This window comes from Variovorax sp. YR750 (assembly GCF_900109805.1).
Classification (GTDB): Bacteria; Pseudomonadota; Gammaproteobacteria; order Burkholderiales; family Burkholderiaceae_C; genus Variovorax; species Variovorax gossypii.
Map to the genome: position 1 here is coordinate 398,888 of NZ_FOBJ01000001.1, position 112,670 is coordinate 511,557.

105 protein-coding genes and 1 tRNA gene (2 of these 106 running past the window's edge) are annotated in these 112,670 nt (G+C 67.2%); 58 read left to right on the forward strand and 48 right to left on the reverse strand.

Annotated features, from left to right (window positions below):
- A protein-coding gene (locus BMY35_RS01735; RefSeq protein WP_093195264.1) for an ABC transporter substrate-binding protein crosses the window boundary here: on the forward strand, positions 1–548 show its 3' portion. The gene continues 1,021 nt to the left of window position 1, outside the view; 548 of the gene's 1,569 nt are visible here — the last part of the coding sequence; the start codon falls outside the window, past its left edge; it ends in the stop codon at positions 546–548.
- An 11-nt stretch (positions 549–559) separates the two neighbouring features.
- On the opposite strand, the gene BMY35_RS01740 is transcribed toward BMY35_RS01735, so the two are convergent.
- From BMY35_RS01740 to BMY35_RS38665, 3 genes are read right to left on the reverse strand one after another with little or no spacing between them, the layout of a single operon-like run.
- Positions 560–1,150, reverse strand: coding sequence for a DUF4304 domain-containing protein (locus tag BMY35_RS01740; RefSeq protein ID WP_093195265.1), 591 nt, complete (start codon positions 1,148–1,150; stop codon positions 560–562).
- Complete coding sequence (locus BMY35_RS01745) at positions 1,147–1,767, reverse strand: alpha-ketoglutarate-dependent dioxygenase AlkB (RefSeq protein WP_093195266.1); 621 nt, start codon at positions 1,765–1,767, stop codon at positions 1,147–1,149. Before BMY35_RS01745 ends, BMY35_RS01740 begins: the two co-directional genes overlap by 4 nt.
- Before the next feature lie 27 nt (positions 1,768–1,794).
- Positions 1,795–2,730: a glycoside hydrolase family 16 protein gene (locus tag BMY35_RS38665; RefSeq protein ID WP_371287126.1), complete on the reverse strand. Its 936-nt coding sequence runs from the start codon at positions 2,728–2,730 to the stop codon at positions 1,795–1,797.
- Here BMY35_RS38665 and BMY35_RS38670 point away from each other — a divergent pair.
- Positions 2,615–3,115 (forward strand): hypothetical protein, encoded by a 501-nt coding sequence (locus tag BMY35_RS38670; protein WP_256227998.1) that lies wholly within the window; start codon positions 2,615–2,617, stop codon positions 3,113–3,115. The two genes, BMY35_RS38665 and BMY35_RS38670, sit on opposite strands and share 116 nt — an antisense overlap.
- Positions 3,116–3,223: 108 nt before the next feature.
- Here BMY35_RS38670 and BMY35_RS01755 read toward each other — a convergent pair whose 3' ends face one another.
- The gene (locus tag BMY35_RS01755; protein WP_093195268.1) at positions 3,224–5,548 is read right to left on the reverse strand and encodes an ATP-dependent DNA helicase; all 2,325 of its coding nucleotides are present in this window, start codon (positions 5,546–5,548) and stop codon (positions 3,224–3,226) included.
- Positions 5,549–5,703: 155 nt separating this feature from the next.
- Between BMY35_RS01755 and BMY35_RS01760 the strand changes: the two genes are divergently transcribed.
- The 14 genes from BMY35_RS01760 to BMY35_RS01825 all read left to right on the forward strand — a co-directional run bounded on the left by BMY35_RS01760 (position 5,704) and on the right by BMY35_RS01825 (position 21,032).
- Positions 5,704–9,210, forward strand: coding sequence for a response regulator (locus BMY35_RS01760; protein ID WP_093195269.1), 3,507 nt, complete (start codon positions 5,704–5,706; stop codon positions 9,208–9,210).
- Entirely contained in the window at positions 9,207–10,085 is an 879-nt protein-coding gene (locus tag BMY35_RS01765; RefSeq protein ID WP_371287121.1) for a CheR family methyltransferase, read from the forward strand. The genes BMY35_RS01760 and BMY35_RS01765 overlap by 4 nt, the downstream gene beginning before the upstream one ends.
- The gene (locus tag BMY35_RS01770) at positions 10,082–10,699 is read left to right on the forward strand and encodes a chemotaxis protein CheB (protein WP_256228001.1); all 618 of its coding nucleotides are present in this window, start codon (positions 10,082–10,084) and stop codon (positions 10,697–10,699) included. Before BMY35_RS01765 ends, BMY35_RS01770 begins: the two co-directional genes overlap by 4 nt.
- Complete coding sequence (locus BMY35_RS01775) at positions 10,689–11,912, forward strand: hybrid sensor histidine kinase/response regulator (protein ID WP_093195270.1); 1,224 nt, start codon at positions 10,689–10,691, stop codon at positions 11,910–11,912. The genes BMY35_RS01770 and BMY35_RS01775 overlap by 11 nt, the downstream gene beginning before the upstream one ends.
- Before the next feature lie 51 nt (positions 11,913–11,963).
- Positions 11,964–12,320, forward strand: coding sequence for a response regulator (locus BMY35_RS01780; protein ID WP_093195271.1), 357 nt, complete (start codon positions 11,964–11,966; stop codon positions 12,318–12,320).
- Positions 12,321–12,405: 85 nt separating this feature from the next.
- On the forward strand, positions 12,406–13,137 hold the full coding sequence (locus BMY35_RS01785) for a FadR/GntR family transcriptional regulator (RefSeq protein WP_093195272.1): 732 nt from the start codon (positions 12,406–12,408) through the stop codon (positions 13,135–13,137).
- A gap of 61 nt (positions 13,138–13,198) precedes the next feature.
- Complete coding sequence (locus tag BMY35_RS01790; protein WP_093195273.1) at positions 13,199–14,050, forward strand: substrate-binding periplasmic protein; 852 nt, start codon at positions 13,199–13,201, stop codon at positions 14,048–14,050.
- 50 nt (positions 14,051–14,100) lie between these two features.
- Positions 14,101–14,937, forward strand: coding sequence for a substrate-binding periplasmic protein (locus BMY35_RS01795; protein ID WP_093195274.1), 837 nt, complete (start codon positions 14,101–14,103; stop codon positions 14,935–14,937).
- 112 nt (positions 14,938–15,049) lie between these two features.
- Entirely contained in the window at positions 15,050–16,087 is a 1,038-nt protein-coding gene (locus BMY35_RS01800) for an L-idonate 5-dehydrogenase (protein WP_093195275.1), read from the forward strand.
- A 43-nt stretch (positions 16,088–16,130) separates the two neighbouring features.
- Entirely contained in the window at positions 16,131–16,796 is a 666-nt protein-coding gene (locus BMY35_RS01805; RefSeq protein ID WP_093195276.1) for an amino acid ABC transporter permease, read from the forward strand.
- A 15-nt stretch (positions 16,797–16,811) separates the two neighbouring features.
- Positions 16,812–17,471, forward strand: a complete 660-nt coding sequence (locus BMY35_RS01810) for an amino acid ABC transporter permease (protein ID WP_093195277.1) — start codon at positions 16,812–16,814, stop codon at positions 17,469–17,471.
- The gene (locus BMY35_RS01815) at positions 17,468–18,262 is read left to right on the forward strand and encodes an amino acid ABC transporter ATP-binding protein (RefSeq protein ID WP_093195278.1); all 795 of its coding nucleotides are present in this window, start codon (positions 17,468–17,470) and stop codon (positions 18,260–18,262) included. Before BMY35_RS01810 ends, BMY35_RS01815 begins: the two co-directional genes overlap by 4 nt.
- 44 nt (positions 18,263–18,306) lie before the next feature.
- On the forward strand, positions 18,307–19,518 hold the full coding sequence (gene manD, locus BMY35_RS01820; RefSeq protein WP_093195279.1) for a D-mannonate dehydratase ManD: 1,212 nt from the start codon (positions 18,307–18,309) through the stop codon (positions 19,516–19,518).
- Positions 19,519–19,535: 17 nt separating this feature from the next.
- On the forward strand, positions 19,536–21,032 hold the full coding sequence (locus BMY35_RS01825) for a mannitol dehydrogenase family protein (protein ID WP_093195280.1): 1,497 nt from the start codon (positions 19,536–19,538) through the stop codon (positions 21,030–21,032).
- A gap of 6 nt (positions 21,033–21,038) precedes the next feature.
- On the opposite strand, the gene BMY35_RS01830 is transcribed toward BMY35_RS01825, so the two are convergent.
- The 6 genes from BMY35_RS01830 to BMY35_RS01855 form a co-directional block, all read right to left on the reverse strand.
- The gene (locus BMY35_RS01830; protein ID WP_093195281.1) at positions 21,039–21,668 is read right to left on the reverse strand and encodes a CAP domain-containing protein; all 630 of its coding nucleotides are present in this window, start codon (positions 21,666–21,668) and stop codon (positions 21,039–21,041) included.
- A 58-nt stretch (positions 21,669–21,726) separates the two neighbouring features.
- A complete protein-coding gene (locus tag BMY35_RS01835) occupies positions 21,727–22,140 on the reverse strand; it encodes a Tm-1-like ATP-binding domain-containing protein (protein WP_256228009.1) in 414 nt (137 codons plus the stop codon).
- A gap of 23 nt (positions 22,141–22,163) precedes the next feature.
- A complete protein-coding gene (locus BMY35_RS01840) occupies positions 22,164–23,630 on the reverse strand; it encodes a DUF1501 domain-containing protein (protein ID WP_093195282.1) in 1,467 nt (488 codons plus the stop codon).
- Positions 23,631–23,655: 25 nt separating this feature from the next.
- Positions 23,656–25,488: a DUF1800 domain-containing protein gene (locus BMY35_RS01845; RefSeq protein WP_093195283.1), complete on the reverse strand. Its 1,833-nt coding sequence runs from the start codon at positions 25,486–25,488 to the stop codon at positions 23,656–23,658.
- A 205-nt stretch (positions 25,489–25,693) separates the two neighbouring features.
- The gene (locus tag BMY35_RS01850) at positions 25,694–26,044 is read right to left on the reverse strand and encodes a hypothetical protein (RefSeq protein WP_093195284.1); all 351 of its coding nucleotides are present in this window, start codon (positions 26,042–26,044) and stop codon (positions 25,694–25,696) included.
- 130 nt (positions 26,045–26,174) lie between these two features.
- The gene (locus BMY35_RS01855; protein WP_093195285.1) at positions 26,175–27,122 is read right to left on the reverse strand and encodes an adenylate/guanylate cyclase domain-containing protein; all 948 of its coding nucleotides are present in this window, start codon (positions 27,120–27,122) and stop codon (positions 26,175–26,177) included.
- A gap of 371 nt (positions 27,123–27,493) precedes the next feature.
- On the opposite strand from BMY35_RS01855, the gene BMY35_RS01860 reads away from it, so the two are divergent.
- Positions 27,494–27,829, forward strand: a complete 336-nt coding sequence (locus BMY35_RS01860; protein ID WP_093195286.1) for a hypothetical protein — start codon at positions 27,494–27,496, stop codon at positions 27,827–27,829.
- 62 nt (positions 27,830–27,891) lie between these two features.
- On the opposite strand, the gene BMY35_RS01865 is transcribed toward BMY35_RS01860, so the two are convergent.
- From BMY35_RS01865 to BMY35_RS01900, 8 genes are all read right to left on the reverse strand, one after another.
- Positions 27,892–28,860 (reverse strand): LD-carboxypeptidase, encoded by a 969-nt coding sequence (locus tag BMY35_RS01865; protein WP_093195287.1) that lies wholly within the window; start codon positions 28,858–28,860, stop codon positions 27,892–27,894.
- Complete coding sequence (tadA, locus tag BMY35_RS01870) at positions 28,857–29,984, reverse strand: tRNA adenosine(34) deaminase TadA (protein ID WP_093195288.1); 1,128 nt, start codon at positions 29,982–29,984, stop codon at positions 28,857–28,859. The genes BMY35_RS01865 and tadA overlap by 4 nt, the downstream gene beginning before the upstream one ends.
- Positions 29,974–30,210, reverse strand: a complete 237-nt coding sequence (locus BMY35_RS01875) for a hypothetical protein (protein WP_093195289.1) — start codon at positions 30,208–30,210, stop codon at positions 29,974–29,976. The genes tadA and BMY35_RS01875 overlap by 11 nt, the downstream gene beginning before the upstream one ends.
- 1 nt (position 30,211) lies before the next feature.
- Entirely contained in the window at positions 30,212–30,856 is a 645-nt protein-coding gene (locus BMY35_RS01880) for an FMN-binding negative transcriptional regulator (protein WP_093195290.1), read from the reverse strand.
- Positions 30,857–30,909: 53 nt separating this feature from the next.
- Positions 30,910–31,608 (reverse strand): ankyrin repeat domain-containing protein, encoded by a 699-nt coding sequence (locus BMY35_RS01885; protein WP_093195291.1) that lies wholly within the window; start codon positions 31,606–31,608, stop codon positions 30,910–30,912.
- Positions 31,608–32,108, reverse strand: a complete 501-nt coding sequence (locus BMY35_RS01890) for a GlcG/HbpS family heme-binding protein (protein WP_093195292.1) — start codon at positions 32,106–32,108, stop codon at positions 31,608–31,610. The genes BMY35_RS01885 and BMY35_RS01890 overlap by 1 nt, the downstream gene beginning before the upstream one ends.
- A gap of 118 nt (positions 32,109–32,226) precedes the next feature.
- Positions 32,227–32,868, reverse strand: coding sequence for a response regulator transcription factor (locus BMY35_RS01895; protein ID WP_093195293.1), 642 nt, complete (start codon positions 32,866–32,868; stop codon positions 32,227–32,229).
- Positions 32,865–34,352, reverse strand: coding sequence for a sensor histidine kinase (locus BMY35_RS01900; protein WP_093195294.1), 1,488 nt, complete (start codon positions 34,350–34,352; stop codon positions 32,865–32,867). Before BMY35_RS01900 ends, BMY35_RS01895 begins: the two co-directional genes overlap by 4 nt.
- A gap of 60 nt (positions 34,353–34,412) precedes the next feature.
- Between BMY35_RS01900 and BMY35_RS01905 the strand changes: the two genes are divergently transcribed.
- Positions 34,413–35,498 (forward strand): DUF72 domain-containing protein, encoded by a 1,086-nt coding sequence (locus tag BMY35_RS01905; RefSeq protein WP_093195295.1) that lies wholly within the window; start codon positions 34,413–34,415, stop codon positions 35,496–35,498.
- On the opposite strand, the gene BMY35_RS01910 is transcribed toward BMY35_RS01905, so the two are convergent.
- Together BMY35_RS01910 and BMY35_RS01915 are read right to left on the reverse strand one after the other, a co-directional pair.
- A complete protein-coding gene (locus BMY35_RS01910; protein ID WP_093195296.1) occupies positions 35,495–35,995 on the reverse strand; it encodes a RidA family protein in 501 nt (166 codons plus the stop codon). The genes BMY35_RS01905 and BMY35_RS01910 overlap by 4 nt on opposite strands.
- Before the next feature lie 86 nt (positions 35,996–36,081).
- On the reverse strand, positions 36,082–36,642 hold the full coding sequence (locus tag BMY35_RS01915; RefSeq protein WP_256228021.1) for a 2'-5' RNA ligase family protein: 561 nt from the start codon (positions 36,640–36,642) through the stop codon (positions 36,082–36,084).
- 236 nt (positions 36,643–36,878) lie between these two features.
- Here BMY35_RS01915 and BMY35_RS01920 point away from each other — a divergent pair, with 236 nt between their 5' ends.
- Positions 36,879–37,490 (forward strand): porin family protein, encoded by a 612-nt coding sequence (locus BMY35_RS01920; protein ID WP_177213556.1) that lies wholly within the window; start codon positions 36,879–36,881, stop codon positions 37,488–37,490.
- A 69-nt stretch (positions 37,491–37,559) separates the two neighbouring features.
- Here the strand turns inward: BMY35_RS01920 and guaA are convergent, their stop codons facing one another.
- From guaA to guaB, 4 genes are all read right to left on the reverse strand, one after another.
- Positions 37,560–39,179: a glutamine-hydrolyzing GMP synthase gene (gene guaA / locus BMY35_RS01925; RefSeq protein ID WP_093195298.1), complete on the reverse strand. Its 1,620-nt coding sequence runs from the start codon at positions 39,177–39,179 to the stop codon at positions 37,560–37,562.
- Positions 39,180–39,190: 11 nt separating this feature from the next.
- Positions 39,191–39,625: a type II toxin-antitoxin system VapC family toxin gene (locus tag BMY35_RS01930; RefSeq protein WP_170217035.1), complete on the reverse strand. Its 435-nt coding sequence runs from the start codon at positions 39,623–39,625 to the stop codon at positions 39,191–39,193.
- Positions 39,622–39,870, reverse strand: coding sequence for a type II toxin-antitoxin system Phd/YefM family antitoxin (locus BMY35_RS01935; RefSeq protein ID WP_093195299.1), 249 nt, complete (start codon positions 39,868–39,870; stop codon positions 39,622–39,624). Before BMY35_RS01935 ends, BMY35_RS01930 begins: the two co-directional genes overlap by 4 nt.
- A gap of 71 nt (positions 39,871–39,941) precedes the next feature.
- Complete coding sequence (gene guaB, locus BMY35_RS01940) at positions 39,942–41,411, reverse strand: IMP dehydrogenase (protein ID WP_093195300.1); 1,470 nt, start codon at positions 41,409–41,411, stop codon at positions 39,942–39,944.
- Positions 41,412–41,540: 129 nt separating this feature from the next.
- On the opposite strand from guaB, the gene BMY35_RS01945 reads away from it, so the two are divergent.
- The gene (locus BMY35_RS01945) at positions 41,541–42,080 is read left to right on the forward strand and encodes a DUF4124 domain-containing protein (protein ID WP_093195301.1); all 540 of its coding nucleotides are present in this window, start codon (positions 41,541–41,543) and stop codon (positions 42,078–42,080) included.
- A gap of 16 nt (positions 42,081–42,096) precedes the next feature.
- On the opposite strand, the gene BMY35_RS01950 is transcribed toward BMY35_RS01945, so the two are convergent.
- Together BMY35_RS01950 and BMY35_RS01955 are read right to left on the reverse strand one after the other, a co-directional pair.
- The gene (locus BMY35_RS01950) at positions 42,097–42,435 is read right to left on the reverse strand and encodes an RnfH family protein (protein ID WP_093195302.1); all 339 of its coding nucleotides are present in this window, start codon (positions 42,433–42,435) and stop codon (positions 42,097–42,099) included.
- Between the two features lie 5 nt (positions 42,436–42,440).
- Positions 42,441–42,887, reverse strand: a complete 447-nt coding sequence (locus tag BMY35_RS01955) for a type II toxin-antitoxin system RatA family toxin (RefSeq protein ID WP_093195303.1) — start codon at positions 42,885–42,887, stop codon at positions 42,441–42,443.
- A 63-nt stretch (positions 42,888–42,950) separates the two neighbouring features.
- On the opposite strand from BMY35_RS01955, the gene smpB reads away from it, so the two are divergent.
- From smpB to BMY35_RS01985, 6 genes are all read left to right on the forward strand, one after another.
- Complete coding sequence (gene smpB / locus BMY35_RS01960; RefSeq protein WP_093195304.1) at positions 42,951–43,427, forward strand: SsrA-binding protein SmpB; 477 nt, start codon at positions 42,951–42,953, stop codon at positions 43,425–43,427.
- Between the two features lie 99 nt (positions 43,428–43,526).
- On the forward strand, positions 43,527–43,895 hold the full coding sequence (locus tag BMY35_RS01965; RefSeq protein ID WP_093195305.1) for a COG4315 family predicted lipoprotein: 369 nt from the start codon (positions 43,527–43,529) through the stop codon (positions 43,893–43,895).
- Between the two features lie 35 nt (positions 43,896–43,930).
- A complete protein-coding gene (locus BMY35_RS01970) occupies positions 43,931–44,446 on the forward strand; it encodes an RNA polymerase sigma factor (RefSeq protein ID WP_093195306.1) in 516 nt (171 codons plus the stop codon).
- Positions 44,447–44,462: 16 nt separating this feature from the next.
- Positions 44,463–45,305: an anti-sigma factor family protein gene (locus BMY35_RS01975; protein WP_093195307.1), complete on the forward strand. Its 843-nt coding sequence runs from the start codon at positions 44,463–44,465 to the stop codon at positions 45,303–45,305.
- A gap of 92 nt (positions 45,306–45,397) precedes the next feature.
- Positions 45,398–45,793, forward strand: coding sequence for a COG4315 family predicted lipoprotein (locus BMY35_RS01980; RefSeq protein WP_093195308.1), 396 nt, complete (start codon positions 45,398–45,400; stop codon positions 45,791–45,793).
- Positions 45,794–45,929: 136 nt separating this feature from the next.
- Positions 45,930–47,351, forward strand: coding sequence for a hypothetical protein (locus BMY35_RS01985; protein ID WP_093195309.1), 1,422 nt, complete (start codon positions 45,930–45,932; stop codon positions 47,349–47,351).
- A 24-nt stretch (positions 47,352–47,375) separates the two neighbouring features.
- On the opposite strand, the gene BMY35_RS01990 is transcribed toward BMY35_RS01985, so the two are convergent.
- The 12 genes from BMY35_RS01990 to BMY35_RS02045 all read right to left on the reverse strand — a co-directional run bounded on the left by BMY35_RS01990 (position 47,376) and on the right by BMY35_RS02045 (position 63,639).
- The gene (locus tag BMY35_RS01990; protein WP_093195310.1) at positions 47,376–48,293 is read right to left on the reverse strand and encodes a DMT family transporter; all 918 of its coding nucleotides are present in this window, start codon (positions 48,291–48,293) and stop codon (positions 47,376–47,378) included.
- A gap of 64 nt (positions 48,294–48,357) precedes the next feature.
- A complete protein-coding gene (gene typA / locus BMY35_RS01995) occupies positions 48,358–50,196 on the reverse strand; it encodes a translational GTPase TypA (protein ID WP_093195311.1) in 1,839 nt (612 codons plus the stop codon).
- Positions 50,193–51,149 (reverse strand): tRNA pseudouridine(55) synthase TruB, encoded by a 957-nt coding sequence (gene truB, locus BMY35_RS02000; RefSeq protein WP_093195312.1) that lies wholly within the window; start codon positions 51,147–51,149, stop codon positions 50,193–50,195. Before truB ends, typA begins: the two co-directional genes overlap by 4 nt.
- Before the next feature lie 2 nt (positions 51,150–51,151).
- A complete protein-coding gene (gene rbfA / locus BMY35_RS02005; protein ID WP_093195313.1) occupies positions 51,152–51,523 on the reverse strand; it encodes a 30S ribosome-binding factor RbfA in 372 nt (123 codons plus the stop codon).
- Between the two features lie 24 nt (positions 51,524–51,547).
- Entirely contained in the window at positions 51,548–54,520 is a 2,973-nt protein-coding gene (gene infB, locus BMY35_RS02010; RefSeq protein ID WP_093195314.1) for a translation initiation factor IF-2, read from the reverse strand.
- Between the two features lie 24 nt (positions 54,521–54,544).
- Positions 54,545–56,038, reverse strand: coding sequence for a transcription termination factor NusA (gene nusA, locus BMY35_RS02015; protein WP_093195315.1), 1,494 nt, complete (start codon positions 56,036–56,038; stop codon positions 54,545–54,547).
- A 16-nt stretch (positions 56,039–56,054) separates the two neighbouring features.
- Positions 56,055–56,699 (reverse strand): ribosome maturation factor RimP, encoded by a 645-nt coding sequence (gene rimP, locus BMY35_RS02020; RefSeq protein ID WP_093195316.1) that lies wholly within the window; start codon positions 56,697–56,699, stop codon positions 56,055–56,057.
- A 189-nt stretch (positions 56,700–56,888) separates the two neighbouring features.
- Entirely contained in the window at positions 56,889–58,088 is a 1,200-nt protein-coding gene (locus tag BMY35_RS02025; protein ID WP_093195317.1) for a YbfB/YjiJ family MFS transporter, read from the reverse strand.
- A 23-nt stretch (positions 58,089–58,111) separates the two neighbouring features.
- Positions 58,112–59,743, reverse strand: a complete 1,632-nt coding sequence (locus BMY35_RS02030; RefSeq protein WP_093195318.1) for an ABC transporter ATP-binding protein — start codon at positions 59,741–59,743, stop codon at positions 58,112–58,114.
- A complete protein-coding gene (locus tag BMY35_RS02035; RefSeq protein WP_093195319.1) occupies positions 59,743–60,783 on the reverse strand; it encodes an ABC transporter permease in 1,041 nt (346 codons plus the stop codon). Before BMY35_RS02035 ends, BMY35_RS02030 begins: the two co-directional genes overlap by 1 nt.
- Positions 60,776–61,810, reverse strand: coding sequence for a microcin C ABC transporter permease YejB (locus BMY35_RS02040; protein WP_093195320.1), 1,035 nt, complete (start codon positions 61,808–61,810; stop codon positions 60,776–60,778). Before BMY35_RS02040 ends, BMY35_RS02035 begins: the two co-directional genes overlap by 8 nt.
- A 29-nt stretch (positions 61,811–61,839) precedes the next feature.
- A complete protein-coding gene (locus BMY35_RS02045; RefSeq protein ID WP_093195321.1) occupies positions 61,840–63,639 on the reverse strand; it encodes an extracellular solute-binding protein in 1,800 nt (599 codons plus the stop codon).
- Between the two features lie 37 nt (positions 63,640–63,676).
- Here BMY35_RS02045 and fabI point away from each other — a divergent pair, with 37 nt between their 5' ends.
- Both fabI and BMY35_RS02055 read left to right on the forward strand, forming a co-directional pair.
- On the forward strand, positions 63,677–64,459 hold the full coding sequence (gene fabI / locus BMY35_RS02050) for an enoyl-ACP reductase FabI (RefSeq protein ID WP_093195322.1): 783 nt from the start codon (positions 63,677–63,679) through the stop codon (positions 64,457–64,459).
- Between the two features lie 67 nt (positions 64,460–64,526).
- Positions 64,527–65,369 carry a DNA ligase gene (locus BMY35_RS02055; RefSeq protein WP_093195323.1) on the forward strand — a complete coding sequence of 281 codons (843 nt, stop codon included), beginning with the start codon at positions 64,527–64,529 and terminating at the stop codon, positions 65,367–65,369.
- Between the two features lie 71 nt (positions 65,370–65,440).
- Here BMY35_RS02055 and BMY35_RS02060 read toward each other — a convergent pair whose 3' ends face one another.
- The gene (locus BMY35_RS02060; RefSeq protein WP_093195324.1) at positions 65,441–67,750 is read right to left on the reverse strand and encodes an arginine/lysine/ornithine decarboxylase; all 2,310 of its coding nucleotides are present in this window, start codon (positions 67,748–67,750) and stop codon (positions 65,441–65,443) included.
- 216 nt (positions 67,751–67,966) lie between these two features.
- Between BMY35_RS02060 and BMY35_RS02065 the strand changes: the two genes are divergently transcribed.
- From BMY35_RS02065 to BMY35_RS02085, 5 genes are all read left to right on the forward strand, one after another.
- A complete protein-coding gene (locus BMY35_RS02065) occupies positions 67,967–68,392 on the forward strand; it encodes an NfeD family protein (RefSeq protein ID WP_093195325.1) in 426 nt (141 codons plus the stop codon).
- 40 nt (positions 68,393–68,432) lie between these two features.
- Entirely contained in the window at positions 68,433–69,377 is a 945-nt protein-coding gene (locus BMY35_RS02070; protein WP_093195326.1) for an SPFH domain-containing protein, read from the forward strand.
- A gap of 25 nt (positions 69,378–69,402) precedes the next feature.
- Positions 69,403–69,493: transfer RNA gene (locus BMY35_RS02075), tRNA-Ser, on the forward strand.
- A 291-nt stretch (positions 69,494–69,784) separates the two neighbouring features.
- The gene (locus BMY35_RS02080; RefSeq protein WP_240652021.1) at positions 69,785–70,069 is read left to right on the forward strand and encodes a hypothetical protein; all 285 of its coding nucleotides are present in this window, start codon (positions 69,785–69,787) and stop codon (positions 70,067–70,069) included.
- Between the two features lie 90 nt (positions 70,070–70,159).
- Positions 70,160–70,549, forward strand: coding sequence for a response regulator (locus tag BMY35_RS02085; RefSeq protein ID WP_093195328.1), 390 nt, complete (start codon positions 70,160–70,162; stop codon positions 70,547–70,549).
- A gap of 67 nt (positions 70,550–70,616) precedes the next feature.
- On the opposite strand, the gene BMY35_RS02090 is transcribed toward BMY35_RS02085, so the two are convergent.
- The 4 genes from BMY35_RS02090 to BMY35_RS02105 form a co-directional block, all read right to left on the reverse strand.
- Positions 70,617–71,834 carry a branched-chain amino acid ABC transporter substrate-binding protein gene (locus BMY35_RS02090; RefSeq protein WP_093195329.1) on the reverse strand — a complete coding sequence of 406 codons (1,218 nt, stop codon included), beginning with the start codon at positions 71,832–71,834 and terminating at the stop codon, positions 70,617–70,619.
- Positions 71,835–71,972: 138 nt separating this feature from the next.
- Positions 71,973–72,368 carry a hypothetical protein gene (locus BMY35_RS02095; RefSeq protein WP_093195330.1) on the reverse strand — a complete coding sequence of 132 codons (396 nt, stop codon included), beginning with the start codon at positions 72,366–72,368 and terminating at the stop codon, positions 71,973–71,975.
- A gap of 1 nt (position 72,369) precedes the next feature.
- On the reverse strand, positions 72,370–72,810 hold the full coding sequence (locus BMY35_RS02100) for a DNA polymerase III subunit chi (RefSeq protein ID WP_093195331.1): 441 nt from the start codon (positions 72,808–72,810) through the stop codon (positions 72,370–72,372).
- The gene (locus BMY35_RS02105; protein ID WP_093195332.1) at positions 72,807–74,327 is read right to left on the reverse strand and encodes a leucyl aminopeptidase; all 1,521 of its coding nucleotides are present in this window, start codon (positions 74,325–74,327) and stop codon (positions 72,807–72,809) included. Before BMY35_RS02105 ends, BMY35_RS02100 begins: the two co-directional genes overlap by 4 nt.
- A 21-nt stretch (positions 74,328–74,348) precedes the next feature.
- On the opposite strand from BMY35_RS02105, the gene lptF reads away from it, so the two are divergent.
- The 8 genes from lptF (at position 74,349) to BMY35_RS02145 (ending at position 80,397) form a co-directional block, all read left to right on the forward strand.
- The gene (gene lptF / locus BMY35_RS02110) at positions 74,349–75,473 is read left to right on the forward strand and encodes an LPS export ABC transporter permease LptF (RefSeq protein WP_093195333.1); all 1,125 of its coding nucleotides are present in this window, start codon (positions 74,349–74,351) and stop codon (positions 75,471–75,473) included.
- Complete coding sequence (gene lptG, locus BMY35_RS02115) at positions 75,470–76,582, forward strand: LPS export ABC transporter permease LptG (RefSeq protein WP_093195334.1); 1,113 nt, start codon at positions 75,470–75,472, stop codon at positions 76,580–76,582. The genes lptF and lptG overlap by 4 nt, the downstream gene beginning before the upstream one ends.
- The gene (locus tag BMY35_RS02120) at positions 76,579–76,941 is read left to right on the forward strand and encodes a sirohydrochlorin chelatase (RefSeq protein WP_093195335.1); all 363 of its coding nucleotides are present in this window, start codon (positions 76,579–76,581) and stop codon (positions 76,939–76,941) included. The genes lptG and BMY35_RS02120 overlap by 4 nt, the downstream gene beginning before the upstream one ends.
- Positions 76,942–77,004: 63 nt before the next feature.
- Complete coding sequence (locus tag BMY35_RS02125) at positions 77,005–77,946, forward strand: CysB family HTH-type transcriptional regulator (RefSeq protein WP_093195336.1); 942 nt, start codon at positions 77,005–77,007, stop codon at positions 77,944–77,946.
- Positions 77,947–78,106: 160 nt separating this feature from the next.
- Positions 78,107–79,273, forward strand: a complete 1,167-nt coding sequence (locus BMY35_RS02130) for a pyridoxal phosphate-dependent aminotransferase (protein WP_093195337.1) — start codon at positions 78,107–78,109, stop codon at positions 79,271–79,273.
- 52 nt (positions 79,274–79,325) lie between these two features.
- Positions 79,326–79,691, forward strand: a complete 366-nt coding sequence (locus BMY35_RS02135) for a rard protein (protein ID WP_256228040.1) — start codon at positions 79,326–79,328, stop codon at positions 79,689–79,691.
- On the forward strand, positions 79,688–80,140 hold the full coding sequence (locus tag BMY35_RS02140; protein ID WP_093195339.1) for a DUF3592 domain-containing protein: 453 nt from the start codon (positions 79,688–79,690) through the stop codon (positions 80,138–80,140). Before BMY35_RS02135 ends, BMY35_RS02140 begins: the two co-directional genes overlap by 4 nt.
- Before the next feature lie 98 nt (positions 80,141–80,238).
- Positions 80,239–80,397, forward strand: coding sequence for a DUF3309 family protein (locus BMY35_RS02145; protein ID WP_093195340.1), 159 nt, complete (start codon positions 80,239–80,241; stop codon positions 80,395–80,397).
- 80 nt (positions 80,398–80,477) lie between these two features.
- On the opposite strand, the gene hrpA is transcribed toward BMY35_RS02145, so the two are convergent.
- Positions 80,478–84,266, reverse strand: a complete 3,789-nt coding sequence (gene hrpA, locus BMY35_RS02150; RefSeq protein ID WP_256228042.1) for an ATP-dependent RNA helicase HrpA — start codon at positions 84,264–84,266, stop codon at positions 80,478–80,480.
- On the opposite strand from hrpA, the gene BMY35_RS38235 reads away from it, so the two are divergent.
- The 11 genes from BMY35_RS38235 to BMY35_RS02200 all read left to right on the forward strand — a co-directional run bounded on the left by BMY35_RS38235 (position 84,256) and on the right by BMY35_RS02200 (position 97,018).
- A complete protein-coding gene (locus tag BMY35_RS38235) occupies positions 84,256–84,453 on the forward strand; it encodes a hypothetical protein (RefSeq protein WP_176947487.1) in 198 nt (65 codons plus the stop codon). The two genes, hrpA and BMY35_RS38235, sit on opposite strands and share 11 nt — an antisense overlap.
- Before the next feature lie 299 nt (positions 84,454–84,752).
- The gene (locus BMY35_RS02155; RefSeq protein ID WP_093195602.1) at positions 84,753–86,744 is read left to right on the forward strand and encodes an AAA family ATPase; all 1,992 of its coding nucleotides are present in this window, start codon (positions 84,753–84,755) and stop codon (positions 86,742–86,744) included.
- Between the two features lie 59 nt (positions 86,745–86,803).
- Positions 86,804–88,150 carry an amino-acid N-acetyltransferase gene (gene argA / locus BMY35_RS02160; RefSeq protein ID WP_093195342.1) on the forward strand — a complete coding sequence of 449 codons (1,347 nt, stop codon included), beginning with the start codon at positions 86,804–86,806 and terminating at the stop codon, positions 88,148–88,150.
- 45 nt (positions 88,151–88,195) lie between these two features.
- Positions 88,196–88,834, forward strand: coding sequence for a LysE family translocator (locus BMY35_RS02165; RefSeq protein ID WP_093195343.1), 639 nt, complete (start codon positions 88,196–88,198; stop codon positions 88,832–88,834).
- Between the two features lie 89 nt (positions 88,835–88,923).
- A complete protein-coding gene (gene dapC / locus BMY35_RS02170) occupies positions 88,924–90,144 on the forward strand; it encodes a succinyldiaminopimelate transaminase (RefSeq protein WP_093195344.1) in 1,221 nt (406 codons plus the stop codon).
- Positions 90,145–90,187: 43 nt separating this feature from the next.
- A complete protein-coding gene (gene dapD, locus BMY35_RS02175; protein ID WP_093195345.1) occupies positions 90,188–91,021 on the forward strand; it encodes a 2,3,4,5-tetrahydropyridine-2,6-dicarboxylate N-succinyltransferase in 834 nt (277 codons plus the stop codon).
- Positions 91,022–91,102: 81 nt separating this feature from the next.
- Positions 91,103–92,251, forward strand: coding sequence for a PilT/PilU family type 4a pilus ATPase (locus BMY35_RS02180; protein WP_093195346.1), 1,149 nt, complete (start codon positions 91,103–91,105; stop codon positions 92,249–92,251).
- Positions 92,252–92,267: 16 nt separating this feature from the next.
- Positions 92,268–93,449 (forward strand): succinyl-diaminopimelate desuccinylase, encoded by a 1,182-nt coding sequence (dapE, locus tag BMY35_RS02185; protein ID WP_093195347.1) that lies wholly within the window; start codon positions 92,268–92,270, stop codon positions 93,447–93,449.
- Complete coding sequence (gene prmB / locus BMY35_RS02190) at positions 93,449–94,330, forward strand: 50S ribosomal protein L3 N(5)-glutamine methyltransferase (RefSeq protein WP_093195348.1); 882 nt, start codon at positions 93,449–93,451, stop codon at positions 94,328–94,330. Before dapE ends, prmB begins: the two co-directional genes overlap by 1 nt.
- 167 nt (positions 94,331–94,497) lie before the next feature.
- Complete coding sequence (locus tag BMY35_RS02195; protein WP_093195349.1) at positions 94,498–96,477, forward strand: ABC-F family ATP-binding cassette domain-containing protein; 1,980 nt, start codon at positions 94,498–94,500, stop codon at positions 96,475–96,477.
- A gap of 37 nt (positions 96,478–96,514) precedes the next feature.
- Complete coding sequence (locus tag BMY35_RS02200) at positions 96,515–97,018, forward strand: hypothetical protein (protein WP_093195350.1); 504 nt, start codon at positions 96,515–96,517, stop codon at positions 97,016–97,018.
- Here the strand turns inward: BMY35_RS02200 and BMY35_RS02205 are convergent.
- Complete coding sequence (locus BMY35_RS02205; protein ID WP_093195351.1) at positions 96,969–97,202, reverse strand: hypothetical protein; 234 nt, start codon at positions 97,200–97,202, stop codon at positions 96,969–96,971. The two genes, BMY35_RS02200 and BMY35_RS02205, sit on opposite strands and share 50 nt — an antisense overlap.
- 7 nt (positions 97,203–97,209) lie before the next feature.
- Complete coding sequence (locus BMY35_RS02210; RefSeq protein ID WP_093195352.1) at positions 97,210–97,440, reverse strand: helix-turn-helix domain-containing protein; 231 nt, start codon at positions 97,438–97,440, stop codon at positions 97,210–97,212.
- Positions 97,441–97,509: 69 nt separating this feature from the next.
- Here BMY35_RS02210 and BMY35_RS02215 point away from each other — a divergent pair, with 69 nt between their 5' ends.
- The 4 genes from BMY35_RS02215 to BMY35_RS02230 all read left to right on the forward strand — a co-directional run bounded on the left by BMY35_RS02215 (position 97,510) and on the right by BMY35_RS02230 (position 104,614).
- On the forward strand, positions 97,510–98,226 hold the full coding sequence (locus BMY35_RS02215) for a helix-turn-helix domain-containing protein (protein ID WP_093195353.1): 717 nt from the start codon (positions 97,510–97,512) through the stop codon (positions 98,224–98,226).
- Between the two features lie 461 nt (positions 98,227–98,687).
- Positions 98,688–100,298, forward strand: a complete 1,611-nt coding sequence (locus BMY35_RS02220; RefSeq protein ID WP_143080638.1) for an efflux transporter outer membrane subunit — start codon at positions 98,688–98,690, stop codon at positions 100,296–100,298.
- A gap of 52 nt (positions 100,299–100,350) precedes the next feature.
- Positions 100,351–101,508 (forward strand): efflux RND transporter periplasmic adaptor subunit, encoded by a 1,158-nt coding sequence (locus tag BMY35_RS02225; RefSeq protein ID WP_177213565.1) that lies wholly within the window; start codon positions 100,351–100,353, stop codon positions 101,506–101,508.
- A 10-nt stretch (positions 101,509–101,518) separates the two neighbouring features.
- Complete coding sequence (locus BMY35_RS02230; RefSeq protein ID WP_093195355.1) at positions 101,519–104,614, forward strand: efflux RND transporter permease subunit; 3,096 nt, start codon at positions 101,519–101,521, stop codon at positions 104,612–104,614.
- A 19-nt stretch (positions 104,615–104,633) separates the two neighbouring features.
- On the opposite strand, the gene BMY35_RS02235 is transcribed toward BMY35_RS02230, so the two are convergent.
- Both BMY35_RS02235 and BMY35_RS02240 read right to left on the reverse strand, forming a co-directional pair.
- Entirely contained in the window at positions 104,634–107,513 is a 2,880-nt protein-coding gene (locus tag BMY35_RS02235) for a GH92 family glycosyl hydrolase (RefSeq protein WP_093195356.1), read from the reverse strand.
- 104 nt (positions 107,514–107,617) lie between these two features.
- A complete protein-coding gene (locus BMY35_RS02240; protein ID WP_256228049.1) occupies positions 107,618–110,233 on the reverse strand; it encodes a GH92 family glycosyl hydrolase in 2,616 nt (871 codons plus the stop codon).
- Between the two features lie 253 nt (positions 110,234–110,486).
- On the opposite strand from BMY35_RS02240, the gene BMY35_RS02245 reads away from it, so the two are divergent.
- Together BMY35_RS02245 and BMY35_RS02250 are read left to right on the forward strand one after the other, a co-directional pair.
- Positions 110,487–111,464, forward strand: a complete 978-nt coding sequence (locus BMY35_RS02245) for a LacI family DNA-binding transcriptional regulator (protein WP_093195357.1) — start codon at positions 110,487–110,489, stop codon at positions 111,462–111,464.
- 503 nt (positions 111,465–111,967) lie between these two features.
- A protein-coding gene (locus BMY35_RS02250; protein WP_218152968.1) for a carbohydrate porin crosses the window boundary here: on the forward strand, positions 111,968–112,670 show its 5' portion. Its footprint extends 665 nt past the window's final position; the window shows 703 of its 1,368 coding nt (coding positions 1–703); the start codon lies at positions 111,968–111,970; its stop codon lies off the right edge, out of view.

Here is a 112,670-nt window from a genome sequence, read left to right on the forward strand (position 1 = left end):
AGAAGGGGTGGCGCTACGACCCCGCGCAGGCCGCGAAGCTGCTGCGCGAGGCCGGCTACAAGGGCGAGAAGATCACCATCCAGACCAACAAGCGCGCCCACGTGCCCAGCTACACGGTGGCGGTGCTGGCACAGGCCATGATGCAGTCGGTGGGCATCAATGCGCAGATCGAGGTGCTCGAATGGGCCACGCAGCTCGACCGCTACAACAGCGGCAACTACCAGATGAGCTCGTTCAGCTATTCCTCGCGCCTCGATCCGGCGCTGAGCTACGAGCAGTTCTCGGGCCCGAAGGACAAGCAGGCGCGCAAGGTGTGGGACGACCCGCAGGCGCAGAAGCTGATCGACGAGAGCTTCGCCGAGTCCGACCCGAAGAAGCGCCAGGTTCTCTTCGACCAGATCCACGCGCTGATGATCCAGCAGGTGCCGATGGTGATGCTGTTCAACGACCTCGACGCATGGGCCGTGCGCAAGCGCGTGAGCGGCTTCGCGGTGTGGGAAGGCAAGCCGCGCCTCTGGGGCGTTTCGGTCGCCGCTGCGCGCAGCTAGCGCGCTGCCGCTCAGGCCGGCAGGACCTTGGCGAGGTCCGCCTTCAGGCTCGTGGCGCGTTCCGGCGCGCGCGCCAGGCCGGCATCGACCAGCGCCTGCGCCCGCTCGCGGTCGCCCAGGTGCACCGCGATGCGCGCGAGATGCAGCGCCGTTCGCGCGTGGATCTGGCCCGGATCGGTTTCGCGCAGCATCTGCTCGAAGCTCTGCGGATAGCTGCCATGCCGGGCGAAGAAGGCACGGCCCGGGCCGGCCCATTCGCTCACGATGAATTCCACGCTTTCCTCGGCCTGCTCCTTCGACGTGCCGTAGGCCCAGCCGAAGGCCGGTCCGGGCGGCGGCTCCATGCGGTCGCGGAAGACGCAGCCGGCCTCCTCCATCTCCTCGGGCGCCACCGTGCCGCCGCCTTCGCTCGGCAGAAAGGCCAGGTGTGCGCCGAGGTTGAGGTAGCAGGCCTTGCCGCCGCTCGCGCCCTGCACGTTGAACACATGGATCAACGGCCCGTCGATGCGGCGCAGCGTCTGGCCGGAGCCCTGGAAGCCTTCGGCCTTCAGCACGGGATACAGCTTCTGCGAGAGCAGCTTGAGGAAAGTGGTGCGGTTCATGTGCGGGACAACCTCCGGGTACGCAAGGTGATCGAGTATCGCAAGGCCTTCGTCGGCGCGATGGCGTGCTGCCACTCCCAGCGCGCCGGACCGCGCAGCAGGTACACGGAGCGCGGCTCGATCAGGAATTCGAGCGTGGCGGGCCCCGATGCCGGCGCGCCGCGCACGTAGGGCCGGAACTGCATCACCGCATCGTCTTGCAGCGAGACGCCGATGATGTCCTCGAAGTCCGGCACGTCGCGGTGCCAGCCCAACGGCGTGCCGGGCCGGTACTCGGCGATCAGCATATGGGTGAGTTCCTCGGGCGCCATGCCGGCCCACGCCGCCGCCTTCGCCCGCAGCGGATGCAGCGCTTCGGGCAGCGGCGCGCCGGGCTTCAGGCGGTTGGTGTCGAAGTCGTAGCTGCCGCCGAAGCTGGTGCCCCGGCGGCGCGCCGTGTATTCCTTGTAGCGCATCTCCTTGAGCGGCAAGGCCTGCACGATGCGCAGCAGCCCGGCTTCTTCCTCGCGCGACAGGAACCCGCTTTCATAGCGCAGTCCCTCGATGGCGGCCACCGGCGCCTCGCCGAACAGATCGGGTTGGCCGGCATGTTCGAGGCGTCTGGTGGCGCGCGTCATCTGGTCTGTCTTCTTGCCGTCAAGCCGCTACGGTCGCCACACGCGAACCCAGTCGACTTCCATGGTCGCGTTGGTGCTCGCGCCCAGCGGGCCGTAGCCGCCGGGCGGAATGAGGCCCGCCCAGCCGCCGTTCTTGATCTCGCAGGTGAGCTTGATGTATTCGTCGTTCAGGGAAATGCCTTCCTTGATGGTCGCGTACGGCGTCTCCGCGCCGTCGAGGTAGAACTGGTATCCCTCCGGCGTCCAGAGCACACCCACCGTGTGCCAGCTGGAGAACGACTGCTTTTCCGGCAGCCGCTGCGGACCGCTGCCGCGGGAGATCGTCTTTCCGTTCTCGTAGCCGTTCCAATGCACCGCGCTCGAGAACTCGTTGCTGATGTCCGCTGCGTTGTCCTTCGAAACCGCCCGGTGCTCGATGATGTCCACCTCCACGCCGGCAGCCGGATTCGGCGGCTCGGCCACCCTGTTGGCCTGGGACATCAACCAGACCGCTCCCCACTGCCCCGGCCTGGATGCGAAACGGACGCTGGCTTCGATGTATCCGAAGCGGAATTCGTAGAGACCTCTGGTGATCAGCCACCCCGTGTGGTGCCTGCCGGTCGACGGGTCCGTGTAGGTCGAGATCTTCAGGACGCTGTCCTCGACCTTCACGGCATCGACCGTCTGGAATGCGTCGTCGCGAACATTGGTGCCCAGGCTCCACCTGGCGCGGTCTACGGCACTGCCCTCGAACTCGTCGTGCCATGCGAGCTTGTAGCCATCCGCCGACTTGGGCGCATGCGACACCACCAACTGAGTGCTTGATCGCGCCGTTCCTCCGGCCGTCCGGACGGAGATCTCGCCGGTCTTGGCCGACTCGGGCACGGTCGCTGAAATCTGGCTCGCGGAGTCGACGCGGAGCTTCGTCGCAGGCACCCCGCCGAAACTGACGAAGGCATTCGAGTCGAATTCGGCACCCGTGATGACAATTACGTTTCCTCGTATTGCAAGGGCCGGAGAAAAGGAATGGATGACCGGATTTTTTGCCAGAGGCGCTGCGGACGGTGATGTAGCCGCGGTTTGCGCTGATGCGGTCGAAGATGAGTTTTCTGCAGCCGGATTTGTTGCTGGAGGCGAAAAACTCCCGCCATTTACGCTGCCACCAGAATTCCCTCCTCCGCATCCAGCAATAACTGAAGTCCCCAATAGCGCTGTCGCAGTTCGCACCCCCGTTTGCAGAAACTGCCTGCGTGATTTCTCCGCAGCCACCGATTGCTCAATCGAGCGATTTGATTTCATGGAAAGCTTTCCTCCTTGCGTGAATTTGCCTTCCAATTTTAATTTCTCCTCAAGCCTCCCAATAAGATAACAATTCAATTTGTCATTTAGGCCTGCGCACCCTCTTGAATTAATTCCGGCAAGCGGCACGCAACCCTTCAATAGTTTGCAATTGCGCCCGATCCGAATCGGATTCGACCTAAAGGTACGCATCGTCTTCGTGCCTCGCCAGCCGCACATGCCACCAGCGCGGCAGCAGCTCGCGGATCTCCGCGCGTGCGAAGCGGTCGTCGAGCAGGTGCAGCACGCCCCGGTCTTCCTCGGTGCGGATCACGCGGCCGGCGGCCTGCACCACCTTCTGCAGGCCCGGGTAGAGATAGGTGTATTCGTAGCCCTTGCCGAAGCGCGCCTGCATGCGCTCGCGCGTGATCTCGTTGAGCTGGTTGTATTGCGGCAGGCCGAGGCTGGCCACGAAGGCGCCGATCAGCCGGCTGCCCGGCAGGTCGATGCCCTCGCCGAAGGCACCGCCGAGCACCGCGAAGCCGACGCCCCGGCCGCCCTCCTCGAAGCGCGCCACGAAATCCTGGCGGTCGGCCTCGCGCATGCCGCGGGTCTGCGTCCACACGGGCACGCCGGGGTGTCGCCGCGAAAAGGCGGCGCAGGCTTTCTCCAGGTAGTCGAAGCTGCTGAAGAAGGCCAGGTAATTGCCCGGCAGGCGCTCGAACTGCGCGCCGATGATGTCGGCCACGTCGCGCAGCGAGCCCGCCCGGTCTCGGAAGCGCGTCGACACGTGCGTTGCCACTTCGACGCGCAGTTGGGCGCTGTCGAAGGGCGAGGCGACGTCGAGCAGCGCGGTGTCTTCGGGCAGGCCCAGCGCGTCGCGGTAGAACTCGAAGGGCGACAGCGTGCCCGAGAAGCAGGTGACCGACACCGCGTCGCCGAAGCGCGTCTGGAGGAACGGCGCGGGCACCAGGTTGCGGATGGCGAGGCCGCGGTCCTGCTGGGTGGCGCCCAGCGTGCGCTCGAACACCGAATGGTCGCCGAAGGCCTCGGCCAGCCGGGCGAAGTGCAGCGCGTCGAAGAAGAAGCGCTGCAGCGGCCCCTGCGAGGCCTCGGGCGTGGCCGCGAAGTATTCGGCCATGGCGGTGTTGGCGGCCTGCAGGGTGCGCAGGAACCGCTCGGGAATCTCGTCGGCGGTTTCGTAGTCGGCCACCTGCGACTGCTGCACGGTGTCCCATTCGCGGAACAGGCGTGCCAGCGGGCCGCGCAGCGCGGCCGGCGCCGCGCGGTGCGCTTCCTCGAGCGCGGCGCCTTCGAGCTGCGCGGTGTACATGCCGCGCGCGCGCTCCAGCAGGTTGTGGGCCTCGTCCACCAGCACGGCCGCCCGCCAGTCGGCATCGCGCATGGTGGCGTAGAGGAAGGCGCTGCCGTCGAAGTAGTAGTTGTAGTCGCCGACGATGGCGTCGGCCCAGTGCGCCATTTCCTGCGCGAGGAAATAGGGGCACACCTCGTGCGCGAGTGCGATGTCGCGCAGCGCCTCGCGATCGAGCCATGCCACTTGCGCGGCCTGCTCGCGCGCGGCCGGAAGGCGGTCGTAGAAGCCTCGCGCAAGCGGGCAGGCATCGCCGTGGCAGGCGCGGTCGGGGTATTCGCAGACCTTCTCGCGGGCCGCGAGCTCGAGCACGCGCAGCCTGCCCTGCCCCTGGCCCCTGTCGAGCACGCGCAGCGCATCGAGTGCGACCGGTCGGCCGGAAGTCTTGGCCGTGAGGAAGAAGAGCCTGTCGATTCTTCGTGCCGCGCGGGCCTTGAGCATCGGGAAGATGGTGGCCAGCGTCTTGCCGATGCCCGTGGGCGCCTGTGCCATCAGGCAGCGTCCGCCCGCGGCCGCGCGGTAGACGGCCTCGGCCAGTTCACGCTGGCCGGCTCGGAAGGCGCGGTGCGGAAATTCGAGCCGCTCCAGCGTGGCGTCCAGCGCCTCGCGATGGGCGACTTCGCTCCTCGCCCAGTAGCTGTAGCGGCCGCAAAGCTGCTCGAAGTGCTCCTTCAGCGCTTCGCGGGTGTGGTGCTCCTCGAGCACGGTCTCGTCGCCGGTGGCGAGGTCGAGGTACACCAGCGCGACCGTCATCGCGTCGTGGCCGTGCTGCTCGCAGAGCATCCAGCCGTAGGTGCGGGCCTGGGCCCAGTGCAGCGCGCGATGGTTGCCGCGGATGGCGTCGAAGTCGCCGCGGAAGGTCTTGATTTCCTCGACGCGGGCGCTGCGCGCCTCGTAGCCGTCGGCCCGCCCGCGCACGCGCAGCGCGCCGCAGCTGGCTTCGAGCCCGACCTCGCAGGCGTAGTGCTCCGGATCGCGCCGGTGCTGCACCAGCGCATGCCCCGCCATGCCTTCGAGCGCGCTGGGCGCGGGCACGAAGCGCAGGTCGAGGTCGCCCGCCTTCGCGCCGAAGGCGCACAGCGCCTTGACGGAAACTACGTGCTCGGCAACAACGGGGGCCGCGTCTCGCGGACAGGAGGGTTCGGAGCCCATCTGGCATTAACTGTATGAAATTACAGTATAGCGACGCGAGCCGCGTCCCCGCGTCTGCCCGGGTGCCCTGACGGGGTCTTCTCCGACAGGGACACGCGTATTTATCGGCAAGACTTCATGAGTTTTGCTTACAGTTTTGCTTACGAACAGCGCCAATGAAAACTCCAACCGCGATCGACCCTGACGATTTCGAGCGTCTGCTGAGCCGCAACATCAAGCTCCCTCTGATCGGCGGTCTGTTCGGGGCGGTGGTGTTCGTCGGGCTGATCCTGTTCCTGCTGTCGACCATCGGCTGGGTAGAGCACACGGACCGCGTCACCCGTGCCGCCAGCGAACTGCAGCGCCAGAGCATCGACATGGAAACCGGCATGCGCGGCTTCCTGATCACCAGCGACGAGAGCTTCCTGGAGCCGTACCAAAGCGCCCTGCCCCGCGTCAAGGCCGATACGGCCGCGCTGCGCGAGCTGGTGTCGGACAACCGCCAGCAGGTCGAGCGCCTCGACCGCATCGCCTCCATCCAGAGCAGCTGGAACGACTACGCGGCCGAGCTGATCGCGACGCACCGCAAGGGAGAGGACGCCCAGATGGTGGTGCGCCTGGGCCGGGGCAAGCGCCTGACCGACAGCATGCGCGCCGAGTTCACCGCCTTCATGGAAACCGAGCAGGCCCTGCGCTTCCAGCGCAACAACGAGGCCAACCGCACCGCCTGGTGGGTGGTCGGGCTGTTCCTGCTGTTCACGCTGAGCTTCACCGGGCTGGTCGCCTACTTCGGACGGCGCCAGCTGATGCTGCTGTCGGAAAGCTACGACGTGGTGCTCAAGGAGCAGTCCGACCACGCCGACCGCCTCGCCCACGAGGCCTGGCTGCGCGGCGCTCAGACCGAGCTGGTGGGCGAGCTCGTCGGCGAGCTCAGCGCACCGGACATGGGCCGCAAGATCCTCGCCTTCTTCTCGCGGCACCTGGGCACGTCGGTCGGCGCCATCTATGTGCGCGAGCGCCACGGCCCGCTGCGCCGGGCGGCCAGCTACGGCTTCTCGAGCGCCGCCGAAGCCACGCCGCAGGTCTTCTCGCCCACCGAGAGCCTGGTCGGCCAGGCAGCGGCCGAACGGCGGCGCATGCTGCTCGACCCGGTCGACGCCGACTACCTGAAGGTCAACTCGGGCCTGGGCGAAATGGCACCGAAGGCGGTGCTGCTGCTGCCCGTGGCGAGCAGCGGCATGGTCAACGGCGTGGTCGAGCTCGGCCTGCCCGGCGCGCTGGACGAGCGCGGCAACCAGCTGGTCGACCTGGTGGCCGACGACATCGGCACCTCGCTGGCCGCGGCGCGCTACCGCGAGCAGTTGCAGGACGTGCTGGCCGAGACCCAGCAGCTCAACGAGGAGCTGCAGGTGCAGCAGGAAGAGCTGCGCACCGCCAACGAGGAACTGGAAGAACAGTCGCGCGCGCTGCGCGCCTCGCAGGCCATGCTGGAGAACCAGCAGGCCGAGCTGGAGCAGACCAACAGCCAGCTCTCCGAGCGCACCGAGGCGCTCGACCAGCGCAACACCGCGCTGCGCCGCGTGCAGCGCGACCTGGAAGACCGCGCCGACGAGCTGCAGCGCGCCAGCCGCTACAAGTCCGAATTTCTCGCCAACATGTCGCACGAGCTGCGCACGCCGCTCAACAGCGCGCTCATCCTCGCCAAGCTGCTGGGCGACAACCCGCAGGGCAACCTCACGAGCGAGCAGGTGAAGTTCGCGGAGTCGATCTATTCCTCGGGCAACGACCTGCTGGTGCTCATCAACGACATCCTCGACATCGCGAAGGTCGAGGCCGGCAAGCTCGAAGTGGTGCCCGAAGACGTGACGCTGGCCAAGCTCGCCAACGGCCTGGAAAGCACCTTCGGCCCGCTCGCCATGCAGAAGAACCTGCGCTTCAGGCTGGAAGTGCGGCCCGACGCGCCGGTCACGCTGCTCACCGACCGGCAGCGGGTGGAGCAGATCCTGAAGAACCTGCTGTCGAATGCGATCAAGTTCACCGACAGCGGCGAAGTGGCGCTGGTCATCTCGCCGGCCGCCGGCGGCGGCGCCGCGTTCGCGGTGTCCGACTCGGGCATCGGCATCGATCCGCAGCAGCACGAGCTGATCTTCGAGGCCTTCCGCCAGGCCGACGGCACAACCAGCCGGCGCTACGGTGGCACCGGGCTGGGCCTGTCGATCTCGCGCGACCTCACGCAGCTGCTGGGCGGCACGCTCACCGTCGAAAGCACGGCGGGCCAGGGCAGCACCTTCACGCTGCAGCTGCCGGCCGTGGCACCGCAGGCCTCGGCGACGCAGCAACAGCCGCAGCAGCCGGCGATCTACACGCCGAGAGCCGCACACTCGCCCGCGCATGCAAACGCACATGCACACGCGCAGGCTCCACTGGCCCCCAAGCCCCCGTCCCCGGTACCCGCGCCGCAGTTCGCCGACGACCGTGCCCTGCCCCGCGACCAGGTGCGCCGCGTGCTCGTGATCGAGGACGAGCCCCAGTTCGCGCACATCCTCTACGACCTGGCGCACGAGCTCGGCTACCGCTGCCTCGTGGCGCACGGCGCGGCCGACGGCTTCGACTTGGCCACGCAGTTCCTGCCCGACGCCATCCTGCTGGACATGCGCCTGCCCGACAGTACCGGCCTGGACGTGCTGCAGCGGCTGAAGGATTCGCCGCACACCCGGCACATTCCGATCCACGTGGTCTCCGCCGCCGAGAGCGCGCAAGGCGCGGCGCTGCAGATGGGCGCTGTCGGCTATGCGCTGAAGCCCGCCACGCGCGCCGAGCTGATGAAGGTGTTCGGCCGGCTGGAGGAAAAGCTCACGCAGAAGGTCAAGGTCGTGCTGCTGGTGGAAGACGACGAGCTGCAGCGCGAGAGCGTCATCAGGCTGATCGGCGACGACGACATCGAGATCGTCGCCGTCGGCTCCGGCGAAGAGGCGCTGGAGCTGCTTCGCACCCGCGTGTTCGACTGCATGATCACCGACCTGAAGCTGCCCGACATGCAGGGCAGCGAGCTGCTGAAGGCCATGGCGGCGGAAGAGATCGTGTCGTTCCCGCCGGTCATCGTCTACACCGGGCGCAACCTCACGCGCGACGAAGAGACCGAGCTGCAGCGCTACTCGCGCTCGATCATCATCAAGGGCGCGCGCTCCCCGGAGCGCCTGCTCGACGAGGTGACGCTGTTCCTGCACAAGGTGGAGGCCGAGCTCTCGAGCGAGCGCCAGGGCATGCTGAAGACGGCGCGCGGGCGCGACCGCATCTTCGAGGGCCGCACCATCCTGCTGGTGGACGACGACGTGCGCAACATCTTCGCGCTCACCAGCGCGCTGGAGCAGCGCGGCGCCATCGTGGAGATCGGCCGCAACGGCCGCGAGGCGCTGGAGAAGCTCGACCAGGTGAGCGAGATCGACCTCGTGCTGATGGACATCATGATGCCGGAGATGGACGGCCTCGAAGCCACGCGCCGCCTGCGCGGCGATCCGCGCTTCGAGAAGATGCCGGTGATCGCCATCACCGCCAAGGCCACCAAGGACGACCGCGAGCAGTGCCTGGCCGCCGGCGCGAACGACTACCTTGCCAAGCCGGTGGACCTGGAGCGGCTGTTCTCGTTGCTGCGCGTGTGGATGCCGAAGATGGAGCGCCTGTGAGCCGCCCTGCCCCTCCGCCCCCCTCGCCCAGGCCCACGCCTGCGCCGCTGCAGCCGCTGAGCGACACCGAGATCGAGCTGCGCCTGCTGATGGAGGCCATCTACCTCAAGTACAGCTACGACTTCCGCAACTACACGGTGGCCTCGCAGAAGCGCCGCGTGATGCACGCGCTCGACCAGCTCGGGCTGCCGAGCATCTCGGCGCTGCAGGAGCGCGTGCTGCGCGACCCCGCGCTCTTCGGCCGGCTGCTGCAGTTCCTGACGATCCCGGTGAGCGAGATGTTCCGCGACCCGGCCTACTTCCTGGCGCTGCGGCAGCACGTGGTGCCGATCCTGCACACCTACCCTTCGGTCAAGGTGTGGGTGGCGGGCTGCAGCACCGGGGAGGAAGTGTTCTCGCTGGCCATCCTGCTGCGCGAGGAAGGCCTGCTCGCGCGCACGCAGATCTACGCCACCGACATCAACCCGGCCTCGCTCGAGAAGGCGCGCCAGGGCATCTTCCCGCTGGAGGCCATCCGGGGCTACACCACCAACTACCAGCGCGCGGGCGGGCGCAGCGCGTTCTCCGACTACTACACCGCCGCCTACGAGGCGGCGCGCTTCGACCCCACGCTGTGCGCCGACGCGATCTTCGCCGACCACAGCCTCGCGACCGACAGCGTGTTCGCCGAGACACAGCTCGTGTCGTGTCGCAACGTGCTGATCTACTTCAACCGCGAGCTGCAGGACCGGGCGCTGGGCCTGTTCCACGAGTCGCTGTCGCATCGCGGCTTCCTCGGGCTGGGGTCGAAGGAAAGCATCGACTTCTCCGGCTACTCCGACCGCTTCGACACGCACGCGCGTGCCGAGCGCATCTACCGCAAGAAGGCCGCATGACAGGCCAGATGAAGCGCCATCTGCGCTCACCCGTTCGCAAGCGCGTGGATGCCGTGGTGCTGGGCGCCTCGGCCGGCGGCATAGACGCGCTCTCCACGCTGCTGCACGACCTGCCGGCCGGCTGGCACATCCCGATGGCGGTGGTGCTGCACCTGCCCGAGGAGCACGAGAGCCATCTTGCCGAGATCTTCGCGCAGCGCCTGCCGATTCCGGTGCGCGAGGCCAACGACAAGATGCCGCTGACCGACGGCAGCCTGTACTTCGCGCCGCCCGGCTACCACCTGTCGATAGAACGCGAGCGCTCGTTCTCGCTGAGTTGCGAGCCGCCGGTGCTGTTCTCGCGGCCGTCCATCGACGTGCTGATGGCCTCCGCCGCCGATGCCTATGGCCCCGCCCTCGCCGGCTTCCTGCTGACCGGCGCGAACGACGACGGAGCCGAGGGACTGCACCGGATCCATCTGGCCGGCGGGCTCACCGCCGTGCAGGAACCCAAGGAAGCCCAGATTCCCACCATGCCCCTCGCCGCCATCGCGCGCCACATTCCCGACTACGTGCTGCCCTTGCACGAACTGCGCAACCTGCTGCTCCAACTGGAGGCCGTCCGTGAACATTGACATCGAAAGCAAGCTGCTGCTCGTGGACGACCTGCCGGAGAACCTGCTGGCACTGGAAGCGCTGATCCGCGCGCCCGGGCGCACTGCCTACCGTGCCGGATCGGCCGACGCCGCGCTGGCGCTGCTGCTGGAGCACGAATTCGCGCTCGCCATCGTCGACGTGCAGATGCCCGGCATGAACGGCTTCGAGCTGGCCGAGCTGATGCGCGGCACCGAGCGCACGCGGCACATCCCGATCATCTTCGTGAGCGCCGCCGGGCGCGAGCTGAACTACGCCTTCCAGGGCTACGAGAGCGGCGCAGTCGACTTCCTGCACAAGCCGCTCGACCCGCACGCGGTGGTCAGCAAGGTGAACGTGTTCGTCGATCTCTACCAGCACCGCAAGGCGCTTCGGCACGAGATGGACTCGCTCGCCGCCGCGCACAAGAAGCAGGAAGAGCTGGTGCAGCAGCTGCAGCAGACGCAGCACGAGTTGGAGCACGCGGTGCGCATGCGCGACGACTTCATGTCGATGGTGTCGCACGAGCTGCGCACGCCGCTCAACACGCTCTACCTCGAGGCGCAGCTGCGCCAGCTGCACCTGTCGAAAGGCAAGCTCGACAGCTTCGCGCCCGAGCGGCTGCCCGCGATGATCGAGCGCGACCAGCGGCAGATCCGCAACATGGTACGGCTGATCGACGACATGCTCGACGTCACGCGCATGCGGCGCGATGCGCTGTCGATCAAGCCGCAGCCGGTGGATCTCGCGGCGCTCGCGCAGGCGGTGGTGGAGAACCTGCACCAGCAGGCCGAGTCCGCCGGCACGGTCATCACGCTGTCGGCGCCGGCCGAGCTGCGCGGCGCGTGGGACGAATTCCGCATCGAACAGGTGCTGACCAACCTGCTGACCAACGCGCTGCGCTACGGCGGCGGCAAGCCGGTCGAGATGGTCGTGCAGCAGCTGGGAAACAGCGCCCAGGTGGCCGTGCGCGACCAGGGCATCGGCATTGCGCCCGAGGACCAGGGCCGGATCTTCGAGCAGTTCGAGCGCACCGACGTCAGCCGCAAGCACGCTGCGGGTCTGGGCCTGGGGCTCTACATCACGCGCAAGATCGTCGACCTGCACGGCGGGCGGATCGCCGTGGAGAGCGCGCCGGGCGAAGGCTCGCGCTTCGTTGTCGAGTTGCCGCTGCGCGCACCCGACGCCGCCGCTGGCGAGGGCCATGGAACATAGCCGTGCCCGGCCTGATCCGACCTTACCGATTGACCTGAAAGAAGACTTCCCGTGAACGTGCTGATCGTCGACGACAACAAGGCTTCGGCCGACCTGCTGCAGGAGCTGCTGGGCCTGCACGACCACACGGCGCGCTGCACCTACTCGGCGCAGCAGGCGCTGGACGCGGCCGCCGCCGAGAGCTTCGACGCCGCGCTGATCGATCTCGGCCTGCCCGACATGCCGGGCACCGAGGTGGCCCGCCGGCTGCGCGAGAGCAAGGCCGAGGGCACGCCGAAGCTGCTGGTTGCCGTGACCGGCTTCTCGGCGCAGGACATGGCCGGCCAGTCAGTCGAGGGGCTGTTCGACCACCACCTGCAGAAGCCGATCGACATCGAGAGGCTCGAGCGCATCCTCGCGCAGCACTGAGCCGACCCATCCGGCTGCCCGTGCGCAGCCTAGTGGTAAACCACTATCGGGAAATTGGTGAACCACTTTTAGACTGGCTCACCACATGGCAACCATCCACGAACTCCCACGCCTGCCTGCGAGCGAGCCGGATTCCGACCGCTCGTACCAGAAGCTCGCGGCCGGCATCGCCGCCCTCATCACCGAGGGTGAATTCAAGGTGGGCGACCGCCTTCCGTCCGAGCGCGCGCTGGCCGACCGCTTCAACGTGAGCCGCACGCTGGTGCGCGAGGCGATCATCGTCCTGGAGATCCAGGGCAACGTCGAAGTGCGCGGCGGCTCGGGCATCTATGTCTGCGCGCCGGCGCCCGGCGCTGCCGCGCCGCCTTCGGCCTACACACTCTCGCCCGGACCGGGCCCCTTCGAGCTGCTGCGCGCGCGCTGCCTGATCGAGGGCGAGATCGCGGCGGTGGCCGCCGAGAGCCGCAAGGACAGCGACCTCGACCGCATCTACGGCGCGCTGGCCGAGATGCGCGAGAAGATGCACGACAAGGAAGCCAACGAGGCGGCCGACCGCCTGTTTCACCTGCGCATTGCCGAGTCGACCGGCAACAGCGTGCTTCTGCAGATGGTGACCGCGGTGTGGGACCACACCAAGGCGCCGATCTGGTCCCAGCTGGAAGCCCACTTCCACACACCGGCCTTGCGCCGCGCCTCGCAGGACGACCACCAGCGCGTTTTCAACGCACTGCTGGAACGCGATGCGGACGGCGCCCGCAAGGCGATGCGCGCGCACATCGAGCGCGTGATCAGCGAGTTCGCGCAAGCCTGGCGCTGAGAGCAGGCACCCGGTGACCGGCCTGGGGCCGGAGCCACCCCGAAAACCACGGAGACAAACCATGAGATCGACTGTCAATCGGCGATGCCGCATCGCCGCGCATTGCTTCGCCCTGACTTTGCTGGCCGCTGCCGCAACCGGCGCCTCCGCCCAGTCCGCGCCCGCCCCCGGCGCCAGCCCGCGCATCGACGCGATCCGCAAGGCGGGCGAGCTGCGCGTGGGCGTGCTGCAGAACGCGCCCTGGCTCATCGAGAACACCACCGGCCAGGGCGAGCCCTGGAGCGGCCCGGCCTGGCTGCTGGCCAACGAATACGCGAAGCAGTTGGGCGTGAAGCTGCGCACCGTGCCGGTCTCGCACGAGACCAAGGTGCCGGTGCTCGCGGCCAACCAGGTCGACATGACCATCAGCCCGCTGGGCGAGACGCCGGAGCGGCTGAAGGTGGTGGACTTCGTCATCTACTCCTCCACCAGCGTGTGCATGTTCGGCCGCGCCGACAACGCGAAGCTGGGCAAGGCGAGCTCGGTGGACGAGTTGAACCGGCCCGACGTGACCATCGCCTACTTCACCGGCGGCGCCGAAGAGGCCTGGGTGAAGCAGCGCTTTCCGCAGGCGAAGCTGCGCGCGGTCGCAAGCTCGGGCGCGACGGCCCCGGTCGAGGAAATCATGGCCCGCCGCGCCGATGCCGCGCCGATCAACCGCGTGCCCTGGGTCACGCTGCAGCACAAGGTCAAGGGCCTGGCCGTGCTGCCGAAGGAAAACAACTGCCAGTCGAGCACCGAGAAGGCCTCGCCCGTGGGCCTGGCGGTGGACAAGAACCAGCCCGCCTACCTGAACTGGCTTCGCGACGTCGCCAAGGCGCAGAAGGCGCGGCTCGATGCCGACGAGGCGCGCATCGTCGGCGGGCTCCAGTGAACGGCCGCGCCGCCCTGCACGAACACCAGCAACTCCGAAGGAAGACCGTCATGAAAATCGCTACTTTCCTGGCCCGCGGCGTTGTCGCCGCGACGCTCCTGGCCCTGGGCCCGGCGGCACTGGCCCAGACTCCGCCCGCGCCCGGCGCCAGCCCGCGCGTCGATGCCATCCGCAAGGCCGGCGTGCTGCGCGTGGGCGTGGTCAACAACCCGCCCTGGCTGGTGCAGAACACCAGCGGCGACGGCGAGGACTGGGCCGGCCCCTCGTGGCTGCTGGGCAAGGAGTTCGCCAAGCTGCTCGGCGTGAAGATGGTGCCCGTGGCGGTGAGCCACGAGACCAAGGTGCCGGCGCTGGTGGCCAACCAGATGGACATCATGATCGGCCCGCTGAACCAGACGGCCGAGCGCGCGAAGATCATCGACTTCGTGACCTTCTCCAGCACCGGCGTGTGCATGTTCGGCCGCGCCGACAACCCCAAGTTCACGAGCGCCAAGACGCTGGAGGACTTCAACAAGCCCGAGATCACCGTCGCGTACTTCTCCGGCGCCGGCGAGGAGCCGCTGGTGCGCCAGCAGTTCCCCAGGGCCAGGCTGCGCGGCGTGGCCAATTCGGGCTCGGTCGCGCCCATCGAGGAAGTGCTGGCCGGCCGCTCCGACGTGGCGCCGCTCAACCGCATGCTGTGGCCCAACATCAGCAAGAAGGTGAAGGGCCTTGCCGCGTTCCCGAAGGAGAACGACTGCCAGGACAGCAAGATCTTCGAGATCCAGGCCGGCATGGGCGTGGCCAAGGACCAGCAGGTGTACCTCGACTGGCTGCGCGCGGTGGCGCAGCGCATGCAGCCGGCGGTGACCGCCGAGGAACGCCGCATGACGCAGAACCTGAAGTAAGCCGGGCGCCCCCGCGAGGCGCACCGCATTTCCCCGACAGAGCCTTCCGGGCCGCCGCCATCGGCGCGCCCGCGGGCCGCCCTTTGCCCTTCATTTCATCGAGGTTCCCAACATGTTGAATTGCCAGATCCACGGAGCCCGCGACCTTCGCGTGGAAGACGCTCCCGTCGAGGTGCTGTCTCCCACGCAGGTGCGCGTCGGCATCAAGGCCGTGGGCATCTGCGGCTCCGACCTGCACTACTACCAGCACGGGCGCGTCGGCGACTTCCTGATCCGCGCTCCACTCACGCCGGGCCACGAGGCCTCGGGCCAGGTGCTGGAGGTGGGCTCGCAGGTGACGTCGGTGCGCGCGGGCGACCGCGTGGCGATCAACCCATCGCGCACCTGCGGCCAGTGCCGCTTCTGCCGCATGGGTGCCTCCAACCACTGCGAGAACGTGCATTTCTTCGGCAGCGCCAGCAAGTGGCCCCACATGCAGGGCGCGATGCGCGAGCAGGTGGTCGTCGAGGCGAGCCAGTGCGTGCCGGTGCCCGAGGGCCTGCCCTTCGAACTGGCCGCCTTCGGCGAGCCGCTGGCGGTGGCGTTGCACGCAGTGCAGGAGGCCGGCTCGCTACTGGGCAAGACGGTGATGGTGGTCGGCGCGGGGCCCATCGGCGCGCTGATCCTCATGGCCGCGAAGCTGGCGGGCGCGAGCCGGCTCATCGCGGTCGATATCGTCGACCAGACGCTCGCGGCCTGCACCCGCGTGGGCGCCACGCAGACCATCAACGTGGCGAAGGACCCGGCAGCACTCGAGGCCCTGGCCGAGGGCAAGGGCCAGGTCGACGCGAGCTTCGAGGTCTCGGGCAACTATGCCGGGCTGGCCAACTGCATCCGCCTCACGCGCCCGCGCGGCACCATCGTGCAGGTGGGCACGCTGAGCGGAAACAGCGAAGCCTGCCCCTTCAACCAGATCATGGTGAAGAGCCTTTCCTTCGTGGGCAGCTTCCGCTTCGTCGACGAATACGCGTGGGCGGTCGACTACCTCAGCCGCGGCGTGCTCGACGTATCGCCGCTGCTGACCGAGGCGGTGCCCGTGGCCCGCGTGCACGACGCCTTCGCGCTGGCGGCCGACCGGCAGCGCGCGATGAAGGTGATGGTCACGTTCTGACGATGGCCGCGCCCTTCCCTTCCAACTGACGGAGCCTCCTCGCATGGACTTCGATTTCTCCCCCATCGTGGACAACTGGCGCTTCTTCGCCAGCGGCCTGGGCATGACGGTGCTGCTGAGCATCGTCAGCGCGGTCACGAGCCTGCTCGCGGGCCTGGCGATCGCGCTGCTGCGGCTGTACGGCCCGCGCTGGCTGCGGCCGCTGCTGGTGTTCTACATCGACTCGATGCGCGCCATTCCGGTGCTGGTGGTACTGATCTGGATCTACTTCGCGTTCCCGATCATCGCGGACGTGACCTTCCCGCCCTTCTGGGCGGCGCTGGTCGCGCTCACGCTGCACATCGCGGCCTACGCGGCGGAAGTGATCCGCGCCGGCATCGAGTCGATCCGACCGGGCCAGACGCGCGCCGCGCTGGCGCTGGGCATGTCGCGCGCGCAGATCCTGCGCAAGGTGCTGCTGCCGCAGGCCATCGTGCGGATGCTGCCGGCCTTCGGCTCGATCCTCACGATCGCCATCAAGGACACGGCCATCGCCACCGTGATCGCGGTGCCCGAGCTGATGCACCGCGCCGAGACCGTGGCCGGCCAGAGCTACCGGCCGGTGGAGGTGTTCACCGCGGTGATGGTCGCCTACTTCTGCATCCTGTTCCCCGTGACGCGGGGCGTGGACCGGCTCTACCGCCGCTTCGCGCACCTCGGCCGCTCCTAGACGAAGGACCCCGACATGAATTTCGACTGGTCCGTGATCTGGACGCACCGCGCCGCGCTGCTCGAAGGCGCCGCGCTCACGGTGGGCCTGACGATCGTCACCATGCTGCTGGCGGTGCCGGGCGGCATCGTGCTCGCCCTGATGCGCCTGTCGTCCAACAGGCTGCTGCAGTCCGTCTCGCTCGCGTTCGTGGAGTTCTTCCGCAACCTGCCGCTGATCCTGGTCATCTACTGGGCCTTCTACGTGATGCCCATGGCCTTCGACGTGCAGTTCTCTCCTATCACCACCGCGCTGGTGGCGCTGGTGCTGAACATCGCGGCCTACAACGCCGAGACCTTCCGCGCCGGCATCAACTCGATCCGCAAGGGGCAGATGGAAGCGGCGCTCGCCATGGGCATGTCGCGGCGGCAGGCGATGTTCAAGGTGGTGATCCCGCAGGCGGCGCGCCGCATCCTGCCGGTGATCGCGAGCACCTGGATCTCGCTGTTCAAGGACACCTCGCTGGTCTCGGTCATCGCCGTCGGCGAGCTGGCCTACACCTCGATGCAGATCCGCGCGCAGACCTTCCGCGTGCTGGAAATGCTCACCGCCATGGCCGCCATCTACTGGCTCATGGGCTATCCCCAGGCAAAGCTGGTGGACTGGATTCACCGCAAGTACGGAGTCAAGGAATGAACGCAATCGCCCCAACCGCATCCCTCTCGCCCGCGCGCAAGAACGCCGACCAGCCGCCGGTGCTGGTGTACGAGAACGTCCGCAAGATGTACGGCGACTTCGTGGCGCTGCGCGGCGTGTCGCTGCAGGTACACAAGGGCGAGGTGATGTGCCTGATCGGGCCTTCGGGCTCGGGCAAGTCCACCCTGCTGCGCTGCACGAACGCGCTGGAAAGCATCGACGGCGGCCGCGTGCTGGTCGACGGCGTGCCGTTGCCCGCCCAGGAATCGCAGGTGCGCAAGGTCCGCCAACGCATGGGCATGGTGTTCCAGAGCTTCGAGCTGTTCCCGCACAAGTCGGCGCTGGACAACGTGGCCATGGGCCCGGTCACCGTGCTGGGCATGCCCGAGGACAAGGCCCGTGCCCGCGCGATGGTGCTGCTGGAGAAGGTGGGCCTGGCCAACAAGGCCGGCAACTTCCCGGCCAACCTCTCGGGCGGCCAGCAGCAGCGCGTGGCCATCGCACGCGCGCTGGCGATGGAGCCCGAGGTGATGCTGTTCGACGAGCCCACTTCGGCACTCGACCCCGAGACCGTCGGCGAAGTGCTCAGCGTGATGCAGAAGCTCGCGCAGGAGGGCATGACCATGATCGTCGTGACCCACGAGATGGGCTTCGCGAAGCGCGTGGCCGACTGGGTGGTGGTGTTCGAGGCCGGCGCCATCATCGAACAGGGCCCGCCGCAGCAGATCTTCGAAAACCCGACCGTGGAGCGCACGCGCGACTTCCTCGGCCATCTCGGCTGGAACGGCTGAGCACCCTTCTTCCCCCAACAAGACACACGCACAACAGGCACGCAATGAAAATCACCAACGCACGCGTCATCGTCTGCAGCCCCGGGCGCAACTTCGTCACCCTGAAGATCGAGACCGACGAGGGCCTCACCGGCATCGGCGACGCCACGCTGAACGGACGCGAACTGTCCGTGGCCGCCTACCTCACGGAGCACGTCATTCCCTGCCTGATCGGCCGCGACGCGCACCAGATCGAGGACATCTGGCAGTACCTCTACAAGGGCGCCTACTGGCGCCGCGGCCCGGTGACCATGACCGCCATCGCCGCGGTCGACACGGCGCTGTGGGACATCAAGGCCAAGGCCGCCAACCTGCCGCTGTACCAGCTGCTCGGCGGCAAGAGCCGCACCGGCGTGATGGTGTACGGCCACGCCAACGGCCGCGACATCGAGCAGACCGTGGAAGAAGTGCTGCGCTACAAGGAAGAAGGCTATCTGGCGATCCGCGCGCAGAGCGGCGTGCCGGGCCTGGAGAAGGTCTACGGCGTGGGCCGCGGCACCATGTTCTACGAGCCGGCCGACGCCGACCTGCCCAGCGAGCACGACTGGTCGACCGCCAAGTACCTGGAGCACACGCCGAAGCTGTTCGACGCGGTGCGCAGCGCGGTCGGCCCCGACATCCACCTGCTGCACGACGTTCACCACCGCCTGACGCCCATCGAGGCCGGACGGCTGGGCAAGGCGCTGGAGCCCTTCAACCTGTTCTGGATGGAAGACGCCACGCCGGCCGAGAACCAGGAATCCTTCAGGCTGATCCGCCAGCACACGACCACGCCGCTGGCCGTGGGCGAGATCTTCAACAGCATCTGGGACTGCAAGGACCTGATCGAGAACCAGCTGATCGACTACATCCGCACCACGGTGGTCCACGCCGGCGGCATCACGCAGCTGCGGCGCATCGCCGACCTGGCATCGCTCTACCAGGTGCGCACCGGCTGCCACGGCGCGACCGATCTTTCGCCGGCCTGCATGGGCGCGGCGCTGCACTTCGACATGTGGGTGCCCAACTTCGGCATCCAGGAGTACATGCGCCACACGGAAGAGACCGATGCGGTGTTCCCGCACGCCTACAGCTTTGCCGACGGCATGCTGCACCCGGGCGAGGCACCGGGCCACGGCGTGGACATCGACGAGAAGCTCGCCGCAAAGTATCCGTACAAGCGCGCCTACCTGCCGGTGAACCGGCAGCAGCACGACGGCACGCTCTGGAACTGGTGAGCGGAGAACACGACGCCATGAAGCGCCTGCATCCCGACGCCCTGCCCCACCTGCCCGCGGACGTTGCGAGGCCGCGCTACGCGCGCGGCGAGCTGCGCGCCGGCATCGTCCACCTGGGCGTGGGCGCCTTCCACCGCGCGCACCTCGCCGTCGTCAACGAGGCCGCGCTGCACGCCAGCGGCGACCTGCGCTGGGGCACGGTCGGCGTCTCGCTGCGTGCGGCCGACACGCGCGACGCGCTGCAGCCGCAAGGCGGCCTCTACACACTGGCCCTGCGCGATGCGGCCGACGACGGCAGCCCGCGCGAGACGCTTCAGGTGGTGGGCAACCTGCTCGACGTGCTCGTCGCGCCCGAAGACCCGCGGGCCGTGCTCGAACGCATCGCCCATCCGGACACGCGCATCGTCGGCCTCACGATCACCGAGAAGGGCTACCACCACGACCCGGCCACCGGCGCATTGCGGCTGGACGACGCCGGCATCGCTCACGACTTGGCGAACCCGCAAGCGCCGCGCACCATGCCCGGCTTCGTGGTGCACGCGCTGAACCTGCGCCGCCAGCGCGAGTTGCCGCCGGTCACGCTGCTGTCGTGCGACAACCTGCCCGCCAACGGCGACACGCTGCGCGGCATCGTGCTGGCGTTCGCAAGGCAGGTCGACCCGGCGTTGCACGACTGGATCGACACGCACTGCACCTTTCCCAACTCGATGGTCGACCGCATCGTGCCGCGCACCACCGACGCCGACCGGGAGCGCATCTCGGCACGGCTGGGCGAGGAAGACGCATGGCCGGTGGTCGGAGAGCCCTTTCTCGAATGGGTGGTGGAAGACCGCTTCGCCAACGGCCGGCCCGACTGGACCGCAGGCGGAGCCCGCTTCGTCGAGCATGCCGAGCCTTTCGAGCGGCTGAAGCTGCGCATGGTGAACGGCAGCCATTCGGCGCTGGCGTACCTGGGCGCGATGGCCGGGCTGCGCACGGTGGACCGCGCGGTGGCCGTGCCCGAACTGCGCGGCTACATCGACGCGCTGATGCGCGAGGAGATCGCGCCCACGCTGCCGGCGATGCAAGGGCTGGACCTCGACGGCTATCGTGCGCGGCTGCTGCAGCGCTTTTCGAACCCCGCCCTGCAGCACCAGACGAAGCAGATCGCGATGGACGGCTCGCAGAAGCTGCCGCAGCGCCTGCTGGGCACGGTGCGCGACCGGCTCGCGGCCGGGCAGCCGATCGAACGGTTGGCGTTGGCCGTGGCCGCATGGATCCATTACCTTCGTGGCGCCGACGAGACCGGCGCCTCGCACGACATCCAGGATCCGCTGGCCGCCGCCCTGGCAGAACGGCTGGCGCAGGCCGGCGCGGCGTCGTCCTCGGTGCACGAGCGGGTTGCCTTCTTCACCGGCTTTGCCCCGGTGTTCGGCGAGCTCGGCGGTGTGCCCGCCTTTGTCTACGCGGTGGCCCGGCATCTCGCGATGCTGGAGGAGCGCGGCGTGATCGCGGCGCTCGAGGCGGCCGCGTGACGTGAATCAGGGCGTGGCGAGCACCATCGTCCAGTAGAACGGATAGGCGTTGGCCGAGGTGCCGCGCACGCATGCCAGGGCCACGTGCTTGTAGCTCGCGCCCATCAGGTTGCGGCAGTGGCCTTCGCTCAGTTGCCAGGAGTTCATGGCGGACGCCACGCTGGTCTGGCCCGCCGCGATGTTCTCGGCGACGCCCGACCATGCGTAGCCCGCGTCGGTGACGCGCACGCCCACGGTGCTGCCGTCCGAGCCGGTGTGGTCGAAGAAATTCTTCGCGACCATGTCGTTCGACTGGCGCGCGGCCGCGGTGTCGAGCCTGGGGTTCCAAGAGAGAGGCGCTGCGGCCGGGAATTGCGTGGTTCCGCAGGTGCGGGCTTCGCTTCGGAACTGGTTGACGCGAGTGATCGTGTCCTGCGCGAAGTCCGGCAGGCTGCAGCTCTCGAGAGCGGTGAGCGCAGATGCGGGAGCCGGTGCCGGAGCGGCCGCAGGGGCCGGTGCAGGGGCAGGCGCGGGTGCGGCCGGTACGCCCAGGCCCAGAGGCACTCCTCCACCGCCCCCACCTCCTCCACCGCCGCACGATGCGAGCAGCAATGTGGCGAGGACGCTGGTGGCGGTGGCTGTGTGTCTCAGGTTCATTCGTTTCTTGTCGCGATCAGGGAAAGCCGGCAGTGCAAGGGTTTCAGAGAAGGCGCGTTCATCGCGCGGAGCGCGATCGGCTGCGCCGCTCCAGCTTCGCCGCCAGTTCGGCCGAGGAAAGTCCGCGCGGAGCGGAGCGGATCGCCTCGTAGCGATAGACGCGAAAGCCGTCCTTCTGGATGAAGCTGAGCGGCTCCCAGCCGCGGGCCAGTGCGCAGTCGGTGATCTGCGCCATCTGCACGCCCAGGTAGTCCTGCAGGCTGTCGGCCACCGCGAGTTCGAATTTCTTCAGTTCGCGGTCCAGTGATTCGATCGCCGCGATGGCCGCCTCGACGGTGGTGAAGGGGCGCACGTGCGTCACGTGCCTGCCGTGCGAGTGGGAGCGTTCCGGCACGGAGCTTTCCGGGCCGAAGTCCACGCTGGCCCCGCCCTCCATGCCGTTGAGGCCGCCAATCGAGCTCATTGCGCTCATCGCGCTCATTTCAGTCATTGCGTTCATGCCATGAACCCCATGTCGCGCAGGTAGGTGATGCCACTGGGCGCGGTGATGTTGTTGAAATTCTTCAGGTTGGGCAGGATGCCGTTGAGGTCGGAGTCGGGCACGCCGAACCACTTGGCCAGCGTTGCGGCGTACTGGTCGACGGAGGTGGTGGGCAGCAGCCGGCCCTGGCCGACGTGCCACTGGTCGTCGTCGGCGGAGGTGTTGCCCACGCTCACCGGCGGCGGCGTGCCGTAGAAGGCATTGCCCTTCACGGCATTGGCGCCGCCGACCACGAAGTGATGGCTGCCCCAGCCGTGGTCGGAGCCGTTGCCGTTGCTCGAAAGCGTGCGGCCGAAGTCGGAGGCGGTGAAGGCCGTGACCTTGTCGGCGATCTGGAGGTCTTCCATCTGCTTCTGGAAGGCGACCATGGCGTCGGACAGGCGCTGCATCAGCGGGCCCTGCTTGGTGTCGAGGTCGTCGTGCAGGTCGTAGCCGCCCATGGAGACGAAGAACACCTGGCGCTTCACGCCCAGCGACGCGCGCCCGCGGATCAGGCGAGCCACCATCTTGAGCTGGGCGGCCAGGTTGTTGTTGGTGGTGGGGAAACTGACGCTCGTGACATCGGACTGGATGGCGGAGGTGATCTTTCCTTCCGCCTCCACCGCGCGCAGCGTGACCTTGTTGTATTCGTTCTCCAGAGTGTGGCCGCGCGCCTGCTGCGCGATCTGCTGCATGGCGGCCTTGACCGCCGATGAGCCGTAGACGCTGCCGGTGGCGGGACTCACGCTGTTGATGCGCACCGCCCCGCCCGTGCCGACCTGGTATTGCAGCGCCTCATCGCCCGAAAGGAACACCGCGTTGCCCGCCACCGAGATGCAGGTGAAAAGCGATGCGTTGCGCTGCCCGTTCAGCATCAGGTCGCCGAGGTTGCCGCCCCAGCCGATGGTGGAACCCTCGGGCGAGGACGACTGCCAGATCGACTGCTGGTCGTTGTGCGAGAACAGCTTGGGCGGGATCGGAAAGTCCTTGCGGTTCGTGCCGTTGAACTGCGCGCGCGTGAGCGGCTTGACGAGCGGGCCGACGTTGAGCTGCACGGCCATCTTGCCTTGGTCGAACAGCGTCGTGAGTCCGCTCATGGCCGGGTTCAGCGCGTACTTGCGACCGTTGGCGAGCGAGACGGCGGGCTTCAGCTCAGTACCCGCGAGAGACGCGTATGGCAGCGAGATGGCGCCGCGGATGGTGCTGTACTTCGTGTAGCTGTCGGTGTCGAAGTTGACGAGGGTGTTGGCGTAATCGTTGCCGCCGAACAGGAAGACGCAGACCAGCGCCTTGTAGTCGTCGCCCGGCGCAGCCTGCGCGGCAGCCTCGCCCATGGCGGCGAGGTTGAGTGCGAACGGCAGCGCGGTGCCGGCCATCGCGAGTTGGCCCGAGCGGCGCAGGAAGGCGCGGCGCGTGTGGCGGGCAGGATCGATCAGGTGCATGTTCGGTTCGCTCCGGCTGCTTTCTTCATTTCTGCACGAGGTATTCGGGCGAGCCCATCACCAGCAGCACGCCGGCGCAGATCAGGTCGAGCCTGCGGGCGTCGGTGGCGGGGTTCACCAGCGGCGCCTTGCTCAGCGCATCGGTGATCAGCGCGACCGTGGCGGCCGAGAGCTGGTTGCCCGTGAGCAGCAGGTTGAGCCGGCGCACCAGCGCGGCGGGGTCGGTCACCAGCGTCTTCTCGGCTGTATAGGTCGCGATCACGTCCTTGCTGTCGAAGCCGTTCTGCAGCTTGCCTTGCAGGAAGTTCAGATAGCCGCCCACGCTGGTCTCGTTCACCAGCTGGAACTCGGGCGCCACCATCTTGTTGCTGGCGATGGCGGTCGAGGGCGGCACGTAGCCGGGACGGAAGAAGTTGAACACCGAGGGCGAGCGCAGCGGGCACTGGCCGAGATACAGGCTTGGATCGGAGGTGTTGCCGATATTCCAGTTGTCCGACGTCGAACTGATGCCGAAGGTGCGACCCCATTGCACGAGCCGCAGCATGGGCTCGCGCAGGTGGCCGAAGTTCGGGTCGGAAAGACCAGCGGGGCCACGCGCCTCGTCGTCGAGCAGCACCGCCGCGAACACGCTCTTCATGTCGCCGCGCACGCCAGCGCCGTTGTTGGCGAAGATGCCAGCCACGCGCTTCACGTAGGCGGGGCTGGGGTTACTGGTGACCAGCCGCTGGATCAGCTGCCGGCTGATGAACGGGCCGACGTTCGGGTGGTTGAAGAGCGTATCGAGCGCGATCTTCAGCGCCGCCGGGCCGGGCGTGCCGGCGGGCACGCTGGCGCCGAGGAAGCGCGCCTCCAGCATCGAGTGGTTGGAGGCCTTGTAGGCCATGGGGCGCGTGGTCCAGGCGTTGGTCTCGATCGTGTAGCTGGCCCCTGGCGGAGTGAAGGCATTGCGCTCCGCCGAACGGATGTCGAGGTCGTAGCCGGTGAAGACGCGCGCGAGATTGGTCACGTCGTTCTGCACGTAGGTCTCGATGGGCTGACCATCGGCGCCGGTCTTCACCGTGCCGTCGCTCTCGAGCTGGTACAGGCCGATGGTCATGAGCTGCATGACTTCGCGCGCATAGTTCTCGTCGGGCTGGCGGCCGGAGGCGTCTTCCTTCCTGTTGTCGCGGGTGTTGAGGTAGAAGCCCATCGCCGGGTTCAGCGTCACGTCTTCCAGCAGCTGGCGGAAGTTGCTCGTGACGCCGTTGGCGAGCATGTCCCAGTACTGAGCCATCATGGCCGTAGGCCAGCTCGAGCCGATCTCGGTGCCCGAAACCACAAAGATCTCGCTGAGCGCCAGCGCCATGCGCTTGCGCAGCGGGTCGGCCGCGGTCATGAGCTGGCGCCAGATCATGGCGTCGGTATCGACTTTCTCGTACCCCTTGCTATTGACCCACTCCCAGGCCGAAGGTTGGCGCGCCGCACCGAACTGCTCGCTGAGCCACGGCATGTAGCCCTTGGCGCGCACGGCGGCGATCTCGGCGTCCGAGGCGGAGAACTGGGCCTGCAGCAGGAAGCGGGCGGCCTCGGCGTCGTTCTGCGCCTGGGGATAGTGATAGGGACCGGTGTCGGGCGTCGTGCCCGGACCGGGGTTGGAACCGGGCAGGCCGCCGATCGGAAAGCCAACGCCTGCGGAGCCACCGCCACCCCCGCCTCCACCGCATGCGGCCAGTGCCGCCGCCATGGAGAACGCAGCCGCGACCTTCAGGGGCCGCGAGCCGTCCTGAATTGCCCTGTGCTCGCCTGTTGCCGCTGTCTCCGCGACGTACACCACCTCGTCGGCCGGTCTTGCGCGCTCGGCCTCCAACTGTTCCAGCATGATCCTCGCTCCTGCGGCGTATCGACGCCTGTTGGAGGGATCAAGGCAAGCGGCATGCCCCTGCGGAAAACAACCGGACGGGTGTCCAAAACTGGCGAGGTCGCCACAAAAATGTGTGCCAATGTGACTTTTTAGTCACTCCTTGAAACAAAATTGGCATGCCAGAGGGCATGCCAATGCTTCAGCAAACATTCAGGCGACAGTGTCAATCGCGCTCATCGTCCCAGCCGTTCGGCGGGCGATAGGGATAGCCGGGGCCGTAGTAGATGCGACCGGGCGGCGGGGTGTAGATCGGAGCCGGACGGTAATACACCGGAGGCGGCGGCCGGTAGTAGACCGGCGGCGGCGGTTCGTAATAGATGGGAGCCGGATACGGGTAGACCGGCGGAGGCGCGTAGTACGGTGCCGGATAGCCGCCGACCACGTAGCCGGGGGTGCCGATCTGCACCGACCAGCTTCCGCGCGCATTTGCGGCTCCAGCAGCCAGCAACGCGCCGGCGATGACGGCACCGACGGTCGCCCACTTGAAAACAGAAGATTGAGGTTTGAGGTTCACGGTGGCTCCAGGGCCAAGGGCGGACACGCCCGGGTGGATACGCAACGCCGGATGCATCTTCGCGGTGCACCCGATTGCATGCAAGCATGGTAGCCAAACGTCACCGCGGCGAGCGGTGACAGCGCCGTGTTCAGCGCGCGATCTCGCGGCGCGACAGCATCACGTCGCCGCTGGTGGTGTTGAAGGCGATGGTCGGCGCGCTGTAGTCGCTCAGCGGAGCGCCCAGGCCGATTTCGCCGCGGCCGTGCAGCACGCACTCTTCGCGCCGCAGGGCGATCTCGGTGCTCGGCCCGTCGTTGCCGTGGAAGCGCACCCAGGTGCCGTAGGTGCTGACGTCGATCAGCACGCAGCTGCCCTGCCGCAGTTCGATGCGCGCATGAAGCCGCGAGACGCGGGGGTCGTTGACCACGAACTGCGCGTCGTCGACGCGGCCCAGGTGGATCGGGAGCTCCTCCGTACGGAACATCGAGCGGACATCGAGCCACGCCAGCTCGATCTGGCCGAACGAGGAGTCGGGCATGCGCAAGGGAGCCAGCGCAGCGGGCACGGTGAGGAATGTCGTCACGTCCTCCTGCCAGTCGATCCGGTGCACGACCGACATCTCGCTGCGCCCGCGGATGTTGATGAGGCCGAGGTCGCGATGCTGCACCGAGCCTTCACGCAATTGGGAGATGACCGCGGCGGTCACCCAGATCTGGCCCGGGCCGGCCAGGTCGCTCAGCCGCGAGGCCAGGTTGACGGCATCGCCGTAGCAATCGCCCTCGACCTCGACCACCTCGCCGCTGGCCACGCCGATCTGCAGCGCCATGCGCAAGGGTGCCGGCCACGCGAGCAGCCGCTTCTGGTGATAGCGCTGCAACTCGATGACCGCATGCGTCGCCGCCGCGCCGCTGGTGAAGATGGCGAACACGCCATCGCCGAGCGACTTCACCACCCGGCCACCATGCGCCTGGCACACGCCGCCGATCCACTGCGTCAGCCGGGTCACGGTCTCGGTGGCACGCGCATTTCCCATGGCCTCGAAGACCCTCGTGCTCCCCGTCAAGTCCGCGAATACGACTGTGGAATTGACACCCATACTCTTGTGATTCTCGATTTCTATCGCTGGTTGTAAATGCCCGTGGGCTCCCTGCATTTCCACGCAGGCAGTTCTCCTGGCACATGTACGTTCACGCGCCGGAGAGGAAACCTGCTTGTCCTTCGCCTTCGATAAATAAAACTATCGGATCGGGATATGTATACGCCACCTGTGAATGAACAGATGCAAAAGGTTCATTCCACTCAAGGCTTGTAGTACTTTGGAAAACAAAATTCAATGACTAGTGAAAACGATAAGTAAAGCGTGTTGTTTACAAACAAGAAACATCGTTTCGGATCTTGTGGAATGGTTAACTGAGGCTTAAGGTAGCGGCCGTTCCCGCTTCCGGCAATACGCTTTCCGTTCCCCCCATGCTCTTGCGCCGCTTTCTTCGTCTGCTGAACGTACCCGGCTTCGGATCCCGCCAGGCGACGGAGAGCCAGCTCGGTCGTATCCGTACTGCGATGTTGTCGGTGCTCCAGGGTCATGGCGGCCACTCGGTCCAGCGCGTCAGTCAGCGCGTGCGTTTCGCCGCCGACGTCGAAGCACTCTGGTACCTGCGGCAGGACGTGATGATGGCGTTGAGCGCCATCGACGGCGAGACCGCCGCCCGTCGGCAAATGAAAGCCATCAACAGCATGTTCAAAGGCGGATTGCCCGGTTCGATGGGGCCTCGGGCGCACCAGCGCTTTACCCAAAGCAAATGAAACAACGACGGCCCTTTCGGGGCCGTTTTCATTTTTAACGTTTTATTTTCTTTGTGTCTTGATCAATGGGCGTGATGATGGTCATGTCCATGGTGATCGTCATGCGCGGATGCGTGTCGGTGGCCCCAAACGAGAAAAATATCACGCCCTTCCGCCGCCATCGATACCTTGGTGCCCACCGGCAATAGCACCTTCGTCTGCACGTGGCCGAACGGCAAGCCCGCGAGCACGGGGATCTTGAGCGACGAACGCAGCCGGTCGATCACCGTGTTCAGACCGAACCCGCGGTCATAGCCCGGCACGCTGCGGATGCCGGTGAACTGGCCGAACACGATCGCGCGCTGGCGCGCCAGCACGCCGGCCATCCTCAGCTGGTCGAGCATTCGTTCGATGCGGTACGGATGCTCGTTGACGTCCTCGATGAAGAGCACGCCCTTCTCCACCACCGGGAAATACGGCGTACCAAGCAGGCTGCTGAGCACGCAGAGATTGCCGCCCCACAGCACCGCGTCCTGCACGGGCTTGAACTTCAGGTCGATGTCGCGCGCCGGCATGCGCCAGCCGGTGCCTTCACCCTGCCCTGTGACGAGATCGTCGAAGCACGCTTCCATGATGTCGTCAGGGCCGCCTTCGGCACCGAAGTCCTCGCCGACCGCGGGGCCCGACCAGGTCACGGCGCCGGTCTTGGTCAGCAGCGCGTTCTGCAGCGCGGTGAAGTCGCTGCAGCCGACGAACTCGGTGCCCTTCTCGATCGCCTTGGTCAGCGCCTTGTACGGAATGGCGTCGAGGATGCGCGTGAGCCCGTAGCCGCCGCGCGCGATGAGAGCCACGTCGGCGCCGCTGGCGGCGGCGCGCGAGATCGCGGCGAGCCGCGTGGCGTCGTCGCCCGCGAAGCGCTGGTGCACCGAGAGTGCCGCATCGTCGACTTCGACTTCATGGCCCAGCGCCTTGAGCCGCTTCACGCCGCGCCGGAAAGCGGCCTTGTCGCGGACCGCGCTGGAGGGGGAGTAGATGTAGATGTGTTTGGTCACGCGGTCGAGTATCCCATTGCGTTTCGCACTTGCGGCACGAACGTTCGAGCCTGCTCGGGCGACGGTCCCGAAGAAGTCGCTACGGGCCCGAGCGCACGCAGAGCTGCTTCGTAGCCACGATCGGGGAACGGCGCGCGCCATGCATCGCCGATGCGTTCACGCCCTTCCGGCGCGACAAGCGCGGCGGCAAAACGCTCAGGGGCTGCAGCCATCAGCAACGCGGCAAGTCCGGAGCCTGCGTCGCTGTGCACGAGCGCCATCGGCGTCGAGCCGGGTTGCACGCGGTCCAGCCATTCGAGCAGCACGTCGCGATGCCACTCGAGGCGATGCGACGCCTCGCGCTTGGGCTTGTCGCTCCTGCCGAAGCCGATCAGGTCGGGCACCAATGTGCGCACACCGGGCAGGCCCACGAGATGCCGGAAGAAGTAGCCCCACTCGCCGGGCCCGTGCAGGCACAGGCAGCAGGCGGCGCCCGTCCCATCGCCCTCCCCGCGTTCGTCGATGTAGTGCATGCGCCAGCCATGCTGGCTCGGAAGGTCCTGCACGTAGTGCGGCGCGAAGCCATAGCCGGACAGCGCATCGAAGCGCTCGTTCGGCGTGCGCAGCGCGTCGTCGCGCAACGGCTCGGCCTGAGCGCGCGCAACGCTGCGACGTTGCTGGAAGAATGCCTGCAGCACCGCGGCGCACTCCTGCGCCAGCACCCCACCCTGCACCTGCGTGTGGTGATTCAGCCGCGGCTCGGCGAAGAGATCGAGCACCGAGCCGGCCGCACCGGTCTTCGGATCGGCCGCGCCGTACACCACGCGCGCGAGACGCGAATGCAGCATCGCCCCGGAGCACATCGCGCACGGCTCGAGCGTGACGAACAGCTCGCAGCCGTCGAGCCGGTAGTTGCCGAGCGCCGCCGCGCCGGCGCGCAGCGCATTGATCTCGGCATGCGCGCTCGGATCATGCTGAGCCACGGGCGTATTGCGGCCCGACGCGATCAACCGGCCGTCCTTCACCAGCACCGCTCCCACCGGCACCTCGCCCGCCTCGGCGGCAAGCCGCGCCTCGGCGAGCGCAAGCGCCATCCAGTGCGCATCGTCGTGCGTCACGGGTGACGGGATCGGCTCAGTTGTCATCGGGCATCTGCCGCGTCTTCACGGCTGCGTCCAGCGCTTCCTTGACCTGTTGCTGAACCTGCTGCGCCTGGTCGCGCACGTTCACGGGCGCGTCACCGGCGGCCGGCGCGGCCACGCCGGGCACAGCCGGCCGCGCGGAGGAAGCCGCGCTCGTCATCTGCTTTTTCGCGAGCAGGCCGACGATCACCAGCGCCAGTACGAGACCGACCAGGCCGAGTCCGCGCATCTCAGCGGCCCCCCGCCACCGGAGTCTCGGCGGTCATGCCCAGGCGGTCCATCCATACGGCAAGTGCCTGTTCGTCCTGCGTGCCTGCGCTGTAGACCGCGTGCATCGCTGCGTGCGACTCGCGCCGGTGCTGGTTGAGCTTGATCTTGCATTGCAGCGCCGTCACGCGCAGCTCGAAGCCCACGATGCCGGCGAGCATCTTGAGCTGGAACTCCTCGCCCAGGTCGCGCCACTGCTGCGCGTAGGCGGGTTCGTGGTCGTGGATCAGCTTCTTGAGCAGTGCGTCCTTGTCGGCCGGCTCCTCGATCAGCCGAGCCTCCACGGTGCAGTGCACCGCCAGGTAGTTCCAGGTCGGCACGCGGGCCAGGTCGGGATAGACGGAGGGCGAGAGGTACGAATGCGGTCCGAGGAAGGTGACCGCCGCCCGGGGCCGGGCCTGCAGATAGCGCCAGTGCGGGTTGGGCTTGGCGCAATGTCCCCACAGCACCAGTTCGTCGCCCGCGCGTTGTTCGGCCACCAGCGGCAGGTGCGTGACGTACGGCAGTCCGTCGTCGTCGTTCGAGATCAGGCTCGCGAACGGGTGCGAGCGCATCAGCTCCAGCGCGATGGCCGGATCCTTGGCATTGAACTGCGGGGGCATGTACATGGGGCTTATTCCTCGTGGAACCTCGTGGCAAGGCCCCATTCTCCCCGAGCCGCCTACTTTGCGCGCGGCGTCTCCAGCAGCTTCACCATCGCGGTGTAGCCGCGCGCCTTCGCCAGTTGCAGCGGCGTGTTGCCCTGACGATCCGTCAGCTTGAGGCTGGCACCGGCGTCGACCAAGGCGGCCAGCGTGCGCTGGTGGCGCGGCCCGCCGTCGCCCAGCACGATGGACTCGATCACCGCCGTCCAGTGCAGGTTGTTGACGTGGTCGAGTGGCGCGCCCGCGGCGATCAGCCTGCGCACCACTTCGTCGTGTCCGAGATGGGCCGCCGCGATGAGCGCGGTGCCGTCGTAGCGGCTCGTGGTCTGCCCGGGCTTCGCTCCGAGCGACAGCAGCACCGAGAGCGTCGCGGCGTCGTCCGCCACCGAGGCGATGGTGATGGCGTCGTAGCGGTCGTCCTCCAGCAGGTCGAGGTCCGCGCCGGCCTTGGCCAGCAGCTTGATCGCATCGCGCTGCCGCGCGAACGTGGCAACGTGCAGCGGCGTGCGGCCCCGCGCGTCGCGCGCATCGAGATTCGCGCCCGAGGCGACAAGCGCCTTCAGCTTCTGCAGGTCGCCATGCCATGCGGCCTGGTGCAGCCCGTCGAAGGCCAGCACCTCGGCCGCCAGCGGCGGCACCTGGGCGAGCGCGCCCAGCGGCACGCCCAGCCCGAGCGCGACCGCCAGCACACCCGGCCAGATACCGCGCGCCTTCATCAGAGCAGGCCCTTGACCTTCTCGAGCGCCGCGTTGGCGCACTGCTCGTCGAGGTGGCCGCCGGGCGCGCCGCCCACGCCGACCGCGCCGATTACTTCATTGCCCGACTTGACCGGCACGCCGCCGCCCAGCAGCAGGAAGCCCGGCAGGTACACCAGGTTCGCCGCGCCCGGGTTCTTCTGCGCGCCTTCCATCATGGCCTGCGTGGGGCTCTTGGCCGAAGCCGAGGTCCAGGCCTTGCGCTCGCTCGATGCCAGCGTGTGAGGGCCGGCGTTGTCGGCGCGCTGCACGGCACGCACGGTGCCGGCGCGGTCGACCACGGTGGCGGCCACGTTGTAGCCGTTGGCCGCGCAGGCCGCCACGGCTTCGGCCGCGATCTGGTTGGCCAGCGCGAGAGACATGTTCTTTTCGGTACGCACTGCCGGTGCGGGCGTCTGGGCCTGGGCGACGGAAGCGGCGAGCAGGACGGCGAGGCTGCCGAGGCGAACGATGGTTTGCATTGTTTGGTTTCTCCAGTGGATTCGGGTAGTTGCGCCGGCTGTTGCCGACGGCTGCGCCACTGTAGAAAACACGGCCCGCGACGGCCATTCGTACGGCTACGCCCGCCGCTCCGTAGTTCTACGGAGCGCCGTCGTCCACCAGCACGGCATAGCGCCGGATCAGCTGCGCGAGCGAATCGCAGTCGAGCTTGGCGAACAGGTTCGCACGGTGCGTCTCGACCGTGCGCGGCGACAGCGCCAGCGTTCGCGCGATCTCCTTGTTGGTCAGCCCCTGCACGATGAAGGCGAGCACCTCGCGCTCCCGCTCCGACAGCTGCGACACCCTCTCGCGCGCGGCGTTGTCGGCCTGCGAGCGCTCGCGCGAGCGCACGTGCTGGCGCACCGCCTGCTGCAGCGCCTCGAGCAGTTGCTCGTCGTCCACCGGCTTCTCGAGGAACTCGGCCGCGCCGGCCTTGAAGGCGCGGCGGCACATCTCGACGGTGCCGTGGCCCGTCAGCATGATCACCGGCTGGTCGACGCCCTGCGCCACCAGCCGGTCGAGCACCGTGAGCCCGCTGATGCCGGGCATGCGCACGTCGAGCACGATGGCGCCGACGCTCGCGCGGTCGAAGCCGTCGATGAAGGCCTGCGGGTCAGCCCAGGCCTGCACGCGCAGGCCGACGGTGCCGATCAGCAGCGAGAGGCTGTCGCGCACCGCCTGGTCGTCGTCGATCAGGTGGATCAGCGGCGATTGCGGCTGATGGGTGTTCGGAATGCTCATGAAGACGACGCGACGAGTGGCAGCAGCAAGGTGAAGCGCGCACCGCGCGGCGATGCATTGGCCGCGCTCAGGCTGCCGCCCATGCCGCCGGCCAGCGTTTCGCTGAGGCTCAGGCCGAGGCCCAGCCCGCCTTCGCGCGTGCTGAAGAAGGGTTCGAAAAGGCGCGGCAGTGCTTCAGGGGCGATGCCGCGCCCGTTGTCGGTCACGGTCAGCACGCCCTCCTGCCCGTTGCGGCCGACCGAAACGACAAGGCGCCGCTCGGCCGCAGGCACGAGGTCGAGCGCCTGCAGCGCGTTCATCAGCAGGTTGTGCACGATCTGCTCGAGCGCCACCGCCTCCGCTTGCACGCGCACAGGGGCCTGCGCCGTGGCATCGAACTGCGCGGCGACGTCGTGCTTCGCGAACTCGGGCGCGAGCAGGTGCATGGCACTGCGCACGACCTCCTGCAGCACAAGAGGCCGGGTCTCGCCGCCGGCTTCGGGCCGCTCGATCACGCGGCGCAGGCGCCCCACCACGCCGGCCGCGCGGCGAGCCTGCTCGACCGCCTGCCCCATCGCGTCGCGTGCGGTGACCAGGTCGGGCGGCTCGTCGTCGAGCAGGCGGCGGGCGGCCTGGGCGTTGGCAAGCACCGCCGTCAGCGGCTGGTTGAGTTCGTGCGCGAGGCCTGCCGACAGTTCGCCCAGCGCATTGAGCCTGGCGACCTGCCCGAGCCGCAACAGCTCCTCGGCCCGCCGCCGCGCCACGCGCTGGCGCTGCGCGGCCCACAGGCCCGCCAGCAGCACCGCCATGGCCAGCGCCCAGCCGGCAATGGCGCGCCACGGCAGCTCGCCCCAGCCCACCTGCCGCTCGGCCACGAGATCGAAAGGCTGGCTCGGCGAGGCCAGTGCCTTGCTCAGGGCGAAACGCCATCCGGTCTCCGGGCTCGTGGACAGAACACCGGGTTGCAGCACCAGCTGCTGCCCGTCTCGCTGCAGGCTCAGCCGCACGGGGCTGCGCTGCGGGTTCATCGGCCAGTCGCGCCATGGCACGGAGCCGGCGAGGTCGATGTCGAGCGCGTAGCTGAACGGCGTGGCGCCGATCACCAGGACGTAGCGGCCATGGGCCAGGTCGAGCGTTGCCAGCTCGGCGCGCTGCAGGCTGCGCGAACGCGCCTCGGCCGCTGCCAGCACGGCGGCCTGCAAGCTGTCGGGCCAGGGCTCGTCGCGCTCGCGGCGCTGCACGCGCAGGATCGACGAATACACCGAGGGCAGGCGCTGCTCGGGATGGTCCGCGCCGGTGCTGGGCTCCAGCAGCGCGAGCGTGGCCAGCACGGCGTCGTACTGCACCATCTGCTGGCTCATGAGGCGGTGCGCGATGCGCACGTCGGTCTCGAAGTCCTGGTGCATCCGCGCCAGCTCCGAGCGCGCGAGCCACACCGCGCCCACGGCGGTGAGCGCCAGCCATGCCAGCCACCAACCGCCTTGCGAACGCAACCACTGTTTCATGGCGCGGATTGTGCCCGGCGCCGCGACGCCGCCCGGTTGACCGAAAATGCGGCACCAGACATGGCCGACACACAGGACTCCCTTTTCCCCGATCTCCCGCGCCCCGAGGACGCATCCGCGGCAGCATCTCCGTTCGCCAAGGCGCAGGCCGCCGAACCTTCCGCGAAGAAGAAGCCGCGCACCGCGACAGTCGAGCCAGCGCCGACGAATCCGGAACTGGTCGAGCTGGCCGCCGCGCTGCCTCCCAACCTGCGGCTGGGTACATCGTCGTGGAGCTACCCCGGCTGGGCCAATCTGGTGTGGGACGGCGAATACGCCGAGACGGTGCTGTCGAAGAACGGGCTTTCCGCGCTCGCGAAGCATCCTCTGTTCCGCACCGTGAGCGTGGACCGCAACTTCTACCGCGCCCTCACCGCCAGCCAGTACGCGCGCTACGCATCCATGGTGCCCGACGACTTCCGCTTCATGGTGAAGGCGCCGAGCCTCGTGACCGACGCCACCGTGCGCGACGAAAGCGGCCGGGGCATGCAGGCCAACCCGGTGTTCCTCAGCAGCGAGATCGCTCGGCAGGAATTCGTGCTGCCCGCAATGGAAGGGCTCGGCCATCGCATCGGCGTGCTGGTGTTCCAGCTGAGCCCGATCCCGGGGCACATCCTGGCCGACCAGCCCGCCCTGCTCGCGCGCATCGCGGCAATGCTCGAATCGCTGCCCGACATCAGGTCGACGGCGCCCGATGCGGTGATCGCCGTCGAGGTGCGCGACCCGCAACTGCTCAACCCTGCCTTCGCCGAGATGCTGCGCAGCGTGGGCGCCACCTTCTGCATGGGCCTGCACGCCAAGATGCCGCCCATCGAAGACCAGCTGCCGATGCTGCGGGCGCTGTGGCCGGGGCCGCTGGTGTGCCGCTGGAACCTGCACCGGCGCCACGGCCGTTTCGGCTACGAAGACGCCGAGAAGCTCTACGGCCCCTTCGACAAGATCGTGGACCCCGATCCGGAAACGCGCGCGGCGCTCGCCAAGGTGATCGCCGGCACCACCCGCGCGGGACAGAACGCCTTCGTCACCGTGAGCAACAACGCCGAGGGCTGCGCGCCGCTGACGATCGCGCAGCTCGCGCGAGACATCCTCGAACTGGTGCCGCGCTAGCCGATGTTCTGCTTCGCCGCGACCGTCATCTCGACCTCGACGGTCGCGTTCTTCGGCAGCGCATAGACGCCGACCGCCGTGCGCACATGCACGCCGACGTCGCCGAACACGCGATGCAGCAGGTCGGAGGCAGCATCGGCCACTTCGCTCTGCTGCGTGAAATCGGCCGTGCACTGCACGAACACGCCGACGCGCAGCACTTTCTCCACCGCGTCGAGCGAGCCGAGCGCACGCCGCAGCAGCGCGAGGCTGCGCAGGGCACAGATCTGCGCGCCTTCGCGCGCCTTGTCGAGCGACACAGCGTCGCCCACGCGGCCGGTGACCACCACCGTGGTGCCCACGCGCGGCACCTGCCCGCTCAGGTAGATGGTGCGGCCGTCGCGCACCAGCGGCACGTAGTGGCCGCCGGCGATGATCTCGCCGTCGAAGCTGTGGCCCAGTTCCGCCGCAATCTGGTCGGCGATCTGGTCCCGGGTCTTTTCTGCTGCTGTCGTCATGTCGTTTCCGTGAAAGTGAGAGCCATTGTCGTCAGCTGTTCCGCATCGAAACAGATACAGAAGGCGTCGATGCGAGGCAGAACAGCTCAAGCCGCCGAAAGGCCCGATGCGACGTCGGGCCACCGGCCCAGCACTTCATGCACGCCCTCGCCCACGTGGCTGTCGATCAGCACCAGAGAAGCCGCGGTCCATCGGACGGGTTCTTCCAGCGCGTGCTTCTCGAGCTTGCGGCGCGCATAAGCCACCGTCATGTGCGGCGTGAACGAGCGCGGAGGCTTCAGGCCCGCGTCGGCCAGTGCCTCGCCCAGGCGCTGCCTGAAGGCCTTCAGCGCCGAGACGCCTTCGTCATCGTCGGCGCACAGCACGAGCGCGCCCTTGGTGTAGCTCATGGCCTTCCCGAAGACGATGTCGAACGTGGGCGGCACCACCGACGCCGCGGCCTTGGAGGCCAGTGCGACCTTGTCGGCGGGCACGCTCGGATATCCGCCGAGGTCGAACAGCGTGACATGCAGGCGATGCGCGTCGACCAGCGTTCCTTTCAGTGCGTGCTGCGAATTCATGCGCTCGCCGAGCGCGGCGATCGATGCCGCGTCGTGCGAGGCGGGAACGATGGCGAAGAAGAGAGAGTGTTCGAGCGCGGGTGCCACACGAGGCGCCTTGCTCCGGGGACGTGGCAAAGGTTTCGGCGGAGGCTCGATACCTGGAAGAAGAAGCTGTTCTGACATGTCTCGATCATCGCCCATCGATCGGGCTCTTCATCTGCTCTTCAGCAAGCGTCAAGCAGCCCTTCAGGCTGGCTTTCGAGAATCGTTTCACGAGGGTGGCACCGCAATGCGCAGCCACCTGTCGGATCGATCTCAACCATCCAACCAGGAACTTCATCTTGACGAAAACGCAAGCCTGCACAGCCCTTGCAGCAGCCCTTCTGCTCGGCACCATCTCCACGGCCTCGAGCGCCGCCGGCCCGAACCAGGACACCGGAATCTACGTGGGCGGCGCAATCGGCCGCTCGAGCTACAGCCTCTCGTCTTCCAACCGCGTGCCCGTGCCGTGGGGCGGCCAGAAGAGCAGCAAGGCCGGCACGGCCTACAAGCTGTACGGCGGCTATCGCTTCACCGAAACCTTCGGCGTGGAAGCAGGCTATGCACGCCTCGGCCGCGTGAGCCAGTGGAGCTCGAACGGCGCCTACTCGCGCCTGCAGGCCGGCACCGGCCAGGTCTTTTACGCGGCGGCCACCGCCCGCCTGCCGCTGGGCGAATCGTTTGCCCTCAACGGCCGCCTCGGCGTCGCACGCGGGCGCGTCTCCGGCGACAACAACTGGGCGTTGCCCAGCCAGCGCATCTCGGGCAGCTCGACCGGCATGATGGTCGGCTTGGGCGCGGAGTACCGCGTGACGCAGAACCTGTCGATCACTGCGGACTACGACTACTTCGGCAAGCTGTCGAAGCAGGCGAAGGGCGGGATGGTGACTGTGGGCTTGAAGGCGAGCTTCTGAGCGTCGCCTCTTTCTTCCGGTGACTCGTCGACGCGGCCTCGCATCAGCGGGGCCGCGTTGCTTGGTCCATCACTCCCACTCGATCGTCGCCGGCGGCTTGCTCGACACGTCGTAGGTCACGCGGTTGATGCCGCGCACTTCGTTGATGATGCGCCCCGACACCTTCTTCAGCAGCGCATACGGCAGCTCGGCCCAGTCGGCAGTCATGAAGTCGCTGGTCTGCACGGCACGCAGTGCGACCACGTAGTCGTAAGTGCGGCCGTCGCCCATCACACCCACGCTCTTCACGGGCAGGAACACTGTGAAGGCCTGGCTCGTGAGGTCGTACCAGGTCTTGCCGGTGGCTTCGTCGGTGAAGTTGCGCAGCTCTTCGATGAAGATCGCGTCGGCGCGGCGCAGCAGGTCGGCGTATTCCTTCTTCACTTCGCCGAGGATGCGCACTCCCAGGCCCGGGCCGGGGAACGGGTGGCGGTACACCATCTCGGGCGGCAGTCCGAGGGCCACGCCCAGTTCGCGCACTTCGTCCTTGAACAGATCGCGCAGCGGCTCGAGCAGCTTGAGGCCCAGCTGTTCGGGCAGGCCGCCCACGTTGTGGTGGCTCTTGATGGTGACGGCCTTCTTGCTCTTGGCGCCGCCCGACTCGATGACGTCGGGGTAGATCGTGCCTTGCGCCAGGAAGGTCGCGCCCTTGTGTCCACCGCCACCGGCCTTGAGCCTGGCGGCTTCCTGCTTGAACACGGTGACGAACTCGCCGCCGATGATCTTGCGCTTGGCTTCGGGGTCGCTCACGCCGGCGAGCTTGCCGAGGAACAGCTCGCTGGCATCGACGCGGATCACCTTCGCGTGCAGCTTGCCTTCGAACATCTCCATGACCATGTCGCCTTCGTTCAGGCGCAGCAGGCCGTGGTCGACGAACACGCAGGTCAGCTGGTCGCCGATGGCGCGGTGGATGAGCGCGGCAGCCACGCTCGAATCGACGCCGCCCGACAGGCCCAGGATGACTTCTTCATCGCCCACCTGCTCGCGGATCTTCTCGACGGCTTCGGCGATGTGGTCGCGCATGACCCAGTCGGGCTTCGCGCCGCAGATGCCGAGCACGAAGCGCTCGAGGATCGCCTTGCCCTGCATCGTGTGCGTGACTTCGGGGTGGAACTGCACCGCGTAGTAGCGGCGCGCCTCGTCGGCCATGCCGGCGATGGGGCAGCTGTCGGTGCTGGCCATGAGCTTGAAGCCCGGCGGCAGTTCGGTGACCTTGTCGCCGTGGCTCATCCACACGTTGAGCATGCCGTGGCCTTCGGGCGTGGTGAAGTCGGCGATGTCCTTCAGCAGCGCCGTGTGGCCATGAGCGCGCACGGCCGCGAAGCCGAACTCGCGCTTGTGGCCGCCCTCGACCTTGCCGCCGAGCTGGTGAGCCATGGTCTGCATGCCGTAGCAGATGCCGAGCACGGGAACGCCCAGGTCGAACACGGCCTGCGGGGCCTTGTCGGTGGTTTCCTCGTACACGCTGGCGTGGCTGCCGGAGAGGATCACGCCCTTGAGGTGGCCGTCGGCGGCGTATTCGCGCACCCATTCGTCGGTGACGTCGCAGGGATGCACCTCGCTCAGCACGTGGGCTTCGCGCACGCGGCGTGCGATGAGCTGCGTGACCTGCGAGCCGAAATCGAGGATGAGGATCTTGTCGTGTTGCATGGCGAAAGGACTCAGAGCGTTGAAATGTCGAGCAGCTTCACTCCCGCCTGGGGTGCAGCCTGGATGAGTTGCTCGTCGAAGGTGGCGAGCGGGAGATTGAGCGACTTGGCGAGCCAGAGATAGCCCGCATCGTAGAGAGACACGCCGGCATCGATGGCGACGGCAAGCACGGCCTTGTGCTGCGCCGGCGCGAGCTCGTGCAGTTCGACGCGATGGCGGATGGCGTCTAGCACGCTCCACAGCCCTTCGACCGCAGACGAGGGAATGCGGCCGCTGCGCACGCCGTTGGCGAGGATGTTGGCGCACTCCCATTGCCAGACGTTGGGCGCCTGCGGCTCGACCTCGTCGCGGCGGATGGCGGCGTAGAGCCTGCGGGTGTGCTCGCTGGCCATGTCTGGAAGCAGCCAAGCGGCCGTGACCGAGGCATCCATGACGAAGGCGGTCATTGCTGGCGCCCCTCGTCGAGCAGGGCGCGCGGCTGCGGGCCGGGCTGGATGGTGGCGTGGAGCGCGTCGATCTGGCCCAGCTCGCGCTCGATCTGCTCGTCGGTGATGACCGGCTTGCGGCGCACCGGCAGCATGCGCACGACTTCCTTGCCGTGGCGGGTGATGCGAACCTCCTCGCCCTTTTCGACGGAGTCGATCAGGGCCGAGAAGTTGTTCTTGGCTTCGGCGATGCCGATGGATTGCATTTGGGCCAGAAAATTTGAATCTGGCCCAAATTTTAAACCCAGTCTGGCCCGACTTTCAAGGTCTGGCCAGATCAGTCCGCGCGGTAGTTCGGCGCTTCCTTCGTGATCTGCACGTCGTGGACGTGGCTCTCACGAATACCGGCCGTGGTGATCTCGACGAACTCGGCCTTGTTCTGCATGTCGGCGATGGTCGCGCAACCGCAGTAGCCCATGCTGGCGCGGACGCCGCCGGCCATCTGGTAGACGATCGAGACGATCGAGCCCTTGTAGGGCACGCGGCCTTCGATGCCTTCGGGCACGAGCTTGTCGGTGTTGGGGTTGCCGGTGGTCGACTCCTGGAAGTACCGGTCGGCGCTGCCCTGCTGCATCGCGCCGATGGAGCCCATGCCGCGGTAGCTCTTGTAGCTGCGGCCCTGGTACAGCACGATTTCGCCCGGCGCCTCTTCGGTGCCGGCGAACATGCTGCCCATCATGACGGTGCTCGCGCCGGCCGCGATGGCCTTGGCGATGTCGCCCGAGTAGCGCACGCCGCCGTCGGAGATCAGCGGAATGCCCGTGCCCTGCAGCGCGGTGGCGACGCTGTCGACCGCCATGATCTGCGGCACGCCCACGCCGGCCACGATGCGGGTGGTGCAGATGGAGCCGGGGCCGATGCCGACCTTGACCGCGTCAGCGCCGGCGTCGGCCAGCGCGCGGGCGGCGTCGCCGGTGGCGATGTTGCCGCCGATCACGTCGACCTGCGGATAGTTCTTCTTGACCCAACGCACGCGCTCGATCACGCCGGCGCTGTGGCCGTGGGCCGTGTCGACCACGATGGCGTCGACGCCGGCCTTCACCAGCGCCTCGACGCGCTCCTCGGTGCCGTCACCCACGCCGACCGCCGCGCCCACGCGCAGGCGGCCGTTGGGGTCGCGCGCGGCATTGGGGAAGCTGGTCTGCTTGGTGATGTCCTTGACGGTGATGAGGCCCTTGAGCTCCCAGTCGCCGTTGATGACGAGCAGGCGCTCGAGCTTGTGCTTGTTCAGCAGCGCCTTGGCTTCGGCGAGCGTGGTGCCGTCGGGCACGGTGATGAGCTTCTCGCGCCGCGTCATGATCTCGCTGACGGGCACGTCGTAGCGGCTTTCGAAACGCAGGTCGCGGCCGGTGACGATGCCGACCACCTTGCCGGCGTCGACCACCGGGAAGCCCGAGATGCCGAGCTGGTCGGACAGGGCCATCACCTGGCGCACCGAGTGCGTCGGCGTGATCACAACCGGATCGCGCAGCACGCCCGACTCGTAGCGCTTCACCCGGGCCACTTCTGCGGCCTGCTGCTGCGCGGTGAGGTTCTTGTGCACGATCCCGATGCCGCCTTCCTGCGCGATGGCGATCGCGAGGCGGGCTTCGGTCACGGTGTCCATGGCCGCAGAGACGAGCGGCAGGTTCAGCGTGATGTTGCGGGAGAGTTTGGTGGCGAGGGAGGTGTCCTTGGGCAGGACCTGGGAGAACGCTGGCACCAACAACACGTCGTCGAAGGTGAGCGCTTTGCCGAGAAGGCGCATGGGTGAAGCTCCAAAAGACGGATTGTAACGAGGCCTCCGGCCGGTTTGCCGGCCCGGGGCCATTTCCGGACGTTGCAAAAGCACCCAATCCGGATGTTGCAAAAAGTAAGGCCCGGCTAAACTTCAGGGATGAAATTCGTGCACTGGCTGGTACTGGGATGTGTCGTTGCTCTGCCGCTGTCGGCGAGCGCTCAATGGCAATGGCTCGACAAGAACGGCAAAAAGGTCTACAGCGACCAGGCTCCGCCGCCAGACGTGCCCGAGAAGAACATCCTGCGCCGCGTAGGCCCGCCGCCGGCGGCGCGGTCCACCGCGAACCCGAATGTCGACGCGCCGCCCCCGGCGGAAGGTGCCGCCGACGCCCCTGCCGCTGCCTCTGCGCCGAAGGCCGCGGCCGCGCCCAAGCCCACGGGCGTCGACAAGGAACTCGAGGAAAAGACCAAGAAGGCCGAAGCCGAGCAGAAGGCCAAGCAGGCCGCGGAAGAGGCAAAGATCGCGAAGGCCAAGGCCGACAATTGCGCCCTCGCCCGCCAGAGCAAGGCCACGGTCGACAGCGGCATCCGGCTGGCGAAGGTCAACGCCAAGGGCGAGCGCGAAATCATGGATGACGCCGCCCGTGCCGCCGAGCAGAAGCGCATTCAGGACGTGATCAACAGCGACTGCAAGTAGCGCGGTCGTCCGTCAGTCAGTAGCCGGCCTTGCCGCCCTTGCGGCGGTTCGCGAACAGGCCGGTTCCCTTCGAGCCCTGGCGCTGGAAGCGCTCCCGGCGCGCCACCTTGGGATCCACCGCGAGGGGGCGGCACAGCTCGACGCGGTCGCCGTCCTTCAGCGCCTGATCCCACGCGACGGCCTTGCCCCAGATGCCCGGCGTCATGGCGTGGCGCCAATCCAGATCCGGAAAACGCTGCGAAAGATCGCTGGCCCGGACGGCGTCGACCAGCGTCGCGCCCGGTGGGAGATGCAGCACCTGCTCGAACACCTCGCGCGCCGCGGGGGAGCAGCTCAGCGTGACCTCGATGGTCATCGGAATCAGGACGAGCCGTAGACCTGCTCGGCGCGCTTGACGAAGGCCTCGACCAGGCTGGATGCGATGGTGTCGAACACGGGGCCCACGAGCGCCTGCAGGGCGAAATTGCTGAAGCCGTAGCTCAGGTGCAGCTCGACGCGGCAGGCGCGTTCGCCCTCTTCTCCCACGGGCGTGAATTTCCACTTGCCGTCGAGGTTGGAGAACGGCCCGTCGACCAGCTTCAGCTGCACCTCGCGGCCAGGAACATGGGTGTTGCGGGTGGTGAAGCTCTGGTGCAGCCCGGCGAAGGCCAGGCCCACTTCGGCCGTCATGCCGGCCTCGTCCTGCTCGATGACGCGGGACTTGTCGCACCACGGGAGAAACTGCGGATACTTCGCCACGTCGGTGACGAGCGCATACATCTCTTCGGCGCTGTACCAGATGAGGACGGACTTGTTGACTGTTTTCATAGAATCGGCACAGCGTGCGCGACGGATTGTATTGAAGCCATGCAGCCCCCATATTCCCGAGTCATGGCCACCAAGAAACAAGATACCTCCTCCCGCATCGCCGACAACAAGAAGGCTGCATACAACTATTTCTTCGAAGAGCGCTTCGAGGCCGGCATGGTCCTGGAAGGCTGGGAAGTCAAGTCGCTGCGCGAAGGCAAGGTGCAACTCACCGACGGCTACGTGGTGATCCGCAACGGCGAACTCTTCGTGCTGGGCTGCCAGATCAACCCGCTCAAGAGCGCCTCCACGCACGTCAACCCCGACTCGATCCGGACCAAGAAGCTGCTGCTGAAGAAGGACGAGATCCGCCGCCTTACGGCCAAGGTCGAGCAGAAGGGCTACACGCTGGTGCCGCTCAATCTGCACTGGAAGGCCGGCAAGGTGAAGTGCGAGATTGCGCTGGCAAAGGGCAAGGCCGAGCACGACAAGCGCGACACCATCAAGGACCGCGAAGGCAAGCGCGAGGTCGAGCGCGCGATGAAGAGCCGCAACCGCTGAAGAATCTTTTTTGCGGACGATGGAATAAAAGCCGCGCCGCGGGCGTTTGTGCGGTTGTCACCGGAAGCACCGGTGTCGCCACCAACAAGGAGTTCTTCCATGTCGCCTTTCCGCGTATCTTCCGCCGTCCTGTTGAGCGCCCTTCTCGTGCTCCCCGCCTTCGCCCAGCCCAAGCCCGCCGACGGCGCCCTCGTGGGCCCGAACGGCATGACGCTCTACACCTTCGACAAGGACACGGCCGGCAGCGGCAAGTCGGTCTGCAACGGCGGATGCGCCACCAACTGGCCGCCCTTCATGGCAGCCGACGGCGACAAGCCCAGCGGCGACTTCACCATCGTCACCCGCGACGACGGCAAGAAGCAATGGGCAGCCAAGGGCTGGCCGCTGTACTACTGGGCCAAGGACACCAAGCCGGGCGACAAGACCGGCGACGGCGTCAACGGCACCTGGAAGACCGCCAAGCCCTGATCCGCCGGCCTTTCCCGCCCTTCGCCCCTCGCCCAATGGACGCCCGCCTGCTGGTCGAGCACATCCCGAGCCTGCGCCGCTACGCACGGGCGCTCACGGGCAATGCGTGGGCGGCGGACGACCTGGTGCAGGACACGCTGGAGCGCGCCTGCAGCAAGTGGCGCCTGTGGGTGGTGGGCAGCGACCTGCGGGCGTGGCTCTTTACCGTCATGCACAACATTTTCGCGAGCCAGGTGCGCCGCACGCCTCCGCCCCACGCCGTTGTGCCGCTCGACGAAGTGGCGCAGGAGGTGCAGGGAATGGCCGACTCCGGCCGCGACCAGGGCACCGGCATCGACCTGCAGCGCTGCCTGATGCAGTTGCCCGAGGAGCAGCGCGCCGTGCTGCTGCTGGTGACGCTCGAAGACCTGTCGTATGCCGAAGTCGCCAGGGTGCTCGGCGTTCCGGTCGGCACGGTGATGTCGCGCCTGTCGCGTGCCCGCGTGCGGTTGCAGGAGCTGATGGACGGCGCGTCGCCCGCCGTGCGCCCCGGCCTGCGCCGCCTCAAGTGAAAACTGCCGCAGCATCATGAACCGCCCCGCCCCGCCCCCTACCGACGACGAACTGCACGCCTGGGTCGACGGCCAGCTGCCTCCGGACCGCCATGACGCAATCGAGCAAGCGATTGCGCGCGACCCCGCCGCGGCCGCCAAGGTTGCGGCATGGCACGCGCAACGCGACTCCCTGCGCCGGCTGCACGGCGAGCTGCTCGACGCGCCCATCCCCGCACCTCTGCTGGGCGCACTGGACCGCCGCCAGCCACGCCGGACGCAGCAACGCACTTCGTGGATGCGCTGGGGCGGCCTGGCGGCCGGCCTGCTGGTCGCATTCGCCGCCGGCTGGCTCGGGAATGCGCAATGGACCCAGTGGTCCGCGCCGCGCGCCGGCGCCCAACTCGCCCGTGCGCCGGCCGTGCGGGAGTTCGTTCGCGACGCATCGATCGCACACGTCGTCTATGCGCCCGAGAAAAGGCATCCCGTCGAAGTGGCCGCGTCCGAGCAGCAGCACCTGGTGCAGTGGCTCTCCAGGCGTCTGGACCGTCCGCTGAAAGTGCCCGACCTCTCCAGCCAGGGCTACACGCTGGTCGGTGGCCGCCTGCTGCCCGGCGAGACCGGAGCGCGCGCGCAGTTCATGTTCGAGGACGCCGCGGGCGAGCGCGTGACGCTCTACATCGGCACCCTCGACGCCCGCGCCGCCGGCGCGTCGACAACGGCACCTTCCGCCAGCGAAACCGCCTTCCGCTTCGCCTCCGAAGGCCCGGTGCCGAGCTTCTACTGGGTGGACCAGGGGTTCGGCTACGCCATCGCCGGCAAGCTGCCGCGCGACCTTTTGCTCAAACTCGCGACGCTCGCCTACCGCGATTTGTCGTAACGACCGCATAAACTGCCGGCTCGCGCAATCATCCTGCCCGGCATCCAGTCACCGGCTTGTTTTCGCGATTTTTCAACCGAAGGAGAAACTGCATGAAATTGCTCAGCGCCTCGATCCTCGCGGCGGCCCTGCTTGCCGGCTGCGGCAGCATGTCCAACAAGACCGCCAGCGCGCCCGACACGCCCACCCGCACCGCCGACGGCGTGCTGGTCGGACCGAACGGAATGACGCTGTACACCTTCACCAAGGACACCGCCGGTGCCGGCACCTCCGCCTGCAACGGCCAGTGCGCAGCCAACTGGCCCCCGCTCGGCGTGGCGGACACCGCCAAGCCCATCGGCGGCTACACCATCATCATTCGTGAAGACGGCAAGCGCCAATGGGCCTACAAGGGCTGGCCGCTGTACTACTGGGCCAAGGACGCCAAGCCCGGCGACAAGACCGGCGACGGCTTCGCCAACGGCGCCTGGAAGCTCGCCCGTCCCTGATCCCCTGCGGACCTGAAGACCCTGAAACGCCGGCACCCGCCGGCGTTTTTTTCTTGCCCGCCCTTTCCAGCGTTTCCTGCTCTTCCTGCCGGTTTCCCCGGTACGGCAACGGCACCACCCACGGCAGAATCCCCGCATGACGCCTGACGCCAACCCGGACGCGTTCCTCGCCCTGCTGACCCAGGGCCTGATCACCGACGCACAGCACCACGCCGCACGCGCACACCCCGAGTTCTCCACCCTTCCGCCGTTGCCGAGCCCGGCCCACGCGCTGGCATGGATGCGCGTGCGTGGCCTGGTCACCGAGGAGGAGCAGAACGCGGCGCTCGACAGGATCGCCGACGACGCCCCTCATGCGGACGACGCGGCCGACACAGCCATCGATGCCGACGACCTCGTCGAACTGGCCGAACAGGGCATCACGCACGAGGCCATCGGCGCGCTCTTCAAGGACGCCCTGATCGATGCCGAGACGCGCGACATGGCGCTGGCGGAAACACCCGTCGTGGGCACCGCAGCCGCCTCCCCTGTCGCCACGCTGGCCTGGCTGGCAACCGACGGCCCACTCGAGAAGGAAGGCTTCGACGCCCTGCGCGCCCAGGTCGCGGCCGAGCCGGCCTTTGCCACGGCCGTCGAGCGCGCCCGCATCGTGACCGAGGCACAGGCCCTGATCGAAGCCGACGAGCAGGCCGCCAGGGCGTGGCAGACACGCGCGCAGCGCAGCCGACGCATCGGCACATGGAAGTTCCTGGCGACCGTGGCGGTGATCGGCGGCGGCATCGGCTGGTATGCGTTCGCCCCGGCGAGCGTGCCGGCCTGCGACGCCGCATCCACGCGCAAGACGCTCGACAGCCTGATGCGCCGCGTGAGCATGGACGTGCGCATGCGTCATCTCGACCCGAGCGGCGGCACCGTGATCGAGACGCCCTCCGTGAGCAGCCTGCGAGAGATCGGCTATCTCAAGCCGGAGCGCGTGCGCGGCTGCATGGCGGTCATGACGCAGGGCGACAGCAAGGAACCGATGGCCTACACCATCGGCCCCACGGAGCCCGAAGGCGACGAGATGGTGGTGCGCGGCGCGGACGTGGCCATCGTCGAGGCCCGCTTCGGCAACCTCGATGCCGACGGCAGGCCGCTCTACAACGCCGAGCCCATCGGCCGCGAGGCGATGGAAAAGGCATTCCGCGAAGGCGCCGCCCCGCTCGGAGCAGCCCGGGCCGCCTCGGCCGCGCGCATGCGTGCGCGCACCGACCCGGGCCTGGTTCGCAAGGACCCGAACCGCTCGCGCGAGATCGCCGAGATCGAACCCACGGGCCCCTGCCGCAAGCTGGAGGACGGCACGGGCCATGCCTGCCCGCTGGTCGTCGAATACAACGACAGCCTGCTGGGAGCCCTCACGGGCGGCGACAGCTCGCTGCCGGTGAGGGGTGAATTCACGTTCGTGGAAGACAACGGCAACTGGCGCGTCGGCGACGATTTCGCGCAGACCTTCATGCGCAAGGTGCTCGAGGCCCGCATGGCCGGCATGGGCGTACCAAGCACGAGCATCCAGCAGTAGCTCGGCGCGCAGTGCGCCAGCGTGTCAGTGCGCGCCCGGTACCGCCGTGTCGGCCACCGTGGTGCGCCGTCCGCGCAGCGCCAGCAGCTCGTTGAACACCAGCGCACCGATGACCAGCGCGCCGCCGGCCAGCACGCTCGGCGCGGGTTGCTCGCCGGCGCCGATCCAGGCCAGCGCGATGCCGAAGATCACCTCGAGCAGAGCCAGCAACGCGACCTCTGGCGCCTTCAGCACCTGGGCGCACAGCACCGAAAGAACGCACGGAATGGCCAGCTGAAACACGCCCAGGAAAGCCAGCAGCCCGAGATCGTGTGCGCCGGCCTTGAACGGCCAGGCAAGCGGCAGCGTGAAGAGCGCGGTGATCACCGCGCCGATGAGCACAGCCGGCACTAGGTCGATCCGGTGGCCCTTGGCCTGCGCATGCTGCACCACGGTCCAGTTCGCCGCGCCGGCCAGCGGCACGCACAGCGCGAGCAGCGTGCCCGCCAGCGACCCGCCTCCGCCCTGCATCAACTGGGTGCCGTACATCCAGCCGATGCCCGCACCCGCGACCACGATGGCCAGCCAGGTGCGCGCGGGCAGCCGGTGCCCGATGAAGATTCGCGCCGCCAGCGCGGTGAGCAGCGGCCCGAGCGACATGGTGACGAGCACGCTGGCCGTCGAAGCCAGCGTGAGAGCGACCATGAAGGCCGTGAACATCACGGCCCAGCAGACGCCGGAGATCCAGAGCTCGCGCCCGCCGCGGCGCAGCTGGGAGAACACGGCGCGTCCGCGCCAAAGCGGCAAGATCACCAGCAGCGCCAGTGTCGTGAAGAGACTGCGCCAGAAGGTGATCTCGAAACTGTGCGCCTGTGCCAGGTGCCGCGTGACGACGCCCGCCGTGCCCCACATCAGGGTCACGACGACCATCAGCCAGACGGCGCCGCCGTGCGTCAGGCGCATGGGAGGGAGGAAAGAACGCTGCTGCTGTATGCGCGAGCAGTCGATCGATCGATCGATCGATCGATCAGCCCTGCATCAGGTCACGGCTGGCGCGCTTGCGCTCATGCTCCTTCAGGAAGCGCTTGCGCAGGCGCACGCTCTTGGGCGTGATTTCAACCAGCTCGTCGTCCTCGATGAATTCCACGCCGTATTCGAGCGTGAGTTCGATCGGAGGCGTGATCTTGATCGCGTCTTCCTTGCCCGAAACGCGGAAGTTCGTGAGCTGCTTGGTACGCGTGGCGTTCACCACCAGGTCGTTGTCGCGGCTGTGGATGCCGACGATCATGCCCTCGTACACCGGGTCGTTCGCCTTCACGAACATGCGGCCGCGGTCGTCGAGCTTGCCCAGGGCGTAGGTGAAGATTTCACCATCGTCCATGGAGATCAGCACGCCGTTCTTGCGGCCGCCGATGTCGCCCTTGTGCGGTTCGTAGCTGTCGAAGATGTTGCTGATGAGGCCCGAGCCGCGCGTGAGGTTCAGGAACTCGTTCGTGAAGCCGATCAGGCCACGCGCCGGAATGCGGTACTCGAGGCGCACGCGGCCGCGGCCGTCCGGTTCCATGTTGACCAGCTCGCCCTTGCGTTCGCCCAGTGCCTGCATCACGCCGCCCTGGTGGCCTTCCTCGATGTCGGCCGTCACGAGCTCGATGGGCTCGTGGCGCTCGCCGTTGATTTCGCGGAACACCACGCGCGGCTTCGACACGGCCATTTCGTAGCCTTCGCGACGCATGTTTTCCAGCAGGATGGTCAGGTGCAGTTCACCGCGGCCCATCACTTCGAACACGCCTTCCTCGTCGGTCTCGTTCACGCGCAGTGCGACGTTGTGCTGCAGTTCCTTCTGCAGGCGGTCCCAGATCTGGCGGCTGGTGACGAACTTGCCTTCACGGCCGGCCAGCGGGCTGGTGTTGACGCAGAAGTTCATCGTCAGCGTCGGCTCGTCGACCTTCAGCATCGGCAGCGGCGCCGGGTTGGCCGGGTCGGTGACGGTCACGCCGATGCCGATGTCGGCAATGCCGTTGATCAGCACGATCTCGCCGGGGCCTGCCTCGGTGGCCTGCACGCGGTCCAGGCCCTGGAAGGTCAGCACCTGGTTCACGCGGCCCTTGAGGCTCTTGCCGTCCGGGCCTTCCATGACGACCACGTCCATCATCGGCTTCAGCGTGCCCTGGCTGATGCGGCCCACGCCGATGCGGCCCACGAAGGTCGAGAAGTCGAGCGCGGAAATCTGCAGCTGCAGCGGCGCGGCCGGGTCACCCTTCTGCGAGGGCACGTGCTTCAGGATGGTGTCGAACAGGGCCGACATGTCGGGGCCCCACTGCTCGCCTTGAGCGCCCTCTTCCAGCGACGACCAGCCGTTGATGCCCGAGGCGTACACCACCGGGAAGTCGAGCTGTTCGTCGGTCGCGCCGAGCTTGTCGAACAGGTCGAAGGCGGCGTTGACCACCTTGTCGGGGTTGGCGCCCGGCTTGTCGACCTTGTTCACCACCACGATGGGCTTCAGGCCCAGAGCCAGCGCCTTCTTGGTCACGAAGCGGGTCTGCGGCATCGGGCCTTCCTGCGCGTCGATGAGCAGCAGCACGCCGTCGACCATCGAGAGAGCGCGCTCCACCTCGCCGCCGAAGTCCGCGTGACCGGGGGTGTCGACGATGTTGATGTGGGTGCCCTTCCAGCTCACGGCGCAGTTCTTGGCCAGGATGGTGATGCCGCGTTCCTTTTCGATCGCGTTGTTGTCCATCACGGTGTCGACCACCTTCTCGTGCTCGGCGAAGGTGCCCGACTGGCGCAGCAACTGGTCGACCATCGTGGTCTTGCCATGGTCAACGTGGGCAATGATGGCGATATTGCGGATTTGCTTGGTACTCATGGTGTCGCTTCGGTCTGTTGTGCGTTCAAAAGAATTTGCTGGATTTCGATGGGGTTCAGCAAGCGCCCCGGAATCAGTTCGCCGGCCTTGACGTGAGCCGTGCCGAGGAAGGCCGGCGGTTGCGTGCCGAAGACGGCAACCTCATCCGCATCGGCCCAGGCCCCGCGGCGGCGCAGGCCCGAAAGAAAGCGTGCTGCATCTTCCGTGCCCAGCGTGACGCGGCTGTGGCCGTCAACGAGCGCTTCGGCCGGCAACAGCCGAGCCAGGCGCTCTTCCTCGTCCATGGCCTCCAGTGCCTCGATCGTGACGCATTGCGCCTCGACGAAGCCGCCAGTGGCGATGCGGCGCAGCGAGGTCAGGTGCGCGCCGCAGCCGAGCGCCTCGCCGATGTCCTCGCCGAGGGTGCGGATGTAGGTGCCCTTGCTGACGGAGGCAAGGATGCGGATGGTGTCTTCGCCGGTCGCCCGGATCTCGAGCTTGTGGATCACCACGTCGCGCGGGGCCCGTTCGACCTCCACGCCTTCGCGGGCGTACTCGTACAGCGCCTTGCCGTCCTTCTTGAGCGCGCTGTGCATCGGGGGCACCTGGCGGATCGGGCCGGTGAACTGCGCCTGCACGCGCACCAAGTCCTCTGGCGTGACGTGCACCGGACGCTCGGCGATCACCTCGCCCTCGGCATCGCCGGTCGCGGTCTTGATGCCGAGGCGGGCCGTGGCTTCATAGGTCTTGTCGGCATCCAGATGCAGCTGGCTGAACTTGGTTGCAGCGCCGAAGCACAGCGGCAGCACGCCGGTGGCCAGCGGATCGAGCGTGCCGGTGTGGCCCGCCTTCTCGGCGCGCAGCAGCCATTTGGCCTTCTGCAAGGCCTGGTTGCTGGAGAAACCCAGCGGTTTGTCGAGCAGCAACACCCCATGCACAGGGCGCCGCTGCACCCTTGTGCGTGGCGCGTTCATGGCTAGTCGTCTTTCGAGCGCGAAGCGACGGCTTGTGCGATGAGCGCGTTCATGTCGGCCGCACGCTCGGTGGTGCGGTCGAACAAGAAGTGCAGCGTGGGCACGGTGTGGATGTGCAGGCGCTTGAACAGGCCGTTGCGCAGGAAGCCCGCGGCCTGGTTCAGCGCTTCGGTCGTCTCGGCCACGTCGCCCGTGAGCAGGCTGAAGAAGATCTTCGCGTGCGCATAGTCCGGCGTGACCTCGACGGCCTGGATCGTGACCATGCCCACGCGCGGATCCTTCAGTTCGCGCGCGATCAACTCCGTCAGATCACGCTGGATCTGATCGGCGACCTTGAAGGCGCGGTTGGGGACGGCGGCTTTTTTCTTGGGCATGAACAGCGGTGCTCCGTACGCTTCTTACAGCGTACGTGCGATCTCCTTGATCTCGAAGAATTCGAGCTGGTCGCCCTCTTTGATGTCGTTGAAGTTCTTGAGCTTGATACCGCACTCGAAACCTTCGCGGACTTCGCGCACATCGTCCTTCAGACGCTTGAGCGAGTCGATCTCGCCGGTGTAGATCACCACGTTGTCGCGCAGCAGGCGGAAATGCGCGCTGCGGTTCACCGAACCCGAGGTGATGTACGAACCCGCGACCGTACCGATCTTCGATGCCACGAACACCGTGCGGATCTCGGCCGAGCCGATGATTTCCTCGCGGCGCTCCGGTGCCAGCATGCCCGACATCGCGACCTTGATCTCGTCCACGGCGTCGTAAATGATGCTGTAGTAGTTCAGCTGCACGCCATTGCCTTCGGCCAGCTTGCGCGCGCCGGCATCGGCACGCACGTTGAAGCCGATCACGACCGCCTTCGAGGCGATGGCGAGGTTGATGTCGCTCTCGCTGATGCCACCCACGCCGGCGTACACCACCTGCACCTTGACCTCGTCCGTCGCCAGCTTGAGCAGCGATTGCGCCAGCGCTTCCTGCGAGCCCTGCACGTCGGCCTTGATGATGATGCGCAGCGTCTGCACTTCGCCCGCCGACAGGTCGGTGAACATGTTCTGCAGGTTCGCAGCCTGGGCCTTCGCCAGCTTGGTGTTGCGGAACTTGCCGGCACGATAGGTCGCGATTTCGCGGGCACGGCGCTCGTCGCCCATCACCATGAACTCGTCGCCCGCCTGCGGCACTTCGGTCAGACCCTGGATTTCCACCGGGATCGACGGACCCGCGGACTTGGTCGGCTTGCCGTCCTCGTCCAGCATGGCGCGCACGCGGCCATAGGTCGAGCCGGCCAGCACCACGTCGCCGGTCTTGAGCGTGCCGGACTGCACCAGCACGGTGGCGACCGGGCCGCGGCCCTTGTCGAGCTGCGCTTCGATGACCAGACCCTTGGCGGCGGCATCCACCGGCGCCTTGAGTTCAAGCACTTCGGCCTGCAGCAGCACCTGCTCGAGCAGGTCGTCGATGCCCTGGCCCGTCTTGGCCGACACGCCGACGAACGGAACGTCGCCGCCGTATTCCTCGGGCACGACTTCCTCGGCCACCAGTTCCTGCTTCACGCGGTCCAGGTTGGCATCGGGCTTGTCGATCTTGTTGATCGCGACCACGATCGGCACACCAGCCGCCTTCGCGTGCTTGATGGCTTCCTTGGTCTGGGGCATGACGCCGTCGTCGGCCGCCACCACCAGGATCACGATGTCGGTGGCCTGCGCACCGCGGGCACGCATGGCAGTGAAGGCCTCGTGACCCGGGGTGTCGAGGAACGACACCATGCCACGCTCGGTTTCCACGTGGTAGGCACCGATGTGCTGCGTGATGCCGCCGGCTTCGCCCGCGGCGACCTTGGCGCGGCGGATGTAGTCCAGCAGCGAGGTCTTGCCGTGGTCGACGTGACCCATGACGGTCACGACCGGAGCGCGCGGCATCGGCTCGGCGATCTGCGCCGACACGTCCTCGTCGGTGAAGGCTTCGGGGTCGTCCAGCGCGGCAACCACCGCGTTGTGGCCCATTTCCTCCACCAGGATCATTGCGGTGTCCTGGTCGAGCGACTGGTTGATGGTCGCCATCTGGCCCAGCTTCATCAGCTGCTTGATGACTTCCTGCGCCTTGACGGCCATCTTGTGCGCCAGTTCGGCCACCGTGATGGTCTCGGGCACGTGCACTTCGAGCACGCGCGCTTCGACCGGCGCCGCCGGCACGTGCTGCTCGTCATGGCCGCCACGGTCGTTGCCACGGCGACCACGCGGGCCTCCGCGCCAGTTGCCGCGACCGACGCCGCCGCTTGCGTCGCCGCGCGTCTTGATTTCCTTCTTCTTGGCAGGATCGCCAGCCCAGCTCGACGAGAGCTTCGCGGACTTGACTTCCTTGCCGCTGCCCGGAGCAGCGGGTGCAGCCGCTGCTCCCGGAGCGGCGGGTGCGCCTGCACGTGCCGCCGGAGCGGTCGGCTTGTGCAGCGTGCCCTTGACGCCGGCCTTCTCGGCCTGCGGCTTCTCGGGCGCCTTGTGCGGCACCAGCACGCGGGCCGGTGCGTTCATCATGGCGCGGATGGCCTCCGCCTCGGCGAGGGCCTTGCGGCGACGCTCGTCGAGATCGCGGGCACGGGCAGCCTCTTCTTCGGCACGGGCCTTCGATTCGGCGGCGGCCTTGGCCTTCGCGTCTTCCTTGGCCTGAGCCGCGGCGGCCTGGGCGGCGAGCTTGCTGTTGTCGGCAGCCTTCTCTTCGGCGGCCTTCTGCTCGGCCGCGGCCGTCACAGCGGGTGCGACAGGAGCGGCGGCAACCGGCTTCGCGGCCGCAGCAGCGGCTGCCTCGGCGGCGGCCTTCTTCGCGGCGGCTTCGGCGGCGGCGCGGGCAGCTTCCTGCTCGGCCTTTTCAGCCTTCTCGGCCTGTTCGCGCTCGCGGGCTTCGGCTTCTTCGCGCAGGCGACGCTTCTCGGCCAGCTCTTCTTCCTGGCGGCGGATCAGTTCGGCCTGGCGGCGCGCCTCTTCCTCGCGGCGGGCCAGCTCGGCCTCGTCGATGCGGGGTGCTGCGGGAGCGGCAGCCGGAGCCTCGGCCGCCTGCTGCGCGGGTTCGGACGCGGCCAGGTGGCCGTCGTCGCGCTGGATGAAGGTGCGCTTCTTGCGCACCTCGACCTGGATGGTGCGGGCGCGACCGGTGGAGTCGGCCTGCTTGATCTCGCTGGTCGACTTCTTGGTCAGCGTGATCTTCTTGCGCTCGGGCTCGACAGTGCCGTGGCTGGCCTTCAGGTGGCCGAGCAGGCGCTGCTTGTCGGCCTCGGTGAGTGCATCGGTGACGGCCGCCTTGGGCACGCCTGCGCTCTTGAGCTGGTCAAGCAAGGTTTCGGGAGTCTTCTTGAGCTCGTTCGCGAACTCGGCGACAGTGGTACTGGACATATTGGTTTCGTGCCTCCATGACCGTCACTCTTGGCCGGCGAACCAATGTTCGCGGGCCTTCAAGATGAGGGCTTTGGCGTCATCGGCGCTCTGGCCGGTGATCTCGGTGAGTTCATCGACCGCGAGGTCGGCAAGGTCGTCACGGGTGTTCACGCCCGCTTCGTGCAGCTTGGGAATCAGCTCGGGGTCCAGGCCCTCGAGGTCGCGCAGGTCCTGCGACACCGACGACTGGGCCTCGACGCCTTCTTCCTTGGCGATCTCCATGGTCAGCAGCGCATCCTTGGCGCGCGCGCGCAGCTCGTTGATCGTGTCTTCGTCGAAGGCTTCGATCTCCAGCATTTCGGAGATGGGCACGTAGGCCACTTCCTCGAGGCTGTTGAAGCCTTCCGAAATGAGGATGTCGGCGATTTCCTCGTCGACGTCGAGCTTCTCCATGAACAGCTTGCGGCTGGCGTCGGTTTCGCTCGCCTGCTTCTGGGCCGATTCGTTGGCGTCCATGATGTTGATCTTCCAGCCAGTGAGGTCGGAAGCCAGGCGCACGTTCTGGCCGCCGCGGCCGATGGCGATGGCGAGGTTTTCCTCGTCGACCACCACGTCCATGGCGTGCTTTTCCTCGTCGACCACGATCGACGACACGTTGGCCGGAGCCAGCGCACCGATCACGAACTGGGCGGGGTCTTCGCTCCATAGGACGATGTCCACGCGCTCGCCGGCCAGCTCGTTGGTCACGGCGTTGACGCGGGTGCCGCGCACGCCGACGCAGGTGCCGATCGGGTCGACGCGCTTGTCGTGCGAGAGCACGGCGATCTTGGCGCGCGAACCGGGGTCGCGGGCGCAGCTCTTGATTTCGAGCAGGCCCTGCTCGATCTCGGGCACTTCCTGGCGGAACAGCTCGATCATGAATTCGGGAGCCGAGCGCGACAGGATGATCGGAGCGCCGCGCAGCGTCAGGTCGACTTCCATGATCATTGCGCGCACGCGGTCGCCGTTGCGCAGGTTTTCCTTGGCGATCATCTCGCTGCGGCGCAGGCGGCCTTCGACGCGGCCGGCCTCGACGATGATGTCGCCCTTGTCCAGGCGCTTGACGGTGCCCACGAAGATCTTGTCGCCGCGCGACATGAAGTCGTTGAGCAGCATCTCGCGTTCTGCGTCGCGGATCTTCTGCAGGATGACCTGCTTCGCGGCCATGGCGCCGATGCGGCCGATGGGCACGGAGTCGACAGCCTCCTCGATGTACTCGCCGACCTCGATGTCGGGCATTTCTTCCTTGGCTTCGAACAGCAGGATTTCCTGGTCGGGCAGCTGCAGGCCGGCCTCGTCGGGCACGACGTGCCAGCGGCGGAAGGTTTCGTAGTCGCCGCTGTCGCGATCGACCGAGACGCGGATGTCCACGTCGCCCTGATGAAGTTTCTTGGTGGCTTGCGCCAGCGCGGACTCGACCGCGCCGAAGACAACGTCGCGCTCGACGTTCTTCTCGCGCGAGATCGCATCCACCAACATCAACATTTCGCGATTCATGCCACCACTCCTCTGGTCAGTCCGGAACCTGCGTTCCGTCGTCAATATCCGAAAAACCCGGTTGGGTTTTGGCCTTGCGGCCCTTGAAATCCACAATTGGCGCAAGCCGCGCCTCGCGCAACTCGTCCAGCACGAAGCCCAGCGCCTGCAGCGTTGCCGGCGCGCGCTTCTTGCTCACTTTTTGACCCGGCTTGGGCTCGGGCGCATCGCTCCAGACGATTTGCCAGCCCGGGGCGCCGGCGCCCTCTACCTGTGCGGCCCGCTCCAGCGTGCCGCGAAATTTCTTGCGGTTGGCAGCCACCTGGCCAGCCGCCGCGGCGCCCATGGGCGCCTTGAGCGTGATGTCGATCACCTCGCCCACGAAACGTTCGAAATCCTGCTCATTGCGAAGCGGCCGGTCAATACCCGGCGATGACACTTCGAGCCGCTTGTAGTCGACGCCGTCGACCTCGAGCGCGAATTGCAGCTGGCGCGTCACCTTCTCGCAGTCCTCGACCGTGACGAAGGGCTCCGGCAGGCCTGCAGCCACAGCTTCCGAGGTGGGGGCTTCCCAGGGCAAATCAATCGTCACGCGCAGCAATCCCCCGGCCGAACGTTCGATCTCGACCAGGTCGTAGCCGAGGCCGGCCACGGTTTGTTCCACTACTTGCTGCAATGCCACGTGTTCGAAAGCGCCTTTTAAATGCCCGGCCCTGCCATCCGCCCGCCACGGATGCCAGATAGCCATGAATGAATGCCTGGAATGGATGGACCAAAAAAAACGGGCGGTTGGTACCCGCCCGTTTGGTCGTGAGCCTCGAATTATATGCTATTTGTGCAATTAATGAAGGGCCTTTGAACGCCCGCGCGGCTATTGCCCGGCATTGCCACGCGATTTGAACCAGACCAGCGCAAACAGGACCGCTCCCAGCGCCAATGCCGCCGCCGCGACCAGCAGCGGCAACTGGAAAGACCCCGTCCGCTGGGCGAGCGGCGCGGCAAACAGCGGACCGACGATCTGCCCCACCCCGTAGGAAGCCGTCGCGTAGCCGATCAGCCCGGCTGCCGCATTGCCGCGCAGCCGGCGCGCATCCCGCATCGCGAAAAGGGTGATGGCGGTGAACGGCATGCCCAGCAGGAGACTGCCGAGCGCGAATCCGGCGATGCTCGGCCAGGCCACCGACAAAACGACGCCCAGCGCCTGCAGCGCGTAGGCGACGGCCAGGAGCAGCCGGTTGTCCCAGTGCGTCGGCGCGCGGGCCCCGATCAATGCGCCCGGAATGATGGCCAGCCCGAAGAGCGGCCAGAAGAAGTCCGGCCAGGACGATCCTGGCAGCGCCTGGCGGGCGATCACCGGCAGGAAGGTGGCGGTGATGATGTAGCCGAAGCCCGCCAGCCCGTAGAGCGCGACCAGCCAGATCGCGTCGCTGCGGTCGGCCGGCCCGGCCACGCGAGCCGCCGCGGCGGGCGCCGGAGCCGCGCCGCCAGCGGCATGAACGTGCTCGCCGTCATCGAATACCCGCCAGATCACGGCAATCAGCACCACCGCCAGGACGCCCAGCCCGATCCAGCCCGCCTCCGAACCCCAGCGCCCGAGCGCGCCGCCGAGCAGCCCGGTCATGGCGATGCCGATCCCCGGCCCGGTATAGATCACGCCGGCCAGCGTCGGCGCGTTCGTCTCCGCCAGCCGGCGCAGCCCCCAGCCCGAGGCGAAGACGAAGACCCAGGCGCTCATCACGCCCGCCGCCGTGCGCAACACGCCCCAGCTCGTGAAGCTGTGCAGCAGCCCCATGCCGACCAGCAGGGCCGCCGTGGCCACGAGCCCGCCGCGCACCATGCTCGACGCCTTGATGCCGATGGCCGCGCAGCTCACTGCGCCAAGAAAGTAGCCCAGGTAGTTGAGCGAGGCCAGCACCCCGCCCGCGGCGAGTTCCAGCTTTCCCTCGTGCAGCATGATGGGCAGCATGGGCGTGAAGGCAAAGCGCCCCAGGCCCATCGCCACCGACAGAGTGACCATGCAGGCCAGCGCCGCGCGCCAGGCTCCGCGCCGGTCGCGTCCGATTTCCGACATTTCTCGCAGTCTCCGTTGTTGTTCTACTCAAGCAGCGCGGCAGCCACCAGCTTCTTCGTATATGGATGCTCGGGCGCATCGAGCACGCGCTCGACCTGCCCGGTTTCGAGGATCGCCCCGTCCTTCATCACGATGACGTTGTGCGCCATCGCGCGAATCACCTCGACGTCGTGCGTGATCAGCAGGTAGCTCAAGCCGCGCTCGCGCTGCAGGCGCTGCAGCAACCCCAGCACCTGCTTCTGGATCGTGACGTCGAGCGCGCTGGTGGGCTCGTCGAGCACCAGCAGCCGGGGATCGACGATCAGCGCCCGGGCGATCGCCAGGCGCTGCCGCTGCCCGCCCGAGAACTCATGCGGATAGCGCTCGAGCAGCGCCGGAAACTGCGTCTCCGTCAGCCCGACATCCGCCAGCGCGGCAAGCGCACGCGCCCGGCGCGCCTCGACGCCGAGCTCGGGCGCATGCACGCGCAGCCCCTCGCCCACGATCTGCTCCACCGTCATGCGGGGAGAGAGCGACGAGAACGGGTCCTGGAACACCACCTGCATGGTGCGGCGCAAGGAGAGATCGGAGGCCCGGTCGACCGCCCACCCCTTGCCCGCGACGGTCAGCGCGCCCTGGTACTTCAGCAGCCCGAGCGCCGCCAGCGCGAGCGTCGACTTGCCCGAGCCCGACTCGCCGACCACACCCAGCGTCTCGCCGGAAGCGATGCGGAAATCCGCCCCCTGCACCGCGACGAACTCGCCCTTGCGGAACCAGCCGGCGACGCCCGGCCTCGGCACGGGGTAGACCACCCGCAGGGCCTTGGCCTCGATCAGCGGCGCCGCACCCGGGCCGCCAGCGACGGGCGCCACGTTGCGCTCGGGATGGCTGTCGATCAGCTTGCGCGTGTAGGGATGCTGCGGGGCGTCGAACACGGATGCAACCGCGCCATGCTCGACGATATGGCCGTTCTCCATGACCACCACGCGGTCGGCGAAGCGCCGCACCAGGTTCAGGTCGTGCGTGATGAGCAGCACCGCCATGCCGTACTTGCGCTGCAGGTCGGCCAGCAATTCGAGGATCTGCGCGCGCACGGTCACGTCGAGCGCGGTGGTCGGCTCGTCGGCCAGCAGCAGGCGCGGCTTGCAGGCGAGTGCCATGGCGATCATCGCGCGCTGGCGTTGGCCGCCCGACAGCTGGTGCGGAAACGCCCTCGCCCGCCGCGCCGGCTCCGGAATGCCAGTGTCGGCCAGCAATTGCACGGCAGCCGCCTGCGCCGCGCGCGCCGACAGCCCCTCATGGAGCTCGAGCACCTCGGCGATCTGGTCGCCCACGGTATAGAGCGCGTTCAACGCGGTCATCGGCTCCTGGAAGATCATGGCGATCTCCTTGCCGCGGATGCCGCGCAGCTCGCGCTCGGGAATCGACAGCAGGTCGCGAGAGCCCTGCACGCGTTCGCCACCAAAGAGTCGCGCCGTGCCGGACAGGTCCGCGTTCTGCACCAGCCGCAGCAGCGACAGCGCGGTGACGGTCTTGCCCGAGCCCGATTCGCCAACGAGCGCGAGCTTTTCACCTGCGGCCATCCGGAAGTCGATGCCGTGCACGACCTCCTTGCCGCCGAAAGCGACGCGCAGGTCCTTCACGTCGAGCAAGGATTGACTGGGCATGGTGCTCATCACTTGTCGGCCTTCCGCGGATCGAGTGCGTCGCGCAGGGCGTCGCCCATGAAGGTCAGCAGCATCAGCGTGAGGACCAGCACGCCGAAAGTGGAAATCGAGATCCACCAGGCGTCGATGTTGGCCTTGCCCTGGCTGAGCAACTCGCCGAGCGACGGCGTGCCCGGCGGCACGCCCAGCCCCAGGAAGTCGAGCGAGGTCAGCGCCAGGATGGCCGCGCTCATCCGGAACGGCAGGAAGGTGACGACCGGCACCATGCTGTTGGGCAGGATGTGGCGCCACATGATCTGCAGGTTGCCCACGCCCAGGGCGCGCGCCGCGCGCACGTAGTCCATCTGGCGATTGCGCAGGAACTCCGCCCGCACATAGTCGGCCAGCCCCATCCAGCCGAACAGGCTCAGCAGGATGAGCAGCAGCGCCACGCTGGGCGCGAAGATCGCGCTGAAGATGATCAGCAGGTAGAGCTCGGGCATCGAGCCCCATATCTCGATGAAGCGTTGGAACGCGAGGTCGGTCTTGCCACCGAAGAAGCCCTGGATCGCGCCAGCGACGATTCCGAGCACCACGCCGATCCCGGTCAGTGCCAGTCCGAATAGCACGCTCACGCGAAAGCCGTAGATCAGCTGCGCTAGCAGATCGCGGCCACGGTCGTCAGTTCCGAAAATGTTCTCGCCAGAAGGCGCAGCGGGGTTCGGCTGCTTCGCGAAGTAGTTGAGTGTGCGGGGGCCGTAGCGGTTGGGTGCGTAAATCGCCCAGTTGTCGCCTTTGGTGATGCGCTCCTCGATGAACGGATCGAGATAGTCCGCGGGCGTCTCAAAATCGCCGCCGAAGGTTTTCTCCGAGTAGTCACGCAGTACGGGGAAATAAGTCGTTCCCTCGTAGCGAACCACGAGCGGCTTGTCGGTCGAGAGCAACTCGGCGAACAGGCTCAGCACGACCAGTACCGAGAAGATCAGCAGGCTCCAGAAACCCAGCGGGTTGCGGCGAAAGCGCCGCCAGGCGCGGCGGCCGGGGCTGATGGATACAGGCGCGTCAGTCAAACTTCACCCTCGGGTCGACCCAGACGTAGCAGAGATCGGAGATGAGCTTGGTCACCAGGCCGATCAACGTGAAGAGATACAGCGTCCCCAGCACCACTGGGTAGTCGCGGCGAATCACGCTCTCATAGCTCAACAAGCCGAGGCCGTCGAGCGTGAACAGCGTTTCGATCAGCAATGCGCCAGTGAAGAAGGCGCCAATGAAAGCCGCCGGAAAGCCCGTAATGATCGGGATCAATGCATTGCGAAAAACGTGCTTCCACAGCACTTGTCTTTCGGCCAGCCCTTTGGCACGGGCTGTCGTTACATACTGCTTGCGGATTTCTTCAAGGAAGGAGTTCTTGGTCAGCATGGCGGTGACCGCGAAACTGCCGAGAACCATGGACGTCACCGGCAGTGCGATATGCCACAGGTAGTCGATGATGCGCGCCCCCCAGGTCATGGTCTCCCAATTCGGAGAAGTCAGCCCGCGCAACGGGAACCACTGCAGCTTGCCGCCAAAGATCACGAGCAACGCCACGCCCAGCACGAAACTCGGAATCGCATAGCCGACGAGCACGATCAATGTGGTCCCGAAATCAAAGCGCGACCCCGCGCGCACGGCCTTGGCCACGCCCAACGGCACCGCGATCAGGTAGCTGATGAAGAACGTCCACAAACCCAGGCTGATCGAGACCGGAAGCTTTTCCTTGACCAACTCCCACACAGCCTTGCGCTGATAGAAGCTCGTGCCCAGATCGAAGCTCGCATAAGACTTGAGCATGATCCACAAGCGTTCGTGGGCCGGCTTGTCAAACCCGTAGAGCTGCTTGATCTCCTCGATGCGCTGAGGATCGAGCCCCTGCCGACCTCGATAGCCGGCGCCGCTGCTCGCAGCGCGCTCGCCGCCCGAATCGCGCCCTTGCAACTGGGCCACCATCTGCTCAACCGGTCCACCGGGCACGAACTGGATCACGATGAAGGTGACGATCAGCACGCCAAGCAGCGTGGGGATCATGAGCAGCAGGCGCTTGAAGATGTAGCTCGTCATGGGTGCGTGCGATTCATGCCTGATCTTGCCTACTTGTTCGCGGGCGAAGCCCACCAAGTCGAAACCGCCCAATCGTCGGCCTGGTAGTACAGCGGAATCGTCGGCGGCAGCACGAACGGACGGGGCCGGTAACCGATCAGGAAGGTGTTGCTGTTGTACTGAGGAATCGAGTAATAGCCATGCGAGAGCACCCTGTCCAACACGCGCATGGCCGTGGCGAGTTCGGGACGCGTAGTGGCCGCGACCACCTTGCCCACGATCGCATCGACGGCCGGGTCCGACACGCCCCAGAGATTGAAAGACCCCGGGGTGGCTGCCGCCTTGGAGCCGAACAGCTCGAGCAGCTCTCCACCCGGCGCGTTGCTGCCCGGAAGACGCAGCGAGGTCATCTCGAAATCGAAGTTTTGCATGCGCTGCTGCGATAGCGAGAAGTCGACGTTGCGGAACGTCATCTCGATGCCGAGCTTCCGAAGCGCCGTCTGCATCGGCGTGACCACGCGAACCAATGAGGGCTGATCGTTGAGGAATTCGATCGTGAATGGCTCGCCTTCGGTATTACGCAGCGCTCCATCGCGGTAGGTCCAGCCCGCCTCGGCCAGCAGCGCACTGGCCTTGCGCAGGTTCTCGCGCAGGCTGCCAGGCGGGGCGGTGTTCGGCGGAATCGGAGCCGGACCGAAAACATCCGGCCGCAGCTTCGGTCGCAGCGGCTCCAACAGTGCCAGTTCGTCAGGCTTGGGCAGACCCTCGGCATGAAACTCGCTGTTCGGGAAATAGCCCTGCACGCGCGTGTAGAGGCCGTAGAACATCTGTCGGTTGAGCCATTCGAAGTCCATCGCCAGGCCAATGGCCTGCCGCACGCGGATGTCCTTGAACTTTTCCTTGCGGGTATTGAACACATAGCCCTGGAAATCGCCGGGGTTGTGGTTCTCGAAGGCCCGCTTGACGAGTTCGCCACTGTCGAACTGCTTGCCCGTGTACTGGCGGGCCCAGTTGCGCGAGCTGAATTCGCGCATGAAGTCGAACTCTCCGGCCTTGAGTCCCTCGAAACGCGAAGTCTCGTCGAGGTAGACCTTGAAGGTGACGCGATCGAAGTTGAACTGACCCTTGCGAACCGGGAGATCCACCCCCCAGTAGTTCGGGTCGCGTACATAGGTAATGTCGCGGCCCAGACGGTTGCTGGCGGGCCGATAAGGGCCCGATGCGACGGGCAGGTCTGTTGTGATTTGATCGAAGGGCTTTCCGCCACCCCAGGTGCGGCTGAAGATCGCCATGCCTCCCACGACCAGTGGCAGTTCGCGGTTCGGACTGGCGAAATCGAAGCGCACGGAGCGCTCGCTGACCGCAGTGGCCTTCTTGACCTCGGCGTAGATCGTCCGATACTGCGGCGCCGCCAGCTTGCCGGTGAGCGTTTCGAACGAATACACCACGTCGGCCGCCAGCACCGGAGTGCCATTGTTGAATTTCGCCTTGGGATTGAGGCGGAAGGTCGCCGATAGGCGGTCGGGAGCAACCTCCACGTCCTCGGCCAGCAGGCCGTAGGCGGTGGTCGGCTCCTCGAAATTTCCCGTGAGCAGGCTCTCGAACATCAACGTGGCGATATCCGAGGGAGCTGTCCCCTTGAGCGTGAACGGATTGAACTTGTCGAAGTTGGTGGGCCGCGTGGGCGGCACCAGCCGGATCTCCCCCCCCTTGGGCGCACCTGGATTCACGTATTCGAAATGCGTGAACCCCGCCGGGTACTTGATGTCCCCGAACTGCGCATAGGCATGAGCAGCCCATGAGGGGGCTGCCGAGAGCGCCAACGTCATCCAAAGCAGCCAACCTCGCATGCGAGAATTCTGCCCAAGATTTTCACAAGGCAACCTCATGGGCTTTCTTTCGGGCAAGAAACTGCTGATCACCGGTGTATTGAGCAGTCGCTCCATTGCTTATGGCATTGCCAAGGCCTGTCACGACCAAGGCGCGGAACTCGCCTTCAGCTATGTCGGCGAGCGATTCAAGGACCGTATCACCGAATATGCCGCAGACTTCGGCTCGAAGCTGATTTTCGACTGCGACGTGAGCGACGATGCGCAGATCGACAAGCTCTTCGCCGATCTCTCGCAGGCCTGGCCCAGGTTCGACGGCTTCGTGCACAGCATCGGTTTCGCCCCGCGCGAGGCCATCGCGGGCGACTTCCTCGACGGGCTCTCGCGCGAAGGCTTCAAGGTCGCGCACGACATCAGCGCATACAGCTTCCCGGCAATGGCCAAGGCGGCCCTGCCCTATCTCAACGACAAGTCGGCCCTGCTCACGCTGACCTACCTGGGCGCCGAGCGTGCCCTGCCCAACTACAACACCATGGGCCTGGCCAAGGCCTCGCTCGAAGCCTCGGTGCGCTACACGGCCGCCTCGCTCGGCCCCAAGGGCATGCGCGTGAACGGCATCAGCGCGGGCCCCATCAAGACGCTGGCCGCCAGCGGCATCAAGGGCTTCGGCAAGATGCTGGCGGCGGTGGCCGACGCATCGCCTATCCGCCGCAACGTGACCATCGAGGAAGTCGGCAACGTGGCCGCCTTCCTGCTGAGCGACCTGGCCAGCGGCGTGACGGCCGAGATCACCTACGTGGACGGCGGCTTCAGCAACGTGGTCGGCGGAATGGCCGAATAACCCCGCCGACGCCTGCTGCGCCACGGCCGCTCGAGCGGCCTTTTTTCGCTATTCATTTCATAGCAACGTGCTGAACCGCCGCTCCCTGCTGCTCGCCGCCTTCGGCCTGGCCATCGCGCCGGCCGCGCTCGCGCGCGAGTCCGCCCCATTGCTCATGCTGGCCGAGACGTACCGCCCCGGCATGTCGCTGGCGGACTACTGGGTGAGCGAGAAGTACGACGGCGTGCGCGCCTACTGGGACGGCCAGCAGCTCTGGACGCGCGGCGGCGAGAAGATCGTCGCGCCGGCATGGTTCACCACCCCGCTGCCGAAACAGCCGCTCGACGGCGAACTCTGGGCGGGCCGGGGCCGGTTCTCGCACGCGGTGTCGACGGCACGCAACCAGACGCCCAACGACATCGCGTGGCACGAGATGCGCTTCATGGTGTTCGACCTGCCCACGCAGCCCGGCGATTTCACGGCGCGGCTGGCGGCCCTGCGCAAGCTGCTGCCCGTCACCGGCGCACCGTGGGTGGTGCCGGTGCCGCAGGAGCGCGCGACCACGCACGAGGCGCTGCAGGCACTGCTCGACAAGACGGTGAAGATGGGCGGCGAAGGCCTGATGCTCCACCGCGGCGCTTCGCTCTACAAGGGGGAGCGCAGCAACGACCTGCTCAAGGTCAAGCCCTACGAGGATGCCGAAGCCCGGGTGATCGAGCATGTGCCCGGCAAGGGCAGGCATGGCTCCCGGCTGGGCGCGCTGGTGGTCGAGACGCCCGACGGCAAGCGCTTCAGGCTCGGCACCGGCCTCACCGACGCCGAGCGCGAAAACCCGCCCGCCATCGGCACCTGGGTGACCTACCGCTACAACGGCCTCACCGCCAAGGGCCTGCCCCGCTTCGCGCGCTTCATGCGGGTGCGCGAGGGCTGATCGATCGACCCGATCGACCGACCGACCGGGCCGGTATCGGCCCTTCAGCCCACCTCAGCCCCGCTGACCGGTTACTTCGATTCCTTGACGCAGTCCGCGTAGTAGCGCTTCTTGCCCGTCTCGTCGACGCGTGCCACCAGGCCGTGGATGTCGGTCTCGAAGCCCGGGCACTGCGTGTTGAACTCGCGCGAGAACTTGAGGTAGTCGACGATCTTCTTGTTGAACACCTCGCCCGGGATCAGCAGCGGAATACCCGGCGGGTACGGGGTGATCAGGCTGGTGGTGATGCGGCCTTCGAGGTCGTCGATTTCCACGCGCTCGGTCTTGCGGTGCGCGATGTGTGCGAAGGCGTCGCTGGGCTTCATGGCCGGCGTCAGGTCGCTCAGGTACATCTCGGTCGTGAGGCGGGCCACGTCGTAGCGCGCGTACAGCTGGTGGATGTGGTGGCACAGGTCGCGCAGGCCCAGGCGCTCGTAGCCGGGGTGCTGCTGGCAGAACTCGGGCAGGATGCGCCACATCGGCTGGTTGCGCGCATAGTCGTCCTTGAACTGCTGCAGCGCCGTCAGCAGCGTGTTCCAGCGGCCCTTGGTGATGCCGATGGTGAACATGATGAAGAAGCTGTAGAGGCCCGTCTTCTCCACGATCACGCCGTGCTCGGCGAGGAACTTGGTCACCACGCTGGCCGGAATGCCGGTCTCGGCGAAGTTGCCTTCGAGGTCGAGGCCCGGCGTGACGATGGTCGACTTGATCGGGTCGAGCATGTTGAAGCCGTCGGCCAGTTCGCCGAAGCCGTGCCAGTTGCGCGGCGAATTCTTGCCCTTGCTCTTGCCCTTGGGCTGGCCGTTCTTCTCGCCGTGCATGATCCAGTCTTCCGCACGGCCGATGCCCTCCTCTACGAGCTTTTCGGGGCCCCAGACCTTGAACCACCACTCGTCCTTGCCGAACTCGTCCTCGACCTTGCGCATGGCGCGGCGGAAGTCCAGCGCCTCGAGGATGCTCTCCTCCACCAGGGCGGTGCCGCCGGGCGGCTCCATCATGGCGGCGGCCACGTCGCAGCTCGCGATGATCGCGTACTGCGGGCTGGTCGACGAGTGCATCAGGTAGGCCTCGTTGAAGAGGTCGCGGTCGAGCTGGCGGTTCTGCGAGTCCTGCACCAGCACATGGCTGGCCTGGCTGATGCCGGCGAGCAGCTTGTGGGTGGACTGCGTCGCGAACACCAGCGATTCCTTCGGTCGCACGCGGCGCTTGCCCATCGCGTGGTAGGCACCGTAGAACGGGTGGAAGGCCGCGTGCGGCAGCCAAGCCTCGTCGAAGTGCAACGTGTCGACGTAGCCGTCGAGCATGTTCTTGATGGTCTCGGTGTTGTAGATCACGCCGTCGTAGGTCGACTGCGTGAGCGTCATCACGCGCGGCTTGACCTTGTCGGCATCCACGTCGGCCAGCAGCGGGTTGGCCTTGATCTTGGCCTTGATGGCGCTCTGCTCGAACTCGCTCTTCGGAATGGGTCCGATGATGCCGAAGTGGTTGCGCGTGGGCTTCATGAACACCGGAATCGCGCCGGTCATGATGATCGCGTGCAGGATCGACTTGTGGCAGTTGCGGTCGACCACCACCACGTCGCCCGGCGCCACCGTGTGGTGCCACACCATCTTGTTGCTGGTGCTGGTGCCGTTGGTCACGAAGAAGCAGTGGTCGGCATTGAAGATGCGCGCCGCATTGCGCTCGCTGGCCGCCACCGGGCCGGTGTGGTCGAGCAGCTGGCCCAGCTCTTCCACCGCGTTGCAGACGTCGGCACGCAGCATGTTCTCGCCGAAGAACTGGTGGAACATCTGGCCCACCGGGCTCTTGAGGAACGCCACGCCGCCCGAGTGGCCCGGGCAGTGCCACGAGTACGAGCCGTCTTCCGCGTAGTCGATCAGCGCCTTGAAGAACGGCGGCTGCACGCTCTCGAGGTAGCTCTTGGCCTCGCGGATGATGTGGCGCGCCACGAACTCGGGCGTGTCCTCGAACATGTGGATGAAGCCGTGCAGCTCGCGCAGGATGTCGTTCGGCAGGTGGCGCGAGGTCTTGGTCTCGCCGTAGATGTAGATCGGCACGTCGGCGTTCTTGCGCCGGACTTCGCCGATGAAGGTGCGCAGGTTCAACACGGCCGGATCGAGGTCGGGGCCGATGGTGAACTCCTCGTCGTCGATCGACAGGATGAAGGCGCTGGCACGGCTTTGCTGCTGGGCGAACTGGCTCAGGTCGCCGTAGCTGGTGACGCCCAGCACCTCGAAACCCTCCGTCTCGATGGCCTGCGCGAGCGCGCGGATGCCGAGACCCGAAGTGTTTTCGGAGCGGAAGTCCTCGTCGATGATGACGATGGGAAAGCGGAATTTCATGAGCGGGGCTCCGGACAGGCAGACAGACAGCAATGTGGCGAGGCGCGAAGTGTACGGAATTCGGATGACGGATCCGGTCAGCTTCGCGCAAGCCATCCGGAGCAGTCAGGCAAGGCCTCTTTTGCAGTCTCCGGCACAGTACCCCTACGCACGGCAAGCGCTTGAAGCGAATGCATCAGAATGGCGCGCATCGAACAAGTAACAAGAGGAGTCGACATGGCGAATTCCACTGTCTGGTGGCTGATTGCGGGGGCGGCCATCGTGGTCGAGTTGCTCTCGGGCACCGTCTATCTTCTCCTGCTGGCAGCCGGTTTCGCTGCCGCGGCCATCGCGGCGCACCTGGGCTTCGGTACCGTCACCCAGCTCATCGTGGCCGCCGTCATCGGCGTGGGGGCCGTGCTGGTCTGGTACACGATCCAGCGCAAGCGCCCTCCCGCCCCGCCCACCGAAGCCAACCGCGACGTGAACCTCGACATCGGCGAGACCGTGCAGGTCGATGCCTGGAATCCCGACGGTACGGCGACGGTGCGCTATCGCGGCGCGCAATGGACCGTGATCCAGCGCGCGGGCCGCACGCCCTCCACCGGCGAGCACCGCGTGGTCGAGGTGGTCGGCAGCCGGCTGGTGGTCGACAAGGTTTAGTCAGTCCGTCGTAGGTAGAACTCAGAAAAGGAAGCGCACCATGGAATTCTCGGTACCTCTCATCATCCTGGTCATCGCGATCATCTTCATCAGCCAGTCGGTCAAGTTCGTGCCGCAGCAGAACGCCTGGATCCGCGAGCGGCTGGGCAAGTACCACGGCACGATGACGCCCGGCCCCAACTTCCTGATTCCGTTCATCGACCGGGTGGCCTACAAGCACAGCCTGAAGGAAATCCCGCTCGACGTGCCCAGCCAGATCTGCATCACGCGCGACAACACGCAGCTGCAGGTCGACGGCATCCTGTATTTCCAGGTCACCGACCCGATGCGCGCCAGCTACGGCTCGTCGAACTACATCGTGGCCGTGACCCAGCTCGCGCAGACCTCCCTGCGCAGCGTGATCGGCAAGCTGGAGCTCGACAAGACCTTCGAGGAGCGCGACGTCATCAATGCCCAGGTGGTGGCTGCGATCGACGAGGCGGCGCTCAACTGGGGCGTGAAGGTGCTGCGCTACGAGATCAAGGACCTGACCCCGCCGAAGGAGATCCTGCAGGCGATGCAGCGCCAGATCACCGCCGAGCGCGAAAAGCGCGCGCTGATCGCCGCCTCCGAAGGCCGCCGTCAGGAGCAGATCAACATCGCCACCGGCGAGCGCGAGGCCTTCATCGCCCGCTCCGAGGGCGAGAAGCAGGCGCAGATCAACAACGCCCAGGGTGAAGCCGCCGCCATCACGGCAGTGGCCACGGCAACGGCGGACGCCATCGAGCGCGTGGCGGCTGCCATCCGCCAGCCCGGCGGCGAGCAGGCCGTGCAGCTCAAGGTGGCCGAGCGCGCCGTCGACGCCTACGGCAAGGTCGCGGCCGACTCCAAGACCACGCTGATCGTGCCCAGCAACATGACCGAAACCGCCACGCTCATCGCTTCGGCGATGCGGATGGTGCAGGCCGGCAAGTCTTCGGTGCAAGGTCAGGCAAATCAGGGCTGAACTGACTGCTACAATCGTGGGCTCAGGAGCGGTGGATGAGCGGTTTAAGTCGCACGCCTGGAAAGCGTGTGAGGGTTAATAGCCCTCCGCGGGTTCGAATCCCGCCTGCTCCGCCAGAGATTGATTGTTCGTAACCGTTCACGGACACTCGAACGACACAGGAAGCCCAGTCGCCACAAGCGCCTGGGCTTTTTTGTCGTCCGGCCCTCTCTCCCTCTCTCCGTTTGAAGAACGGCAATGCGTTGCTTTGCAACAACCGGGACATGGGCAACCGGCCCCTCCCGTCTGGAGCTACGATCCGAAGGTTCTAATTTCACGCCAGCAAAGGATCCCCGATGGCCGGAAAACCGCAAAAACCGTCTCGCGGCACGACACCGCTGGACCAAACCCTGGAAAAGAGCGAACAGGTGGCGGCGGATGTTCAGCGGGCGTCGGACAACCTCGCCGTGGTGAACACGGTGCTCGAGCAGGAACTGCCCGAGGAAGTGCAGGTCGGCGAGGTGGCGCAGGCCATCGAGCACACCAGCCAGCTCGAGGAAAAGCTGGCCAAGTCGGCCGAGAAGCTCGCCGAGGTCAACGCCGCGCTGAGCGAGGAAATCGAGAAGCGCCTCGAGGTGACGGCCGAGCGAGACGAAAGCCAGGCGCTGGCCGAGAAGCTCAAGGCGAAGATCCGCGCAGAAGGCGCGGACTGACCTCGCACCGGACCGCGTCCGTATCCCTTCTCCTACGCCGGGCGGGCGTCAGGCACGCTACGCTATTCGTTCTCAAAGCGAAACCACGGCATGGCCCTCATCACGTTCCTCGTCGAGGACAACAAGACCATCAGGGACAACCTGGTCCCGGCACTGGAGGATCTGGTCAACGGCCGGGTGGTCGGCTTCGCCGAAACCGAGACGGAAGCCCTGGCGTGGCTCGCCGAACACCCTGATGGCTGGCAACTGCTGATCGTCGATCTCTTCCTGAAGGAAGGCTCCGGCCTCGGCGTTCTCGGCGGCTGCAGGGACCGCAAGCCCAGCCAGCGGGTGGTGGTGCTCAGCAACTACGTGACGGCGGACATCAGGGCGCGCTGCACTGCGCTAGGCGCGGATGCGGTGTTCGACAAGTCGCGCGACCTCGATGCGTTCATCGAGTACTGCAACGCCAACCGCCCCTCGGGCCTTGCGCCGCTCTGACTGCCTGCCATTGAAGCAGGCATGAAAAAGGGCCCGAAGGCCCTTTTCTCTTTTGTGCCGGAGCGAATCAGCGCACCACGGCGATCTGGGTACGCGCACCACCCTTGTAGGTGTACAGCGTCAGCGCGCCGTTCTTGATGTCGCCCTTCTCGTCGAAGGCGATCGGGCCGGTCACGCCCTTGTATTGCACCTTGCCGACTTCGGGCAGGTACTTGGCGGGGTCGGACGAACCGGCCTTCACCATGGCTTCGGCCAGCACGTTGACAGCGTCGTACACGTACGGTGCATAGATCTGCACTTCGACGCCGTTCTTGGTCTTGAACTTGGCCTTGAAGTCTTCCAGCGGCTGCTTGAAGTCGCCGTCCACGCCGCCGGCTTCCGCGCACACCACCATGTCTTCGCCGATGGCATCACCAGCCAGCTTCGGCAGCTCGCCGGTGCACAGGCCGTCGCCGCCCATGAACTTGACGTTCAGGCCCAGCTGCTTGACCTGCTTGAGCATCGGGCCGCCAACGGCGTCCATGCCACCGAAGAACAGCACGTCGGGCTTGGCAGCCTTCAGCTTGGTCAGGATGGCGTTGAAGTCGGTCGACTTGTCGGTGGTGAATTCGTGGCCCACGATGGTGGCGCCAGCAGCCTTGGCCGCCTTCTCGAATTCTTCGGCGACGCCCTGGCCGTAGGCGGTGCGGTCGTCGATCACGGCGATGTTCTTGCCCTTGAGCGTTTCGACGGCGTACTTGCCCAGCGTGCCGCCGAGCTGCGTGTCGTCAGCCACCACGCGGAACGTGGTCTTGAAGCCCTGGCGCGTGTACTTCGGGTTGGTTGCCGAAGGCGAGATCTGGGGAATGCCGGCGTCGCTGTACAGCTTCGAGGCGGGGATGGTGGTGCCCGAATTCAGGTGACCGACCACGCCGTTGACCTTTTCGTCCACGAGCTTCTGGGCAACGGCCGTGCCTTGCTTCGGATCGCCTGCGTCGTCTTCGGCGACCAGTTCGAACTTGGCAACCTTGTCGCCAACCTTGAGGCCCTTTGCATTCAGGTCTTCGATGGCCATCTTGGCGCCGAACTCGTTGTCCTTACCGAGGTGGGCAATGGGACCGCTGGTAGGTGCCACGTGACCGATCTTGATGACCAGGGTGTCTCCGGCAGGTGCGGGTGCAGGTGCAGCCGCCGGGGCCGCGGCCGTTGGCGCGGGCGCTGCAGCGGGAGCAGCAGCTTCTTCCTTCTTGCCGCAAGCCACGAGCGTGATTGCAGCCAGTGCGACCGCAGTCCATTTCAATTGCATGGGAACCTCCAGAACTTGGATGAAAAGAATAAAAAACACCGGTCGTACGATCCGGGCGCGCAGACCTCGCAAGTTTCGCGCCGCAGACCAGCGGCACCCTCACGCCCTTCCGACCTGCGGCGCAGTTTAGCCCAGTATTCAGGCCCCGGAAGCTGGCGTAGACCCGGTGTTTTCGCTGAGTTCAGCGGCCATTGCCTCGATCACAAGCGCGCGCAAAACGGCCTCGATTTCATTGCGCAGACGCGGCACCATCGCATCGAGCTGATGCTGAACGGCAGCTGACACGGTGTCGCTCAAACGCTCTTCCAGCGACAGGTCGACGCGCTGCAGCACGCGATGCAGCAACTGCTCTTCGAGGCTGACGATTTCCGCCTGCGAGAGCTGTGCGGCCGGAGGCAATGCCATCGAACTCGCCGGGTCCGGCTGAGGCGCCTGCGCGACCTGCGGCTCGGGACTCGCGGGCTCCGCCGGAACCTCGAGCACCGTCGTCAGCGTGGGAACGAACCGGGGCGGTGTGCGCAGCGTGCTGGCCATGTCAGGAACTCTTTGCGAAGTCGTGCGGCTGGATGGTGTAGCCACGATCGGCATAGTGGCGCCAGCGAGAACGGCCGACCTGGCGGTCGTTGGCCTCGTCGCTCACGATGTCGATCATGCGTTCGTAGCGCTCGAAGCCCGCAGGCACTTCGAGGCCCAGGTTCACCAGCATCTCGCGGTGCGGCAGCGAGGCCGCATCGGCTCCCTGCGCCGACAGCACCACGGGCGAGCGCGCGACGACGTGGGCCGGCGCGTCGTCGCGGCAATGCGCGACGAAGTCCACCGGCGAGAGCTGCCAGAGCGCCGCATCCACCGCGTCGAGCGAGCGCGCATCGCCCACCACTACCACGCGCAGGCCGCGCGTGTTCACGGCCTTGCGAACCAGCCGGCAGGCGTAGTTCAGCTTGTCGCGCGCGTTGTAGTGAAAGCCGATTTCCGTCACTTCGCGGACCGTGCCTTCTTGCTCGGAGCCTCGGCGGCCTTGGCCTTCCTGGGCTTCGCCTTGCCCGATGCGTCGCCGCTGCCCGCGCGGCTCGTCAGGTAGGACACCAGCAGGCCCACCGGACGGCCGGTCGAGCCCTTGGCCGCCCCGCTCTTCCAGGCGGTCCCGGCGATGTCAAGGTGCGCCCAGGCGAAGTCGCTGGTGAAGCGTTGCAGGAACTTCGCCGCGGTGATGGCACCGCCCGCGCGGCCGGCGATATTGGCCACGTCGGCGAAGTTGCTCTTCAGCCCTTCAGCGTAGTCGTCGTCCAGCGGCATGCGCCAGCAGCGATCCTGCGAGGTTTCTCCGGCGGCTTCGAGCGCGGCGGCGAGCGTGTCGTCGCTGGCGAACAGTCCGCTGCGCACGCCGCCCAGCGCGATCACGCAGGCGCCCGTCAGCGTGGCGATGTCGATCACCGCGGCCGGTTCGAAGCGCTTGGCGTAGGTCAGCGCGTCGCACAGGATGAGCCGGCCCTCGGCGTCGGTGTTGAGCACCTCGATGGTCTGGCCGCTCATGCTGGTCACCACGTCGCCCGGCTTCACCGAGCGGCCGTCGTTCATGTTCTCGCACGAGGGAATGAGGCCGACGACGTTGATGGCGGGCTGGATGTCGCCCAGCGCGCGGAAGGTGCCGAGCACGCTGGCCGCGCCGCACATGTCGAACTTCATCTCGTCCATCTCGGCAGCCGGCTTGAGCGAGACGCCGCCGGTGTCGAAGGTGATGCCCTTGCCGACCAGCACCACCGGCGCCTGGTCCTTGGGAGCCCCGTGGTAGCGCAGCACGATGAAGCGCAGCGGCTCGGCCGAGCCCTGGGCCACGGCGGCGAAGGAGCCCATGCCGAGCTTCTCGACTTCCTTCGGGCCCAGCACTTCGCACTTGATGTTCGGGAGCTTCGCCAGCTCCTTGGCGGCCTCGCCCAGCAGCGTGGGGGTAGCGTGGTTGGCGGGCCGGTTGCCCCATTCCTTGGCCAGTTCGATGCCCCGGACGGTGGCACGGGCCTGGTCGAACGCGCCGGCGATCGCGGCGGCATCGGCCACGCCGACGGTCAGCTGGCGGATGCTGCGGGGTTCGGCCTTCGACTTGGTGGTGGTGTAGACATAGCTGGCTTCGGCCGCCGCCGTGACGGCGCAAGCCACCGCAGCGCCGTCGGCGGGCTGCGCGAACACCAGGGTCACGCGCTTGGGCGCCTGGGCCTTGGCCGCGTTGATCGCCGCGACGACGCCCGTGCGCACCGAGGCCGGCTTGCCGTCGCCGATGGCGGCGAGCACCACGCGGGCGGCCACGACGTCTTCCGGACGGTAGAGCGCGAGCAGCTTGCCGGCCTTGTCGGGCAGGTCGCCGGCCTTGCGGGCACTGGCGGCAAGCACCGAAAGCGGGTCTTTGGAGGCGGGAGGAGCGCTGCCGACGAGCACGATCAGGACATCGGATTTCTCGGCTGCGGCCTGGGAAACGGTGAGGGTCTTGAGTTGAAAGTCCATAATCCTTTTTTTCCTCGAACGATGTTATTCCATTCTTCCCTACGCAAGGAGCTGTCCCGCAGCTTCGGAGCGACCCTCGTGGTACTGGTCACCATCGTGATGACCATGATGCTCATCCGCACCCTCGGGCTCGCGTCCAAGGGCAGTGTGAACCCGCAGGAGGTGTTCCTGGTCATGACCTACACGGTGCTCGGCTACATGCCGACCATCCTGAGTCTGAGCCTGTTCATCGCCATCGTCGGCACCCTCTCGCGCATGTACCGCGACAGCGAGATGGTCATCTGGTTCTCCAGCGGGCGCGGCCTGGCCGACTTCGTCAAGCCGCTGTTCCGCTTCGCCTGGCCGGTGCTGATCCTGATCGCCGTGATGGCGCTGGTGGGCTGGCCCTGGGCCAACTCGCAGACCATCGGCATGCGCAAGCAGTACGAGCAGCGCAGCGACATCGAGCGCGTGGCGCCGGGTGAGTTCCGCGAATCCGCCGGCCGGGTGCGCGTGTTCTTCATCGACAAGGAGACACCGGACAACTCCAAGGCCACCAACGTCTTCATCTGGTCGATCGAGCGCAACATGCAGATCACCACCTCGGCGCGCAGCGGCAGCATCGAGAACATCGGCGATTCGCGCTACCTGCTGCTCAACAACGGCCAGCGGCTCGAGCAGCCGATGGCGGCCACCGGCCTGAAGATCAGCGAGTTCAAGACCTACGGCACCCGCGCCGGCGGCAACTCCGGCCTGGTCAACGACGCGACGCCGCCGCGCGCGCGCACGACGCTGTCCCTGCTGACCGACGCCGGCGCCCCCAGCCGCGGTGAGCTGGCCTGGCGCATCGGCATGCTGCTGGCGGCCATCAACTTCGTGCTGCTGGCGCTGAACGTGTCCAGCGCCAACCCGCGCGTCGGCCGCAGCGGCAACCTGCTGCTCGCGCTGTTCGCCTTCGTCGTCTACTACAACATGCTCAACCTGGGCCAGAGCTGGATCAGCTCGGGCAAGTACGGCATGGGCGGCTTCATGCTGATGCTGCACGGCGGCGTGCTGCTGATCAACCTGGCATGGCTCGGCGCCCGTCAGAACAACTGGGGCCGGCGGATCAGGTCGAACCCGTCGACTCGCGCCGTGTCGCCCACACCCAAGATCGAACCCACGTGAAAACGATAAGACGCCTGATCTACGTCGAGGTGCTCAAGGCCGTCGCGTTCGTGACGCTCGGCTTCCTGTGCCTCTTCTTCTTCTTCGACTTCGTCGACGAACTGCAGTCCATCGGCAAGCCCGACAGCCTGAACTACGGGCCCGCGCAGGCGCTGGTCTACGTGACCCTGCTGGTCCCGAGCCATCTCTACGAACTGCTGCCGATCACCGTGCTGATCGGCTCGATCTTCGTCATGGCCCGGCTGGCGCAGAGCTCCGAATACACCATCCTGCGCACCAGCGGGCTGGGCCCCTGGCGCGCGCTGCGCACCCTGCTGCTGCTGGGCATCGGCTTCGTGGTGCTGACCTTCGCCATCGGCGACTACGTGGCGCCGGCTTCCGAGCGCACGGGCCAGCTGCTCAAGGCCAGGTACCAGGGCACCTACTCGCTGGCCGGCAACACGGGTGCCTGGCTCAAGGAAAAGCGGGACAACGCCTCCTACGCCGTGAACGTGCTGGCCATCGACCGCAAGGGCGCGCTGAAGAACCCACGCATCTTCGAGTTCGACGACAACGGCTACATCAAGACCCAGATCGTCGCCGCCTCGGCCACCATCGGCAACGACGGCCACTGGCTGCTCACAGACGTCGCCGAGCAGAAGTACGACACCCGCAGCTCGGCGGAGCAGGCGCACATCGTCACCACCAAGATCCCTCAGGTGAACTGGCCGACCTCGCTGACCGGGGAAATGGTGTCGGTCGCGCTGCTGCGCCCCGACCGGATGAGCACGATCGACCTGTTCGACTACATCCGCCACCTCGACGCCAACGGCCAGACCGCGCAGCGCTACGAGATCGAGTTCTGGCGCAAGGTGTTCTACCCGCTGTCGTGCCTGGTGATGGTGGTGCTCGCCCTGCCCTTCGCCTACCTGCACTTCCGCCAGGCCGGCATCACCACCTACGTGTTCGGCGGCGTGATGATCGGCATCAGCTTCTTCCTGCTGAACAACGTGTTCGGCTACCTGGGCAATCTCAGCAACTGGTCGCCCTGGCTCACGGCGGCGGCACCCGGGATGATCTATTCGGTGATGTCGCTCACGGCCTTCAGCTGGCTCGTGCTGCGACGATGACGCGGGGCATCGTCCTGCTGGCGCACGGCTCGCGCGACGAGCGCTGGCGCCAGCCCATCGAGGCCGTTGCTGCCCGGGTGCTCGCCGACGAGCCCGATGCCCGCGTGGCCTGCGCCTACATGGAACTGGCCGAGCCCGACCTGCCTACGGCCGTGGCAACGCTGGTTGCCGGTGGCGCCACCGCCATCCGCGTCGTTCCTCTCTTCCTGGGAATGGGCAAGCACGCCCGCGAAGACCTGCCGCACCAACTCGATGCGCTGCGCCAGCGCTGGCCGGCCATCGGCTTCACGCTCGCGCGGATCGTGGGTGAAGAGCCCGAACTGGTCGATCTCCTGGCAAGGATTGCGGTCAAATCCTGAACATCCGGCAATTTCAATAGATTCTGAAGGCATAATGAATTCCGCAATAAGACGGAATTTGATATGAATCTGCATCAGTTCAAGTTTGTTCAGGAAGCCGTGCGGCGCAACCTGAACCTCACCGAGGCGGCCAAGGCGCTGCACACCTCGCAGCCCGGTGTATCCAAGGCCATCATCGAACTCGAGGAAGAACTGGGCGTCGAGATCTTCGCGCGCCACGGCAAGCGGCTGAAGCGCGTCACCGAGCCGGGCCAGCACGTCATCGCCAGCATCGAGCTGATCATGCGCGAGGTGGGCAACCTCAAGCGCATCGGCGAGCAGTTCAGCGCCCAGGACAGCGGCACCCTCTCCATCGCCACCACCCACACCCAGGCGCGCTACGTGCTGCCGGTGCCCGTGGCCAACCTGCGCGAGGCGTATCCCAAGGTCAACGTGAGCCTGCACCAGGGCTCGCCCGACCAGGTGGCACGCATGGTGATCGACGAGATCGCCGAGATCGGCATCGCCACCGAATCGCTCGACGGCTACGCCGAGCTGGTGACCCTGCCCTGCTACGAATGGCAGCACGTGCTGGTGCTCCCCAAGGACCACCCGCTGGCCTCCAAGGAGCGCATCTCGCTGGAAGACCTGGCGAGCGAGCCGATCATCACGTACCACCCGTCGTTCACCGGCCGCACGCGCATCGACCACGCGTTCGCCCAGAAGAAGCTCACGCCGCGCATCGCGCTCGAAGCCATCGACTCGGACGTGATCAAGACCTACGTGCGCCTCGGGCTGGGCGTGGGCATCGTGGCCGAAATGGCTGTGCGCGACGAGTCGAATGCCGACCTCGTGGTGCGCCCGATGGGCCATGTGTTCGGCCAGAATATCGCGCGGGTTGCGTTCAAGCGCAGCGCCTATCTGCGCAACTTCGTCTTCAAGTTCGCGGAGCTGCTCTCCGACCGCCTCGACCGCAACCTGATCGCCAAGGCCTTGAGCGGCCACCAACAAGACTACGAGCTGTAAACAGGATCACCCCCAGGCTTCGCGCACTTCGTGTCGCTTCGCCAACCCCCTTCCGGGGGCAATACCTGCGGCCCGGCAAAGCCGGTTCCGCGGTGTTTCTGGAAGAGGCAGCGACGAGCAAGTGGCATGCGGAACAACAGTTGAAGAAATCACGAACATCATGAGCACGCCACCACGCACACCCGAAGTCGGCACCAAGCTGCCGGCCGTCGGCACCACCATCTTCACCGTGATGTCGGCGCTGGCCGCCGAGAAGAACGCGGTCAACCTGGGCCAGGGCTTTCCCGATTTCAACTGCGACCCGAAGCTGCTCGAGGACGTGACGGCCGCGATGGCGGCAGGCCACAACCAGTACCCGCCGATGCCGGGCATTCCGGCGCTGCGCGAAGCCATCTCGGCCAAGATCTCGGCGCAGTACGGCCATGACTACAGCCCGGCCACGGAGATCACCGTCACAGCCGGCGCCACGCAGGCGATCATCACGGCCATCCTCGCGGTGGTGCGTCCGGGCGACGAGGTGATCGTGCTCGAGCCCTGCTACGACAGCTACGTGCCCAACATCGAGCTGGCCGGCGGCAGCGTGGTGCGGGTGCCGCTGGTGCCGGGCACTTTCCGCCCCGATTTCGACAAGATCGCCGGCGCGCTCACGCCGCGCACGCGCGCCATCATCATCAACACGCCGCACAACCCGAGCGCCACGGTCTGGACCGAAGCCGAGATGCGGCGGCTCGAGGAGCTGCTCGCGCCCACCGACGTGTTCGTCATCAGCGACGAGGTCTACGAGCACATGGTGTTCGACAGCGCCCGGCACGAGAGCGTGGCGCGCTTCCCGGGCCTGGCCGCGCGCAGCTTCATCGTCAGCAGCTTCGGCAAGACCTATCACGTCACCGGCTGGAAGGTCGGCTACGTGGCCGCGCCGGCCCCGCTGATGGCCGAGTTCCGCAAGGTGCACCAGTTCAACGTGTTCACCGTGAACACGCCGATGCAGCACGCGCTCGCGCAATACATGGCCGAGCCGAAGCCCTACCTCGAGCTGCCGGCCTTCTACCAGCGCAAGCGCGACCTGTTCGCCGCGGGCCTGGCCGAGAAGACCCGCTTCAGGCTGCTGCGCAGCGAGGGCAGCTACTTCCAGTGCGTCGACATCTCGGAGGTGAGCGATCTGTCCGAGGCCGAGTTCTGCCTGTGGCTCACGCGCGAGATCGGCGTGGCCGCCATTCCGCTGTCGGCCTTCTACGGCAACGGCTTCGACCAGCGGGTGGTGCGCTTCTGCTTCGCCAAGAAGGACGAGACGCTGCTGGCCGCGCTGGACCGCCTCGCGCGGCTCTGAGGGCCGCACGCTCGGCAACCGGATGGCCATCACGATGAACAGGCCGCGCCGGGTGCTTCTTGCACTGGCGCTCTCGTTCGTCGTGGCGGGCGTGCTCTCGCCGATCGTGCCGTCGATGGCCGGCAAGCCGTACTCGGTGATCGACGTGGTCCACAGCCTGCTCATCGGGGCCCTCTGCTACACGTGGTGCCGAGCCGACGGGCTGGAGCGCGGCGTGCTGCCGCCGGGACGCTCGGCGCTGCTGGCCGGCCTGTTCCCGCCGCTGGGGGTGCCCCTCTATTTCTTCCGCACCCGGCCCATCGCCAGGGCGTTCGTCGCGACCCTTGGCGCGATCGGCTTCCTGGTCGTGTGCACCGTGCTGTCCGGCCTCTGCGCCATCGCCGCCGCCGCACTGTTCGGAAAGCCCCTGCCCGAATGAAGAACCCGGTCACGATCCTGAGGCTCGTTTTCGGTGCAGTGGCCGTGGTGCTGTGCAGCGTCGCCTGGCTGCTGCACCACAACACGACTTCCTTCATCGCATCGGCAAGCCGCACGCAGGGCGAGGTGATGCGGCTGCTCTACGTGGAAAGCTCGAAGCGCAACGAATCGGGCACCTGGAAGCCGCTGGTGCGCTTCAAGGCGCCGTCGGGCGAGATCATCGAGTTCGCGCCCTCGAGCAGCAGCAGCCCGCCTTCCTACGAAGTGGGCGAGACGGTGAACGTCTTCTTCGACCCGGAGAACCCGCAGGACGCCCGTCTCGACGGCTTCTTCTCGCTGTGGGGCGGCGCGACCATCACGGGCGGCCTGGGCCTTGTTTTCCTGCTGGTGACGGCGGGACTGCTGTTCGTGCCTGCGAGCGCACCGGCAAAGCGCCGACGCCCACGGTAGGACGTTGCCTGACCACCGGAGGGGCTACCCTCCGGCCTCCCACGCGACACGACAGGGCGAGCATGAAAGCTCATCACAACAACGCCCTGGAGACAAACATGTCGCTCTCGTTCATTCTGCTGATCGTCCTGATCCTGCTGCTGATCGGCGCACTGCCAAGCTGGGGCTACAGCCGCGCGTGGGGCTACGGGCCCAGTGGCGGCCTTGGCCTGGTCGTGCTGATCGTGGTGATCCTCGTGCTCATGGGGCGCATATAGGCCTTGCGACCATCGCGCCCCGAACACGAAAAAGGAAAAGCCCGCGCGAGCGGGCTTTTCTTCGTCCGGCAAACCCGTCGTCAGGCCTGCAGCTGCGCCCAGGCCTTGTCGAGCCGCTTCACGCTCACAGGCTGCGGCGTGCGCAACTCCTGCGCGAAGAAGCTCACGCGCAACTCCTCCAGCAGCCAACGGAATTCGAGCATGCGCTCGTCCACGACGCCCTTGCGCTCGGCCACCAGCCGCCAGTAGCGCTGGTCCTGCGGCTTCAGCTCGGCCAACTTGCCGGCGTCGCGCGCCGGGTCCGCGCGCAGCTTGTCGAGCCGCAGCACGATCGCCTTCAGATACCGCGCGAAATGCTGCAGCTGCGTCCACGGCGCCTCGGCGATGAAGCGCTTGCCGACAAGGCGCTGAAGCTGCTGCGCGGCATCCTGCACGGCGTCGGGCTGGATCTTGGTGTCCTTGATCTTGCGCGCGGCTGCGGCGTACTCGACGAGGATGGCCGACGCGAGCCGCGCCACCTCGTTGGCGATCAGCGTGAGGCGGCCACGGCCCTCCTCCAGTCGGCGCTTGAACGCGAACTCGTCTGTCGGCAGCGGCTCCTGCAGGAAGGCCCGGTCGATCGCCACGTCGATGATCTGGGCGCGCAGCTCCTCCGAGGTGCCCAGCGGCATATAGGCCACCGACATCTTCTGCAGGTCGGGGATGTTCTTCTCGAGGTACTTGAGCGCGTCCTTGAGCTGCAGCGCGAACAGGCGGCGCAGCCCGGCCCGATGCTTCGCGGCGGCCACGGCGGGCTCGTCGAACACCTCGATGGTCACAGCGTCGCCTTCGTCGCGCAACGCCGGAAAGCCGATCAGCGACTGCGATCCGCGACGCACTTCCATCAGCTCGGGCAGCTCGCCGAAGGTCCAGGCCGTGTAGCGCTGGCCGGCCGGCAGCGCGGCGGGCGCGGGTGCATCCGCCGCCTTCGAGGACTGCTTCGGGCGGTCATCCGGCGCAGCGCCGGCAGCCTTCTTCTCCGGCGACGCCTTGACGTTCAGCCCCGCCAGCGCCTGGAAGGCCCCTCGAGCCTGCGCACCCAGCTCGGCCTTCAGCGCACCGAGGTTGCGCCCCATGCCCAGCTGCCGGCCATGCTCGTCGATCACGCGCAGGTTCATGAACAGGTGCGGCGCCAGCATGTCGAGCTTGAAGTCGGCGCGCTTGACGTCGATGCTGGTCATGTCGCGCACGCGCTTGAGCAGCACGTCGGTCAGCGAGCCGGTGCCGAAGAGTTCGGGCACCGACAGCTCCTCCGCCAGCTTCGAGGCTGACTCGGGCAGCGGTACCAGCCGCGAACGCGGGCGCTGCGGCAGGCTCTTGAGCAGCGCCTGGATCTTGTCCTTGAGCATGCCCGTCACCAGCCACTCGCAGCGCTCCTCGCTCACCTGGTTGAGCACGAAGAGCGGCACGCTGACGGTGAGGCCGTCCTTCGCGTCGCCGGGCTCGTGCAGGTAGCTCGCGGCGCAATCGACGCCGCCGAGCCGCAGCGTCGGCGGGAATGATTGCGTGGTGATACCCGCCGCCTGGTGGCGCATGAGCTCGTCGCGCGTCAGGAACAGCAGGCGCGGCTGCTCCTTCGACGCCTGGCGGTACCAGTTCTCGAAGCTGGTGCCGCTGGCCACGTCGGCGGGCAGCTGTGCGTCGTAGAAGGCGAAGATCAGTTCGTCGTCGACCAGCACGTCCTGCCGACGCGACTTGTGCTCCAGCCCTTCCACCTCGCGCACCAGCTTGCGGTTGGCCTGCAAAAACGGGAACCGGCTTTCCCACTGGCCGCCGACCAGCGCCTCGCGGATGAAGATCTCGCGCGCGGCGACCGGGTCGACACGCGTGAAGTCGACGCGCCGGCCGCTGTACACCACGAGCCCATAGAGCGTCGCGCGCTCCAGCGCCGACACCTGCGCGCCCTTCTTCTCCCAGTGCGGATCGAGCAGCTGCTTCTTCAGCAGGTGCCCCGCCACCTGCTCGAGCCACTGTGGCTCGATGTTGGCGATGCCGCGCCCGAAGAGCCGCGTGGTCTCGACCAGTTCGGCCGCAACGATCCAGCGCCCGGGCTTCTTCTTCAGGTGGGCGCCGGGGTGCCGGTAGAACTTGATGCCGCGGGCACCGAGGTAGGCCTCGTCGTCCTCCAGCTTCCAGCCGATGTTGCCCAGCAGTCCGGACAGCATCGACATGTGCAGCGCCTCGTAGCCCGCCGGCTCGGCGTTGATGCGCCACTTGTGCTCGGTGACCACCGTGAGCAGCTGCGAATGGATGTCGCGCCACTCCCGTACGCGGCGGATGTTGATGAAGTTCTGCCGCAACAGCTGTTCGTACTGCCGGTTGCTGAGCTTGTGGGTGTCGCCATGGCCGCCGCGCGCGTCGGCGATCCACTTCCACAGCCGCAGGTAGCCGCTGAACTCGCTCTTCTCGTCGTCGAACTTCGAATGCGCCTGGTCGGCCTGCTGTTGCGCGTCCATCGGGCGGTCGCGCACGTCCTGCACGCTGAGGGCCGAGGCGATGATGAGCACTTCTTCGAGCGCACTGCGCGAACGGGCTTCGAGAATCATTCGGCCCACGCGCGGGTCCAGCGGCAGCTTCGACAGCTCGGCGCCGGTGTGCGTGAGCTCGTTGGCGTCGTCGACCGCCCCCAGTTCGTTGAGCAGTTGGTAGCCGTCGGCGATGGCGCGCGGCGACGGCGCCTCCAGGAACGGGAAGCGCGCCACATCGCCCAGGCGCAGCGACTTCATGCGCAGGATCACGCCCGCCAGCGAGGAGCGAAGGATTTCAGGGTCGGTGAAGCGCGGGCGGCCCTCGAAGTCCTTCTCGTCGTAGAGCCGGATGCAGATGCCGTTCGCCACCCGGCCGCAGCGGCCCGCGCGCTGGTTGGCGGCCGCCTGACTGATCGGCTCGACCAGCAGCTGCTCGACCTTGCTGCGGAAGCTGTAGCGCTTGACGCGCGCCGTGCCCGTATCGATAACGTAGCGGATGCCCGGCACCGTGAGCGAGGTCTCGGCCACGTTGGTTGCGAGCACGATGCGGCGGCCCGTGTGGCCGTCGAAGATGCGGTCCTGCTCGGGGCCCGACAGCCGCGCGAACAGCGGCAGCACTTCGGCGCTGCGCAGCAGCGGCTGGTGACTCAGGTGGCGGCGCAGATGGTCGGCCGCCTCGCGGATCTCGCGCTCGCCGGGCAGGAAGACGAGGATGTCGCCCGCGTTGTGCGGATCGCGCCAGAGCTCGTCGACCGCGTCGGCGATGGCGTCGTTCAGGTCGTGCTCGCGCGATTCCTCGAAGGGCCGGTAACGCTGCTCCACCGGGTAGGTACGGCCCGAGACGAAGATGGTGGGCGCCGGGCCTTTCGCCGAGGCGAAGTGCTGCGCGAAGCGGTCGGCGTCGATGGTGGCCGAGGTGACGATGACTTTCAGGTCAGGCCTGCGCGGCAGGATCTCGCGCAGGTAGCCCAGCAGGAAGTCGATGTTCAGCGAGCGCTCGTGGGCCTCGTCGATGATGAGCGTGTCGTAGGCCTTCAGCAGCGGATCGGTCTGCGTCTCGGCCAGCAGGATGCCGTCGGTCATCAGCTTGACGGAAGCGTCGCGCGACAGGCGGTCCTGGAAGCGCACCTTGAAGCCGACCACGTCGCCCAGCGGCGTCTTCAGCTCTTCGGCGATGCGCTTGGCCACCGAGCTCGCGGCGATGCGGCGCGGCTGCGTGTGGCCGATGAGCCGGCCCTTGCCCGGCTCGGCATTGAGCTTGCCGCGGCCCAGCGCGAGGGCGATCTTCGGCAGTTGCGTGGTCTTGCCCGAGCCCGTCTCGCCGCAGACGATCACGACCTGGTGCGCCGAGATGGCGGCCATGATCTCGTCGCGCCTGCTCGATACAGGAAGCGATTCGGGAAATTCGATGCGAAGTGGTGTGGTGGTCGTCAAGGGAAAACAGTCGTCGGGCCGGCGCGGCGGGCAAACCGTCGATTATCGGCGCGCACCGCGGCTGTTGCACGGCATCCACATCGCGCGGTTTCGTTGCAACACGATCCGTAAATAGTCTTTACTCAATTGCAAACCGCCACTACGATCGCGTCCATGTCCTATCGCCTTGCCCCCATCACCTTGCGCCGTCGCTGCGCAAGCCGTGCGCCCAGTGCGCACGGGCGGGTCAAGTTGCCTCGTCCTGCCTGACCGAAGCTTCGCGCACGTTCGCGCGCTTCGGACACAGAAGCGCCGCAACCGACACCCACAGCGTCCCGACAGCCGACTCCTTCATGCCGAAGGAGCGGCCGCCTTTCCGTACCTGTGTACCTGTATGAACGGCTCCAGGAGCCGAAGAAAAAGAAAAACCAGATCATGTCCAAAGACATCCGCTCCCAACTGCATGCCGAGCTCGCCGAGCGCACTCGCCATCTGCAAACCGTCGCCGAAGCGCTGAAGACCGAGCTCTTCGGCATCGACGACATCATCGATCGCGTGATCGATTCGCTTCGCGCCTGGTATGTGCTGCCGCAGCTCATCAGCCGCCCCGTCATCGTCTGCCTCTGGGGTCTCACCGGCACCGGCAAGACGCAGCTGGTGCGCAGGCTCGCGCAGCATCTGGGCTTCTACGACCGCTTCATCGAAGTGCAGATGGACGGCTTCAGCCATGGCTCGGGCTATCACAGCCGCGGCTCCATCTCGGCCATGCTGGCCGAGTCGGGCATTGCCGAAGGCATGCCCGGCATCCTGGTGCTCGACGAGTTCCAGCGCTTCCGCACGGTGGAAGGCAACGGCAGCGACGCCAAGGTCGAGCGCTACCAGGACGTGTGGGCGCTGCTGTCCGACGGCCGCCTGCCGCCCGCGCTCTCGATGCTCGGCGAGATCGAGTCCTCGCTCGCGTACGCCGAGTACACGCAGGACCGCGACGGCACCGAAAAGAAAAAGGAAGACAAGAAGCGCAAGCTGCACCTGTCGCCCTGGGAGGCGCGCGAGGTGAAGCGCTGCCTGAAGCTCTCCGAGACGCTGCTGCAGATCATGGCGTGGAAGCCCGCCGAGGTGCACGCGCGCCTGCGCGCCTTCCGCGACACCCAGCAGAGCTGGGAAACCGACTACAGCAAGCTGCTGGTGTTCGTCTCGGGCAATCTCGACGAGATGTACGCCGAGACGGCCCAGCGCGTCGAGGACTGCGACACCGACGCCGACATCTTCCACGAGCTGACAAAGAAGCTCTCAGTCATCGACGTGAAGAAGGCGCTGGCCGAGCGCTTCCGTCCCGAGCAGATCGCCCGCCTGGGCAACAACCACGTGATCTACCCCTCGTTCAACCGCGCGACCTACGTGCGCCTGATCCTGTCGATCTGCGACCGCTACGTGGCCGAGATCCAGGAAAGCTCCGGCGTGCGCTTCGTGCTGGACGCGAGCGTGTATGAGCAGATCTACGCCAACGCCGTGTTCCCGGCGCAGGGCACGCGTCCGCTGTTCTCGTCGATCCACGCGATCCTGAGCGCCACGCTGGTCAATGCCGCGCTGTGGGCGCTGGAGCAAGGCGCCAACGGCAGCGAACCCGTGTGGCTCACGCTGGACGCGGGCGTGTCGGCCATCACCGCGAAGTACCGCAAGGCGCGCCGCCAGTTTCCGGTCACGCTGGAGCTGAACCGCCTCAAGCAGCGCTCGAGCGAGGACTTCCGCGCCCTGCTCGCCGTGCACGAGGCCGGTCACGGCGTGGTGTACGGCCTGCTCTTCGCCCGCGCGCCGCAGGAGATCAAGATCAACGTGGCCTCGTTCGAGGGCGGCTACAACAGCTACGAGCAGCGCAAGGCCTGGTCGAGGGAGAACCTGCGCGACCGCATCTGCGTGAGCCTTGCGGGCCGCGCCGCCGAGCAGCTGGTGTTCGGCGAGCAGGCCTGCACCACGGGCGCCACGCAGGACTTCATGCAGGCGACCGCCCAGGCCGCGCAGTACGTGCGCCACTTCGCCTTCGGCACGCGCCTGAGCCGCACCGACGTGGCGAACGACCCGAACGACAACGTCAACACCGACATCGCCGCGACCAACCCCGAGATCGAGGCGCTGCTGGAGCAGGAGCACGCCCGCGCGCTCGCGCTGCTGGACGCCCATACGCCGGCGCTGATGGCGGTGGTCGACGCGCTGCTGCGCCACGGTTCGATCGCCCCATCGGAGCTGGCCGGGATGCTCGGGCTGCCGGACCCGGTGTCCGGTGCCGGCGGCGCGGCTACGGACGCCTACGCGGCGCTGCTGGCGAGCTTCCGCGCCGATCGTGTCGGCCTGCCGCCGCCTTCGCCGCCCGGCGGCGGTGGCGGCGCCATCCCGGCGAGCGCGGCCCGCGTGCTGCGCGCGATCGCCTGATTCGGCCCGGTCGGGCCGGGTCAGGCAAATGGCTTTTCATGAATGCACAATCACGCCCCATGTCCACCGTCTTCAATTTCACCTTCGTGCCCTGGTTCCGCTCGGTCGCGCCTTACATCCACACGCACCGCGGTAAGACTTTCGTGGTCGGGCTCGCGGGCGAGGCGATCGCGGCGGGCAAGCTGCAGAACATCGCGCAGGACCTGGCGCTGATCCAGAGCATGGGCGTGAAGATCGTGCTGGTGCACGGCTTCAGGCCGCAGGTCAACGAGCAGCTCGCGGCCAAGGGGCACGAGGCGAAGTATTCGCACGGCATCCGCATCACCGACGAGGTGGCGCTCGACTCCGCCCAGGAGGCAGCCGGCCAGCTGCGCTACGAGATCGAGGCCGCCTTCAGCCAGGGCCTGCCCAACACGCCGATGGCGGGCTCCACGGTCCGGGTGATCTCGGGCAACTTCATCACCGCGCGCCCGGTGGGCGTGGTCGACGGGGTGGACTTCAAGCATTCGGGCCTGGTGCGCAAGGTGGACGCGGCCGGCATCCGCCGCACGCTGGACTTCGGCGCGATGGTGCTGATGTCGCCCTTCGGCTTCTCGCCCACCGGCGAAGCCTTCAACCTGACGATGGAAGAAGTCGCCACCAGCGTCGCCATCTCGCTGCAGGCCGACAAGCTGATCTTCCTGACCGAGATTCCGGGTATCCGCATCGACAGCGAGCTGCCCGAGAGCGACGACAACCCGATCGACACCGAGCTGCCGCTGGACGCCGCCGAGAAGCTGCTGGCCTCGCTGCCGCCGCCGCAGAAGCCGACGGACACCGCCTTCTATCTGCAGCACTGCGTGAAGGCCTGCAAGGCCGGCGTGGAGCGCAACCACATCCTGCCATTTGCCCTCGACGGCTCGCTGCTGCTGGAGGTGTACGTGCACGACGGCGTCGGCACGATGGTGATCGACGAGAAGCTCGAGAGCCTGCGCGAGGCCTCGGTGGACGACATCGGCGGCATCCTGCAGCTGATCGAGCCCTTCGAGCGCGACGGCACGCTGGTCAAGCGCGACCGCACCGAGATCGAGCGCGACATCCACCAGTACACGGTGGTCGAGCACGACGGCGTGATCTTCGGCTGCGCGGCGCTCTACCCGTACCCCGAGGCGCGCACCGCCGAGATGGCCGCGCTCACGGTGTCGCCGCAATCGCAGTCGCAGGGCGACGGCGAGCGCATCCTCAAGCACATCGAGCACCGCGCCAAGGCCATGGGCCTGGAAAGCATCTTCGTGCTCACCACGCGCACCATGCACTGGTTCCTCAAGCGCGGCTTCCAGCAGGTCAACCCCGACTGGCTGCCCGAGGCGCGCAAGCGCAAGTACAACTGGGACCGCAAGAGCCTGGTGCTGGTCAAGAAGATCTAATTCCAGCCCTCGTCCCCCGTAGGAACACACAAGGAGACTGCCCCGATGACGCTCGCAACCGCCCTGCTCTTCGCCATCGTGGCCTTCGCCGCCATCGCCACGCCCGGCCCCACGGTGCTGCTGGCACTGAGCAACGGCTCCCGGCACGGTGTGCGGCGAGCGCTGCCGGGCATGCTGGGCGCGGTGCTGTCCGACTTCGTGCTGGTAGGCGCCGTGGCCCTGGGCCTGGGGGCGCTGCTGGCGGCGTCGGAATTCTGGTTCTCGATGCTGAAGTGGGTCGGCGCGGTGTACCTCGCCTGGCTGGGCCTGCGGATGCTGCGCTCCAAGGGCGGCTTCCACCTGCCCGCGGCGGACGCGGCGCCTTCGGTCTCGGCGGGCGAGAGCCGGCGCATCTTCTTCAAGTCCTTCCTGGTGGCGGTGACCAACCCCAAGGGCTACATCTTCTGCTCGGCGCTGCTGCCGCAGTTCATCGACCCATCGGCCGCACAGGCGCCGCAGTACATCGTCATCGCCCTGATATTCGCGGCGCTGGACATGGCCGTGATGCTGGCCTACGCCTTCGTGGGCGCCCGGGCGATCCGGCTGCTGACCGTGTCGGCCACGCGCTGGATCGACCGCGCCTGCGGCGGCATGCTGCTGGCGCTGGCCGGCTCGCTGGCTTTCTATCGCCGCAGCGCGACCTGACGGCGCCCCGCCCCAGCCCCCCTGCAGCCGGCCTCCGCGAGTAGCCGCTTCGCCGGGAGCGGTAAGACCTGTCACCGATAATCCCGGCCATGAATCCCCTGCTTTCCCGGTTGCAACCCTACCCCTTCGAACGGCTGAAGCAGCTGTTCGCGGGCGTCACGCCCAGCCCCGAGTTCCCGGCCATCAGCCTGGGCATCGGCGAACCCAAGCACGCCACGCCGGGTTTCATCAAGGACGCGCTGAGCGCCAGCCTCGGCGCGCTGGCCGCCTATCCCGCCACCGCCGGCGACCTGAAGCTGCGCACCGCCTTCACCGGCTGGCTCAAGACCCGCTACAGCCTCGCCCTCGACCCGGCCACGCAGGTGCTGCCCGTCAACGGCTCGCGCGAGGCGCTGTTCTCGCTGGCCCAGACGGTGGTCGACCCGACCGCCTCGCCGCAGCCGGTGGTGCTGTCGCCCAATCCGTTCTATCAGATCTACGAGGGCGCGGCCCTGCTCGCCGGTGCCGAGCCGTACTACGTGCCCAGCGTGCCCGCGCGCAACTTCGCGGTCGACTGGGACAGCGTGCCCGAGGAGGTCTGGGCCCGCACGCAGCTGGTTTTCGTGTGCTCGCCGGGCAACCCGACCGGCGCCGTGATGGCGCTGGACGAGTGGAAGAAGCTCTTCGCCCTTTCCGACCGCCACGGCTTCGTGATCGCCGCCGACGAGTGCTACAGCGAGATCTACTTCCGCGACGAGCCCCCGCTCAGCGGCCTCGAGGCCTCGGTCAAGCTCGGCCGGCCCGACTTCCGCAACCTGATCGCGCTGACCTCGCTGTCCAAGCGCAGCAACGTGCCCGGCCTGCGCAGCGGCTTCGTGGCGGGCGACGCGGCCATCATCAAGAAATTCCTGCTCTACCGCACCTACCACGGCAGCGCCATGAGCGGCGCCGTGGCCGCGGCCAGCATCGCCGCCTGGGGCGACGAGTCGCACGTGGTCGACAACCGCGCCCAGTACCGCGCCAAGTTCGCGGCCGTCACGCCGCTGCTGGAGCCGGTGCTCGACGTGCGGCTGCCCGACGCCAGCTTCTACCTCTGGGCCGGCGTGCCCGAAGTGTGGGCTGGCGACGACGAAGCCTTCGCCCGGGAGCTCTACGCTCAATACAATGTGACGGTTTTGCCGGGGAGCTATCTGGCGCGCGAGACGACGTACGGCGCGCACAGCACGAATCCCGGCCGTGGCCGCATCCGCATGGCGCTTGTGGCCGAAACGGCCGAATGCGTGGAGGCCGCAGAGCGCATCGTCCGCTTCTGCAAGGACGCCCGCCGCTGATCCGCTTCGCTTTCCTGCTCCCATTTTTCACCCGAGACTCTCCATGACCCAGCAACTGCAACAAATCATCGACGCCGCGTGGGAAGACCGCGCCAACATCTCGGTCGCCGCCTCGTCGGCCGAAGTGCGCGACGCCGTCGAGCACGTCATCACCGAACTCAACAACGGCAAGCTGCGCGTGGCCACCCGCGAAGGCGTGGGCAAGTGGACCGTGCACCAGTGGATCAAGAAGGCCGTGCTGCTGTCGTTCCGCCTCAAGGACAACGAACAGATCCAGGCCGGCTCGCTCGGCTTCTACGACAAGGTGCCGACCAAGTTCTCGCACCTGTCGGCCAACGAACTGAAGGACTCGGGCGTGCGCATCGTGCCGCCGGCCGTGGCCCGCCGCGGCAGCTTCATCGGCAAGGGCGCGATCCTGATGCCCTCGTACGTGAACATCGGCGCCTACGTGGGCGAAGGCTCCATGGTCGACACCTGGGCCACCGTGGGTTCGTGCGCGCAGGTCGGCGCCAACGTGCACCTGTCGGGCGGCGTGGGCCTCGGCGGCGTGCTGGAGCCCCTGCAGGCCAACCCGACCATCATCGAGGACAACTGCTTCATCGGCGCGCGCTCCGAAGTGGTCGAAGGCGTGATCGTCGAAGAGAACTCCGTGCTCGGCATGGGCGTGTACATCGGCCAGAGCACCCCGATCTTCAACCGCGACACCGGCGAGATCTCGTACGGCCGCGTGCCGGCCGGCAGCGTGGTCATCAGCGGCAACCTGCCCAAGAAGACCAAGTCGGGCCAGGACTACAGCACCTACGCCGCGATCATCGTCAAGACGGTCGACGCGCAGACGCGCTCCAAGACCAGCCTCAACGACCTCCTGCGCGACTGACAACTCCCCGCCGGCCCCTCTTCCGGGGCCGGTTTTCTTCAGAGTCCCAGAGAAAACAACAGCACCCGAGGAGAGAGACCGATGAACATGATGGAACGGCTTCTTCGTCTGATGGCCGAGCGCAAGGCATCCGACATCTATCTCTCTGCCCACTCTCCGGTGCTGATCCGCATCAACGGCATCTGCCTGCCCGTCAACGCGCAGGTGCTGCCGCCCACGGCGCCGCTGGCGCTGCTGTCCGAGGTGGTGCCCGCCGCGCGCATCCAGGAGCTGGAGAGCACGGGCGAGCTGAACATGGCCGTCCACATCGAGGACGCGGGCAACTACCGCGTGAGCGCCATGCGCCAGCGCGGCACCTATGCGGTGGTGGTGCGGCACATCGCCTCCACGATTCCCAGCTTCGACGAGCTGAACCTCCCGGACATCCTGAAGACGCTCATCATGGAGCGACGCGGGCTGATCCTCATGGTCGGCGCCACCGGCGCTGGCAAGACCACCACGCTGGCCTCGATGCTCGACTACCGCAACGAGCACGCCAGCGGCCACATCCTCACGGTCGAGGAGCCGATCGAGTTCACCTACACCAACAAGAAGTCGGTGGTGAACCAGCGCGACGTGGGCAGCGACACCACCTCGCTGCAGACGGCGCTGAAGAACGCGCTGCGCCAGGCACCCGACGTGATCCAGATCGGCGAAATCCGCGACCGCGACACCATGTCCGCCGCCATCGCCTATGCGCAGTCGGGCCACCTGTGCGTGGCCACGCTGCACGCCAACAACAGCTACCGCGCGCTGAACCGCATCCTGAGCTTCTACCCCGTCGAGGTGCGCCCTACGCTGCTGGGCGACCTGGGCGGCGCGCTGCGCGCCATCGTGTCGCAGCGCCTGCTGCGCACGCCGGTGGGTGGGCGCGTGCCGGCGCTGGAAGTCATGCTCAACACCGCGCTGGTGGCCGAGCTGATCGAGAAGGGCGACTTCTCCGGCGTGAAGGAGGCCATGGAGAAGTCGATGGCCGAAGGCTCGCAGACCTTCGAGGAAGACATCGCCCGCCTCATCGTCGAGGAGCGCGTGACGCGCGAAGAGGGCCTGTCGCAGGCCGACTCCCCCACCAACCTCATGTGGCGCCTGCAGAACCGCGCGGCGCCCAAGCAGCAGGTCGACGACCGCAATCTCACCGACCAGGTCGACGAACCCACTTTCACCGACATCACGCTAGACGTGAAGTTCTGAACCCAGCCTTTTCCCGATGTCCCGTACGCTCCAGCTCGCCGAACAACTCATCTCGCGCCCTTCCGTCACCCCCGACGACGCGGGCTGCCAGCAGATCCTCGGCGAGCGGCTGGCGCGACTCGGCTTCACGCTGGAGACCATCGAGAGCGGCCCGGCCGACTTCCGGGTGACCAACCTCTGGGCGGTGCGCCGACCCGCGAACGCGAAGGCCGCCACGAAGACGCTGGTGTTCGCCGGCCACACCGACGTGGTGCCCACCGGCCCCGTCGAGCAGTGGACCAGCCACCCGTTCACGCCGACGCACCGCGACGGCAAGCTCTACGGCCGCGGCGCCTGCGACATGAAGACCTCGGTCGCAGCCTTCGTCACCTCCATCGAGGAATTCCTGCAGGCGCAGCCCGAGCCGAAGCTCACGCTGGCCCTGCTGCTCACGAGCGACGAGGAAGGCCCCGGCGTCGACGGCACCGTGGTCGTCTGCAATGCGCTGGCCGCGCGCGGCGAAACCATCGACTACTGCATCGTGGGCGAGCCCACCGCGGTGGAGCGCTGCGGCGACATGATCAAGAACGGCCGCCGCGGCACCATGAGCGGCAAGCTCACGGTCAAGGGCGTGCAGGGCCACATCGCCTATCCGCACCTGGCGAAGAACCCGGTGCACGCGGTGGCGCCCGCGCTGGCCGAACTGGTGGCCATCAATGCCGCCGGCGGCTGGGACGCGGCGAGCAACCCGTACTTCCAGCCGACCAGCTGGCAGATCAGCAACTTCCACGCAGGCACCGGCGCGAGCAACGTGATTCCGGGCAGCGCGGTGATCGACTTCAACTTCCGCTTCTCGACCGAGTCCACGCCCGAGTCGCTGCAGCAGCGCGTGCATGCCGTGCTCGACGCGCACAAGGTCGACTACACGCTCGCCTGGACCATCGGCGGCCTGCCCTTCCTGACCACGCCGGGCGAGCTGGTCACTGCCGTGCAGGACGCGATCCGCGACGAGACCGGCATCGAGACCGAGCTGTCGACCAGCGGCGGCACCAGCGACGCACGCTTCATCGCCAAGATCTGCAGGCAGCTGGTCGAGCTGGGCCCGGTGAACGCCAGCATCCACAAGATCGACGAGCACATCGACGTGGCCGAGATCGAGACGCTGAAGAACCTCTACCTGCGCACCATCAAGCGGCTCGATGCCGCGCTCGCCAGCTGATGAGCACCGTCATCGAACTCATCGAGTCGGGCGCGAAGCGGCTGGAAGAAGCCGGTGTCGCCTTCGGTCACGGCACGGCCAACGCCTTCGACGAGGCTGCCTGGCTGGTCTTGTGGCGCCTGAAGCTGCCGCTGGACGACCTCGACGGCGTGGCCGACAAGCCCGTCTCGCCTGCGGACGCCGGCAAGGTGGCCGCGCTCATCGACGAACGCATCTCGACGCGCAAGCCCGCCGCCTACCTCACCAAGGAAGCCTGGCTGCAGGGCGTGCCCTTCTACGTGGACGAGCGCGCCATCGTGCCGCGCAGCTTCATCGCCGAGCTGATCGCCGACGGAACCATCGACTACTGGCTGGGCGAACACACGCAGCACGTGCTCGACCTGTGCACCGGCAACGGCAGCCTCGCCGTGCTGGCGGCGCTCACGTATCCGGAAGTGACGGTGGACGCGGCCGACCTGTCGGTCGAGGCTCTCGAGGTCGCCGCCATCAACATCACCCGCCATGAGCTGGACGCGCGCGTCAGGCTGGTCGAATCGGACGGGCTGAAGAACCTGCCCGGTCCCTACGACCTGGTGCTGTGCAACCCGCCCTACGTGAACAGTGCCAGCATGGCCGCCCTGCCCGCCGAATACCGCGCGGAGCCCGAGCTGGCGCTGGCCGGCGGCACTGACGGCATGGACTTCGTGCGCCAGCTGCTCGCCGATGCGCCCTCGCGCATGAGCGAACAGGCGGTGCTGGTGCTGGAGATCGGCAACGAGCGCGAGTACTTCGAGGCGGCCTTTCCGCATCTCGAAGTCTTCTGGCTCGAGACCTCGGCGGGCGAGGACCAGGTCCTGCTGGTGACGCGCGACGCCCTGGTGGCCGGCGCCGGCGCGCGTTAGCTGCACCCGCCCCAGCCCCTTTCCGCCGCTTTCCCGCAGCCATTGGCTGCGAAACCCCATTCACCGGGCCATTTCCCGCACCTTCCTGCGCATTTCCCTGCGCCTTTGCCCCTTTTTCAGGGGCCCGAAGGGCCGGGCGGGATAATCGCCCCTACGGTTCCTCTTTCATGATCACTCTCAAGAACGTCATTCTTCGCCGCAGCGCCAAGGTCCTGCTCGACGGCGCCACGGTCACCCTCAACCCCGGCGAGAAGGTCGGGCTGGTGGGCCGCAACGGCGCCGGCAAGTCGACCCTCTTTGCCCTGCTCAACGGCTCGCTGCACGAAGACGGCGGCGATTTCTCCATCCCGAAGCAGTGGCGCATGGCCCAGGTGGCGCAGAACATGCCCGAGACCGAGGATTCGGCCACCGACTTCGTGGTGGGCGGCGACACCCGCCTCACAGAGCTGCGCGAGTCGCTGGCCGCCATCGAGGCCGCCTACGCCGAGAACCCCGACGACGCCGACATCGGCATGGAACTGGCCCACGCCTACACCGACCTGGCCGATGCCGGCGAGCACGACGCCGTGCCGCGGGCACAGGCGCTGATCCTCGGCCTGGGCTTCAAGACGCACGAGCTCGACGCGCCCGTCAACAGCTTCTCGGGCGGCTGGCGCATGCGCCTGCAGCTGGCGCGCGCACTGATGTGCCCGAGCGACCTGCTGCTGCTCGACGAACCCACCAACCACCTGGACCTGGACGCGCTGGTCTGGCTCGAAGCCTGGCTGCAGAAGTACCAGGGCACCATGATCGTCATCAGCCACGACCGCGAGTTCCTCGACGCCGTGACCGACGTCACCCTGCACATCGCCAACGCCCAGCTCACCCGCTACGGCGGCAACTACAGCAAGTTCGAGGACATGCGCGCGCTGCAGATGGAGCAGCAGCAGCAGGCCTTCGCCAAGCAGCAGGACAAGATCGCCCACCTGCAGAAGTTCATCGACCGCTTCAAGGCCAAGGCCAGCAAGGCCAAGCAGGCGCAGAGCCGGGTCAAGGCGCTGGAGCGCATGGAGCGCGTGGCGCCGCTGCTGGCCGAGGCCGATTTCAGCTTCGAGTTCAAGGAGCCGGGCAACATCCCGAACCCGATGCTTTCGATCAGCAACGCGAGCTTCGGCTACGTCGTCGAAGACGATGAGCCCAAGACCATCCTGCGCGGCGTGAACCGCTCGGTGCTTGCGGGCCAGCGCATCGGCATCCTGGGCGCCAACGGCCAGGGCAAGTCGACGCTGGTGAAGACCATCGCGCGCGAGATGGGCGCGCTGGCGGGCCAGGTCACCGAGGGCAAGGGCCTGAACATCGGCTACTTCGCGCAGCAGGAACTCGACGTGCTGCACCCCGAGAGCAACCCGCTGGAGCACATGGTGCGGCTGGCTCGCGAGCTCGGCGGCAACGCCAAGGAGCCCTCCGGCGAGCAGGCCCTGCGCGGCTACCTGGGCAGCTTCAACTTCAGCGGCGACATGGTCAAGCAGCCCGTGGGCACCATGAGCGGCGGCGAAAAGGCCCGCCTCGTGCTCGCGATGATGGTGTGGCAGCGCCCCAACCTGCTGCTGCTCGACGAACCGACCAACCACCTCGACCTGGCCACCCGCGAGGCGCTGGCCGTGGCGCTCAACGAGTTCGAGGGCACGCTGATGCTGGTGAGCCACGACCGTGCGCTGCTGCGCTCGGTGTGCGACGAGTTCTGGCTGGTGGGCCGCGGCGTGGTCGGCGATTTCGACGGCGACCTCGACGACTACCAGCGCTACCTGCTCGACGAATCCAAGCGCCTGCGCGAGGAAGCCAAGGTGGCGGTGCGCGAGGCCGAGGCCGCCGCGGCTCCGGCGGCCGCTCCCGCAGCCGCACCGCAGCAGCGCAAGCAGGACGCCCAGGACCGCCAGCAGCGCAGCGACCAGGCCAAGCCGCTCAAGCGCGAGATCGCCCAGATCGACGAACGCCTGGCCAAGGCCGGCACCGAGCGCACCGAGCTCGAGGCGCGCCTGGCCCAGCCGCTGCCGCCGGCCGAGATCGCCGACGCCGGCAAGCGCCTGAAGGCGCTCAACGACGAAATCGGCCGCCTCGAGGAGCGCTGGCTGGCCCTGTCGGACCAGCTGGAAGCCCTGGCGGCCTGAGCCACGGCAAGCAACGAGCAAGCAAGGGAGTCGCCGGATGCCGTCAGCCATCGAACTGGCCCGTGGTGACGAGAAACTCATCGCCGCCATCCACCGCAGCCGCCGCCTCATCAGCCGCAAGGCGCTGATGGCGGCAGCGGCGAGCGCGGTTCCCCTGCCCGGCCTCGACTGGATGGCCGACGCCGCGCTGCTCTCCCGGCTGGTGCCGCAGATCAGCGCGGAATTCGGCCTCTCGGTCACCCAGGTCGAAAAGCTCGCGCCGCACCAGCGTGAGCGCATCCAGAAGGCCGCGACCACCGTGGGTGCCCTGCTGGTGGGCCGCCTCGTCACGCGCGACCTGCTGCTGCGCCTGGCAAAGCATGCCGGCGTGCGCCTCACGGCCAAGCAGGCCACCAAGTACGTGCCCATTGCCGGGCAGGTGGTGTCGGCCGCGCTCGGCTACGCGGCGCTGCGCGCGCTCGGCGAGCAGCACATCAAGGACTGCGTGCGCGTCAGCTCCACTCTCGCTCTCGCGCCTCCCGAACCGCACGAGAGCGCCTGAGCGCCTCGCGGTCGAACAGCACCTGCGCCGCCCAGGCCGCGCAAACCAGCCCGAAGCAGCCGCCGCCGGCGATGGCCGGGCGCCCCAGGATCAGCCCGACGGCCAGCCCCGCGAGGGACAGCAGCGCCAGCAGCACGCACAAGGCGCGGTCGAGCCGCAGGCCCGACGGCAATCGCTTGCGCACCACGCGCTCATCGCTTCGCGGACCGGCGGCGGGCCTCGGGCGCGGGCTTCAGGGTCTCCTCCCTCACCCGCTGCTCGTAGGCGGCCACCAGCGCGACGTAGTGGCGCGACATCACGTCGGCGACCCGCCCGAGGCCGATCTTGCTGATCGTCGGCTGCGGAATGCCGGTTCTCTGTTCGATCTGCTTCTGCGTGAGCCCCATGGCCCTCAGCGCCAGCACCAACTCCCGTGGCTTCATCTATTCCTCCCTTTTTTAACTATTCTAGAGTTTGAGGTGAATATTCGTTTGGGCTTAAATCCCCATCCGATGGACAGCATTGCCAAACGCGCCTTGGCCGCGCGCAAATTCGCCAAGATGACGCAGAAGCAGGCCGAAGCGGTCTCCGGCGTCAAGCAATCCAGCATTTCCAAGATCGAGCGCGGAGACGTCACCCGCTCCATGAGCGTGCTGGCCCTGGCGCGTGCCTACCGCGCCGATCCGAACTGGCTCGACACCGGCGACGGCCCCGCTCCCTGGGACGAAGACCAGATCCGCCAGGCCCGCGACCGGGCCAACGAGCCGCCGGGGCCTTATCGGGTGACACACACGCCGCCGTCGATCCCGAGCTTCAACCCGCGCACGCCCGGCACCGTGCCCCTCATTTCCTGGGCGGATGCCGCCAACTGGGACAGCCACGAGATCTCGCAGCAGCCGCACGCCGAGCGCTGGATTCCCTGCATCGCCCACCACAGCCTCCAGAGCTACGCGCTGCGCGTTCGCGGCGACAGCATGACCTCGCCCAGCGGCCTGCTGAAGAGCTACCCGCCCGGCTGCATCGTGTTCGTCGACACCGCGCTGCGGAAGCCCGACGACGGCGAGCGCGTGATCGCGAAGCTGGAGGACAGCGACGAAGTCACCTTCAAGGTATTCAAGCAGGACGACGGCCGCCGCTGGCTGCTGCCCCTGAACCCGAAACACGAGCCGGTGCGCACGCCCTTCTCCATCCTGGGCACCGTGGTCGGCAAGTGGGAAGACGAGGACTGATCTCGCAGGAAGAATGAGCCGGGAATTAGCCTGAAACGGAATTCCAGCAAGGTCAGGTTGCGTGCAGGTTCGGAGGCGATATTCATGTCTCTCCCTGTGGCCTGCATCCTCTGATCCTCCCTCCTCCAGCAGGTCACCTTCGAGCCCGCCTTCGTGCGGGCTTTTTTTTGTCTGGAGGTTGCTCGCCCCCAGGCTGCGCGGCACGTCGTGCCGCTTCGCCAACCCCCTACCGGGGGCAACACCTGAGGCCCGGCGGAGCCGGTTCCTCGGTGTTTCTGGCATTGGGGCAGTAGTGGGGTTGGCGCCGCGCCCTTCGGGGTGGTGCGTTTGGCGCCTTGCCCGTACATTCCGCGCCTTGTGGAGCTCGTTTCGTCGCAACGGTCTCGCAACGCGGGGCGGCGACTACGAGACTTCGGGAAAGTCAGGCAGCCCGGGCGTTCCGGGTGTACAACCGCTGCCCCATGCAATATCAAGAAAACAATGCGTTGGAGGATCACCCCGGTTCGTCGTCGCGCGCTGCGCCTGCGCGCCCGCGGCCGGGGTGGCCCGTTCAGGGCGCCGTGCTCGGCGCCGTACTGCTGCTGTTGAGCGGCTGCGCGGTCGGACCGGACTTCAGGACGCCCGACCTGCCCGCCGCCGCCAGCGGCGCCGACTACACGCCCGCGCCGATGCCGGCGCGCACCGTGAAGGCCGACGTGGCCGCCGGCCAGGCCCAGGAGCTGCTGCCGGGCCGCGACATTCCCGCCCAGTGGTGGGAAGTGTTCCGCTCCGAACCGCTCGACCGGCTGATCCGCGCCTCGCTCGCCCAGAGCCCCACGCTGGCGTCCGCGCAGGCCGCGCTGCGGCAGGCCGAGGCCACTTACGACGCGAAGTCGGGCAACCTGCTGTGGCCGCAGGTCACGGCGCAGTTGGGCGCACAGCGCGAGCGGGCCTCGGAGGTCAGCACGCAGGTGCCGGGCGGCCAGTTGCTCACGCTCTACAACGCATCGGTCAACGTCAGCTACAACCTCGACGTGTTCGGCGGATCGCGCCGCCAGATCGAGGGCGCGCAGGCCGCCGTGGAAGCTCAGCGCTACCAGGTCGAGGCCACCTACCTCACGCTCACGTCGAACCTCGTCACCACCGCGATCCGTGAAGCCGCGCTGCGCGGCCAGTTGCAGGCCACGCGCGAAGTGCTGCAGGCGCAGCGCGAGCAACTCGGCGTGATCGAAAAGCAGTTCGACACCGGTGCGATTCCGAAGTCGATCGTGCTGCAGCAGCGCACGCAGGTCGCGCAGACGCAGGCGGCGATACCGCCTCTCGAGAAGTCGCTCGCGCAGACGCGCCACCAGCTCGCGGTGTTCGCGGGCCGGCTGCCCTCGGAGGAAGGCCTGCCCGAATTCGATCTCGCCAGTCTCTCGCTGCCACAGGAGCTGCCGCTGTCGCTGCCGTCCGAGCTCGCGCGCCAGCGTCCCGACGTGCGCGCCAGCGAAGCCCAGCTGCACCAGGCCAGCGCGGCGGTCGGCGTGGCCACGGCGAATCTCTATCCGCAGATCCAGCTCAGCGCCAGCTACGGCAACACCTCGCTGCGCGCACGCGACCTGTTCACCGGGCCGACCACGCTGTGGAACATCGGCGCCGGGCTCACGCAGCCGATCTTCAACGGCGGCGCGCTGCGTGCACAGCAGCGCGCGGCGGTCGCGGCCTACGACTCGGCGGCGGCGCAGTACCGCAACACAGTGCTGGGCGCCTTCCAGAACGTGGCCGATGCATTGCGCGCGCTAGAACTCGACGCCGCCGCGCTGCAGACCCAGGCCACGGCCGAGTCCCTCGCGAGGCAGTCGCTCGACCTGTCGACCGCGCAGTTCCGCGCCGGCGCGGTGAGCTACGTGACGCTGCTGACCGCGCAGCAGGCCTGGCTGCAGACGCACACCGCGCTCGCACAGGCACAGGCCGCGCGCTATGCCGACACGGCCGCCCTCTTCCAGGCGCTGGGCGGCGGCTGGTGGAACCGAGGCGCGCTGGCCGACGCGTCAATCGCGCCAGGACAGCCGGCGCAACCAGCACCACAGGCCGCAGCACCGCGGAACTGAGCGGCCCCGAACACTCCATAACTCCAAGAAAAGCCAATTTATGACCCGAAGAATGATCATCATGATCGGCTGCGTATTGCTGCTGGTCGCCGTGCTCGCGTTCGGCAAGTTCATGCAGATCCGCGCGCTGATCGCCGCCGTGCCCAAGCCGTCGCCGCAGACGGTGTCGACGGCCGAGGTGCAGAAGCTGCAGTGGCAGTCGCAGTTCACCGCCGTCGGCACGCTGAATCCGGTGCGCGGCGCCGACCTCAGCACCGAAGTGGCCGGGCTGGTGCGCACGGTGCACTTCAAGTCGGGGCAGGACGTGAAGGCCGGCACGCTGCTGGTCGAACTCAACGCCGACTCCGACATCGCCCTGCTGCACTCGGCCGAGGCCGCCGCCGCGCAGGCCGCCATCGTGCTCAAGCGCGACCAGGCGCAGCTCGCGGTGCAGGCCGTGAGCCAGGCGCAGATCGACGCCGACACCAACGACCTGAAGGCCAAGCGCGCACAGGTCGAGCAGCAGGCCGCCGTGGTGGCGAAGAAATCGATCCGCGCGCCCTTCTCCGGCCGCCTGGGCATCACCGCGCTGAACCCGGGCCAGTACGTGAACGCCGGCGACAAGCTGGTCACGCTGCAGACGCTGGACCCGATCTACGTCGACTTCGCGCTGCCGCAGCAGCAGCTCGCGGGCCTGGCGGTGGGCCAGGTGGTGAACCTGTCGGTCGACACCTTCCCGGGCCAGAGCTTCAGCGGCAAGATCAACGCGATCAGCCCCAAGGTGGACGCCGCCACGCGCAACGTGCAGGTCGAGGCCACCATCTCGAACCCGAAGCAGATCCTGCTGCCCGGCATGTTCGCCAACGTGAAGATCGACGTGGGCGGCGTGCAGGAACAGCTCACGCTGCCTTCCACCGCCGTCACCTACAACCCGTACGGCTCGACCGTGTACGTGGTGAAGGAAGCCGAGCCGCCCAAGGAAGGTGCAGCCGGTGCAGGTGCTCCCGCCCAGCCGGCCAGCCCCTCGGGTGCCAGGCAGCTCGTCGCGCAGCAGGTCTTCGTCGAGACCGGCGCCACGCGCGGCGACCAGATCGCCATCGTCAAGGGCCTCGCTGCCGGCCAGGTGGTGGTGAGCAGCGGACAGAACAAGCTGAAGAACGGCACGCCGGTGGTGGTGGACAACAGCGTCCAGCCCGCCAACAACCCGGCGCCGACGCCGCAGGAAAAGTGAGGTCGCCCGCATGAACTTCACAGACATCTTCATCCGCCGGCCGGTGCTGGCGATGGTGGTGAGCATGCTGATCGTGGTGCTCGGGCTGCGCGCGCTGGCCGGCCTGCCGGTCAACCAGTACCCCAAGACCGAGAACGGCGTGGTCACCATCACCACCGCCTACTACGGCGCGGACGCGGCCACGGTGGCGGGCTTCATCACGCAGCCGCTGGAAGCCGCCGTGTCGCAGGCGCAGGGCATCGACTACCTGTCGTCGTCCAGCAGCCTGGGCGTGTCGACCATCACCGCCACGCTGCGGCTGAACTACGACTCCAACCGCGCGCTGACCGAGATCAACACGCAGGTGAACTCGGTGCGCAACCAGCTGCCGCCGCAGGCGCAGCAACCGGTGCTGACCGTTGCCACGGGCCAGACCACCGACGCGATGTACATCGGCTTCTACAGCGACACGCTGCCGAACAACAACGTGACCGACTTCCTGGTGCGCGTGGTGCAGCCCAAGCTCAACGCCATTCCGGGCGTGCAGACCGCCGAAATCCTCGGCGCGCGCACCTTCGCGCTGCGGGCCTGGCTCGACGCGCAGAAGATGGCCGCCTACGGCGTGACCGCCACCGACGTGAGTGCGGCGCTGGCGGCCAACAACTACCTCGCGGCCGTGGGCCAGAGCAAGGGCCAGATGGTGAGCGTGCCGCTCACGGCCGGCACCTCGCTGCACAGCGTGGACGAGTTCAAGCAGCTCTCGGTGAAGAGCGCCAACGGCGCCATCGTGCGGCTGCAGGACGTTGCCAACGTGACGCTGGGCTCGGAGAACTACGACTTCAACGTGGCCTTCAACGGCGTGCGCTCGGTGTTCATCGGCATCAAGGTCGCGCCCGAGGCCAACATCCTCGAGGTGGCAAAGCAGGTGCGCACGGTGTTCCCGGACATCCAGTCCCAGCTGCCCACGGGCCTGACGGGCAAGATCGTCTACGACTCGACGGACTTCATCAACACCTCGATCAGCGAAGTGATCAAGACGCTGGTGGAAGCGCTGGTCATCGTGACGGTGGTGATCTACCTGTTCCTGGGCAGCCTGCGCGCGGTGGTGGTGCCGGTGATCGCGATGCCGCTGTCGCTGATCGGCACCTTCTTCATCATGCTGGCGCTGGGCTACTCCATCAACCTGCTCACGCTGCTGGCGCTGGTGCTTGCCATCGGCCTCGTGGTTGACGACGCGATCATCGTGGTGGAGAACGTCGACCGGCACATGCGCGAGGGCAAGTCGCCCATGCAGGCCTCGCTGCTCGCGGCGCGCGAGCTGGGCGGGCCCATCCTGGCAATGACGGTGGTGCTGGTGGCGGTGTACGTGCCCATCGGCTTCCAGGGCGGCCTCACCGGCTCGCTCTTCACCGAATTCGCCTTCACGCTCGCTGGCTCGGTGGTGGTGTCGGGCATCGTGGCGCTCACGCTGTCTCCGATGATGTGCTCGCGCTTCTTCAAGCCCGAGCAGGACACCGGCAAGTTCGCGATGAAGATCGAGCACGTCTTCGAACGCGTGCACCACCGCTACCAGCTGATATTGCGCGGCGTGCTGAAGACCTGGCCGGTGATGATCGTCATGGGCGCGATCCTGGTGGCGCTGCTGTTCGTGATGTTCAAGATGTCGAAGTCGGAGCTCGCGCCCGAGGAAGACCAGGGCATCGTGCTGTCGCAGGTGGTGGGCGCGCCCACGGCCACCATCAACCAGATGCAGACGTATGCGGACCAGATCTTCAAGATCGCGCACGACACGCCCGAGTACGCGCAGCTGTTCCAGCTGACCGGCGTGCCCAGCACCAACGCGGGCATTGCGGGCGTGCTGCTCAAGCCCTGGGACCAGCGCACGCGCAGCGCGCACGACATCCAGACCGACCTGCAGAAGCGCTGGAACGGCATTGCCGGCGCGAAGGTGGTGGCCTTCCAGTTTCCGGCGCTGCCGGGCGCCTCGGGCCTGCCGGTGCAGTTCGTCATCAAGACGACCGAGCCCTTCGAGAACCTGAACGCCCTCGCCCAGCAGATCATGGACAAGGCGCGCGCCGACGGAAAGTTCTACTACATCGACGCCGACCTGAAGATCGACCTGCCGCAGGCCTCCGTGGTGGTCGACCGCGACAAGATCGCCACGCTGGGCATCACGCAGCAGGACGTGGGCAACGCGATGGGCGCGGCGCTGGGCGGCGCGTACGTCAACTACTTCTCGATCTCGGGCCGCTCGTACAAGGTGATCCCGCAGGTGCAGCAGGTCGACCGGCTGAACCCCTCGGACGTGCTGAACTTCTACATCAAGACGCCCAACGGCGTGGTGCCGGCCAGCACGGTGGCGAGCCTGAAGTACAGCGTGCAGCCCGAGACGGTGAACCACTTCCAGCAGCTCAACTCCGTGACCATCCAGGGCGTGCCCAGCGGCACGCAGGGCGAGACGCTCGAATACCTGCGCGGCCTGGTACAGCAGATGGCGCCCAGCGGCTACACGGTGGACTACTCGGGCCAGTCGCGCCAGTTCGTGCAGGAGTCGGGCAACTTCGCCGTCACCTTCGTGTTCGCGCTGATCATCGTGTTCCTGGCGCTGGCGGCGCAGTTCGAGAGCTTCCGCGATCCGGTGGTGATCCTGGTGTCGGTGCCGCTGGCCCTCTTCGGCGCGATGATCTTCATCTTCTGGGGCTTCGCCTCGATGAACATCTACACGCAGGTGGGCCTGGTCACGCTGATGGGCCTCATCAGCAAGCACGGCATCCTGATCGTCGAGGTGGCCAACCGCCTGCAGAAGCAGGGGCTGAGCAAGCTCGACGCCATCGTGGAAGCCGCCGGCACGCGTCTGCGCCCGATCCTGATGACGACCGCCGCCATGGTCTTCGGCGTGCTGCCGCTGGTGATCGCCTCGGGCGCCGGCGCCGCGGGCCGCAAGGCGATGGGCATCGTGATCTTCAGCGGACTGTCCATCGGCACGCTGTTCACGCTCTTCGTGGTGCCGGCGATGTATCTGTTCATCGCGGCGCGGCATCAGAAGGAGGAAGGCCCGGAAGCAACTGATGCAGTCGATGCTTCCAAGCCGGCTGCGCTGCCGGGCAGCGTGGCGCCCGAGGCCTGAGCGGCCCTCCGATCGCGCTTCAGTTCAGCGGCGCGGCCAGCAGCTCGAATTCCGAGAGGCTGACCGCCCCGCTCCCCGCGATCTCCAGCCGGTAGCTCGAATAGGCTCCCGGCGTCTTCACGACGAAGGGCCGCACCTGGCGGCGCCAGGCGAAAGCCTCGCCCTGGCGCGTGTCGAGCGTGGTCCAGTTGATGCCGTCGTTCGACCCTTTCAGAGTCCAGCCGGCCGGGTCCTGCCCGGTCTTGTTGCTGGAGGTGAGCGTGTAGATCGCCACGGTGCGCGCCGTTGTCGCCGTGCTGCCCTGGATCCATGCGGCGCCTGAAGTGCCGCTGCTCCATTCCGTCAACGAAGTCCTGTCGTTCAGGTTCTTCAGCCCGGTCGCGTTGCTCGCGGTGGTGGCGAAGGCGGAAGTCGGCAGCAGCGACTGCAACGGCGACGGCTTGCCCGTGCCCTGCGTGAGCGACGAAGGCGCATCGTCCTCGCCCGTGCCCCATGACGACGGATTCGGCCCCATCTGGAACTCCAGCGTCGCGCCTTCCACCAGCTCGGCATGCGTCAGGTAGGTGCGCGTGATGCTCGCGCCGTTGAGCTTCAGGCCCTGCACGTAACGGTTGGTGCTGCTCACGCCGGGCGCGGTGATGGTGATGGCCCGTGGCTCGCCCTTGGCGTTGCGCACGAGCACGCTCATCTTCGGGAAGTAAGGCGCACCGATCGTGTACTCGGGCCGCCCGGTGGAGGCCGGATAGAAGCCCATGGCGCTGAGCACGTACCAGGCCGACATCTCACCGTTGTCCTCGTCGCCCATGTAGCCGTCGCCGGTCGGGTTGCCGTCCTTGTCGAAGCCGGAGAAGTAGAGCTTGTCCATCACGTCGCGCAGGTACTTCTGGCCCGAGGACGGGCTTCCCGCGTGGCTGTACATGTAGATGGTGTGGTGCACCGGCTGGTTGGAGTGCTGGTACTGGCCGACGCCCGCGAGCGCATCGACGTCGTAGGCCGACTTGATCTCGGGCTTGATGCCGGTGTGCGATCCGTTCGGGTCGGTGCCGTCGTAGCCGAGGCCGGGCTTCGTCGTGAAGAAGGCGTCGAGCTTGGCCTTGAGTGCGGCGCGCCCTCCGTAGAGGTTGGCCAGGCCGCGGCCGTCCTGCGGCGTCGCGAAGGCGTAGGTCCAAGCGTTGCCCTCGGTGTAGCCGTAGTACCAGGCCATGGGGTTGGGCGCGCCGCCGCCGAAGGCGCCGCCCGTGCTCTTCTGGCGGAACCAGCCGCCGGCCCAGGTTCCTGTCGAGGTGCCGTCGAAGATGTTGGCGTAGCCGGTCGCGCTGTTGGCGAAGTAGGCGGCGTCGTCGGCCATGCCCAGCGCCTTTGCCATCTGGCTCACGCCGAAGTCGTTCAGGTAGCCCTCGAGCGACCACGACACAGACTCGTCATAGACCGTCGAGTAGCCGTAGAACAGCGTCTTCTCCATGCCCTTGCGGCCGCGGTCGCTGTCGGGGCTGTAGACGGACGCGTTCTTCAGCATCGAGTCGTAGGCGGCGTTGAAGTCGAAGTTGCGCACGCCCTTCATGTACGCGTCGGCAAGGATGATGTCGGAATTGGTGCCCACCATCATGTCGGCGTAGCCCGGGCTGGCCCAGCGGGTGGTCCAGCCGCCGTCCTTGTAGCCGTTGACGAAGCCGTCGAGCATCTCGCCGGTCTGCTGCGGCAGCAGCAGCGTGTACAGCGGCCAGGTGGTGCGGTAGGTGTCCCAGAAGCCGTTGTTGACCCACAGCTTGCCGGTGCGCACCGTCATCGGGCTCACGTACGGGTTCAGGTACGAGGGCGTGCCGTTCACGTTCTCCCATGCCGAGTTGGGGTACAGGAAGGCCCGGTACATGTTGGAGTACAGGATGGTCTTCTGGTCTTCCGTCGCACCCTCGACCTGGATTGTGTTGAGCTTGTCGTTCCAGGCATCCTTCGCCGCGGCCAGCACGTCGTCGAAGGACTTGGAGCCGATCTCCTGCGCGAGGTTGGCCTTGGCCTGCTCCACGCTGATGAAGGAGGTTCCGACCTTCAGGCCCACAGACTGCTGCCCCGTGGAAGTGTCGAAGCGCAGCCACGTCGGGAAGGAGTCGGCGCCCGAGGCCTTCACCGGTACGTCAGCCACCGCATAGAAGTACATGCGCGGCGAGCCCTGGTCGGTGTAGCCCGACACCACGCCATTGCCAGCGTCGACGCCAAGAGATCCCGACACTCCCTTGAAGACGTCGAACACCACCGCGAGCGTCGGCTGGTTCGCGGCCGCGGTGAAGCGGAAATACGCGGCATGGTCGGTAGGTGTGATCTCGGTGCGGGTGCCGTTGTCGAAGCTCACGCTGTAGTAGTGCGCGTGGGCGACCTCGTTGCGGTGGCTGAACTTCTCACCGCGCGATGCTTTGTCCAGCATCGGCTTGCCCGCGCCATCGATGCTGGTGACCGGCATGAACTGCACCGACTGCCGGTTGCCCATCCACGGGCTCGCCTCGTGCACGGCCGCGAAGGCGAAGATGCGGTCCAGCGGCTTGGTGTCGTTCTCGTCCTCGAAGAACGTGTAGAAGAAGTCGTTGCCCATGTAGCCGTCGTAGGGCTTGGTGTTGCTCCAGCCGGAGCTCTGGTCGTCGGGGTCGATGCGGTTCACCGGCGACCACATCGTGAAGCCGAAGGGCACGGCGGTGGCCGGGAAGGTGTTGCCGCGCGAGTAGCCGTCGTAGATGTAGGCGTTGGAGTGCGAGCCGCGCAAGGTGTTGACGTATTTCGCCAGGTCCTGCTTCGCGCGGGCTGCGACGACGCCTGTGTCGCTCGTACCCGGTGCAGGCGGCGCTCCCGTGTTCGTGTCCGCAACCGGTTGCTGGTCGCCGGTTGCCCCACCGCCCTGGGGCAGCGGCATGGAGAAGCCGCCGCCGGAGCCGCCTCCTCCACACCCCCACAGCGACGCCGCGACGATCCATGCGGCGGCCCGGGCAGCCCTGCCCGCGAACCTCGTCCGGCCGCTCACATCGCACCCGCGGCGGTTGCCTTGGTGTAGTCCGCTGCCGGGCCGGAAGGCGGCGCCAGCGCGGGGTCGGAGGCCCAGTCGGTGGGCGTGGTCGACAGCTTGAAGGAAAGCGTTCCGCCGTCCTTGATCCTGTCGAGCGGCAGCCATGAACCCGCGTAGGTCGTGCCGTTGAACTTCATCTCGCCGATGTAGCGCACGTTGTCGATCAGCGCCTGCCTGTCGGCCTCGATCCGCAGCTTCTTTCCGTTGCCCAGCCAGAGATCCATGCCCGAGAACTGCGGCGTGGAAACCGCCAGCCCCGGCGCAGACGGAATCACCGGGTACAGGCCCATCGCAGCCCACACGTACCAGCCCGAAGTCGCGCCCATGTCGTCGTTGCCCGGCAGGCCGGCCGGATCGATGCTGAAGTTCTTCCGCATGATGACGGGGATGATGTACTGCGCGTACTTCGCGGAGCCGATCCAGTTGTAGGCCCACGGCGTCTGGAACGCCGGCTCGTTGCCGATGTAGTAGCCGTCGGAGCCCTCGCCGCCATTCAGGTCCTGGCCGCTGGGCTCGGTGCCGTTGAACGGGTCGACCGCGTCGAGCGAGAACAGCCTTGCGAGGCGGTCCAGCGTGCCGTCCTTGCCACCCAGCTTCTTGGCGAGCAGGGTCCAGTCGTACGCGAAGGTCCACAGGTAGTTGGCCTCGGTCGATTCGTGGAAGACGCCGTCGCTCCAGTCGCCCGCGGCGGTCTTCGACTTCAGGGTCTTGCTGCTGTCGTCGAAGATGTTCTGCCAGTTGCCCGCGCGCTTGAACACCGTGTCGATCACGCTCTTGTCCGTGGCCCTGGTGGCGGGCAGCGCATCGAGGAAGGCGCCGACGGAACGGTCGGTGGTGATGGCCTCCAGCGTGGTCGACGAGGGGTTGTCGTAGCCCCTGTCGGAGGGAATCCAGCCGAGGCTCATGTAGTCGGCCAGGCTGTCGCCGGGCTTGCCGATGGAGAACTTGTCGTTGCACTGGCCCTTGGGGTTGGTGACGGCCTGCAGCATGTACTTGCGCGCCATGTCGAGGTCGAACTTGCGCGCGCCGAAGACGTAGGAGCCGGCGACGACGGTGGGCGCGTGGTCGCCGTTCATCGGCGTGGTGTCTTCGCTGCCGTCCACCCAGTGCGGGAAGGCGCCGCACTGCTGCGCGTCGGCCACCAGCGACTGCATCATCTCGCTGGCCTCGTCGGGTGCGATCAGGGCCAGCAGCTGGGCCTGGCTGCGGTAGGTGTCCCACATCGAGAAGCCGCTGTAGTGCGTCTTGTAGCCGGCGTCCTTGCCGTCGATCTTGAACTTGTAGTTCGCGACGTTCTCGGTCGTCCGGGTCGGCAGCACGTTGCCCGACTGCGAAAGATCCACCTGCTTCATGCTGCGGTAGTCGCCGTTGACGTCGCTGTAGACGGTCGGGCCGCTGTAGACGCGATAGAGGGCCGTGTAGAACTTCTTCAGCTGCGTCCTGGCGTCGTCCTGCTTCTTCACGTCGAGCTTGTCGATCTCGCCCTTCTTCGCGAGATCGAGCTGCACGACGTTGAGGCGGTTGTTCCAGTCGGCCGCGGCGGCCGCCTTCACCGTGTCGAAGGAGGCGTCGAGGTTCTCGGCTTCGAGGTTCTTCTTCGCGTTGTCGGTGCTGACCGAGGAGATGCCCACCCTCACCTGCACCGTGAGGTCGGCATCGGCCAGGTCGAACTGCAGGACCGCCGCCTTTCCCGAGACGGCGGAGGCCGGCTTCAGCGGCTTGTCGAAGGTCGCGTAGTAGTACACGGGCTGCTTCCACGTGCCGCCGCAGAACTCGTTGGCGACCGCGGTGCCGGTGACCGACTTGCGGTCGGCAGCCAGCGCGACGTTCGTCAGGCCGGTGTAGGAGACGCCGTTCTGGTTCGGGTTGTTGCGGGCGGAGTCGATGACGAGAAAGGCCTTGCTCTTGTCCGCGTAGCTGAACCTGGCCATGCCGGTGCGCGTCGTCGCGGTCAGCTCGCTGGTGATGCCGTTGTTGAACTTCACCTTGTAGTAGCCGGGGCTGGCCGACTGGTTCGCCTTTGCGTAGGCGAGGCCGCCCGAGGGAATGCCGGTGCCGGCGTCGTTCGGCAGGATGGCCACCGCACCCTGCCCCCGGCAGCCGGGGCCGTTGAGGTGGGTCATGCTGAAGTAGCGGATGGCCGTGTCGTCGTAGTAGTAGCCGCCCGAGCCGTAGCCCCAGGGCGATCCGCTGCCCCGGGTATCGGGGCCGAAGCTCACCATGCCGAACGGCGCCTGCGCGCCGGGATTGACGTTGCCCGAGTGGCCGCTTCCGGTGTTGGAGATCTTCGTTCCGACGAACAGGTCGACGTGCTCCGTGAGCGCGATGTCGACGCGCTTCTCCTGCCCGGGCACCGGCGTGGTCGTGCCGCCGTCGGGGCGCGGGGTGGTTCCGGTGTCGGCGCCGCCATCTGCCGGGGGCGTGGGAGCGGTCGTGGTTGTCGTGGCCGTCGCTGTCGGGCCCGGCGGCACCGAGAAGCCACCAGAGCCGCCACCGCCGCAGCCCCACAGCACCGACGCGGCCACCATGCCCGCGGCCATGGTCCTGCCGTACGAGATCTTCTTTTCCATGTCGTATGTCTCCCTGTTGCCTGTACATCGCCCGCTGTCGCCGGGGCGCCGAACGGGCGCAGTGTATGTACGGCCTCCACGCCGGCGGTCTTGTGATTTCCCGGACGAAACACGGCGTTGGCAGGGAAACAAATCAGCGCGCTTCCCCTTTCGGGCAGCGGCCTCGCGCGTGCAGCAGTGCCTCGACAACGCCGCTCCGCCACCATGAAAATGACGCCCTTCCTCACCGCGACAGTTCATCCCAAGGAGCTACATGCCCGTAACCATCCGCGATGTGGCCGAGGCCTCCGGCGTCTCCATCAGCACCGTATCGCGCGCATTGAAGAACCAGCGCGGCCTCTCCGACGAGACGCGCCGCATGATCCGGCAGGTGGCCCGCGACATCGGCTACAACGCGGCGCGCCTGCGCGACGCCAAGGCAAAGCAGCTGGCCTTCATGGTGCACAGGCAGCACAGCCACTTCTCGACCAACCCCTTCTTCTCCGACGTGCTGCACGGCGTCGAGGAGGCGTGCCGCAGGTTCGGCATCGTGCCCACGCTGCTGACATGCGGGCCCACCGACCCCATCCGCGAGCAGCTGCGCATGCACGAGCCCGACATGATCCTCGCGGCCGGCTACTTCGAGAGCGAGGTGCTCGACATGGTGGCGGGCCTCGACCTGCCGATCGCGCTGATCGACTTCTCGCAGGGCGACCTCCCGTCCGTGAACCCAGACAACGCGGTGGGCGGCTACATGGCCACGCGGCACCTGCTGGACATGGGGCGCAAGCGCGTCGCGTACATCTCGGGTTCGCTGGCGCACGTGAGCATCCTGGAGCGCGCGCAAGGCTATCGCCGCGCGCTGTTCGAGGCCGGCATCCTCGCCGACCCCGAGCTGGAGGTTGTGGCGCCCACCGGGCAGCTGCACGACCTGGGCGCATCGGCCGCAATGCAGCAGCTGCTGCGACTGCGCAAGCCGCCCGATGCGGTATTCGCGTACAACGACGCCGCGGCGCTGGCGGCGCTGCGCACCTGCAGGCAGGCGGGCCTCTCGGTGCCGGGCGACATCGCCATCGTCGGCTTCGACGACACCCTCGCCGCCGCGCAGGCCGATCCGCCGATCACGACCCTGCGCGTGGACCGGCAGGAGCTCGGCCGCTTCGGCGTCGAGCTCGTGCTGCAGGGCGCCTCGATGCCCCGGCTCAACACCCTGCCTGTCGAGCTGATCGTGCGGGCCAGCACCAGCGGCTGAGGCTCTTTCTGCCGCTGCGCCGGGGCCCTTCACCCCGGCGTTTTTTGCGCTGCCAACGCTGTGTTTCGTCCGGGAAATCACAAGATCGCCGCGCGAAACCCCGCTCCTACACTGCGTGCCGTCACACGTCGGGCCCCTCGGGAGGCCGGCCTTCCGACAACGAGAGACACGGTTCACGCAGCACAACAAGAGGAGACACAGCACATGGCAGCGACTTGCATGCACGACCGGCGAATGCCTGAACGCGGGCTCTCTCGCCATGTCGCTGTGCGTCCCTTCTTTCATCACGAACGCCGCGTGCTCTGCGCACGCCCTGCCTGTCGCCCGATGAAGCGATAGCGCGCCCCGCCTCCCCCTTCCCCTCCTTCCGTCCGAACGCGCCTGAACGCGACACCGCCGGCTTCGACCGGCGCGGGACCGCTTTTGTCCGAAGCGGGCGGACGGGCTTTTTCTTCTTTCTTTTCACGCCTTCACAACAACCACCCTGACCAAGGAGACTCCCCGTGAAACCCAAGCTGAACCGGATCACCGCCGCGGCCGTCGTGCTGCTCGCAGGCATGCACGGACTGGCCCATGCCCAGTCCGCCGACACACCGACGGACGCGCCACCCGAGGCCGAGGTGAAGTCCGACCCCACCAAGGACTTCGTCAAGAAGGTCAACGACGCCACCGGCCTGGAGTTCTGGGGCTACGGGCGCGGCGGCTTCTACAGCTCGGGCAAGGGCAAGCCCAAGGGCGGCTATTCGCTCGGCGGCGACCTGCAGAAGTACCGTCTGGGCAACGAGGGCGACAACTACCTCGAGTTCGGCATCGGCAAGCGCTTCGACCTCGGCGACGGCATCAAGTGGGGCGTGTTCTACATGCCCACCATCTACAACGGCAAGAGCGGCACCGCGCAGGCGTACTTCTCGCTCAGCGGCATCTTCGGCAACAGCGCCACGCTGTGGGCCGGCCAGCGCTACCACCGCGTGCAGGACGTTCACATCGTCGACAAGTGGGTGGTGGAAGACGGCGACAACTACGGTGCCGGCATCGACGACATCCCGCTGGGCGGCCTCGGGCGGCTCAACGTGGCGGTGCACACCGCCGACTCGGTCGACAACAAGAGCGGCAACCCCAACAACGCCAAGCGCATCAACGTGCAGTGGCGCGACATCCCGACCAACCCGGGCGGCAAGCTCACCATCACGGGCGGGCTGATCTCGG

Excerpts from the sequence above, each read along its gene's own strand:
- truB (WP_093195312.1), bottom strand. The coding sequence starts at position 51,149 with ATGAACGCGCCACGCACAAGGGTGCAGCGGCGCCCTGTGCATGGGGTG.
- BMY35_RS01745 (WP_093195266.1), bottom strand. The coding sequence starts at position 1,767 with ATGACGCGCGCCACCAGACGCCTCGAACATGCCGGCCAACCCGATCTG.
- BMY35_RS02120 (WP_093195335.1), top strand. The coding sequence starts at position 76,579 with ATGACGCGGGGCATCGTCCTGCTGGCGCACGGCTCGCGCGACGAGCGC.
- rbfA (WP_093195313.1), bottom strand. The coding sequence starts at position 51,523 with ATGCCCAAGAAAAAAGCCGCCGTCCCCAACCGCGCCTTCAAGGTCGCC.
- BMY35_RS01795 (WP_093195274.1), top strand. The coding sequence starts at position 14,101 with ATGAAAATCGCTACTTTCCTGGCCCGCGGCGTTGTCGCCGCGACGCTC.
- BMY35_RS01945 (WP_093195301.1), top strand. The coding sequence starts at position 41,541 with ATGAAATTCGTGCACTGGCTGGTACTGGGATGTGTCGTTGCTCTGCCG.
- BMY35_RS02070 (WP_093195326.1), top strand. The coding sequence starts at position 68,433 with ATGGAATTCTCGGTACCTCTCATCATCCTGGTCATCGCGATCATCTTC.
- BMY35_RS01835 (WP_256228009.1), bottom strand. The coding sequence starts at position 22,140 with ATGAGCGCAATGAGCTCGATTGGCGGCCTCAACGGCATGGAGGGCGGG.
- BMY35_RS01845 (WP_093195283.1), bottom strand. The coding sequence starts at position 25,488 with ATGCTGGAACAGTTGGAGGCCGAGCGCGCAAGACCGGCCGACGAGGTG.
- BMY35_RS01980 (WP_093195308.1), top strand. The coding sequence starts at position 45,398 with ATGAAATTGCTCAGCGCCTCGATCCTCGCGGCGGCCCTGCTTGCCGGC.
- infB (WP_093195314.1), bottom strand. The coding sequence starts at position 54,520 with ATGTCCAGTACCACTGTCGCCGAGTTCGCGAACGAGCTCAAGAAGACT.
- tadA (WP_093195288.1), bottom strand. The coding sequence starts at position 29,984 with ATGACAACTGAGCCGATCCCGTCACCCGTGACGCACGACGATGCGCAC.
- BMY35_RS01760 (WP_093195269.1), top strand. The coding sequence starts at position 5,704 with ATGAAAACTCCAACCGCGATCGACCCTGACGATTTCGAGCGTCTGCTG.
- guaA (WP_093195298.1), bottom strand. The coding sequence starts at position 39,179 with ATGCAACACGACAAGATCCTCATCCTCGATTTCGGCTCGCAGGTCACG.
- BMY35_RS01815 (WP_093195278.1), top strand. The coding sequence starts at position 17,468 with ATGAACGCAATCGCCCCAACCGCATCCCTCTCGCCCGCGCGCAAGAAC.
- argA (WP_093195342.1), top strand. The coding sequence starts at position 86,804 with ATGTCCACCGTCTTCAATTTCACCTTCGTGCCCTGGTTCCGCTCGGTC.
- BMY35_RS02085 (WP_093195328.1), top strand. The coding sequence starts at position 70,160 with ATGGCCCTCATCACGTTCCTCGTCGAGGACAACAAGACCATCAGGGAC.
- BMY35_RS02180 (WP_093195346.1), top strand. The coding sequence starts at position 91,103 with ATGAACATGATGGAACGGCTTCTTCGTCTGATGGCCGAGCGCAAGGCA.
- BMY35_RS02165 (WP_093195343.1), top strand. The coding sequence starts at position 88,196 with ATGACGCTCGCAACCGCCCTGCTCTTCGCCATCGTGGCCTTCGCCGCC.
- BMY35_RS01785 (WP_093195272.1), top strand. The coding sequence starts at position 12,406 with ATGGCAACCATCCACGAACTCCCACGCCTGCCTGCGAGCGAGCCGGAT.
- BMY35_RS01855 (WP_093195285.1), bottom strand. The coding sequence starts at position 27,122 with ATGGGTGTCAATTCCACAGTCGTATTCGCGGACTTGACGGGGAGCACG.
- BMY35_RS01740 (WP_093195265.1), bottom strand. The coding sequence starts at position 1,150 with ATGAACCGCACCACTTTCCTCAAGCTGCTCTCGCAGAAGCTGTATCCC.
- BMY35_RS02060 (WP_093195324.1), bottom strand. The coding sequence starts at position 67,750 with ATGAAATTCCGCTTTCCCATCGTCATCATCGACGAGGACTTCCGCTCC.
- BMY35_RS02210 (WP_093195352.1), bottom strand. The coding sequence starts at position 97,440 with ATGAAGCCACGGGAGTTGGTGCTGGCGCTGAGGGCCATGGGGCTCACG.
- BMY35_RS01985 (WP_093195309.1), top strand. The coding sequence starts at position 45,930 with ATGACGCCTGACGCCAACCCGGACGCGTTCCTCGCCCTGCTGACCCAG.
- manD (WP_093195279.1), top strand. The coding sequence starts at position 18,307 with ATGAAAATCACCAACGCACGCGTCATCGTCTGCAGCCCCGGGCGCAAC.
- prmB (WP_093195348.1), top strand. The coding sequence starts at position 93,449 with ATGAGCACCGTCATCGAACTCATCGAGTCGGGCGCGAAGCGGCTGGAA.
- BMY35_RS02225 (WP_177213565.1), top strand. The coding sequence starts at position 100,351 with ATGATCATCATGATCGGCTGCGTATTGCTGCTGGTCGCCGTGCTCGCG.
- BMY35_RS01825 (WP_093195280.1), top strand. The coding sequence starts at position 19,536 with ATGAAGCGCCTGCATCCCGACGCCCTGCCCCACCTGCCCGCGGACGTT.
- BMY35_RS02245 (WP_093195357.1), top strand. The coding sequence starts at position 110,487 with ATGCCCGTAACCATCCGCGATGTGGCCGAGGCCTCCGGCGTCTCCATC.
- BMY35_RS02065 (WP_093195325.1), top strand. The coding sequence starts at position 67,967 with ATGGCGAATTCCACTGTCTGGTGGCTGATTGCGGGGGCGGCCATCGTG.
- BMY35_RS02230 (WP_093195355.1), top strand. The coding sequence starts at position 101,519 with ATGAACTTCACAGACATCTTCATCCGCCGGCCGGTGCTGGCGATGGTG.
- BMY35_RS02130 (WP_093195337.1), top strand. The coding sequence starts at position 78,107 with ATGAGCACGCCACCACGCACACCCGAAGTCGGCACCAAGCTGCCGGCC.
- BMY35_RS02140 (WP_093195339.1), top strand. The coding sequence starts at position 79,688 with ATGAAGAACCCGGTCACGATCCTGAGGCTCGTTTTCGGTGCAGTGGCC.
- BMY35_RS01905 (WP_093195295.1), top strand. The coding sequence starts at position 34,413 with ATGGCCGACACACAGGACTCCCTTTTCCCCGATCTCCCGCGCCCCGAG.
- BMY35_RS01800 (WP_093195275.1), top strand. The coding sequence starts at position 15,050 with ATGTTGAATTGCCAGATCCACGGAGCCCGCGACCTTCGCGTGGAAGAC.
- BMY35_RS01770 (WP_256228001.1), top strand. The coding sequence starts at position 10,082 with ATGACAGGCCAGATGAAGCGCCATCTGCGCTCACCCGTTCGCAAGCGC.
- nusA (WP_093195315.1), bottom strand. The coding sequence starts at position 56,038 with ATGAATCGCGAAATGTTGATGTTGGTGGATGCGATCTCGCGCGAGAAG.
- BMY35_RS01975 (WP_093195307.1), top strand. The coding sequence starts at position 44,463 with ATGAACCGCCCCGCCCCGCCCCCTACCGACGACGAACTGCACGCCTGG.
- BMY35_RS01895 (WP_093195293.1), bottom strand. The coding sequence starts at position 32,868 with ATGAGCATTCCGAACACCCATCAGCCGCAATCGCCGCTGATCCACCTG.
- BMY35_RS01885 (WP_093195291.1), bottom strand. The coding sequence starts at position 31,608 with ATGAAGGCGCGCGGTATCTGGCCGGGTGTGCTGGCGGTCGCGCTCGGG.
- BMY35_RS02030 (WP_093195318.1), bottom strand. The coding sequence starts at position 59,743 with ATGAGCACCATGCCCAGTCAATCCTTGCTCGACGTGAAGGACCTGCGC.
- BMY35_RS01950 (WP_093195302.1), bottom strand. The coding sequence starts at position 42,435 with ATGACCATCGAGGTCACGCTGAGCTGCTCCCCCGCGGCGCGCGAGGTG.
- BMY35_RS02220 (WP_143080638.1), top strand. The coding sequence starts at position 98,688 with ATGCAATATCAAGAAAACAATGCGTTGGAGGATCACCCCGGTTCGTCG.
- BMY35_RS02095 (WP_093195330.1), bottom strand. The coding sequence starts at position 72,368 with ATGGCCAGCACGCTGCGCACACCGCCCCGGTTCGTTCCCACGCTGACG.
- BMY35_RS02195 (WP_093195349.1), top strand. The coding sequence starts at position 94,498 with ATGATCACTCTCAAGAACGTCATTCTTCGCCGCAGCGCCAAGGTCCTG.
- BMY35_RS01970 (WP_093195306.1), top strand. The coding sequence starts at position 43,931 with ATGGACGCCCGCCTGCTGGTCGAGCACATCCCGAGCCTGCGCCGCTAC.
- BMY35_RS02040 (WP_093195320.1), bottom strand. The coding sequence starts at position 61,810 with ATGACGAGCTACATCTTCAAGCGCCTGCTGCTCATGATCCCCACGCTG.
- BMY35_RS01930 (WP_170217035.1), bottom strand. The coding sequence starts at position 39,625 with ATGACCGCCTTCGTCATGGATGCCTCGGTCACGGCCGCTTGGCTGCTT.
- BMY35_RS01900 (WP_093195294.1), bottom strand. The coding sequence starts at position 34,352 with ATGAAACAGTGGTTGCGTTCGCAAGGCGGTTGGTGGCTGGCATGGCTG.
- BMY35_RS01935 (WP_093195299.1), bottom strand. The coding sequence starts at position 39,870 with ATGCAATCCATCGGCATCGCCGAAGCCAAGAACAACTTCTCGGCCCTG.
- BMY35_RS02125 (WP_093195336.1), top strand. The coding sequence starts at position 77,005 with ATGAATCTGCATCAGTTCAAGTTTGTTCAGGAAGCCGTGCGGCGCAAC.
- BMY35_RS02145 (WP_093195340.1), top strand. The coding sequence starts at position 80,239 with ATGTCGCTCTCGTTCATTCTGCTGATCGTCCTGATCCTGCTGCTGATC.
- smpB (WP_093195304.1), top strand. The coding sequence starts at position 42,951 with ATGGCCACCAAGAAACAAGATACCTCCTCCCGCATCGCCGACAACAAG.
- BMY35_RS01840 (WP_093195282.1), bottom strand. The coding sequence starts at position 23,630 with ATGCACCTGATCGATCCTGCCCGCCACACGCGCCGCGCCTTCCTGCGC.
- guaB (WP_093195300.1), bottom strand. The coding sequence starts at position 41,411 with ATGCGCCTTCTCGGCAAAGCGCTCACCTTCGACGACGTGTTGTTGGTG.
- hrpA (WP_256228042.1), bottom strand. The coding sequence starts at position 84,266 with ATGGCCGCCATCTCGGCGCACCAGGTCGTGATCGTCTGCGGCGAGACG.
- lptF (WP_093195333.1), top strand. The coding sequence starts at position 74,349 with ATGTTATTCCATTCTTCCCTACGCAAGGAGCTGTCCCGCAGCTTCGGA.
- BMY35_RS01955 (WP_093195303.1), bottom strand. The coding sequence starts at position 42,887 with ATGAAAACAGTCAACAAGTCCGTCCTCATCTGGTACAGCGCCGAAGAG.
- BMY35_RS01755 (WP_093195268.1), bottom strand. The coding sequence starts at position 5,548 with ATGGGCTCCGAACCCTCCTGTCCGCGAGACGCGGCCCCCGTTGTTGCC.
- BMY35_RS38235 (WP_176947487.1), top strand. The coding sequence starts at position 84,256 with ATGGCGGCCATGATCTCGTCGCGCCTGCTCGATACAGGAAGCGATTCG.
- BMY35_RS02090 (WP_093195329.1), bottom strand. The coding sequence starts at position 71,834 with ATGCAATTGAAATGGACTGCGGTCGCACTGGCTGCAATCACGCTCGTG.
- BMY35_RS02105 (WP_093195332.1), bottom strand. The coding sequence starts at position 74,327 with ATGGACTTTCAACTCAAGACCCTCACCGTTTCCCAGGCCGCAGCCGAG.
- BMY35_RS01990 (WP_093195310.1), bottom strand. The coding sequence starts at position 48,293 with ATGCGCCTGACGCACGGCGGCGCCGTCTGGCTGATGGTCGTCGTGACC.
- BMY35_RS02240 (WP_256228049.1), bottom strand. The coding sequence starts at position 110,233 with ATGGAAAAGAAGATCTCGTACGGCAGGACCATGGCCGCGGGCATGGTG.
- BMY35_RS02235 (WP_093195356.1), bottom strand. The coding sequence starts at position 107,513 with ATGCCGCTGCCCCAGGGCGGTGGGGCAACCGGCGACCAGCAACCGGTT.
- BMY35_RS01890 (WP_093195292.1), bottom strand. The coding sequence starts at position 32,108 with ATGCAAACCATCGTTCGCCTCGGCAGCCTCGCCGTCCTGCTCGCCGCT.
- BMY35_RS01965 (WP_093195305.1), top strand. The coding sequence starts at position 43,527 with ATGTCGCCTTTCCGCGTATCTTCCGCCGTCCTGTTGAGCGCCCTTCTC.
- BMY35_RS02215 (WP_093195353.1), top strand. The coding sequence starts at position 97,510 with ATGGACAGCATTGCCAAACGCGCCTTGGCCGCGCGCAAATTCGCCAAG.
- typA (WP_093195311.1), bottom strand. The coding sequence starts at position 50,196 with ATGAGTACCAAGCAAATCCGCAATATCGCCATCATTGCCCACGTTGAC.
- BMY35_RS01810 (WP_093195277.1), top strand. The coding sequence starts at position 16,812 with ATGAATTTCGACTGGTCCGTGATCTGGACGCACCGCGCCGCGCTGCTC.
- BMY35_RS01875 (WP_093195289.1), bottom strand. The coding sequence starts at position 30,210 with ATGCGCGGACTCGGCCTGGTCGGTCTCGTACTGGCGCTGGTGATCGTC.
- BMY35_RS01830 (WP_093195281.1), bottom strand. The coding sequence starts at position 21,668 with ATGAACCTGAGACACACAGCCACCGCCACCAGCGTCCTCGCCACATTG.
- BMY35_RS01805 (WP_093195276.1), top strand. The coding sequence starts at position 16,131 with ATGGACTTCGATTTCTCCCCCATCGTGGACAACTGGCGCTTCTTCGCC.
- dapE (WP_093195347.1), top strand. The coding sequence starts at position 92,268 with ATGTCCCGTACGCTCCAGCTCGCCGAACAACTCATCTCGCGCCCTTCC.
- BMY35_RS02045 (WP_093195321.1), bottom strand. The coding sequence starts at position 63,639 with ATGCGAGGTTGGCTGCTTTGGATGACGTTGGCGCTCTCGGCAGCCCCC.
- BMY35_RS01880 (WP_093195290.1), bottom strand. The coding sequence starts at position 30,856 with ATGTACATGCCCCCGCAGTTCAATGCCAAGGATCCGGCCATCGCGCTG.
- BMY35_RS02155 (WP_093195602.1), top strand. The coding sequence starts at position 84,753 with ATGTCCAAAGACATCCGCTCCCAACTGCATGCCGAGCTCGCCGAGCGC.
- dapD (WP_093195345.1), top strand. The coding sequence starts at position 90,188 with ATGACCCAGCAACTGCAACAAATCATCGACGCCGCGTGGGAAGACCGC.
- BMY35_RS01910 (WP_093195296.1), bottom strand. The coding sequence starts at position 35,995 with ATGACGACAGCAGCAGAAAAGACCCGGGACCAGATCGCCGACCAGATT.
- BMY35_RS02025 (WP_093195317.1), bottom strand. The coding sequence starts at position 58,088 with ATGTCGGAAATCGGACGCGACCGGCGCGGAGCCTGGCGCGCGGCGCTG.
- BMY35_RS02200 (WP_093195350.1), top strand. The coding sequence starts at position 96,515 with ATGCCGTCAGCCATCGAACTGGCCCGTGGTGACGAGAAACTCATCGCC.
- fabI (WP_093195322.1), top strand. The coding sequence starts at position 63,677 with ATGGGCTTTCTTTCGGGCAAGAAACTGCTGATCACCGGTGTATTGAGC.
- BMY35_RS01790 (WP_093195273.1), top strand. The coding sequence starts at position 13,199 with ATGAGATCGACTGTCAATCGGCGATGCCGCATCGCCGCGCATTGCTTC.
- dapC (WP_093195344.1), top strand. The coding sequence starts at position 88,924 with ATGAATCCCCTGCTTTCCCGGTTGCAACCCTACCCCTTCGAACGGCTG.
- BMY35_RS01860 (WP_093195286.1), top strand. The coding sequence starts at position 27,494 with ATGCTCTTGCGCCGCTTTCTTCGTCTGCTGAACGTACCCGGCTTCGGA.